General features: G+C 29.6%; 104 protein-coding genes and 1 riboswitch (1 of these 105 cut by a window edge). Of the genes, 8 read left to right on the forward strand and 96 right to left on the reverse strand.

The window, feature by feature from the left end; all coding sequences use genetic code 11:
- Nucleotides 1-187: the start of a hypothetical protein gene (locus tag DR024_RS14135; RefSeq protein WP_027097414.1), read on the reverse strand. 227 nt of this gene lie to the left of the window's left edge; 187 of the gene's 414 nt are visible here — the first part of the coding sequence; it begins with the start codon at nucleotides 185-187; the stop codon falls past the left edge of the window.
- A gap of 12 nt (nucleotides 188-199) precedes the next feature.
- Nucleotides 200-700, reverse strand: coding sequence for a gamma carbonic anhydrase family protein (locus tag DR024_RS14140; RefSeq protein WP_027097413.1), 501 nt, complete (start codon nucleotides 698-700; stop codon nucleotides 200-202).
- 106 nt (nucleotides 701-806) lie between these two features.
- Here DR024_RS14140 and DR024_RS14145 point away from each other — a divergent pair, with 106 nt between their 5' ends.
- Nucleotides 807-1,895 (forward strand): YbjQ family protein, encoded by a 1,089-nt coding sequence (locus tag DR024_RS14145; RefSeq protein ID WP_055185244.1) that lies wholly within the window; start codon nucleotides 807-809, stop codon nucleotides 1,893-1,895.
- Between the two features lie 55 nt (nucleotides 1,896-1,950).
- On the opposite strand, the gene DR024_RS14150 is transcribed toward DR024_RS14145, so the two are convergent.
- From DR024_RS14150 to DR024_RS14230, 17 genes are all read right to left on the reverse strand, one after another.
- Nucleotides 1,951-4,299, reverse strand: coding sequence for a sensor histidine kinase (locus DR024_RS14150; RefSeq protein WP_065254460.1), 2,349 nt, complete (start codon nucleotides 4,297-4,299; stop codon nucleotides 1,951-1,953).
- 21 nt (nucleotides 4,300-4,320) lie between these two features.
- Nucleotides 4,321-7,152: an ATP-dependent DNA helicase gene (locus DR024_RS14155; protein WP_051195901.1), complete on the reverse strand. Its 2,832-nt coding sequence runs from the start codon at nucleotides 7,150-7,152 to the stop codon at nucleotides 4,321-4,323.
- A gap of 122 nt (nucleotides 7,153-7,274) precedes the next feature.
- Nucleotides 7,275-8,468, reverse strand: coding sequence for an acetate kinase (locus tag DR024_RS14160; protein ID WP_027097410.1), 1,194 nt, complete (start codon nucleotides 8,466-8,468; stop codon nucleotides 7,275-7,277).
- Nucleotides 8,469-8,802: 334 nt separating this feature from the next.
- Entirely contained in the window at nucleotides 8,803-9,219 is a 417-nt protein-coding gene (locus DR024_RS14165) for a HutP family protein (RefSeq protein ID WP_027097409.1), read from the reverse strand.
- A 32-nt stretch (nucleotides 9,220-9,251) separates the two neighbouring features.
- A complete protein-coding gene (locus DR024_RS14170) occupies nucleotides 9,252-10,184 on the reverse strand; it encodes a DUF4003 family protein (RefSeq protein WP_027097408.1) in 933 nt (310 codons plus the stop codon).
- Nucleotides 10,185-10,331: 147 nt separating this feature from the next.
- Entirely contained in the window at nucleotides 10,332-11,141 is an 810-nt protein-coding gene (locus tag DR024_RS14175; protein ID WP_055185238.1) for an acetyl-CoA carboxylase carboxyltransferase subunit alpha, read from the reverse strand.
- Entirely contained in the window at nucleotides 11,134-12,000 is an 867-nt protein-coding gene (gene accD / locus DR024_RS14180) for an acetyl-CoA carboxylase, carboxyltransferase subunit beta (protein ID WP_055185236.1), read from the reverse strand. The genes DR024_RS14175 and accD overlap by 8 nt, the downstream gene beginning before the upstream one ends.
- A complete protein-coding gene (locus DR024_RS14185; protein ID WP_055185233.1) occupies nucleotides 11,993-13,345 on the reverse strand; it encodes an acetyl-CoA carboxylase biotin carboxylase subunit in 1,353 nt (450 codons plus the stop codon). The genes accD and DR024_RS14185 overlap by 8 nt, the downstream gene beginning before the upstream one ends.
- Before the next feature lie 9 nt (nucleotides 13,346-13,354).
- Nucleotides 13,355-13,777 carry a 3-hydroxyacyl-ACP dehydratase FabZ gene (gene fabZ, locus DR024_RS14190; protein ID WP_027097404.1) on the reverse strand — a complete coding sequence of 141 codons (423 nt, stop codon included), beginning with the start codon at nucleotides 13,775-13,777 and terminating at the stop codon, nucleotides 13,355-13,357.
- Nucleotides 13,778-13,780: 3 nt separating this feature from the next.
- On the reverse strand, nucleotides 13,781-14,272 hold the full coding sequence (accB, locus tag DR024_RS14195) for an acetyl-CoA carboxylase biotin carboxyl carrier protein (RefSeq protein WP_055185231.1): 492 nt from the start codon (nucleotides 14,270-14,272) through the stop codon (nucleotides 13,781-13,783).
- Between the two features lie 18 nt (nucleotides 14,273-14,290).
- Complete coding sequence (fabF, locus tag DR024_RS14200) at nucleotides 14,291-15,526, reverse strand: beta-ketoacyl-ACP synthase II (RefSeq protein WP_055185229.1); 1,236 nt, start codon at nucleotides 15,524-15,526, stop codon at nucleotides 14,291-14,293.
- Nucleotides 15,527-15,538: 12 nt separating this feature from the next.
- Entirely contained in the window at nucleotides 15,539-16,279 is a 741-nt protein-coding gene (fabG, locus tag DR024_RS14205; protein ID WP_055185226.1) for a 3-oxoacyl-[acyl-carrier-protein] reductase, read from the reverse strand.
- A 9-nt stretch (nucleotides 16,280-16,288) separates the two neighbouring features.
- Nucleotides 16,289-17,233: an ACP S-malonyltransferase gene (fabD, locus tag DR024_RS14210; RefSeq protein ID WP_065254459.1), complete on the reverse strand. Its 945-nt coding sequence runs from the start codon at nucleotides 17,231-17,233 to the stop codon at nucleotides 16,289-16,291.
- Complete coding sequence (fabK, locus tag DR024_RS14215) at nucleotides 17,226-18,164, reverse strand: enoyl-[acyl-carrier-protein] reductase FabK (protein ID WP_055185222.1); 939 nt, start codon at nucleotides 18,162-18,164, stop codon at nucleotides 17,226-17,228. Before fabK ends, fabD begins: the two co-directional genes overlap by 8 nt.
- 119 nt (nucleotides 18,165-18,283) lie before the next feature.
- A complete protein-coding gene (acpP, locus tag DR024_RS14220) occupies nucleotides 18,284-18,508 on the reverse strand; it encodes an acyl carrier protein (protein WP_055185220.1) in 225 nt (74 codons plus the stop codon).
- Between the two features lie 58 nt (nucleotides 18,509-18,566).
- A complete protein-coding gene (locus DR024_RS14225) occupies nucleotides 18,567-19,544 on the reverse strand; it encodes a beta-ketoacyl-ACP synthase III (RefSeq protein WP_065254458.1) in 978 nt (325 codons plus the stop codon).
- A 10-nt stretch (nucleotides 19,545-19,554) separates the two neighbouring features.
- Nucleotides 19,555-20,007, reverse strand: coding sequence for a MarR family winged helix-turn-helix transcriptional regulator (locus DR024_RS14230; protein WP_027097396.1), 453 nt, complete (start codon nucleotides 20,005-20,007; stop codon nucleotides 19,555-19,557).
- Between the two features lie 224 nt (nucleotides 20,008-20,231).
- Here DR024_RS14230 and DR024_RS14235 point away from each other — a divergent pair, with 224 nt between their 5' ends.
- Entirely contained in the window at nucleotides 20,232-21,215 is a 984-nt protein-coding gene (locus DR024_RS14235) for an alpha/beta hydrolase (protein ID WP_027097395.1), read from the forward strand.
- 58 nt (nucleotides 21,216-21,273) lie between these two features.
- Here the strand turns inward: DR024_RS14235 and DR024_RS14240 are convergent, their stop codons facing one another.
- The 30 genes from DR024_RS14240 to DR024_RS14385 all read right to left on the reverse strand — a co-directional run bounded on the left by DR024_RS14240 (nucleotide 21,274) and on the right by DR024_RS14385 (nucleotide 52,096).
- Complete coding sequence (locus DR024_RS14240; RefSeq protein WP_027097394.1) at nucleotides 21,274-21,687, reverse strand: DUF3592 domain-containing protein; 414 nt, start codon at nucleotides 21,685-21,687, stop codon at nucleotides 21,274-21,276.
- A gap of 68 nt (nucleotides 21,688-21,755) precedes the next feature.
- On the reverse strand, nucleotides 21,756-22,250 hold the full coding sequence (locus DR024_RS14245) for a flavin reductase family protein (protein ID WP_027097393.1): 495 nt from the start codon (nucleotides 22,248-22,250) through the stop codon (nucleotides 21,756-21,758).
- Nucleotides 22,251-22,304: 54 nt separating this feature from the next.
- Nucleotides 22,305-23,198, reverse strand: a complete 894-nt coding sequence (locus DR024_RS14250; protein WP_027097392.1) for a tetratricopeptide repeat protein — start codon at nucleotides 23,196-23,198, stop codon at nucleotides 22,305-22,307.
- A 96-nt stretch (nucleotides 23,199-23,294) separates the two neighbouring features.
- Nucleotides 23,295-24,116, reverse strand: a complete 822-nt coding sequence (locus DR024_RS14255) for an energy-coupling factor transporter transmembrane component T family protein (RefSeq protein WP_055185253.1) — start codon at nucleotides 24,114-24,116, stop codon at nucleotides 23,295-23,297.
- 4 nt (nucleotides 24,117-24,120) lie between these two features.
- Nucleotides 24,121-25,830, reverse strand: coding sequence for an ABC transporter ATP-binding protein (locus DR024_RS14260; RefSeq protein WP_027097390.1), 1,710 nt, complete (start codon nucleotides 25,828-25,830; stop codon nucleotides 24,121-24,123).
- Nucleotides 25,831-26,079: 249 nt separating this feature from the next.
- The gene (locus tag DR024_RS14265; RefSeq protein WP_055185215.1) at nucleotides 26,080-26,526 is read right to left on the reverse strand and encodes a GNAT family N-acetyltransferase; all 447 of its coding nucleotides are present in this window, start codon (nucleotides 26,524-26,526) and stop codon (nucleotides 26,080-26,082) included.
- 32 nt (nucleotides 26,527-26,558) lie between these two features.
- A complete protein-coding gene (locus tag DR024_RS14270) occupies nucleotides 26,559-26,963 on the reverse strand; it encodes a GNAT family N-acetyltransferase (RefSeq protein ID WP_027097389.1) in 405 nt (134 codons plus the stop codon).
- 21 nt (nucleotides 26,964-26,984) lie between these two features.
- Nucleotides 26,985-27,665, reverse strand: a complete 681-nt coding sequence (locus DR024_RS14275; RefSeq protein WP_027097388.1) for an HD domain-containing protein — start codon at nucleotides 27,663-27,665, stop codon at nucleotides 26,985-26,987.
- Between the two features lie 234 nt (nucleotides 27,666-27,899).
- Nucleotides 27,900-28,451 (reverse strand): ECF-type riboflavin transporter substrate-binding protein, encoded by a 552-nt coding sequence (locus DR024_RS14280; protein WP_111919042.1) that lies wholly within the window; start codon nucleotides 28,449-28,451, stop codon nucleotides 27,900-27,902.
- Nucleotides 28,452-28,545: 94 nt separating this feature from the next.
- A complete protein-coding gene (locus DR024_RS14285; protein ID WP_049180260.1) occupies nucleotides 28,546-29,340 on the reverse strand; it encodes an RnfABCDGE type electron transport complex subunit B in 795 nt (264 codons plus the stop codon).
- A 13-nt stretch (nucleotides 29,341-29,353) separates the two neighbouring features.
- A complete protein-coding gene (locus DR024_RS14290; RefSeq protein WP_027097385.1) occupies nucleotides 29,354-29,932 on the reverse strand; it encodes an electron transport complex protein RnfA in 579 nt (192 codons plus the stop codon).
- A 19-nt stretch (nucleotides 29,933-29,951) separates the two neighbouring features.
- A complete protein-coding gene (locus DR024_RS14295; protein WP_027097384.1) occupies nucleotides 29,952-30,638 on the reverse strand; it encodes an RnfABCDGE type electron transport complex subunit E in 687 nt (228 codons plus the stop codon).
- 22 nt (nucleotides 30,639-30,660) lie between these two features.
- Nucleotides 30,661-31,272 (reverse strand): RnfABCDGE type electron transport complex subunit G, encoded by a 612-nt coding sequence (locus tag DR024_RS14300; RefSeq protein WP_027097383.1) that lies wholly within the window; start codon nucleotides 31,270-31,272, stop codon nucleotides 30,661-30,663.
- A gap of 2 nt (nucleotides 31,273-31,274) precedes the next feature.
- On the reverse strand, nucleotides 31,275-32,159 hold the full coding sequence (locus tag DR024_RS14305) for an RnfABCDGE type electron transport complex subunit D (RefSeq protein ID WP_111919044.1): 885 nt from the start codon (nucleotides 32,157-32,159) through the stop codon (nucleotides 31,275-31,277).
- Nucleotides 32,160-32,201: 42 nt separating this feature from the next.
- On the reverse strand, nucleotides 32,202-33,365 hold the full coding sequence (locus tag DR024_RS14310; RefSeq protein ID WP_111919046.1) for a 4Fe-4S dicluster domain-containing protein: 1,164 nt from the start codon (nucleotides 33,363-33,365) through the stop codon (nucleotides 32,202-32,204).
- A gap of 282 nt (nucleotides 33,366-33,647) precedes the next feature.
- Complete coding sequence (locus tag DR024_RS14315; protein ID WP_111919048.1) at nucleotides 33,648-34,412, reverse strand: DUF4097 family beta strand repeat-containing protein; 765 nt, start codon at nucleotides 34,410-34,412, stop codon at nucleotides 33,648-33,650.
- Between the two features lie 161 nt (nucleotides 34,413-34,573).
- Nucleotides 34,574-34,867 carry a nitrous oxide-stimulated promoter family protein gene (locus DR024_RS14320; RefSeq protein ID WP_111919050.1) on the reverse strand — a complete coding sequence of 98 codons (294 nt, stop codon included), beginning with the start codon at nucleotides 34,865-34,867 and terminating at the stop codon, nucleotides 34,574-34,576.
- Nucleotides 34,860-35,255 (reverse strand): YbaN family protein, encoded by a 396-nt coding sequence (locus DR024_RS14325; RefSeq protein WP_111919092.1) that lies wholly within the window; start codon nucleotides 35,253-35,255, stop codon nucleotides 34,860-34,862. Before DR024_RS14325 ends, DR024_RS14320 begins: the two co-directional genes overlap by 8 nt.
- A gap of 54 nt (nucleotides 35,256-35,309) precedes the next feature.
- The gene (gene cydC, locus DR024_RS14330) at nucleotides 35,310-36,980 is read right to left on the reverse strand and encodes a thiol reductant ABC exporter subunit CydC (RefSeq protein ID WP_111919052.1); all 1,671 of its coding nucleotides are present in this window, start codon (nucleotides 36,978-36,980) and stop codon (nucleotides 35,310-35,312) included.
- Complete coding sequence (locus tag DR024_RS14335) at nucleotides 36,980-38,719, reverse strand: ABC transporter ATP-binding protein/permease (protein WP_111919054.1); 1,740 nt, start codon at nucleotides 38,717-38,719, stop codon at nucleotides 36,980-36,982. Before DR024_RS14335 ends, cydC begins: the two co-directional genes overlap by 1 nt.
- A gap of 316 nt (nucleotides 38,720-39,035) precedes the next feature.
- Complete coding sequence (locus DR024_RS14340) at nucleotides 39,036-40,481, reverse strand: DEAD/DEAH box helicase (protein ID WP_111919056.1); 1,446 nt, start codon at nucleotides 40,479-40,481, stop codon at nucleotides 39,036-39,038.
- Between the two features lie 139 nt (nucleotides 40,482-40,620).
- Nucleotides 40,621-41,688: an ABC transporter permease gene (locus tag DR024_RS14345; protein WP_111919058.1), complete on the reverse strand. Its 1,068-nt coding sequence runs from the start codon at nucleotides 41,686-41,688 to the stop codon at nucleotides 40,621-40,623.
- Nucleotides 41,679-42,773: an ABC transporter permease gene (locus DR024_RS14350; protein WP_111919060.1), complete on the reverse strand. Its 1,095-nt coding sequence runs from the start codon at nucleotides 42,771-42,773 to the stop codon at nucleotides 41,679-41,681. The genes DR024_RS14345 and DR024_RS14350 overlap by 10 nt, the downstream gene beginning before the upstream one ends.
- 12 nt (nucleotides 42,774-42,785) lie before the next feature.
- Entirely contained in the window at nucleotides 42,786-43,721 is a 936-nt protein-coding gene (locus DR024_RS14355) for an ABC transporter ATP-binding protein (RefSeq protein WP_027097373.1), read from the reverse strand.
- Between the two features lie 85 nt (nucleotides 43,722-43,806).
- Entirely contained in the window at nucleotides 43,807-44,448 is a 642-nt protein-coding gene (locus DR024_RS14360) for a response regulator transcription factor (RefSeq protein WP_027097372.1), read from the reverse strand.
- 3 nt (nucleotides 44,449-44,451) lie between these two features.
- A complete protein-coding gene (locus DR024_RS14365) occupies nucleotides 44,452-45,603 on the reverse strand; it encodes a sensor histidine kinase (protein WP_027097371.1) in 1,152 nt (383 codons plus the stop codon).
- Nucleotides 45,604-45,695: 92 nt separating this feature from the next.
- Nucleotides 45,696-47,456 carry a S8 family peptidase gene (locus DR024_RS14370; RefSeq protein ID WP_027097370.1) on the reverse strand — a complete coding sequence of 587 codons (1,761 nt, stop codon included), beginning with the start codon at nucleotides 47,454-47,456 and terminating at the stop codon, nucleotides 45,696-45,698.
- The gene (locus tag DR024_RS14375) at nucleotides 47,453-49,279 is read right to left on the reverse strand and encodes a S8 family peptidase (protein WP_034865876.1); all 1,827 of its coding nucleotides are present in this window, start codon (nucleotides 49,277-49,279) and stop codon (nucleotides 47,453-47,455) included. The genes DR024_RS14370 and DR024_RS14375 overlap by 4 nt, the downstream gene beginning before the upstream one ends.
- Before the next feature lie 140 nt (nucleotides 49,280-49,419).
- On the reverse strand, nucleotides 49,420-51,327 hold the full coding sequence (hcp, locus tag DR024_RS14380) for a hydroxylamine reductase (protein WP_111919062.1): 1,908 nt from the start codon (nucleotides 51,325-51,327) through the stop codon (nucleotides 49,420-49,422).
- A 94-nt stretch (nucleotides 51,328-51,421) separates the two neighbouring features.
- Nucleotides 51,422-52,096 carry a Crp/Fnr family transcriptional regulator gene (locus DR024_RS14385; protein WP_207734586.1) on the reverse strand — a complete coding sequence of 225 codons (675 nt, stop codon included), beginning with the start codon at nucleotides 52,094-52,096 and terminating at the stop codon, nucleotides 51,422-51,424.
- Nucleotides 52,097-52,192: 96 nt separating this feature from the next.
- On the opposite strand from DR024_RS14385, the gene DR024_RS14390 reads away from it, so the two are divergent.
- Entirely contained in the window at nucleotides 52,193-52,441 is a 249-nt protein-coding gene (locus DR024_RS14390) for a hypothetical protein (protein WP_027097367.1), read from the forward strand.
- 62 nt (nucleotides 52,442-52,503) lie between these two features.
- Here DR024_RS14390 and DR024_RS14395 read toward each other — a convergent pair whose 3' ends face one another.
- Complete coding sequence (locus tag DR024_RS14395; RefSeq protein ID WP_051195899.1) at nucleotides 52,504-53,148, reverse strand: phosphatase PAP2 family protein; 645 nt, start codon at nucleotides 53,146-53,148, stop codon at nucleotides 52,504-52,506.
- 157 nt (nucleotides 53,149-53,305) lie between these two features.
- Here DR024_RS14395 and DR024_RS14400 point away from each other — a divergent pair, with 157 nt between their 5' ends.
- Nucleotides 53,306-54,211, forward strand: a complete 906-nt coding sequence (locus DR024_RS14400; protein WP_111919064.1) for a Gfo/Idh/MocA family protein — start codon at nucleotides 53,306-53,308, stop codon at nucleotides 54,209-54,211.
- 55 nt (nucleotides 54,212-54,266) lie between these two features.
- Here the strand turns inward: DR024_RS14400 and lexA are convergent, their stop codons facing one another.
- The 3 genes from lexA to DR024_RS14415 form a co-directional block, all read right to left on the reverse strand.
- Complete coding sequence (gene lexA / locus DR024_RS14405) at nucleotides 54,267-55,676, reverse strand: transcriptional repressor LexA (protein ID WP_027097365.1); 1,410 nt, start codon at nucleotides 55,674-55,676, stop codon at nucleotides 54,267-54,269.
- 108 nt (nucleotides 55,677-55,784) lie between these two features.
- A complete protein-coding gene (locus tag DR024_RS14410; RefSeq protein WP_034865874.1) occupies nucleotides 55,785-56,654 on the reverse strand; it encodes a potassium channel family protein in 870 nt (289 codons plus the stop codon).
- A 52-nt stretch (nucleotides 56,655-56,706) separates the two neighbouring features.
- Nucleotides 56,707-57,438 carry a hypothetical protein gene (locus DR024_RS14415; RefSeq protein WP_111919066.1) on the reverse strand — a complete coding sequence of 244 codons (732 nt, stop codon included), beginning with the start codon at nucleotides 57,436-57,438 and terminating at the stop codon, nucleotides 56,707-56,709.
- 305 nt (nucleotides 57,439-57,743) lie between these two features.
- On the opposite strand from DR024_RS14415, the gene chbG reads away from it, so the two are divergent.
- Nucleotides 57,744-58,481 (forward strand): chitin disaccharide deacetylase, encoded by a 738-nt coding sequence (gene chbG, locus DR024_RS14420; protein WP_027097362.1) that lies wholly within the window; start codon nucleotides 57,744-57,746, stop codon nucleotides 58,479-58,481.
- 50 nt (nucleotides 58,482-58,531) lie between these two features.
- Here chbG and DR024_RS14425 read toward each other — a convergent pair whose 3' ends face one another.
- The 6 genes from DR024_RS14425 to DR024_RS14445 form a co-directional block, all read right to left on the reverse strand.
- A complete protein-coding gene (locus tag DR024_RS14425; RefSeq protein WP_027097361.1) occupies nucleotides 58,532-59,623 on the reverse strand; it encodes a ribose-phosphate pyrophosphokinase in 1,092 nt (363 codons plus the stop codon).
- Between the two features lie 89 nt (nucleotides 59,624-59,712).
- Nucleotides 59,713-61,236, reverse strand: a complete 1,524-nt coding sequence (locus tag DR024_RS14430; RefSeq protein ID WP_111919068.1) for a YfcC family protein — start codon at nucleotides 61,234-61,236, stop codon at nucleotides 59,713-59,715.
- Between the two features lie 73 nt (nucleotides 61,237-61,309).
- On the reverse strand, nucleotides 61,310-61,474 hold the full coding sequence (locus tag DR024_RS17790) for a hypothetical protein (RefSeq protein WP_167539549.1): 165 nt from the start codon (nucleotides 61,472-61,474) through the stop codon (nucleotides 61,310-61,312).
- Between the two features lie 112 nt (nucleotides 61,475-61,586).
- On the reverse strand, nucleotides 61,587-62,111 hold the full coding sequence (locus tag DR024_RS14435; RefSeq protein WP_027097359.1) for a GNAT family N-acetyltransferase: 525 nt from the start codon (nucleotides 62,109-62,111) through the stop codon (nucleotides 61,587-61,589).
- A 7-nt stretch (nucleotides 62,112-62,118) separates the two neighbouring features.
- On the reverse strand, nucleotides 62,119-62,889 hold the full coding sequence (locus DR024_RS14440) for a DUF2087 domain-containing protein (RefSeq protein ID WP_055184914.1): 771 nt from the start codon (nucleotides 62,887-62,889) through the stop codon (nucleotides 62,119-62,121).
- A 177-nt stretch (nucleotides 62,890-63,066) separates the two neighbouring features.
- On the reverse strand, nucleotides 63,067-64,782 hold the full coding sequence (locus DR024_RS14445) for a methyl-accepting chemotaxis protein (protein WP_099313276.1): 1,716 nt from the start codon (nucleotides 64,780-64,782) through the stop codon (nucleotides 63,067-63,069).
- Nucleotides 64,783-65,069: 287 nt separating this feature from the next.
- On the opposite strand from DR024_RS14445, the gene DR024_RS14450 reads away from it, so the two are divergent.
- Nucleotides 65,070-66,587, forward strand: coding sequence for a bifunctional metallophosphatase/5'-nucleotidase (locus DR024_RS14450; protein WP_099313275.1), 1,518 nt, complete (start codon nucleotides 65,070-65,072; stop codon nucleotides 66,585-66,587).
- A gap of 163 nt (nucleotides 66,588-66,750) precedes the next feature.
- Here DR024_RS14450 and DR024_RS14455 read toward each other — a convergent pair whose 3' ends face one another.
- The 4 genes from DR024_RS14455 to DR024_RS14470 form a co-directional block, all read right to left on the reverse strand.
- Nucleotides 66,751-68,394: a SulP family inorganic anion transporter gene (locus DR024_RS14455; protein WP_027097355.1), complete on the reverse strand. Its 1,644-nt coding sequence runs from the start codon at nucleotides 68,392-68,394 to the stop codon at nucleotides 66,751-66,753.
- Between the two features lie 190 nt (nucleotides 68,395-68,584).
- Complete coding sequence (locus tag DR024_RS14460) at nucleotides 68,585-68,809, reverse strand: PF20097 family protein (protein ID WP_027097354.1); 225 nt, start codon at nucleotides 68,807-68,809, stop codon at nucleotides 68,585-68,587.
- A gap of 122 nt (nucleotides 68,810-68,931) precedes the next feature.
- Nucleotides 68,932-69,342 (reverse strand): FxLYD domain-containing protein, encoded by a 411-nt coding sequence (locus DR024_RS14465; protein ID WP_027097353.1) that lies wholly within the window; start codon nucleotides 69,340-69,342, stop codon nucleotides 68,932-68,934.
- Between the two features lie 102 nt (nucleotides 69,343-69,444).
- Entirely contained in the window at nucleotides 69,445-70,506 is a 1,062-nt protein-coding gene (locus tag DR024_RS14470; protein ID WP_172458954.1) for a serine/threonine-protein kinase, read from the reverse strand.
- An 85-nt stretch (nucleotides 70,507-70,591) separates the two neighbouring features.
- Between DR024_RS14470 and DR024_RS14475 the strand changes: the two genes are divergently transcribed.
- Entirely contained in the window at nucleotides 70,592-71,020 is a 429-nt protein-coding gene (locus tag DR024_RS14475) for a helix-turn-helix domain-containing protein (RefSeq protein ID WP_055253695.1), read from the forward strand.
- 18 nt (nucleotides 71,021-71,038) lie between these two features.
- Here the strand turns inward: DR024_RS14475 and DR024_RS14480 are convergent, their stop codons facing one another.
- The 11 genes from DR024_RS14480 to DR024_RS14530 all read right to left on the reverse strand — a co-directional run bounded on the left by DR024_RS14480 (nucleotide 71,039) and on the right by DR024_RS14530 (nucleotide 82,539).
- Nucleotides 71,039-71,341 (reverse strand): hypothetical protein, encoded by a 303-nt coding sequence (locus DR024_RS14480; protein ID WP_055184906.1) that lies wholly within the window; start codon nucleotides 71,339-71,341, stop codon nucleotides 71,039-71,041.
- A gap of 21 nt (nucleotides 71,342-71,362) precedes the next feature.
- Entirely contained in the window at nucleotides 71,363-72,706 is a 1,344-nt protein-coding gene (gene mgtE, locus DR024_RS14485; RefSeq protein ID WP_055184904.1) for a magnesium transporter, read from the reverse strand.
- Nucleotides 72,707-73,036: 330 nt separating this feature from the next.
- Nucleotides 73,037-73,202, reverse strand: a riboswitch (M-box (ykoK) riboswitch).
- A gap of 44 nt (nucleotides 73,203-73,246) precedes the next feature.
- Nucleotides 73,247-73,999: a tRNA pseudouridine(38-40) synthase TruA gene (gene truA, locus DR024_RS14490; RefSeq protein ID WP_027097348.1), complete on the reverse strand. Its 753-nt coding sequence runs from the start codon at nucleotides 73,997-73,999 to the stop codon at nucleotides 73,247-73,249.
- 37 nt (nucleotides 74,000-74,036) lie between these two features.
- A complete protein-coding gene (locus DR024_RS14495; RefSeq protein WP_027097347.1) occupies nucleotides 74,037-74,651 on the reverse strand; it encodes a class I SAM-dependent methyltransferase in 615 nt (204 codons plus the stop codon).
- A 197-nt stretch (nucleotides 74,652-74,848) separates the two neighbouring features.
- Nucleotides 74,849-76,249, reverse strand: coding sequence for a glycoside hydrolase family 1 protein (locus DR024_RS14500; protein WP_111919072.1), 1,401 nt, complete (start codon nucleotides 76,247-76,249; stop codon nucleotides 74,849-74,851).
- Between the two features lie 10 nt (nucleotides 76,250-76,259).
- Complete coding sequence (locus DR024_RS14505; RefSeq protein WP_027097345.1) at nucleotides 76,260-76,562, reverse strand: PTS sugar transporter subunit IIA; 303 nt, start codon at nucleotides 76,560-76,562, stop codon at nucleotides 76,260-76,262.
- A gap of 1 nt (nucleotide 76,563) precedes the next feature.
- The gene (locus DR024_RS14510) at nucleotides 76,564-77,652 is read right to left on the reverse strand and encodes a DUF871 domain-containing protein (RefSeq protein WP_027097344.1); all 1,089 of its coding nucleotides are present in this window, start codon (nucleotides 77,650-77,652) and stop codon (nucleotides 76,564-76,566) included.
- A 25-nt stretch (nucleotides 77,653-77,677) separates the two neighbouring features.
- Nucleotides 77,678-78,997 carry a PTS sugar transporter subunit IIC gene (locus tag DR024_RS14515; protein ID WP_055184900.1) on the reverse strand — a complete coding sequence of 440 codons (1,320 nt, stop codon included), beginning with the start codon at nucleotides 78,995-78,997 and terminating at the stop codon, nucleotides 77,678-77,680.
- 2 nt (nucleotides 78,998-78,999) lie between these two features.
- Nucleotides 79,000-79,311: a PTS sugar transporter subunit IIB gene (locus DR024_RS14520; RefSeq protein ID WP_027097342.1), complete on the reverse strand. Its 312-nt coding sequence runs from the start codon at nucleotides 79,309-79,311 to the stop codon at nucleotides 79,000-79,002.
- 167 nt (nucleotides 79,312-79,478) lie between these two features.
- Nucleotides 79,479-82,226, reverse strand: a complete 2,748-nt coding sequence (locus tag DR024_RS14525) for a sigma-54-dependent transcriptional regulator (RefSeq protein ID WP_034865872.1) — start codon at nucleotides 82,224-82,226, stop codon at nucleotides 79,479-79,481.
- Between the two features lies 1 nt (nucleotide 82,227).
- Nucleotides 82,228-82,539 carry a PTS sugar transporter subunit IIB gene (locus DR024_RS14530; RefSeq protein WP_034865871.1) on the reverse strand — a complete coding sequence of 104 codons (312 nt, stop codon included), beginning with the start codon at nucleotides 82,537-82,539 and terminating at the stop codon, nucleotides 82,228-82,230.
- A gap of 275 nt (nucleotides 82,540-82,814) precedes the next feature.
- Here DR024_RS14530 and DR024_RS14535 point away from each other — a divergent pair, with 275 nt between their 5' ends.
- Nucleotides 82,815-83,924, forward strand: coding sequence for a DEAD/DEAH box helicase (locus tag DR024_RS14535; RefSeq protein WP_027097340.1), 1,110 nt, complete (start codon nucleotides 82,815-82,817; stop codon nucleotides 83,922-83,924).
- 30 nt (nucleotides 83,925-83,954) lie between these two features.
- Here the strand turns inward: DR024_RS14535 and hcp (DR024_RS14540) are convergent, their stop codons facing one another.
- From hcp (DR024_RS14540) to DR024_RS14645, 22 genes are all read right to left on the reverse strand, one after another.
- A complete protein-coding gene (hcp, locus tag DR024_RS14540) occupies nucleotides 83,955-85,619 on the reverse strand; it encodes a hydroxylamine reductase (protein WP_027097339.1) in 1,665 nt (554 codons plus the stop codon).
- 124 nt (nucleotides 85,620-85,743) lie between these two features.
- On the reverse strand, nucleotides 85,744-86,337 hold the full coding sequence (locus tag DR024_RS14545; RefSeq protein ID WP_027097338.1) for a CHAP domain-containing protein: 594 nt from the start codon (nucleotides 86,335-86,337) through the stop codon (nucleotides 85,744-85,746).
- Nucleotides 86,338-86,425: 88 nt separating this feature from the next.
- Nucleotides 86,426-87,466, reverse strand: coding sequence for a MerR family transcriptional regulator (locus tag DR024_RS14550; RefSeq protein ID WP_027097337.1), 1,041 nt, complete (start codon nucleotides 87,464-87,466; stop codon nucleotides 86,426-86,428).
- A gap of 95 nt (nucleotides 87,467-87,561) precedes the next feature.
- Entirely contained in the window at nucleotides 87,562-87,810 is a 249-nt protein-coding gene (locus tag DR024_RS14555) for a hypothetical protein (RefSeq protein WP_027097336.1), read from the reverse strand.
- Between the two features lie 178 nt (nucleotides 87,811-87,988).
- On the reverse strand, nucleotides 87,989-88,720 hold the full coding sequence (locus DR024_RS18250; protein WP_034865869.1) for a metalloregulator ArsR/SmtB family transcription factor: 732 nt from the start codon (nucleotides 88,718-88,720) through the stop codon (nucleotides 87,989-87,991).
- A 184-nt stretch (nucleotides 88,721-88,904) separates the two neighbouring features.
- Nucleotides 88,905-90,365: a DUF4179 domain-containing protein gene (locus DR024_RS14565; RefSeq protein WP_111919074.1), complete on the reverse strand. Its 1,461-nt coding sequence runs from the start codon at nucleotides 90,363-90,365 to the stop codon at nucleotides 88,905-88,907.
- A 3-nt stretch (nucleotides 90,366-90,368) separates the two neighbouring features.
- Complete coding sequence (locus tag DR024_RS14570) at nucleotides 90,369-90,881, reverse strand: sigma-70 family RNA polymerase sigma factor (protein ID WP_027097333.1); 513 nt, start codon at nucleotides 90,879-90,881, stop codon at nucleotides 90,369-90,371.
- A 153-nt stretch (nucleotides 90,882-91,034) separates the two neighbouring features.
- On the reverse strand, nucleotides 91,035-91,943 hold the full coding sequence (locus DR024_RS14575; RefSeq protein WP_111919076.1) for a patatin-like phospholipase family protein: 909 nt from the start codon (nucleotides 91,941-91,943) through the stop codon (nucleotides 91,035-91,037).
- A 30-nt stretch (nucleotides 91,944-91,973) separates the two neighbouring features.
- On the reverse strand, nucleotides 91,974-92,318 hold the full coding sequence (locus tag DR024_RS14580) for a hypothetical protein (protein WP_027097332.1): 345 nt from the start codon (nucleotides 92,316-92,318) through the stop codon (nucleotides 91,974-91,976).
- A 150-nt stretch (nucleotides 92,319-92,468) separates the two neighbouring features.
- Complete coding sequence (locus DR024_RS14585) at nucleotides 92,469-93,569, reverse strand: DHHW family protein (protein WP_111919078.1); 1,101 nt, start codon at nucleotides 93,567-93,569, stop codon at nucleotides 92,469-92,471.
- A gap of 12 nt (nucleotides 93,570-93,581) precedes the next feature.
- Complete coding sequence (locus DR024_RS14590) at nucleotides 93,582-94,958, reverse strand: MBOAT family O-acyltransferase (RefSeq protein WP_027097330.1); 1,377 nt, start codon at nucleotides 94,956-94,958, stop codon at nucleotides 93,582-93,584.
- 291 nt (nucleotides 94,959-95,249) lie between these two features.
- The gene (locus tag DR024_RS14595) at nucleotides 95,250-95,732 is read right to left on the reverse strand and encodes a DUF4358 domain-containing protein (RefSeq protein ID WP_027097329.1); all 483 of its coding nucleotides are present in this window, start codon (nucleotides 95,730-95,732) and stop codon (nucleotides 95,250-95,252) included.
- A 112-nt stretch (nucleotides 95,733-95,844) separates the two neighbouring features.
- Nucleotides 95,845-97,347, reverse strand: coding sequence for a glutamate/gamma-aminobutyrate family transporter YjeM (gene yjeM / locus DR024_RS14600; RefSeq protein ID WP_027097328.1), 1,503 nt, complete (start codon nucleotides 97,345-97,347; stop codon nucleotides 95,845-95,847).
- A gap of 128 nt (nucleotides 97,348-97,475) precedes the next feature.
- Nucleotides 97,476-101,828 carry a DNA polymerase III subunit alpha gene (polC, locus tag DR024_RS14605; RefSeq protein WP_027097327.1) on the reverse strand — a complete coding sequence of 1,451 codons (4,353 nt, stop codon included), beginning with the start codon at nucleotides 101,826-101,828 and terminating at the stop codon, nucleotides 97,476-97,478.
- A 134-nt stretch (nucleotides 101,829-101,962) separates the two neighbouring features.
- Nucleotides 101,963-107,578, reverse strand: coding sequence for a glycoside hydrolase domain-containing protein (locus tag DR024_RS14610; RefSeq protein ID WP_027097326.1), 5,616 nt, complete (start codon nucleotides 107,576-107,578; stop codon nucleotides 101,963-101,965).
- A gap of 260 nt (nucleotides 107,579-107,838) precedes the next feature.
- Nucleotides 107,839-108,630 carry a sulfite exporter TauE/SafE family protein gene (locus tag DR024_RS14615; protein WP_065254603.1) on the reverse strand — a complete coding sequence of 264 codons (792 nt, stop codon included), beginning with the start codon at nucleotides 108,628-108,630 and terminating at the stop codon, nucleotides 107,839-107,841.
- 91 nt (nucleotides 108,631-108,721) lie between these two features.
- Nucleotides 108,722-110,083 (reverse strand): sulfatase family protein, encoded by a 1,362-nt coding sequence (locus tag DR024_RS14620; RefSeq protein ID WP_027097324.1) that lies wholly within the window; start codon nucleotides 110,081-110,083, stop codon nucleotides 108,722-108,724.
- Nucleotides 110,084-110,102: 19 nt separating this feature from the next.
- The gene (locus DR024_RS14625) at nucleotides 110,103-110,642 is read right to left on the reverse strand and encodes an RDD family protein (RefSeq protein ID WP_027097323.1); all 540 of its coding nucleotides are present in this window, start codon (nucleotides 110,640-110,642) and stop codon (nucleotides 110,103-110,105) included.
- Nucleotides 110,643-110,654: 12 nt separating this feature from the next.
- Entirely contained in the window at nucleotides 110,655-111,125 is a 471-nt protein-coding gene (locus DR024_RS14630) for a PTS sugar transporter subunit IIA (protein WP_034865867.1), read from the reverse strand.
- A gap of 87 nt (nucleotides 111,126-111,212) precedes the next feature.
- On the reverse strand, nucleotides 111,213-112,799 hold the full coding sequence (locus DR024_RS14635; protein WP_027097322.1) for a PTS transporter subunit EIIC: 1,587 nt from the start codon (nucleotides 112,797-112,799) through the stop codon (nucleotides 111,213-111,215).
- 37 nt (nucleotides 112,800-112,836) lie between these two features.
- Entirely contained in the window at nucleotides 112,837-114,375 is a 1,539-nt protein-coding gene (locus DR024_RS14640) for a DUF3604 domain-containing protein (RefSeq protein ID WP_111919080.1), read from the reverse strand.
- Between the two features lie 83 nt (nucleotides 114,376-114,458).
- Complete coding sequence (locus DR024_RS14645) at nucleotides 114,459-115,202, reverse strand: N-acetylmannosamine-6-phosphate 2-epimerase (RefSeq protein ID WP_111919082.1); 744 nt, start codon at nucleotides 115,200-115,202, stop codon at nucleotides 114,459-114,461.
- Between the last annotated feature and the right edge of the window lie 141 nt (nucleotides 115,203-115,343).

Genomic DNA, 115,343 nt, shown 5'->3' on the forward strand with positions numbered 1-115,343 from the left:
TAATATCATAATCATCTGATAATATTTCCTTTAAAATATCAACAGATAAACTTAAATTTAAAGCTACTACATCTTCTCTCTTACTTCCTTTAGACATATCCTTTAATACTTTAAAATTGCTATTATCTTCTATCAATTTCTTAAAATCTAAACTATCTACAACTCTATTTCCAAATGCTACGTACATATTAATTACTCCTTATTTATGCATATTTGCCATTTCAATATAATGAACAGAAGATTCTTTTATAGATTTTATTTCCTCTTCGCTTAACTCTCTTACTACTTTTGCTGGACTTCCCATACAAAGTACACCTGACGGTATTTTCTTATTTTGAGTTACTAAGCTTCCAGCTCCTATAATAGTATTTTCTCCAATCTCTGCTCCATTTAATATTACAGACCCCATTCCTATTAAAACATTATTAGAAACTTTACATCCATGTATAACACAATTGTGTCCTATAGTCACCTCATCACCAACTATAGTTGGAATCCCAAAATCATTATGTAATGTACTATTTTCTTGTATATTAGTATTTTTTCCAATTACAGTTTTATCCATATCACTTCTTATACAAACCCCATACCATACAGACGTGTTTTCTCCAATTACCACATCTCCAACAACTGCTGCATTTTCTGCAACAAAACAACTTTTATGAATATTAGGTATTTTTTCTTCAAGTCCTTTTATCATGCTTCCCTACCTCGTTTATTTTTTCTTAATTATATTACCACAAATTTTAATCTTTTATCTATATATTGTATAATTAAAATATATTTATAAAAGGCGGGGAAAATTTATGAGAAATATTTTAACTGTTACAACTTCAACTTTAATGGGTAACTATGAAATTGAAAAGTATTATGGATATATATCTATAAACTTTGTTACTGGAGCTAATTTTTTAAGAGACTGGTTTGCAGGATGGACTGATATTTTAGGTGGAATATCAAAATCTTATACAAGGGAATTAGACGAATTAAAATCTATGGCAAGAAATGCCTTGGAAAACAAAGCACGTTTACTAGACATGAATTGTATACTAGGCTTAAATATCGATTTAGATCCCATCTTTGGTTCAAATTACTCAATGTTTATGGTTTCTGCTACAGGAACAGCTTGTAAAATCACTAATCTTATTAATGATGATAGTAATTCTGAAGAAGAAAATATCAAATTAGATTTATCAAGATTATATTCAAACACACTTATTTCTAATGCCCCCTTAGACTTTTACAATTGCACTATAGATGAGGTTGAAGGATTTTTAGCATCCTTACCAAGTGGAAGTGAAAAAATGCTTGTAGACAAACTTATTGAAGAACTTGGAAATAATCCAACTAAAAATATATTCTCTGGTTTTAAGGATAATATAGATTCTGTTACTGAGTTTCTACTTGGCAAAAATTTCTCTGAGGTATGTAGATATGTAACTGATGATATAACTAAAGAAAAGGCTCTTTTTATTAAAACCTTCAATATTATTGACTATAGTTCTATATTAGAACAATTTAAAAATTTAGATAATAATGACACAAAAATTGACCTTTTAGTTTCACTAACAGCTAAACCTCCTCTTGTAACAAAGGATAACTTTTACGCCTTAGAAGAGCTTATTGATTTATTAGAAAAAAAATTTCAAAAGGAGATTACAATAAAATCTCAAGGCTTTGGAAAGAAAAAAGATATGTGGATATGTAAACACTGTGGCTCTCCAGTAGAAATGGATAGACAAAGCTGTTTCAATTGTAATTATGATAGATATGGTCTGCCATCTAGGATTACAAGATATGTTGCTGGAGATGGGCAAATATTTAATTATGAAAAGAGAATATCAAATCTTAAATCAATCTATGAAATTCTCAAAAAATATTATAGCAATAAATAACTTTTTTAAAAAAGTGGATGCATCAAAACCTTCTTTAATGCATCCACTTTCATTATTATCTATCATAAATATCAGAAAACTCTATATTAATCTTTTCTTGTATTGCAGTTTCAGCAGCTCTATTATCATCATCATTCCACACATCATCCATAACTAAATTAGGAATTTTAAATAAAAAGGTACTTCCCATTTCCGAACTATCTTCTAGCATAACTTCTCCATTATGTTTATTAATTATATCTTTAACTAAAGCTAAACCTATACCACTACCTTCTCTCTCCCTACTAAATGATTTATTACTTTGAACAAATCTTTCAAATATTACATCCTTTAAATGCATAGGTATACCTATTCCTGTATCTTTTACTCTTACATATACCCAAGTTTCATCTACTTGAATATCAACAAAAATTTCTCCACCCTTAGGAGTAAATTTAACAGAGTTAGAAATAAGATTTAACATAACCCTTTCTATTTTTTCAGGGTCACATCCTACTATTAATTCCTCTATGGAAGTGTCAAACATTATATTTATTTTTTTTTCTTCAACATACGGAACAGTAGACAATGTTATATTTTCAATTAAACTAATAATATCTATATTCTTAACTTTTATTTGCATTGCTCCTGTATCTAACTTAGAAATATCTATAAGATTATTTACTAACCTTAATAATCTAAATGCATTTTGACTGATAGTTTTTTCGTATTTAATATAGTATTTAGCTAAAGACTCATAACCATTATCTTTCTGATTGTTTAATAATTGAAGACATGAATAAATAATATTTATAGGTGTTCTAACCTCATGAGATAAGTTTGCAAAAAACTCTGCTCTTATCCTATCGTATTCTTTAATTTCATTATATTTAACTCTTAATGACTTTAGTTCTTCCTTCATTTCTAAACTTCTAGATATAACAACATATCCTTCAAATTCACTATTAATGCGTCTAAAAACTGATTCTACTCTTAAGCTATCACCATTGTTACATAATATTTTATGTTTTATTATCTCGCTATTTTTAATATTATCAATTACAAATGTATCTCCATTATCCTTTTTAAAAAACTCTCCATACCTATGCCCTATTATCTCCTCCACTTTAACCCCTAAACTTTCTATAGCTGAGGTATTAGCAAAAGTAACTATTCCACTTATATCAATAGTAATAATAAAATCTAATATATTCTCTGCTACACTCTTAAGCCTATTTTCACTTATTTTTAGCTTACCAATGACTTCGCATTCATCAGTTTTATCTATAAAGCTTCCTATTATCCACTTTGAATCATCTGTTACTACCTTTTGAAGGTGTACCTCATAATATTTCTTTAAGTTACTAAAATACATTATATTTAAATAACTACCCTTTTCTTCAAGTATCTTTTTTATATTTTCAGAAATTTCTTTATTGATATTAAATATAGAATTCTTCTCCAGTCTATTATACTGGTCCTCTATAGTTGCACCTTCATTAATAATTCCTCTTGCCAATTCATTTGCATATACAATTTTATAGTTTTCATTATACACTAAGATATTACTATGTAAATTCTTTTCATTTGCAGCATAAAACACATTTAGATTAAGTCTTAATTTCTCAGACTCTCTAATTCTAAAAATCATTTCAAAAAACAAACCTATTATTATTACCAAAAAGGCCATAAATGTTAATATATATCCAAGCATTTTTACATTATCTGGATATTTATTGTGCAATATAAAAATATACAAATTTTTTATAGTTACTATATTTATACTTGCTCCAAATATAGAATAAATAATTCTTTTTGTTTTTATACTATTCTTAAACAATATAAATACTAGTATAAAGTGGAATAAGATTAATCCCCAAACTAAATAAAAAAACATCCTTTCACTTACTATATCTTCATAACTTACTACTTCTCCTATTTTCCCAAACATTATTGATACGGATAAAAGGGATACTAATATACATGATAATAACTTATTATTCAATATATACTTAAATAGTATATTTTTCTTATATACTATATAGGATAATAGAAAACCTTCATACAGATATATAGCAATTATTGTTATATATCTATCTCGCATCTCTATTCCCCAGTAATTTCCAAATGTGTTGATTATAACGAACTCGATAGTCATCATGGTATATACTTGACTTATTATAAATATGTCATCTTCTTTATAAATATAGTAAAATGTATAACAACATATTAATGAAAATATAGCCAATATTATATCACCATTGATTATAAGACTCTCTATATTAGATTCTTCTATTACTTTAGCATTGCCAAAAAACAATGTTAATATTGCCACAAAGTTAAAAGAAATTATAGTAAAAATAATTGAATATATAGTCCACTTAACACCTATATTATCTTTATACCTCACCTCATCTAAAAACATATATTTCCACCTCTTACTTTGCTATTTAATAAACTTAAAATTCATATTTGTAATTTCATATCTTCCATTATTAATATTTATCTTAAAGAAAGACTTTCTTTTTTTATTTTCTTCTATAAATGAATTATAAAACTCCTCTCCATTTATACTTTTACAAATAGATCTTAAGTTCTCCAAATTCCATCTATAGTAATCAATTTCTACCCTTCTTAATACTTCCTTCTTAGAAATATTCTCAATAATAGGGCCTCCTAAATCTCTTTGCAGACTTAAAAGAGTCTTATTATTAGTTCCTCCATCTAAAATACAAAAGTATCCATAATCTGTAGTACTTCTAATTAGTCTTCCATAAACTTGTTTAACTTTTATACAAAGTTGTGGATAGTTAACATATCTATAATCCTTTTTTCTATAATTAACTATTGCTTTCAGTAATGGATCTTCAATAGATTTATTAGGTATCTTATCTAGAATAACTGCTGTTAATGCATCTCCAGGTAAATCAATCCCTTCAAAAAACCCCTTACTTCCTAATATAATAACCTGCCTATCTCTATCACTTAAATACCTTATTGACTTTTTATTTGAATGTACTTCTATTTTACTTCCCTTTACTAGTTCATTAAGTCTATCCTCAACAGCTTGTTTCCTTAAATTATTAGTAAATAACACTAGTATATGACCATTTAACTTCACAGCCATTTCATATATAAATTGAGAAGAATTTTCTATAAAATCTCTACTATTATACCTTCCAATATCCTTTAAAGTAATTATCCTAGTTCTATCTCTTAAGTTAAAAGTAGGTGGAACCACCCACTCATTTGCTTCTTCCTGTCCTAATATAGACTTAATTCTTAAAAATGAATTATTAATCCTAAGTGTTGCAGATAAAAATGTAACACTTTTTACATCATTTAATATCTGTTCATTAAATAATTCATCTACATTTAATGGTATGTTTCTTATTCTAAAATAGCTGTTATCTTTTGATACCTCAAACTCTTTTGCGGTATTTCCTTTTCCTTCTGACTGTTCTATAAATGAATCTAGGGTATCAAAGGAAGACTTTAGTTTTAAAATATAGTTTGTTACCATCCTATATTCGTGCTCTTCCTTACCTTCTTCCCCCTCTAAGGTTATATTATTAAAATACTTATTTAACACTGAATATAAAGCATATATATTTTGTTTTAACTTAGATATATATACATCTAACCCTTTCAGCTTTTCCTTAATATGAGATTCAGCTAAAACATATTCTATCTTAAAGTTATATTCCTCATTAGGAAGCTCTGCATTATTTAAATAAACCAATAAACCTTGAATATCTAAATTTATTTGTGATACCAAATACTTCAATTTATCTAAATCTAATACCTCTCTATATCCTAAAGATGCATTTAAATAATTTAATATTCTAAAGATAGAAGGTTCCTTTCCATATAAGTACTCTAGTTGTTCTTCTAAAACTTTAGATTCAAATTCATCTGCAAAAAAGTCATAGCACTTATCCATTAAATTATGAGCCTCATCTATTATAAGATGAGTAATCTTTTTCTTTTCACCATATGGCCAACTAGCAAGTAAGGAGTGATTTACAACTGTTATATTTTCTTGTGGTAATTCATTATACCTCTTTCTTAAATAGCACTTTTTGTAGCATCTATCTAAGTTACACTCATCACTATCACATAAAAACTTATTTATATCCCCATCTAAGTTAAAATGATTAAAGGCAAACTGAGATACTTTTTCAATATCCCCATACTCACCCTCTTCACATAGTCTTTTTAAAAAAATCTCTCTTAAATTCTCTATTAAGTTACCAGTAACTTCACTATTTTTAGCTAATCGTTCCGGACACAAATAATTGCCTTTTCCTTTTATGTATCCAAAATTTATCCTATCACTTAATCCAAGCATTTCTAGCATATTAGGAATATCCCTATCTACAAGTTGATTTTGTAACTCTTTAGTATCTGTAGAAATAATAAAAGATGCATCCTCAACATTATGTGTATTCAAATTTTTGTAGCACTGAAGTATTCCTATAAGCAAATATGCAAAGGTCTTACCACTTCCTGTTGGTGCCTCAATAAATATACGTTCTTCTCTTTCAATATTTTCTCTTATCTTAAATGAAAATTTCTCTTGCTCTTCTCTATACTGATAATTGAAATCTCCCCCTCTATTCCATATATCCTTCCTTCTTAATAACTTTTCAAATTCATTATAAGGAATTTTCTTTTTCGAAGCTTTAATCTCAACTTCTTGTTTTTTATTATATTTAACATAATTAAATTCATTATAATTAAAAAACAGTGGCTTCTGTAAATACACAGCCCACCCCCATTTTTCATGGATATTATAATCAAGTTTTAATATATTATATAAATTAGCATTTTTCTTTTTATACTCTTCTTCCTTATCCCACAATCTACATAAAAATGAATTAAGTACATAAAGAATATTTGTTGCTTTATTTATATTATCAAAATCAATTGATGTAACTTCTTTTATTAAACTTATAACTCTATAATCTCTTCTCCACGGTTCTAAAATGGAACAAAGTTCCCTTAAATCTAATATTTCATTCTTTATATCACTTATATATTTTTCTAAAAATCTTTTTGTAAATGATGCATCCTCACATATTATTGGAAGCACTTCTATAAATAACATTAACTTTTTTATATCTTGTAATTTATTCTTGAAGGAAGTAGAGAAAACTTCAACATTACCTTCTTTTATTTTTACTCCATCTATTCTTATTATTTCTGAATACAATGGATCGAAGGATGTAGCATCAATGTAAAGATATACTACATTATTTAAAATACTATTATCCACAACCCTACTCCTTTCTTTATACATACCTTAGTATTTTACAAGAACTACTTAAATAAGTAAAATATTTTTTTAGCAAAAAAATAGTCCTATCAAAATTTGATAGAACTATTTATCTAATAAAACTACTTCACTAAATTTTTAGTATCTCTTGCTATAACTAATTCTTCATTAGTTGGTATAACAAATGCTTTTACTGTAGAGTCTTCAGTAGAGATTTCTCTTACTTTTCCTCTTACGTTATTCTTTTCTTTATCAACCTTAACTCCTAAGAATTCTAAACCTTCTAGGCAAGCTTCTCTAGTTTCAGGACCATTTTCTCCAACACCAGCTGTAAATACTATAGCATCTACACCACCCATAGCAGCTGCATAAGCTCCTATTTGTGTTCTAATTCTGTAGTGATATATATCTAAAGCAAGTATAGCTCTTTCGTCTCCCTTAGCTGCTGCATCTTCAATATCTCTAAAGTCTGAGCTTACACCTGAAATTCCAAGTACACCTGATTTCTTATTTAATAATGTATTTACATCCTCTGTTGAATATTTTAATTCATTTATTAAGTATAAAACTATTGCAGGGTCTATACTTCCTGATCTTGTTCCCATTACAATACCATCAAGTGGTGTGAATCCCATTGTAGTATCGATTGAAACACCATTTTTAACTGCACATAAAGATGCACCATTTCCAAGATGACAAGTTACTATCTTAAGATCTTTTATATCTTTGCCCATAACTTCTGCAACTTTATTTGATACATACATATGTGAAGTACCATGGAATCCATATTTTCTTATTCCATTTTCAGAGTATAATTCATATGGCAATGCATAAAGGAAAGCTTCCTTTGGCATTGTTTGATGGAATGCTGTATCAAATACTGCTACCATTGGTGTATTTGGCATTAACTCCTCACATGCTTCTATACCAATCATGTTTGGTGGGTTATGTAATGGAGCTAACTTATAGCATTCTTCAATTGACTTCTTAACTTCCTCAGTTATTAATACTGATGAAGCATATTTTTCTCCACCATGTACTACTCTATGACCAACTGCAGTAATTTCATCCATTGATTTAATTACACCATGTTCACCATCAACTAAAGCCTTTAATACTATTTCAATAGCTTCTTTATGGTTATTCATAGGAGTCTTAACTATATACTTATCTTTTCCTTCAACCTTTTGTGTTAAAACTGATCCTTCAATTCCAATTCTTTCAACTAAACCTTGTGCTAATGAGTTCTCTGTTTCCATATCAATTAATTGATACTTTAAAGATGAACTACCACAATTAATTACTAAAACCTTCATGTTCAATTCCTCCAACTTCATTGTCTTTTATGCTATAAAAGCATTAAATAATTATTATTTCTTATAATGATACCTATCTAAAATACCACTTATATTCTTGACATAATATCATTAAATAATTCACTTCTAAATCGTTTCCATCATTGTAAAAAATATCCTGATAACTACTATCAACAATACCTTTATAATAATGGGTAAAACCCCTGTAGTCAACAGTTTTAACCTGTTTTTTAATGTTAAGTTTTTAACATATATACTCTACTACTTATATTTAAAATTTTGTTATAGTAGTAAAAAAAGAGAGTAACTAGCACTCTCTTTAAAAAACATCTTATTATTCAGGTAATGACCTATGCCCTATTCCTATTACAACTTCATCTAAATGCAATAGTCCAATACTTAAAAAAATACATACAGAAATATGTTCACCTTTTCTTGCTATGCCTATTTTTCCACCTACATTTTGTGCATTTGCTCTATTACTTATTTGCATTAATGCATCTCTAGTTGCACCTATCACTGCTCCTTCATGAAGATGCTCATCTCTAATTAAGTTATTCCTTTTAGATGCCACTAAGGCTCTTTCAAGAATTTTATGAATTGATTCATTAATATTGCCACCAACATTAACTGCTGTAACTTTTACTCCTTGCTTAAAATAGCTTTCTTTTAAAATTTCTTCCTCATCTCTATTACTAATTGCCATTCTGGTAGCAATTCTTGCAACTTCTGTACTATTTTGATTTACCATTTCATATTCTCCATCCTAAGTATAATATTTTGTTATATAACTGATAATGAAAAAACTGTACATTCTTCTAGTGCCAGGAAAACATTAATTTCATCACTTACATTTATATCAATTAAATCAGCCTTTAACTCCTCAACATATTTATTTAGTAATAAACCTAAAGAAATCATTATCCTTAAATCTCTATTCATAAAATATCTATATTTCTTAGTATTTTTCAAAGAATTATAAATATCCTTTAATTCCACACAAAAGCTTTCAGGATCTTCTACTAACATAGTAGCTAGTCCTAATAATGGATATGCTTTATCTGGGATTTCAAATAACTCTGATTTTATATTGCACATTATATTTAATGCTTTTTCAACTTTTGTTTCAACATTATCTTCATCTATCATCAGTAATGTTGAAAAACTTTTTATATCTACAGAACTCTCTCTTCCCGTTACCTTCAATATATTTTCTATTTCAGTAAGTTCTTTTCTTATTCTATCAACACTTCTATTGGTACATGATAAATTTGCATAACTTATATAATCATTATCTTTTAGACTACTATTTATATCAATTATTCTATTGATTCTATTGTCTAATTCTTTACCAAAAAACCTTTTTGCAAGCATTAATGATGCAAAAGCAGCCTTCTCATTTCCTTTAAAACCATTCTGGATTAATCTTTCATATACATATAATGTGTTATTAAATACTTGTACATAATCATCCCTATCATCTAACATAATAGAGCAAATTTTATTAAATACCCCTTTAAAAGGATAAGGTAATTTTCTACTATCTAAATACTTTCTAACTTCTTTTATTTTTTCTAAAGAAAACTCTTTATCTGTCCTAACATATAGCAATGCCTCAAAGTGATTAAGAAGATTTCCATCCCACCTTAATGCCTTTCTAATATCATTATAATTGTCAGAAAGTAAGTCTACCTTACTCCTCAGCTCAACGTCCATATCATCATCCTTTTTTATTCTTATATATTTTCATTATAATAATATCATACATTTGATATTATTTGAATTTTATATTTTTAACATTTTATTAATAAATCCCTATATAGATTAAAGAGGATAAGCATATTAAATACTCATCCTCTTTAACTATCTTCCCATTTTTCTAAATTTTTCATATCTATTAGTTAGTATTTCTTTCCTATCTTTATATCTTAATGAATATACTTCCTCTACAAGTTCCCTTTTTATAGCTGCTGCCATTTTAAGCGGATTCTTGTGAGCACCTCCATTAGGTTCCTTAATAACTTTATCTACTATATTATGATCTATTAAATCCTGTGCTGTTATCTTCATTACTTCTGCTGCTTCCTTAGCTTTACTACCATCCTTCCACAAAATAGATGCAAAGCCTTCTGGTGATAGAATAGAATATATAGAATGCTCTAACATAAGAATCCTATCTGCCACTGCTAGTGCTAAAGCACCTCCACTTCCACCTTCACCTAAAAGAACAGTTATAATAGGAGTTTTTAGCCTACTCATTTCTAATAAATTCTTTGCAATTGCTTCTCCTTGCCCTCTTTCTTCTGCATCAACTCCACAAAAAGCTCCTGGGGTATCTACAAAACAAATAACCGTTCTATCAAATTTTTCAGCTTCCTTCATTAGTCTTAATGCCTTTCTATAACCTTCTGGTTTGGGCATTCCAAAATTTCTTTCTATATTTTCTTTAGTGTTAGCCCCTTTAGTTATTGCAATAATTGTAACAGGAATTCCTTCTAGAAAACCTATTCCCCCAATTACTGCATTATCATCTCCAAAATATCTATCTCCATGTAGTTCTATAAAATCACTAAAAATATTTTCAATGTAAAAGGCTCCTGTAGGTCTATCTTTGTGTCTTGCAATCACTACCTTATCCCATGCTGACATGGTTTTAATTATATCTCTAGTCATTGTTACTCACCCCATGCATTAAAAGAAGCTTATAAAGCATCTTTCTAATATCTTTTCTATGGACTATAGCATCTACAAAGCCTTTTTCTAACAAGAATTCGGCCTTTTGAAAGTCATCTGGAAGTGTTTCTCTAATGGTATTTTCAATTACTCTTCTTCCTGCAAATCCAACTAATGTTCCTGGTTCACTTAAAATAATATCACCTTCCATAGCAAAACTTGCAGTCACTCCTCCTGTTGTTGGATTAGTTAGTACTGTTATATATAGCAAACCTGCATCATCATGTTTTCCTATTGCTGCGCTAATCTTAGCCATTTGCATCAAAGAAAAGATTCCTTCTTGCATCCTAGCTCCTCCAGAGGTTGTAAATATAATTAATGGTAGTTTTCTTTCTGTGGCACATTCAATTAAGGATGTAATTCTTTCGCCTACTACAGTTCCCATACTTCCCATCATAAAATAGCTATCCATAACAGCTATAGCTACCGCTATACCATTAATTTTACCAATACCTGTGATAACTGCTTCACTACTATCAGTTTTTTCCTTACTTTTTTCAAGTTTTTCTTCATATCCATCAAAGTTTATAGGATTGGTTGTTTTAATATCCTCTCCCATTTCTTTGAAACTTCCCTTATCAACTAAAAAATTAATTCTAGTTCTTGCTTTTAACCTTAAATGGTTATTACAACTATTACAAACGTAAAGATTTGATTTTAAATCCTCCTTATAAATAATACTTCCGCATTTATCACACTTTAACCACATTCCAGATGGTATATTAGGTTTTTCTTCTGCTTCTACATTTACATTTTTTACTGTTCCGTATTTATTTTTCTTAAATAAATCCTTAAGCATTTCTCTTCACCATCACTTTTTCTAAGAAAGAGGTATCATACGCCCCTCTTACAACTTCATCCATTTCTAATAAAGAAAATTGAAAGTCCACATTTGTTTTTACTCCACCTACACCAAACTCTCCTAAAGCTCTTTTCATTATTGTTATTGCTTCTTCTCTATCTTTACCAAAAGAAATTAGCTTAGCTAACATTGAATCATAACAATGTGGAATTTTATAACCACAGTAAATAGCTGAATCTAGTCTTACTCCTCTTCCTCCAGGAACATACAACTCTGTAATTTTTCCAGGACAAGGCATAAAATCTCTATCTGGATCTTCTGCATTAATTCTACATTCTATAGCATGACCTTTAATTTTAATATCCTCTTGCTTTAACTCTAATTCTAATCCTGATGCAATTTTTAATTGTTCTTTCACAATATCTATCCCTGTTATCATTTCTGTTATAGGATGCTCAACTTGTATTCTTGTGTTCATTTCCATGAAGTAATAATTACAATCCTTATCTACTAAAAACTCTATTGTTCCTGCATTTTTATAATTAACAGCCTTAGCTGCTTTTTTCGCAATTTCTCCCATCTCAATTCTTAAATCTGAAGTTAAAAATGTTGATGGTGCTTCTTCTAATACTTTTTGATTCTTTCTTTGAAGAGAACATTCTCTTTCATTTAAATGTATTACATTTCCATAAGTATCTGCTAAAATTTGAAATTCTATATGTCTTGGATTTTGTATATATTTTTCAATATACAATCTATCATCTCCAAAGCATGCTTTAGCTTCTGCTTTTGCTGTATTATATCCTCTTCTTAACTCTCCTTCATTAAAGGCTATTCTAATACCTTTTCCTCCGCCACCTGCTGATGCTTTTATCATTACAGGATAACCTATTTCCTCGGCAATATAGGAAGCGTGCTCCTCACTTTCAATTATACCTTCAAAACCAGGTACAACAGGTATATTGGCATCCTTCATTACTTCTCTTGCCTTAGCCTTATTTCCCATTAATTCAATTGAAGCATAATCAGGACCTATAAACTTTATATTACACTCCTTGCACATCTTAGCAAACTTAGCATTCTCCGATAAAAAACCAAAGCCTGGATGAATAGCATCTGCCCCTGTAAGTACACATGCACTTAATATATTAGTTATATTTAAATAACTGTCTTTAGCAGAAGCTGGTCCTATGCATACAGCTTCATCTGCTAGTTGAGTATGAAGGGCCTCTTTATCAATTTCTGAATATACTGCTACCGTTAAAATGCCAAGCTCTCTACAAGCTCTTATTATTCTAACAGCTATTTCTCCTCTATTTGCAATAAGTACTTTCTTAAACATCCTTATCACCTATCCTATAGCAAACATTATTTCTGCTTCACAAACCTTTTTTCCCTCAACAGTAGCTACTGCCTTTCCTATTCCTATAGGTCCCCTTAATTTAATAATTTCACAACTTAAATCTAATCTATCACCTGGTACTACTGGCTTTCTCCATTTAACTTTATCTGCACCAGCAAACATAGGTATTTTCCCTTTAAATTCATTCATACTTAATATTGAGACTGCACCTAATTGAGCTAGAGCCTCTAATATTAACACACCTGGCATTATAGGTTTTTCTGGAAAATGCCCTTGAAAAAATTGATCATTTATTGTTACATTTTTATATCCTTTTATACTTTTACCTTCAACCACTTCAGTAACTCTATCTACTAAAAGGAAAGGATATCTATGAGGTAAAATCTCTCTAATTTCATTTATGTCCATCATCATTTATATCTCCTTTACCTTAAATAATGGTTGCCCATATTCCACCATTTCGCCATCTCTTACTAATATCTCTTTTACTACTCCATTTACATCACTTTCAATTTCATTCATAAGTTTCATAGCTTCTATTATACATAGTACATCACCCTTAGAAACTTCATTTCCTTCAGATACAAAAGCTTTACTGTCTGGAGATGAAGCACTATAAAAAGTACCAACCATCGGAGACTTAATAACTTTTAAATCTTCATCCTTTTCTTCTACCTTTATTTCACTTCCATCTGTAGCAACATTTACTGATATACTATTATTCATATCCCCTTGACTACTTGGCAATTCTTTTGTAACAACTTCTTTATCCTTTTCTTCTGAAACAATATTTCTACTTAATGATTTATCCATTTTTATATGTCCATCATCAGTTTCTATCTCAAAGTATGCTAATTGTGATGAATTTATTAACTCAATTAACTCTTTAACCTCTTTAAAATTCATAATAAAACCTCCTAAATCCTACTCCCACTTCTTAAATAGTAAAGTAGCATTGTGGCCTCCAAAACCTAGAGAATTTGAAAGAACATATTTCAGTTCCTTTTCTCTTCCCTTATTTGGTACATAATCTAAATCTAATTCCTCATCTACATTTTCTAACCCTATAGTAGGAGGTATAAAGCCCTCTTGAAGCGCCTTAATACATGCAACAGCCTCTATAGAACCAGCTCCCCCTAGTAGATGTCCTGTCATTGACTTTGTTGATGAAACAGGTATATTGTATGCATAATCATTAAATACTCTTTTAATAGCATATGTTTCATACTTATCATTTAAAGGTGTTGATGTACCATGAGCATTTATATACGAAACTTCATTTCTTTCTATTCCAGCTTCTTCAATTGCTTCTATCATAGCATCAGCTGCCCCCTCTCCTTCTGGATGTGGACATGTAATATGATAAGCATCACAAGTACTACCATAGCCTACAATCTCAGCTAGGATTTTTGCTCCCCTAGATTTAGCATGTTCTTCTGACTCTAGTACTAATACAGCTCCCCCTTCACCAATTACAAAACCACTCCTATCTTTATCAAAAGGAATTGAGGCCCTAGAAATATCATTACTAGGATTTAGTGCTTTCATGCTAGCAAATCCAGCAACCCCCATCTTGGTAATTGGAGCTTCGCCACTACCTGCAAGCATTATATCTGCATATCCATCTTTTATTAATCTAAATGCCTCACCTATATTATTATTACCAGTTGCACATGCTGTAACCATTGATGTACATGGTCCCTTAGCTCCATATTTTATAGCAATGTTACCCGCACCAAGATTTATGATAGTCATTGGTACAAAAAATGGTGAAACTCTTTTAGATTTTCCTATAGCTATTTTTTCAGTTTCACTTTCCATAGTCATAAAACCGCCAATTCCTGATCCAACATATACTCCAAATCTTTTACTATTAATACTTTCTATATCTAATCCAGATGACTTTATGGCCTCATCAGCTGCATACAGTACAAATTGTGAAAACTTATCTAATCTTCTTACTTCTTTCTTTTGTATAACCTCTTCAGGATGAAACTCCTTAACCTCTGCTCCTATTTTTACATCTATAGTTGATGTATCAATGTTTTTTATATAGTCAATACCGCTTTTTCCATTCTTAAGACTATACCAATACTCTTCAACATTATTTCCAATAGGAGTAACAGCTCCCATTCCAGTTACAACAACTTTTCTACTCATAACACTCCTCCACTACATTACCATTCCACCATCAACGTGGATTACTTGACCTGTTATATAATTAGCACTATCACTAGCTAAGAAAGCTACAACTTCTGCCACATCTTCTGCTTTTCCTAATCTTTTTAAAGGAATACTCTTTTTCGCTTCTTCTTTAAACCTATCTCCTAGCACATCAGTCATATCTGTCTCAATAAAACCTGGTGCTACTGCATTTACAGTTATTCCTCTAGATCCTATTTCCTTTGCAAGAGATTTGGTCATTCCAATAACTCCAGCTTTTGATGCAGCATAATTTACTTGCCCTGCATTTCCAACTAAACCAACTACAGAAGAAAGATTAATTATTTTCCCCTCTTTTTGCTTTACCATAACAGGTGTTATAGCCTTTAAACAATTAAATACGCCTTTTAAGTTCACATTTATTACCGAATCAAAATCTTCTTCTTTCATCCTTAATAATAATGTATCCTTCGTAATTCCAGCATTATTAACCATAATATCAATCTTACCAAATTTATTTTTAGCACAATCTATTAAATTCTCCACATCATTTGGTTTGCTTATATCACCTTTAATTCTTAATACCTCTACCCCTAAGCTCAAAATTTCTTTTTCTGTTTCTATAGCCTTATCTTCGCTACTTCTATAATTTAAAACTATATTTACTCCTGAACTTGCTAGCTTTAAAGCAATAGCTTTGCCAATACCTTTTGCAGCACCTGTAACAACTGCACATTTTCCCTTTAACATTTGTACCTCCTATATCCCTTCTTTTAACTCATTTAGAGTGTTTTCTAAAGACTTAATATCTTCCACATTAAGTAATCTTGAATTTCTATCTATCTTTTTTACAAAGCCTCTTAATGCTTTACCTGGACCTACTTCTACAAATGTATTAACACCTTTATTAAGCATATCCTCAATTTCTTTCTCAAAATAAACCGATGACATAATATGCTTTTTTAAAATAAATCTAATATCATCCTGCTCTTCATATGGCAATCCTTTAACATTAGAATAAATAGTTTTTTCTACCTTTTTAATTTCTACCTTTTTTATAGCTTCATAAAACTCGTCACTAGCATCTTTTAATAAGGAACTATGGAACGGTCCACTTACCTTAAGTAAAACTGCTCTTCCCCCTAATTCTTGAGCTATTTCAACAGCCTTATCTATAGCATCATTTTCACCTGCTATGGATACTTGCCCTGGGCAATTATAATTTGCTCCCTCACAAACTCCATATTCACTTGCTCTAGATAAAAGTTCCTGAACTTTTTCATTATCTAATCTCATTATTGCAGCCATTTTACCTAATCCCTTAGGTAAAGCAGAACCCATAATTCTTCCTCTCTCTTTAATTAGCTTTAAACCATCTTCAAAGGATAAAGCTCCACCATAAATTAAGGCTGCATATTCTCCTAGTGAAAGCCCTGTTGCATATTCTGCTTCAACACCATTAACTTCTAGTGCTTTCAATGCTGCTAATGACGTAAGTAATATTGCAGGTTGAGCTAGTTCAGTTTGCATAAGCTTTTCTTCTGGTCCATTAAATATCAACTCTTTAATAGGCATATTAAGTATTTTTTCTCCCTTATCAAAGATTTCCTTACACTCTGGAATACTTTTATATAACTCTTTTCCCATTCCAACGTATTGAGCTCCTTGACCTGAAAATAAAAATGCTACCTTCTTGCTATTCATTGTTACCTCCAAAATCTTGGAATCTATCTGAAGCTTCTCTCATAATCTCTTCAATAATTTCTTTACAGCTTTGTTCTTTATTTATTAATCCTGAAATTTGACCTGCCATTACAGATCCAAAATCCACATCACCTTTAACTGCTTTAGAAAGACATCCTCTTCCCAGTGCCTCCAGCTGTTCAACTGAAGCCCCTTCTTTTTCAAGCTTAATAAATTCTCTAGTTAATTTATTTTTAATAACCCTTATTGGATGCCCTGTAGATCTACCTGTAACTTCTGTATCAATATCTTTTGCTTTAATTACTCTCTCCTTATAATTTTGATGTACTGTACATTCTTTTGCTACTAAAAATCTTGTTCCTAATTGAACACCTTCTGCACCTAACATAAAGCTAGCTGCAACACCTCTTCCATCTCCTATTCCTCCTGCAGCTAAAACTGGAATATTTACTGCATCTACTACTTGAGGTACTAAGGCCATAGTTGTTAATTGACCAACATGACCACCTGATTCCGTTCCCTCTGCTATAATAGCATCTGCCCCTGCCTTTTCCATTCTTTTAGCTAATGCTACTGAAGCTACAACAGGAATAACTTTTACTCCATGTGATTTCCACATCTCCATATATTTCCCTGGACTTCCCGCACCAGTTGTTACAAGTTTAACTCCTTCTTCACATACCATTTTAGCTATTTCATCTGCTTGTATATCCATAAGCATAATATTTACACCAAAGGGCTTATTAGTTAACTTTTTAGCCTTTCTTATTTCAGCTCTAACCCAGTCAGTTGGTGCTGTTCCTGTAATAATTCCAAGGCCACCAGCTTCACTTACAGCTGCTGCTAAAGATGCATCTGCAATCCAAGCCATCCCACCTTGAAATATAGGATACTCTATATCTAATAATTGACAAACCCTACTCTTCTTCATACATAACCCCTTCTTACTTTGTTAAATAAAACACAATCATTTTTATGATTATGTATATAATTAAATCGGGCAACCTATATTGATAATGAAACCCGATTTAAAAATTAATATAATACTTTTTACTTATTTACTTTCTTTTCTACATATTCAACTGCATCTCTAACAGATTTAATGCTTTCAGCATCTTCTAATTGAATTCCATATCTTTCTTCTATTTCAATTACAACTTGAAATAAATCTAATGAATCCGCCCCTAAATCTTCAAATGTAGTATCCATTGTAACCTCTTCTTGTTCAACCTCTAATTGTTCACATATAACCTTTTTAATTTCTTCAAATATCATTTTAATACCTCCAAATTTTATAATCTTTTCATTTTAACATTTAATGGGAAATGTAATGTTATAATTCTATCAAAATTGACCCATAAGTCAACCCACCACCAAATCCAACTAATATTATCTTCATTCCCTCTTCTAACAAACCTTTTTCATACATTTCATTTAATGCTAAAGGAATTGAGCCAGAAGATGTATTACCATACTTATCTAAATTCATGAAGAACCTATTTATACTAACTCCTAGCTTTTTAGCAGAATAATCAATTATTCTAGAATTAGCTTGATGACATATAATATAATCTATATCCTCTATACCCATTTCATTTGTTTTAACTAATTCTTTTACAGAATTAACTATTGAAGTAGTTGCAAATTTAAAAACTTCTCTACCATTCATGTAAATCTTCTTGTTTCTAATGTTTTCTTTTTTTATATAAGGGTTTATAACATCAAATGCATAGGTTGTTAAAAATTCTCCCTTATCCCCCTCAGATTTAGAATAAAAAGAGAATTTCTTTGAAAAACTTATGTCTTCCTTAGATAAAATAACAGCTCCTCCACCATCTCCAAAAAGAACACAAGTACTCCTATCTTCCCAATCCATAATTTTTGATAATGTTTCTGCTCCTATTACTAAGGCATTGGTAAAATTATTAATCTTCATCATTGAATAAGCAACCTGCAGCCCATATATGAATCCAGAACATGCTGCATTAATATCAAAAGCCATAGCATTTTTTGCCCCTATTTCTTTTTGCACTAGACAAGCTACTGAAGGAGTAAACATATCTGGTGTTATAGTTGCAACTACAATTAAATCAATATCTTCACCTTTAAGTTTTGACCTTTGAAGTGCCATTTTTGCTGCTTTAATGGAAATCTGAGATGTATCTTCTCCCTCTGAGATTCTTCTTTCTTTTATCCCAGTTCTAGAAGTAATCCACTCATCACTTGTATCTACTATTTTAGATAAATCATCATTTGTAATAACAAGTGAAGGTGCATAGGCCCCAAAACTTTTAATATTAATTGCCTCCATAATACTCTCCTTAATCAATTAACTCATATTTCTCTTTAAAGAAGACATTCAATCTCTCTAATGACGAAATAAGTATTTCTTCTTCATCCTCTCTTAATCCACTTATTGTTTCATTTATCATGTCATTGTGAAACTTTTCATGTATTCTATATGCTAGTTTACCCTTTTTAGTTAAGTGAATCAGAACTACTCTTCTATCTTCTTCAATTCTTTTTCTGTCTACATATCCTTTTTTTATAAGTTTATTAATTGCAGTTGTTAATGTTCCTACTGTAATTTTTAAATCTTGTGCAACTTCAGTCATTGTTCTTTCTTTATACATTCCTATAGCTTCAATAGTATGTAACTCTGTTACAGATAAATCTGATAGTGGACCATTCTTCAAAGATTTTTCTTCAATTTGAAGAATGTCATTAAATAATTGCACCAAAAGTTCATTAAGTATCTTTTTTCCTTTTTCCATGTAAAATTTTCCTCCATTTTTCTAACTATATTAACATAATAATAGCTTTCCTTTTAAAATTCAATTGGTGCATCAAAATATTATTATCATTCAAATATTTTGATACTCAAAATATACTACACTCAAAATACCTTGTCAATAATTTTTTTCACATTATTAATATTAATTTTATATTTTCTGTCAATCATTTATAATGGATACTAACTATAAAGGGGAGATACATAATGAAAAAATTTTTTAAATACTTTTTTTTAATTTTATTAGTAATAACTATAACAGCTGGCTTTGTCTTTAGAAATAAACTCTCTCTTTGCATAAATATAGTAAGTAAATTTACTAATGCCAAAGAATCTCTTGCAACAATAGATACAGTAGCAAGCTATAACGATATAAAATGGATGAGTGATTCAGATTCAGAAAAGGTTATTTATAAATCTACAAATAATAAACCACTAACTTTAGACATATATAAATCTAAAAAAGAAAGCAAGAAATCCTCTCCTGTAATTATTTATGTACATGGTGGAAGTTGGGTATATGGTACTGACAGTATCCCTCAAGCACTCTCCCCTATACTTGATATTTTCAGGGAAGAAGGTTATACAATCATAAGTGTATCTTATGAAATGTCACATAATAGCATTGACTTTAAGAAACAAATTTCCGATGTTAAAGATGCAATAAGATGGGTGTACAAAAATAGTAATGCTTATAATTTAAATACTAATGAAATTGGATTAATGGGAATATCTGCTGGTGCTCACTTGTCCCTAATTGCTGCGTATTCAGAGAATGATGCATTTATAGATAGTCCTGATTTGGCTGAGTACCCAAGTAGGGTAAAATATCTTCTAGACTGCTTTGGTCCAACAGACCTTTCAACTTTATATCCATCAAATATTGACTCTAATTTAGCAAAGGTATTTAATTCAATAGAAAACAAAGAAGAACTAATAAAAAAATATAGCCCTATAAACTATCTAAAAAAGGGCTTGCCTAAAACAATGATAATACATAGTAAGGTTGATTCCTTAGTTCCATACTCTAACTCTGAGACTCTATATACAGAAAGTAAAAAGCTTGGAAACCCTGTTGAGCTGGTAACTCTTGACTATTTAGGACATGATTTATCTAACTTTACTACTGAAGATGGTAAAAAAATAGCCTTAAACATTTTAAAATTCGTTGTATTTAATTCACCTTTGTAATATTTAGTATACAAAAAAATAAAGACTCAGATATTCCACTCTGAGTCTTTTGATAGTATTAAATTATTATTAATACTATAGCAAATACTAATAACATAATAGATAAACTAATCAATATAATTGGTAGTTTTAATGTATTTGGATAATCATTAACCTCAAAACCTTTTGGGTCATTTGAAGGATATACTATATTAATAAAATCCCCCTCTTTATAAATTGGTGGATTACTTCCTTCATCGCATACTGCTTGTAATTTTAATCCATCCTCTGTCTCAAATTCTATAACAGGCCTATAAACTGTAATTTCAATTATTTGATCAAAGGAATCTACTGTATGATCTATAAATTTTTCATTTCTAATTACTCTTCCTACAGCTTTTACTCCATACTTTTCAAGTATTACCTTAGAATAGAACATCCATAAGCCACCGGCTAATAATATAAGGCTTATAACCACTAATAATATAAACATAATTATGGAAAGAGCCTCCTTTATATACTTTTAGTACATAATATGAGAGGCTCTCTATAAATGTTATTCTAGTATTCTTCTACTATTTCTCCAAAATAAAGAACATGCTTTGCATCCTTTGAATAAACTGCTTTAACAATGTCCTTATCCATATTCTCTAAATCTATTTCTTGCTTATAAACGATCTTACATTCAAAATATCTATCACACCCTTCTACTACTGGTGTTTTAACAGATCTTGAATCAATAAATTTAATATTAGCTTCCTTTTCTTTATCTATATCTCTTCCTGATTTAGTGCCACAGATAGTTAGTGCTTCCTTTTTACTTCCTCTTTCAGGAACACTAATTGTATATGTTTCTCCTAAATCTAAAAATTCATTTGTGTATCTATTAGTTCTTATTAAAGCCATAAACATTGGCTTTCTCCACATATACCCTATGCTTCCCCAGCTTATAGTCATAGTATTAGCTTTAGCTTTATCTCCCGCTGTAAAAAATGCCCCTTCTAAATAAATATTATCCATTACATTTTCAATATTTTCTGTAAACTTATCTATCATTTTTAACACTCCCCAAGTTTTTTCTATTCTTATAATATCATATATTTACCAAAATTAAATCTTATCCCAAATTTCTTCTAATTCTTTATCCTTCTTAGAATATTCTATAAAGAAGGAATTAAGTTCTATGCTCTTTTTTACATCCTTCAAAGAATTTTCATAATTCTTTAAATTTATGTAATTACACCCTCTGTTATAATAAAGAAAAGCCTCTTCATTAAATTCTAATCCCTTATTTAATATTTCTATTGCCTTTTTATAGTTTTTCTCTTCCTTATATGTTACTGCTAAATTTAAAAAACTATAGGGATAAAAAGGATTTGATTTAATTGATTCAAAATAGTATTTTCTAGCCTCTCCTACGTTTCCTAATTTATTAAGTACTACTCCTACATTAAATAACACTCTAAATTGTCTATTATCTATTTCTAAAGCCTTTTTTAGATATTCTAAAGCTTCCTTATTCTTATTTTCCTCTTCTAAAATACATCCAATATTAGCATATGCCCAAAGTTCATTAGGGTTTATCTCTATTGCCTTTTTATAATTTTCTATAGCCTCCTGCTTTTTTCCAATCTCATCTAGTATGTTAGCTAAGAAAAAATACGCCTTATCATATCTTGGATTTAACTCTATTGCTTCTTTATAGTACTTAATAGCTTTTTCATATTCTTCATTTTCATCGTACAATACTCCAAGACCATAATATGCACTAGCTTCTCCTTTATCTATCTCAATAACTTCTTTATATTTCTTTTCGGCTAAATCCTTAAAACCAAGTTCATCATATAAAAGCGCCATATCTAGTAATAAGTCTATATCCCCTTTTCCTATTGGAAGACTGTACGCTTTCTTATAAAACTTAAGTGCCTTTAAGTTATCCCCATCAATCTTGGAGTTTCTTGCTATATTTATATAATTATCAAAAAGATAATTCTTATTTTCCATGTAAAATCCTCCACAAATTTATATAATTTAATATACAACAATAAAGAGGTTGTTGCAAAATAATTAATTATTTGCAACAACCTCTCAACTCTCTTATTAAATAAAAGGATTATAAAATCGCTTATCTGGATTATTTAGTGTAATTACTAAGGATACTATAAACAGGATAATCATAAAAGCAATTGCTATATAATCTCCGTTTTCAAATTTTCTACCACTATACCATGTCCTTTTCTTCTTATTACCAAAGGCTCTAAGTTCCATTGCACAACTTACAGTTTCTATTCTCTCTAAACTAGAAAAAATTAAAGGCATAAGAATTGTAGACATATTCTTTACTCTCTTTATTAACTTTTCCTTTTTTGACATATCTACTCCCCTTGCTTGCTGAGCAAAGGAAATCTCCATATAATCTCTTTGTACATCTGGTATATATCTTAATGCAATTGAAACAGAATAAGCTATTTTATAACTTACCCCAATCCTATTTAAGGATGCTGCAAACTCACTTGGATTTGTAGCTACCATAAATAATAATGCCATAGGAATTATTGAAAAATATTTTAAAGTAACGTTAAATTGATAGAAAACTTGTTCCAAAGTAACATTATAGTTTCCTACAAGGTGAAATAAATCTGTCCTTGATTTATAAATTTCAACCCCTTCATAGGGTGAAAATATAAATATAGCTATATTATTGATTAATAAAAATATCAATATAAAATATAATACAAATGAAATATCCTTAAACTTCACCTTCGATATTTTAAAGAATACTATGCTTAATATGAACATTAATATCAACACCCTTGTGTCGTAGGTAACCATTGCTGTTATAGCCCAGATTATTAATGCTATAAGCTTAGTTGCACCAGTTAACTTATGTATAGGTGACTTTAAATCCGTATATTCAAGCATTGCATTATTCACTTTCTCGAGTCCTCCTATCATAGTCAATGAACTTATTTACAAATTCTCTTGGATTAGCTAAATTTGCTTTTAAAGCAAGCTGATACAGAGATGTTTCTTTCAAGTTTGCTCTTTCTATAACTTCATTATCAGTTAAAATACGAAAAGCTTTATCTTCTGCAATCTTCTCCCCATCTGATAAAACTATGGATCTATCTGTATATTCAAGCATAAGATGCATATCATGAGTTATCATAACTATAGTTACACCTTTTTTATTAAGCTCTTTTAAGAACTCCATTATTTCTGTATAATGCTTAAAATCTTGTCCTGCTGTAGGTTCATCTAATATTATTAATTCTGGGTTTAGTACTAATATAGATGCAATAGTTACTCTCTTCTTTTGCCCAAAGCTTAATGCAGATATAGGCCAATTTCTAAATTCATATAATCCACATATTTGCAAGGCTTCATATACTCTTCTCTTAGTTTCATCTTCTGAAATCCCTCTAATTTGTAATCCTAAAGCCACTTCATCAAATATCATGGTTTTAGATATCATTTGATTAGGATTTTGCATTACTAAACCTATTTTCTCTGCTCTTTCTTTTATAGTACTACTTTTAAGATTATTCCCTTCAAATAGTATTTCTCCTGATGTTGGGCGATAGAAACCACAAATAAGTCTAGATATAGTTGATTTACCTGCTCCATTTCTACCAACTATGCTTACCATCTCACCCTTGTTAATTTTAAAAGAAACATCCTTTAAAACCTTTTTATTTTTAGAGTATTCAAAATTAACATTCTTTAACTCTAGTAAAGGTGTCACAAATTCTTTAACTTCTTCATTAACTACTCCATCAGCCCATGATTTAAGAGCCCCACTTAAGGAATTTAAGTTAATTTCATCTATATTTTCTAAATTCATATCTTCATCTAGTTTACAACCTGCATATTTTAATGCTGTTATATAAAGCGGTTCACGAATTCCACATTCTTTTAAAATTTCTGTAGCTAACAGTTCTCCTGGCGTAGTATCCTTTACTATTTCTCCATTGTTAACTACTATTACTCTATCTACATTTCTATATAAAACATCCTCAAGACGATGTTCTATAATCACTATAGTTTTATTACTATCATTTTTTATTTTATCTATAAGATCTATAGCATTCTTTCCTGTAGCAGGGTCAAGACTTGCAAGAGGTTCATCAAACAATAAGATATTAACCTCATCTACCATTACCCCTGCAAGAGAAACTCTTTGCTTTTGTCCACCTGATAAACGCTGAGGCGATGAATCTAAGTGAGTATCAATTCCTACTATTTTAGAAACTATGGTTACTTTCTCCTTCATTATGTCTACATCTACACAATTATTTTCTAGCTTAAAAGCTATGTCTTCTGCAACTGTCAAACCTATAAATTGACTATCAGGATCCTGAAGCACAGTTCCAACTGAATTTGATATTTCTGCTATACTCATATCCCTTGTTTCTTTTCCATTTATCTTTAAACTTCCACTTATATCTCCTTCATATAAAAATGGTACTAATCCATTAATACAATTAGAAATAGTACTCTTTCCAGAACCAGATGGTCCAACAATAAGTACCTTCTCACCTTCATATATAGTTAAATTAATATTATTCAATGTTGGTTTAGCTTGAACTCTATATTGAAAGCTAAAATCTTTGAACTCTATTACTGGTTTCTTCATTCCATTCTCCTTTGTACATTTTGTCTATAATATTATATACTATTCGACAATATTTTCAAAAGAATTTTTCATTATATTTTTTATTTCAAAGCAATACTTATATATAACTAACACTCTACTTGTTTGATTTAATCAGTTGAAGTTACTCCTAAAATGGAATGTAGGTAGTGAGTTTCATTTTTGAATATATCATTTCTACAAATTCTTTTTTATCTCTAAATTTAATCTATTAGATAAATTGGAATTTGATTATTTCTCCATAATATAATTTTGTAGCACAACCCCACTTCTTTCCACATTCTGTTTCTTAATAACTTTGTATCCTCGTTTTTCAAAAAATGGCCTTGCCGTAATTGAAGCATGGGTACTTACTTTGCTCTCATTAAAATTGCATTCCAATTCGTCACAAATTGCAGTAGCAATACCTTGATTTTGATAATCCTTATGGACATATAATCTATCCAGATATCCTGTGAAATCTATATCACCAAAACCAACTATAATCCCATTTTCAACTGCGACAACTGAAAAATGTGATAATAAAGATTGATTCCATTTTTCTAAATCTACACTTCCCGTTGCCCATACATTTAACTGCTCCAAACTATAATCTTTTGCATTAATAGAATGTACCGTATTATAAAATAATTCCGCTAAATATTTACAATCTAATGCTTCATATCGTCTTATAAACATTTTTATCTCCTCTGCAAAATTTAAATAGGAATTTATCTAATATACCCAATCATATTCATATCCTCTAATTTCTTAAGATTGAATGATCTATAGAATTTATTATCTACTACGTCTTCTATATCAGTTACAACCATGAACATTCTTACTTCGGAATACTTTTTTATTATAGTTTTAAAAAGATATGTTCCAATTTTACGCTGTTGATATTCTGGCTCAACAATTAAATCCTGCACTATTAAAACATGCTCTCCATCTCCAACACATCTAATAAAACCAACAAGTTTACAATCATCAAATGCTCCTATAGTATATAATGAATTATCAAATGCTCTTATTAGTTTTTCATCATCTTTTAAATAAGCATTCCAAGATTCTTTTCTATAAATATCTTTTATAGCTTCAATCATTGATGAATTAATTTCCTTATAGTTAATCATTAAGATCCCCCCATTTAATTTCTATTCATATAATAATTGTATCATATGAAACTTTTCCCATTCTTCATTATTAAATAGTACCCTGGGATTTAAATTCATCTTTTTTGAAAAAGCCATTATTGCTTTAAAAACTTTTTCCATAAAATAAAATCCTTCTAATTCATTTTTATTAATCTTCTCATGGCAAATAAATTTGATTTCTATATTTTTATTATTAATTTCAATAAAGATATTTGTGATATACTGCAACTCCTTCATTCCTTTTACTTTATATCCTTCTTTAGCAACTCTAGTGTATTTTATATCTAGTTTGTCACTTAAAATGAGAGCTAAAGCAATAATATTATCACTATTAAATCCATCACTATGAATCTTTATAGCCTCTAAAACTAAATCTTTATTTTTTAATATAATATTATTTTTCTCAAAGTACTTTTTTGCAAATTCATAACTTCTTAATGAATGATTATTTTTTCCCTCTATTGCACCAGTATCATGTAATAAGGCTGCTATTTTAGCTTCTTCTATAAAGCTATCATCATAACCCAATTCACTAAGTAAGGACTCAACTAATTTAGCTACATTTTTAACATGATCAAGATTATGATGTGCCCATCCTTTATCTAGATCTTCATATTCAGAAATTTTATTATATACTTCAATTATTGTTTTATCATTTTTTATTTTTTCAAACCTTTTCAATACACTCTCCTAATTAGCGAAAAGTTAAAGATAACTTTCTTATCCTTTTACTACGCTTCCTCTCTACCAATATTTATATATTTATATATTTATATATTTATATATTTATATATTTATATATTTATATATTGTTATATTTATATTTTTCCTATAACTTCTTATCTTCTTACATAAAAAAGAAAGAAACTGCGAAAGCAGTCTCTTTCTCAACTTTTTTCATCTCTTTTATCTTATTTATTCTTTACTTAGGCTTCCCTTTTTAGTTCTTGTCTTTGAGTAAGCATAAATTAATAATGATCCTATTATCCCAACAGTAAGTCCATTTGAAACAAAAGCAACTGCTCCTTGAACAAATACTTTATTAGCTGGTTCTGCATAAGCAAGAACATCTAATCCTGGAGCTACTAAAAGCCAAGCTATAGCATTTCCTATTATTTGATAAATATTGAATCTAATAATATCCTTCTTATTAAATTCACCATCATTAATGCTTAATCTTTTGTATGCAAATCCAATTACTAATCCAACTACTGCTGAAGCTAAAATCCAGCTAAACCATGGTGATCCATATGTAGTTAAATCCTTTAATGTATGCCCTATAAATCCAATTGAAAAACCTGCAACAGGTCCATATAAAACTGCCATTAATGCTAGAAAGGCATATGCTGTTTCAATGCTTGTATTTGGTATACCTGTTGGAATTGCTCCAAACCTTCCAAGTATCATAAACACAGCAGCACCTATACCTATAGCTACAATTGTTTGTATTCCTAATCTTCTATTCATATAAATTCTCCCTTAGTTTTAATATATATATTTTTCATAATATTCTATATTTATATACACAAAGATAAAAAGCTGACTTATGTCAGCTTTTTAATTAATTTTCTAAGAATGAAATTGCCTTAGTTGGACATTTAGTTGTACAAATCTTACAGTTAACACAGTTTTCATAATCAACCTTAGCTAAGAATCCATCAACCTTAACTGCACCCTTTGGACAATTCTTTTCACAAATTTTACATCCAATACATCCAGCTGAGCAAGCATTTCTTACATCCTTACCAGCATCTTGTGAGTTACAAGCAACTCTTACCTTCTTATCATATGGAACAGCTTCAATTAGTCCCATTGGACAAATATCTATACATGCTCCACACATTGTACATTTTTCTTTATCAACCTTTGCAATACCATCTACTATATGTAAAGCGTCAAACTCACATACATTAACGCAACTTGCAAGTCCTAAGCATCCATATGAACACTTCTTAGCACCACCACCTACTAAAAGAGAAGCTTCTAGACAGTTGGTTACACCTTCATATTCATAATTTTGTTTAGCTTTTTCACAGTTACCAGCACACTTAACAAATGCTGTCATTTTAGCTCCAGTTTCAACTGAAACCCCTAAAACTTCACCTAATGCTTCTGCAACTGGCGCACCACCAACAGAACAAAGGTTAGGTTTTGCATCACCAGATGCAACTGCTTCTGCATAAGCGTCACATCCAGCATATCCACATCCACCACAGTTTGCACTTGGAAGACATTCTCTAAGCTTTGGAATCTTTGGATCAACCTTAACTTCAAACTTCTTTGAAGCAAATCCTAGTAATATACCAAAAACTAATCCTAAGGCACCTAAGCTAAGTGCTGCATATAATATACCCATCTATAAATACCTCCTAGTGAATTAATCCTTGGAAGCCTAAGAATGCTATAGCCATTAACCCTGCTGTAAATAGAGTTATTGGAAGACCTCTTAAAACTTCTGGTATATTCTTGTTGTTATCAATTCTTTCTCTAATGAATGATAATAAAACTATTGCAAGAGTGTAACCTGCAGCAGCTCCAATACCATTTACTAAAGCTTGTAATAAGTTATAGCTTTCTTGAATATTTAATGAAGCCATACCTAAAACTGCACAGTTTGTTGTAATAAGAGGAAGGTAAACACCAAGAGCCTTATGTAAGCTTGGCATCATCTTCTTCATTGCCATTTCTATAAATTGAACTAACGCAGCTATAACTAGTACGTTAGCTATAGTTGATAAATAATTTAACCCTAATGGATCTAAAATCTTATTGTAAACTAACCATGACATAACTGATGCCACTACCATAACTAGTGTAACAGCCATCCCCATACCAAAGGCAGCATCCTTCTTCTTAGAAACTCCTAAGAATGAACAAATACCAAGGAACTTTGATAGTACGAAGTTGTTTACTAGCATAGCACTAATAAAAATTAAAAATAAACTCATCTATCTTCTCCACCTTTACTTATTTTCTTGTAGAACATCCACCGTTTCCACATCCAGAACAGCTTCCGCATCCACCTGCTTGCATTTCTATAACTTGCTCGTTATTCTTCTTAGCTTTCTTGATCTTTCTATAGTTTAAGAAAGTAACTAGTCCACCTAATGTGAAGAAAGCACCTGGAGCAAGAATCATAATTGATGCTGGCTTATAACTTGCTGGCATTACTTGCATACCTAAAATTTGACCTGCACCTATTACTTCTCTAAATGCACCTATTAAGAAAAGAGCTACTGTAAATCCAAGTCCCATACCTATAGCATCAAAGATTGATGGTATTACTGGGTTCTTTGAAGCATAAGCTTCAGCTCTTCCTAATATTACACAGTTAACAACTATAAGTGGAATAAATATACCTAGTGACTTATATAATGCTGGAACATATCCATGCATTAACATATCAACTATTGTAACGAATGAAGCAATAACTACGATGTACGCAGGAATTCTTATCTTATCTGGTACAAACTTTCTTATTGCAGAAATCATCATATTAGAAAATATTAAAACTACTGTAGAAGCTAGTCCCATACCTAAGGCATTTTCTGCACTTGTTGTAACCGCTAAGGTTGGACACATAGCTAATACTTGAACAAAAATTGGATTTTCAGTAATTATACCGTTTTTTAGTCTTTCAATTAACTTGTTCATTTTTATCCTCCTTATCTTTAGGTTACTGAGTTGCACTAGTAGTAGAGTCTACTTCTTCCTTAGGTGCTACCTCTTCTCCCTTAATGTTTTCTTTATAGAATCTTATTGCGTCATTTACTGCAGTAGCTACTGCTTTTGAAGATACAGAAGCTCCTGACACACCTTCAACTTGATTATCCTTTGATGGAGTTACCTTAACTATTTCTATATCTTCAGCAATTGGTAAATCCTTTATTCTTTCCATAAAAGCAGGTTCAGTAATTTTAGCTCCAAGACCTGGTGTTTCAGAGTGAGCTAAAACCTTCATACCAGTAACCTTATCTTCGCTTGAAATAGCAATAACTAATTCTACAGGTCCATGGAACCCTTTTGTTGTTACCTTAAATACATTACCTACTTTATTACCACTTCCATCTAATGCATCATATACTTCATTAATAGTTTCATTTGTTTCTACCCCTTCAGTATCAGCAATTGATGAAGCAGCAGGTAATATAACCTTTAAATCTTCTTTACTAACCTTTGAATTTTCTAAGATGGCTTCAGCAGTTAACGAGTTAGCAAAACCTAAAAGTAAACCAGCTATTACTGTAATAGTTAATAAAATACCACCTAATTTTAAGTTTTCTTTCATTATTAAGCCACCTCCTTCTTAAACTTCTTAGTAGTGAAATATTCAATCATTGGAACTACTAAGTTCATTATAATGATTGCATAGTATGGTCCTTCTGGGTTATATCCAAGTACAGATATAACTGATGCTGTAACACCAAGACCTATACCAAATATGTATTGACCAACTCTAGTCATTGGTGAAGTTGCATAATCACTTGCCATAAATATTGCTGCAAAGAAGAATGCCCCTGAAAGTAATCCTTCCTTACCTAAGTAAAGGTTCATAGCATAACCTGAAACTAAGAAAGCAAGTGGAGCTCTTAAGCTTATTCTTCCTCTTAAAGCAAGGTATAAAGCTCCTACAGCTATAGCTAAAATAGAAGTTTCTCCAATGCTTCCTGAAGCTTGACCAATTATTTGATCCATTAAAGTAACAGTTTCTTCAACAACCTCTGATGCTGCTGCAACTGTATCTACTACAGGTTTTGCCATTACTCCTGCCCATGAAGCTATTAAGAAAGCCTTAGCAGCTGCTACTGGATGCATGAAGTTTTGACCAAGTCCACCAAAGAATTGCTTAACTACAATAATAGCAAAAATTGAAGCTATAACTGGTATCCATAATGGAACATGTGTTGGTAATATAAGCCCCATCATTAATCCTGTAACTATTGGGCTCAAATCTGTTAAAAAACTAGTCTTCTTAACAAACTTGTTCCATAACATTTCTATAACTAATGCTGATAAAGTTGATGCAACTAATATTTTAACTGCATCTTTTCCATAAAAATATATTCCTGCACCTGCTGCTGGAAGTAATGCAATAATCATATCAATCATTATCTTGTTGACAGTATTATTACTTCTTATATGTGGAGCAGGTGAAATATTAATTTTTCTCTCCAAAATGTTCACTCCTTATCTTTTTTCTTTAGGAAATCCAAACTTTTACTTTATAAAAGCCTTTGCAGTAACAATTTTGTTTGCTACCTCTATCTTAGACGGACATACATAACTACATAAACCACACTCTATGCACTTATTTCCTCCAAACTTTAAGAACTCTTCTTTCTCTCCTCTTTCCCAAAGCTCCATAAGCTTTATTGGATTTAGCCCTTCAGGACAAGCTCTTAAACATTTTGCACATCTGATACATGGTGATTCAGTTGCCTTTGTAGCATCCTTTGTATTTAAGAAAAGTATAGCCTTAGCATTGTAAGATATTGCTGAATCCTCACTAAATTGAGGTACACCTCTTAATGCTCCACCTACAACTATCTTACCTAATTCTTCTTTACTTCCACCTAATTTTTCTAAAACTTCATCTAAAGTAGTACCTAGTTTAACCTTAAGTAAAACATTTTCTTTAATAGCAGAACCTGAAACAACAACATACTCATCTAAGTGAGGTTGTCCACTTAAGAAGCATTCTCCAAGATATACTAATGTTAAAATATCTTCAACTATAACCTCTTCATTTTTCACGTCTTTACCAAAGAATTTAGAAATAAGTTCTTCTCTCTTTAACTCAATTGTCTTCTTTGACACACTCTTACTATCAGCTTTCTTTATTTCTAAAGATACAAATAGCTTGTTTAAAACTTCTAAAGCTTTGTTTATTTCCTTTTCCTTAGCGTTTAAAAGATCATAATAAGCTATATTTGATTCATAGCTAAAACTCTTAACTAATAGCTTATTTCCACTAAAAGCTCTGTACTTTAATGATAAAGGTACTCCAGCTTCGTCTAATAAACCAAACTCTTGAATCTTATTTAATATTTCCTCTTTTGATAAAGAGTTAATATTAACTTCCTTTTCTTCAAGTTTAGTATTTTCTTTTACTTCAACAACTACTGCTTTTGACTTTTTACCATCAGTATTATAAGTATCTCTTATTTCTAGAACACTTCCATTAACTGAGCTTAAAACAGGTATTGATAAATCTTCTTTTTCTTTACCAATTACACTACCTACAACTACTTCATCTCCCTTTTTAACTAGGGCTGTAGTATTAACTCCCTTTCCTTCTAAATAGAATACACATTGTTTAGTTGGATAAAGGGACTCTTCCTTTGATATTTTAGTCTGTTTAATTAAATTAAATAAACTCATATAAGTCCTCCTATTTTATAATTAACTTGAAACAAAGCTTTACATTTAAATTTTCGACTTCATTCTGCTTTATAGTAGTCCATTTGTCATTTTATCATCTTATATAGTACTTAACAACTCATTGTTTTATATTTAACATATATTTTTTAAAATTATTTTATTAAAAAATTAAAAAAGATGTCTTAGAACATAGCTCTAAGGCACCTTTTCTTAAACTCTAATATTTCGAATCTACTATATTGTAATTTTTCCCACTTAGTCTTTGTTATATAATTAACCATATTAATTGTATATTCTAATACTTCCTACCCCAACACTTATATCGAAAATATAGTCACCATTACCAGAGATAACTGCTTCATTTTCTATTGATCCTAATCCTGATTCTGATTTAATACTTATTGGTGAATTCTTTGGTATCTTAATATTAGAACTACCAACTCCACCATCATATATTAAATCTCCTCCGACCTTCTTTATGACCACATTTACCTCTCCAACGCCTCCATTTATATCAATGTCTCCACTTCTATCTCCTGTCTCTATATTAACTTGCCCTACTCCACTATCTAAGTCTAAGCGATTAAAACATATATTAGATAATGTTAATTTTCCGGCTCCACCATCTATATTAATATCTTTTAAGTCTAGGTTATTAATATCGGCTTTTCCTGCCCCTTGATTAAAATCTAAATTCCCATTAAAAGTTTTTGGTATCATTATATCTAACTTTGTATGTTCAATATTAACACCTATATTTTTCTTACTTTCTTCCTTTATATATAATGTATTCCCTCTTTTGTTAATTTCAAGACCTTTGCTATAATCTCCAAGTTCACCTTTTACCTTTACTTCGCTTCCATCATATGCGTATAAATTAATTTCTGATGCTCCACTTTCAATGCGTATTTCTTCAACCCCAGAAATAGATTCTGTTTTATCAATTTTTGTTATAGTAGAGTTCACATCTTTATCATTAGAATTATTGCACCCTATAAAGAAGACACCTAACATTATGGATGCTAAATAAAAACTTATTTTTTTCATAACTTCACCTCTCAGTATACATTATATCCCAATATACTCCTTTTACTTTCTTAAAAAAACCTTATTTTTATTTATAATATCAAAAAAACTATACAAAATTTCTGTATAGTTTCTCGTTCACTTGTACTTGATTTTCATTATCAGTTATTCCTCTAAAAAAATCACTTGAATATATGTCTAATATACTCAAATGGTCTATATATTAGAAGTCTTGGTCCTGAAAATCTCATTACCTTTTTTATTTTTTCCTTCATATCCTTCTTATAGCAATGAATTGGACATTTACTACAAGATGATTTTTTATCTCCAAACTTGCAAAAACTCAATCTTTTATGAGCATATTCTAAAAGTTCCTTACAATCATGGCAAAGTTCATCCTTACACTTATGATTTTTTTCACAGTAAAGCCTAATCATTAATTCTACAATTTCTTTTTCCTTTTCTACTCTACTCATTTACATTCTCTCCTACAACTTTAATAGTCTTAATTTTAAATGTAAAATAATATAACTTGAGCAATATAACTACTGCCATTGCAATTCTTGCATGAAGATTATTTACAAAATACATAGCTGTAAGAATCATAGTATCTGCAAATAGTAATATACATACCTTTTGTTTTAAAGTCATAGCCCTATTATTCACAAAATTCTCTAAGTGCTTTTTGTATATTTTTGTTTCTTTAAACCACCTATCAAATTTGTCAGAACCCCTAACAAAACAAAATGATGCTAATAATAGAAATGGTGTTGTAGGTAATACTGGCAATATCACTCCAATTGCCCCTAATCCAAAAGATATTAATCCAACAATTATATAAAGCGATTTCTTTATCTTATTCATATCTATTTTTCCTTGAAGCCTAGACTCCCCCCTAGGCTTCAAGGATCCTCCTTATTAAATTACTTCAGTTAACTTTTTATTTTCTAACTTTAAAGTTCTATTACATATAGAAGTTGTTGAGTTTCTATGTGTAATTAATATTATTGTTTTATCCTTGCAATTTTCCTTAATTGCCTTTAATATAGCCCCTTCATTTAATGTATCTAAGTTACTTGTTGGCTCATCAAGAATCATTATTTCACTATCCCTTAAGAAAGCTCTAGCTAGTCCAATTCTTTGTTTTTCACCAGATGATAAATTACCACCTAACTCTCCAACCTTAGTTTCATATCCATTAGGTAGAGTTTCTATAAACTCATGTATTGATGCCTTCTTAGCTGCTTCTATTACTTCATCTCTCGTTGCATCTAATTTAGCTACCTTAATGTTATCTTCAATTGTTTCGTTGAAAAGATAAGTTTCTTGGCTCATTAGTGCCTCTACTTTTCTAAGACCATATGTTGAAATCTCTTTAACATTCTTATCTCCTATAGATATTTCTCCACTATTTACATAGAAGAATCTCATAAGGAGCTTAACTAGTGTACTCTTACCACTTCCACTTTCACCAATTATAGCTACCTTATCTCCCTTTTTTATCTTTAAGTTAATATCTTTTAGTATTTCTTCTCTTCCTTCATAACCAAAGTTAACATCCTTATAAGAAATATCTACATTACTAACTTCTTCTTTTCCATCAACATCTTGAACTACTGCTTCCTCATCTAAAAGATTAAATAATCTATCTGCTGAAGCAAATGTTTGTAAAAGGTTATTTGAAAGGTTACTTAAAGCAACAACTGGTCCAAATGATGATGCCAGTATAAATACAGAAAGTATATATTGATCCATTGGAAGTGTTCCATTTTGAACAAAATCTCCACCTACAAATACAAAGGTTAAAATTGCTATCATTATTGTTGTATCCGATAATGCTCTAATAAGTCCTTCATGATACTTAATTTTCTTTTGTTTTGTATTTAGAAGTTTAGAACTTTTACTTATTTCTTCTCCTCTTTCTTCTGAAACCTTATATATAAGTACTTCCTTTAATCCTCTTAAAGAATCTAAAAGATATGAATTAGCTTCTCCGAAAGCTTTTCTGTATTCTTCTCCAGCTTTCTTTCCATACTTTGAAGTAAAATATGGTATACAAAAACCTACTATAAAGAAGAATACTCCTCCTAGTATACCTAGTGTTAAGTTAATCCAACAAAGTACTATTGTAATTATTATATTAGTTATTATTGCAATTGATATTGGTGCAATAGTGTGAGCATAAAAAACTTCTAAAAGTTCAATATCAGCTGTAATTAAGGATACTAAATTTCCTTTACCCATTCTTTCAAGTTTTGCAGGTGCAAGCTTTCTTAGCTTAGTAAAAACCTTATCCCTTAAGATAACTAATATTTTAAATGCAATATAGTGCCCTGAAAGTTGCTCTATATATCTAAGTGGCCCTCTTAAAAGAGCAAATATAATCATTATCCAAATAGCAGTTTTCATTGCTACTCCTAAGGTACTTCCAACCATTTCTCCTATAGCAACTGCACCAAACGATGTGATTCCAATAGCTGCTAAAAACCCAAGTACACCAAAAGTTATAGTTATAAACATAAAAGGTAGTAATGGCTTTAATTCAAGAATAAGCCTACTCATTATTTTAAATCCTGATCTTCTTTCCATTACATCACGCCCTTTCCTTCTAGTTCTTCTTGCATTGATACAAGATTAAAGTATTTATTCTTTTTATTCATAAGTTCTTCATGATTTCCCTCTTCAACTAAGTTACCTTTATCTAAAAGATAAATCCTATCTGCATTCTTAACATTAGCTAATCTATGAGATATAACTATTAATGTCTTATTATTTCTTAGTTTCTCTACTGAGTTCCAAATCATTTCTTCACTTTCAACATCAATATTTGAAGTTGCTTCATCTAAAATAAGTATTTCTCTATCAGACAGTATTGCACGAGCAAATGCTAATCTTTGCTTTTGGCCTCCAGATAAAAGAGCCCCACCCTCTCCTACTTGTGTATCTAATCCATTATCTAATGAATCTACAAATTCTTTTAAGTTAGCTACTTCTAATGCTCCATTAATTTCTTCAACTGTAGCATCCTTTTTCCCTATTAATAGATTATCTTTTATACTTCCATTAAATATGAAACTATTTGTAGATATAATAACCATCTTTTCATATAAATCCTTCAATGGAATTCTATTTATATCAATCCCATTAACTTTAATACTTCCTTCATTAACTTTAAATGTATTTAAAAGTAGTGATGCTATGGTACTCTTACCACTTCCACTTTCCCCTACAATAGCAGTAAACTTATCCTTCTCAAACTTCATTGAAACATTATTTATTACATTTCTTTCACCATCATAGCTAAATGTTATATTATCTACTTCTATATCAGCTTTATGGTTTAATTCTTTAGTAAAATCTTCTTTTCTTTCTTCTAATTCATCAGAATCTAATAATTTAAAGATTCTATCACAAGCTGCCATACCATTCATTGCTATATGGAAAAATGATCCCAAAAGTCTTAATGGTATAAAGAATTCGGAAGATAAAAGTATTATAATTATTGTTCCAGCTAAAGTAACTTGTCCATTATAAAATGCATTTAGGGTTATAATGCTTCCTAATGCTGCACCACCAAAAGCAACTAAATCCATAACATTTATAGAATTAAGCTGCATACTTAAAACCTTCATAGTTATTCTTCTAAAGTTTTCAGCCTCATCATTCATCTTCTTGTGTCTTTCTTCATCAATATTAAATACCTTTAAAGTTGTAAGACCTTGAAGATTTTCTAAAAAAGTATCGCCTAAGTTAGCATAGTTATTCCAGTAATCCTTAAGTATTCTTTTAGCTATTTTCATTATTGCAATAATTGAAACAGGTATTAAAGGAACACACACTAAGAAAACTATAGCTGCCTTTAATGATATAAATGAAAATAGTATAAATAATGTTATTGGTGCTAGTAATGCATAGAAGAATTGAGGTAAATATCTACCAAAATAAACTTCTAATTGCTCTACACCTTCAACAGCAACTTGCACTACTGAACTAGTTGATGTTACCTTATTATAATTAAGACCAATTCTTGTTAACTTTCCAAAAATCCAATCTCTAAGTTTTACCTTTACTCCTTCAGAAGCTTTGTGGGAAAAGTGACCGTAAGATAAATTAGCCGCTATTCTTATTAAAATTAGCATTCCTAAGATAATTAATCTCAAAGTATTATTTCCTAAGCTCTCCCCCGTAAAGAGTTTTCCTATAAAATCTCCAACAATTAATATAATTCCTATATTACATAAAAGAGAAATCCAATTTGCCAGTACAGTTAGTACTATATATTTTTTTGACTCTTCACAATAGTTTATAAGCCTTTTATTTATCATCATAAGCCTTCACCTCGTAGTTTAATTGATAATAGTTTTCATTAACAAAGTAACTATACCATGATTGATAATCATTTTCAATACTTTTTTCTCATATTTCCAAAAATAGACCTATAAAAAAAGTGGAGTGGATATTTCTTTTGCTTGTTCCGTCACAAAGCTCCAAGTCACATGAAAACAAATATCCATTCCACCCATACTAAAGATAATGAAAAAAGAGAAATTGCAAAGCAATTTCTCATCCTAATCTTAATTATTTTTATTATTTTTATTAACCCTTTTATCTTTTTATCTTATTACCTAGTACCTTTTTACCTTCTCACCTCTTCTTAGCTATTTCCACCTTTAGCTTTTTTCCTTTAATAGTACTATCCTTAAGCTTCTCTAAAACTAGTTTACCTTTTCCATTTAATATTTCAACATAAGAGCCCATATCCCCAATTTCAATGATACCTATATCACTTGAGCTTACTCCTTCAATGTTTGATATTGTTCCAACAAAATCTACAGCTCTAATCTTTTTCTTCTTACCACCATTAAAGTATAGCTTAGTGATTTCCTTATTTATATTTTTACTCTTACTTTCCTTCTTTTTAGCCTTCTTCTTTAGTACACTTTCTTCAGATTCTAAAAGTTTCTCATCTAAGAATATTTTTTCTAAACTCTCTTCTGAAATTTTGAAACCTATATATTCCTCAATATCATTTAAGAATCTATCTTCATATGGAGTTACAAATGTTATTGCCTTACCACTTTTACCTGCTCTTGCAGTTCTTCCTATTCTATGTACATAAGCTTCCTTCTCTAAGGGTACATCAATATTTATTACATGAGTTATCCCCTCTACATCTATTCCCCTTGATGCAATATCTGTAGCTACTAAAATTCTAAAATCACCCTTTTTAAATCTTTCCATAGTGGATATTCTATCCTTCTGTAGCATTCCACCATGAATCTTATCAACAGAATATCCTAAGCTTTTTAGATAATCATATTCTACATCTACATTTTCTTTAGTTCTACAGAATATAACTGCTGTTTCTGGCTTTTCCTTTGCAAGTAACATTCTTAGGTATTTTAACTTTTCCTCTCCCTTTACTCTAAATAAAATATTTTCAATTCTATCAACTACCAATCCGCTACTTTCAACTTCAATATTAACTGGTCTTTTTAAGTGTTTTGAGCATAATTCTCGTATCTCTTCAGGTATTGTTGCAGAGAAAAGCATAGTTACTCTTTTTTTAGGAATTCTTCTTATAACACCTTCTACTTGTCTAATAAATCCCATATTAAGCATCTCATCTGCTTCATCTATAACTAAATATTTTATATTAGAAGTATTAAATGTTCCTCTATCTATATGATCTAAAACTCTTCCTGGAGTACCTATTACTATATGAGTTTTCCCTTTTAACTCTTGTGCTTGATCTTTAAAAGGAGATTTTCCATATACGCTTACTCCCTTTATTCTTTTATATCTACCTATATTTTTAACATCTTCACCAATTTGTATAGCTAACTCTCTTGTAGGTGAAAGTATTAGAACTTGCGGATCATTTTCTTCCCATTTTACTCTTTCACATAAAGGAATTACAAAGGCTCCTGTTTTACCAGTACCAGTTTGAGATTTTACAATTAAATCTTTATTAAACAATACCTCTGGTATTACCTTTTCTTGAACTCCAGTGGGTTCTTTATATTCTAAGGCATCTAATGCCTTAATTAATTCTTTACTCAACTTAAATTTTTCAAATTTATTAATCATGTTCTTTCTCCTTTGATTTTATAGTATTAGTCTAACCTAAAAACATAATTATTTCTATAAAAAGAGGAGTAGATATTTATTTGACTTGTTCCATAACAGAAAGACAAATATCCACTCCTCTATACTTAAGGTAAAGAAATTACTCCCTTGCATAATCCCTTAATTTAAAACTACCTGCTGTAAAGAATACTAAAGACATAAATATAATCACTATAGAAGGTACTATATATTGATTGTTTTGTGCTATTTTTATCATCCAAGTAAATGGAGATATAATACTTAACTTTTCAATAATTTTAGGTACATTTTCAAAACTATCTAAATTCATACTAACCATAGAAATTCCAAAACAAAGTAGCCCAAATATTACTGTAGCTAAACTTGTAATTATTGGATTCTTAAGCCATCTTGTTACACATACTACAATGGTAGTAGATATTAAACTACATAATACAATTACTAAAATTGTTGATAGAATATTATATGAATGTAGCCCTACTATTTTAGAAGTAATAAGAAATGCAATTGTACTTAAAATAGCCTGTAAAAAGAATATGGATAAGAATATTCCTCCTAGAATTTCATAATCCTTATTAGCTGTAGATATAGTTCTTTTTAATACTTTCTGATTTCTTAATTTTATTATATCTTCCGTTATTACGGACCCACCAATCATCATGAAGTAGCATACCATCATTAAAGCCATTAAAAAGTCAGAGTCATCTTCCACTACATCATCTTCTATAATTGTTTCTATATAATTAGTACTTAATCCCTCTTTAACCTCTTCTTCAAGCTTGTTATTTATATAATTCTCTATAATTTCATCTCCAATTACAGATCCTATTTCCTCTTCTGTTTTATATACTTTTACTTCTGGTGTTCTACCAGACTTTAGAATTTCTCCAAAACCATCTTCTATAACATATATAGCTCCCACATTATTTTTTCTTAATTCACCATAATTATCCTCTGGAGTTCCTTCATATTCTTTAATTGTATATTTACTCTCTAGCTCATTTACTAATTCTTGAGAGTATGCAGAATTATCCTTACATATTACTCCAATATGACCACCACTCATATCACCTGGAGCCTTAAACATACCAACCAACACAATTATTGGAAGTAAAAAAGAAAGAGCCCACATTAAAGGGTTTTTTATATGTCGTTTCATATTAATAAAAACAACTCTTATTAAACGCATCTTCTTACCTCCTTAACCATACTTTCTTTTATAATTGATATTATAAGGAAAATTACTGATAATCCAAATAGCGTTAATATAGAACTATATACTCCTTTTAATGTTCCATATAGAGTAAACCAATTAACTACTTTTATAATTAAATGTGTAACAGAAAGTGATGATAGTATGCTTTCTACTCCTGAGAACATTTCCATACTTGCTATTGGAATCAAAAATATAATTACCCCTACAATCTTTCCGTACTTAGGACCAAATAAACTAAAAACCATCATGCTAATAGTTGACATAAATAAAGAACTTACTCCTAAAATTAATGTTAAAGAAAATATATTCCCAGTAAAATTAACCCTAGTAAATCTAAAGAACAATACATAAACACTCATAATTATAAAACAATATATAAAATTAGTAGCTAAATCACTTATAAATAAACCTAGTCTACTTGTAGGAGTTGATCTAATCTTATTAGACAAATCTACTGATTGCTTTGAATAACTTCCTTCAATTAATCCATATATAAGCATTGTTACCACAAAACCTATCATTGATGAGGACATCATTTTATATGGAGAAATGTTTTCTTCCACATCAATTATTATATTTTCTACAGCTTTATTATCCTTTAATCCTTCTAATTCTTCCTGAGATCCCCCACTAATTCCAACGTACATACTCTTATGATATTTATCTAATATAACTTTTAATGTTTCAATTGCTGTATTCCTTTCATTATTATTTTTCTTTATTACAATATTTCCTTTACTTAATGATGTTAAGTTTTTTTCATATCCTTCTTTAATAATCAAATCACAATTACTATCTTCATCACTTATAGTAATTAGTTCCTGCATGTCTTCACTCTTTAAAAAATCTAATAAACTTTGAGACATCTTTGTTTTATCTTCATCCATAACACTCACTATAACCTTTTTTAATTTTAATGGATTATTATGGGTACTACTTTTCATAAATCCCATAACTCCTGCAAGTATTACAGGTAACAAAACAAAATAGGCAATTGTAACTAAACCATTGGCGAACATCCCCTTTAAGGTTGTTTTTACATAATATAATATTCTCATTGCCACTCCCCCTTAGTCTCTTAGATTTTTTCCTGTTAATGTAAGGAATACATCTTCTAATTTAGCTTCTTCATAACTTATTTTTTTGATGACTACATTTTCTTTTTCTAAGATATTTAGAGCATTTCCAAGTTTAAAATTACTATTTATAGTTAATGTTATTAAATTTTCATTATCAAGAACTTTTAATACTCCTTCTACATTTTCTAATTTAAGTAAGGCTTCACCACTAATATTTGAAGCATTAATTATTACCTTGTTATTAGGAAAAACTGAACTTTTTATATCTTCCTTATTCCCATAAGCTATTTCCTTCCCTAAGTCAATAATAAATACTCTTTCACACAGTTCTTCAACTTCCTCCATGTAATGAGAGGTATATATAACTGTTGTTCCCCACTCTTTACATATCTTTTTAGTAAAAGTAAATATATGATTTCTAGACTGCGGGTCTACCCCAACAGTTGGTTCATCCATAATTAAAACCTTAGGATGATGCATTATAGCTGTAGCTATATTTAATCTTCTCTTCATTCCTCCAGAAAATTTCTTAACTTTTTGCTTCCTCTTATCTTCAAGTCCTGTTACCTCTAAAGCTTCTTTAATTCTTTCCTTTAGAAGTTTTCCTTTTAATCCATATAAAGCCCCAAAAAACTCTAAATTGTCATAAGCACTTAATTCTTCTAATAGAGCTATATCTTGAGGTACATATCCTATATTAGCTTTAGCTTTAAGGCTTTCTTTTACTATGTCATACCCACAAATCTTAATTTTCCCACTATCTGGCACCAAAAGGGTTGTCATTATATTAATTAAAGTAGATTTACCAGCTCCATTAGGCCCTATAAATCCAAATATTTCTCCTTCATTAACCTTAAAGCTAACATTATCTAAAACTAATTTATCATTAAATCTCTTAGTTATATTTTTAATTTCTATTATTCCCATAAAAAATACCTCCTTAAATTTCCTAATACTATAATAGAAAATCTAGGAGGTTTTATCTATATATAAAAGTCACTATTTATATGACTTAAGTCATTATTCCATTTTTAAATGCGAATATAGCAATTTGAGTTCTATCTCTTAACTCTAATTTTGATAGTATACTAGTTATATTATTTTTTATTGTTCCTTCTGATAAAAATAATTCCTCTGCTATTTCTTTATTGCTTAATCCCCTTGCTATTCCTTCAATAATATTTATTTCCTTTTCAGAAAGTCTATATCTTTCTATATCCTTATTCTTTATTATTGAAGATTTTAATATCATTTGGGATGCCACATCTGGATGAACTACCATATTCCCTTTATAAGCAGTCTTTACCCCTTCATAAATAACATCATAAGAACTATCTTTTAACATATATCCAAAAGCACCATATTTAAGAGCTTCATCTATATATTCCTTATCTTTAAATGTTGTAAGTATGATAACTTTTATCTTATTAAATTGATCCTTAATAAGTCTTGTCCCCATTACTCCATCGCAATCTTTCATTCTTATATCCATAAGTACTATATCAATCTCTTTGTATTTACATATTTCTAATGCCTTAAACCCATTTTCACAAGTATCTACAACTTCAATATCCTCAAAAGTAGAAAGCATTATCTTAAGTCCATCTCTAATTAACTTTTCATCATCTACTATTAAAAGTTTTATTTTTTCCATCCCCTATATCTCCTTTTCCTTAGGAATTGTAATTTTTACAAAGAATCCATTACCTATGGATGATTTAATATCTACTAATCCATTCATTTCATTAACTCTTTCTCTTATACTCTTTAATCCAACTCCACTTTCTTGAATTTTATCAGTTCCTTCGCCATTATCTTTAAACGATATTACAAAATCATCTTCAGTAAAATTCATAATTATATTTACTACAGTAGCCTTCCCATGCCTTAATGCATTAGATAAAACTTCTTGTGTTATTCTGTATAAGTTACTTACTTGCTTAGTAGATAGATTCCACTCCCCTTTAGAAACTATAACCTTAACATCTACACCTGACATCTTCTTAAAGTTTTTACAAACTTCTTGTATTCTTAAGACTCCTTGATAGTTATCATATTCATCTGGTTTTAATTCTTTAACAGCCTTCTTTACATCTTGAAAACTTTCATTTATAAATTCTCTCAAATTTCCTGCCATTTTCCCAAGACTACTTTTCTCTTTTTTCCCCATAGCCTCCATAGCAGATAATTGTATCATAGCTGTAGACAATGCATGTCCTACACTATCATGTATTTCTCTAGATATTCTATTTCTTTCTTTTAGCAAGGTTATTTCTTCTATAGACTGTACATATCCTTCCAATTCATTGTTAGCTTCTATCAATTTTTCTTCTGAAACTCTTAATTTGTCATAAAGCTTTTGTGCTTCTAGTTTTGTTGAATAAAGACGTTCAATATAATTTAGAAGTATAATAAACACTCCTAAAATAAATAAATTAACCATACCACTTTCAAAGGATTGATTAAATTTTTCTGTAATTCCTATTAGTGCAGAGACTATAATAAATCCCCTCTTAATGTAAATATTTTTTAATGTAAATACATCAATTATTGCACCTATTAAGTAAAAAAGTATCCATCCCCCAAAATTCAATTGAGCAATAGGAATTAGTATAAACTCTAGTGCTATGGATATAATTTTTATTTTTTCATTTTCAATAAAAAATACCCTAAGATTATTATTGATAATAATTAGTAAAATAAAAATCAAGCTAAATAAGCTGGCATTTCCACTTTCACAAAACAATTGATAAATTAAAAATATAAATACTATATATCTTACACTTAATAACTCTTTACTCTTATTCATAAAATTCTCCATACTATATATGTTTTACCTATATAATACTATAGTTTTATAAAATAAGAAAAGAAGAAGCTACAAAATATAGCTTCTTCTTATTAATTTATATTACTAAATATATCATATAAATTTAGAATTCCATATCCCCATTGTGCATTAGGGTATATATCCCCTTTTCTTTTTTGTGTTCCCCTAGCAATAAAAGTTTTTATACTTTGAGTAGACATATATGGATAATTTCTTCTAACTATTCCCCACTCCATCAATAAAGCACATGTGCCAGCAGCCATAGCTGCTGCAACACTTGTTCCATTTATAATATTTATTTTATTATTTAACCCTATTGCTACTGCATTCTTACTACCTGCAGCTATATCAATTCTATCAACAAAGTCATCTCTAAATGCAACACCAGAATAACCTAATATATTAAAATTATCTTGATCATAACCAGCAGCAGTAATAGTTTCAGTAGAATCTCCCGGTATTGTTATAGTTCCATATATATCACTATTTAAAAATCTTGTTTTTGGATTTATTAAAGCCCTTTGAGGAATCCATGCATTTATAGTAGAATTTTTCCCCTTTTCTAATGTAGTTCTGACTTTCCATATCCCAGGTCTGATATTATGCATAGCTATTCTTATCAACTGATCTCCAGTAAAAACTTCCGGAACAAATTCTGTATAAAAAATATGAGTTTCCTCTAACACAAATGAAATTTCTTCAGCAAATTCTATACTTCCAGAAGTACTTAAAACACCTGACTCTTCTCCAGAAGGTGATATTACATTTACATCAACTACATCCGGAACATTAACCCATATATCTAATATTATATTTTTATCTTCCTCTGATATATTAAGCTCAATAACTTCACTATCTCCTACATTCTCAATAACTGATAGAGAATGACCTCCTGCATCTCCCTCATTTCCTGTTCCAGTAACTATTACTATTCCAACATTACTAGCTATAGTTTTTATATATTTGTCTAATATAGAATTTCCTTTATGGTTACCAGAATTACTTTCAATAGGTAATAAAATAACCATGGGCTTAGAATTAGCCAGAGTATAATCCTTTAAATATTCTAAAGCTGGAAATATTGTAGCTAAATTATAAACTGGTACTTTAATGTTGAATCTTTTTTTTAAAGCCATATCTTCATTTAATTTTATTATCCCATACCTACACTTTGAAGCTATTCCATATACTTGATTTTTATTATAATCCATTCCTCCAACTAATGATGCCATATGAGTTCCATGTCCAACTTCGTCTCTGCTTGGAACTATATCATATGGATTTTCACCATTTCTATATGCATTAATAGCTTTATTAATATCATTCGATGTATATATAGTCCCATAAGGGATATTATTATTTTCATTCCCTTTTGTATTTACTCCTTGATCCCAAATAAACTCAATTCTAGTTTTTCCTGTTTCATCCATAAAAATATTATTTAGATAATCTATTCCTGTATCAATAATACCAACAATAACCCCTTCTCCTTTTAAGTTAATAGAGTCACTGCCTTGAATATATTCAAAATCTGTTGCTTCTAATGGAGTAATTTCTTGCAATGTATATGGCTCAAGAATTTTAAAAAACGATATACTATCGAAATCTCTATTATTTCTAATAATTAAATTTTTAATATATCTAAATTCATTGCTAAGTCCCATCTCAACATTTATAACTGTAAGAATAGCATATTTATCATTAATTTTACTTACGTACAATCCTGGAACACCTTTTAAATCTAATTCAATATCACCTTCATATTGAATTAGATATTTATTATAATCACTGCTTGTATAAATAAATTCTGGAATATAATCAGATTTTTTCAATTAAACAAATCTCCTCTCTTTTCAAAAGTGTCGTATATCCCCTTATCCATTACCACAATGATCTGTTGTCTATTGTTATTATACTTACAACCACGCTCTAACCTATATACTCCACCAATAAACTCAAATGTATTTTTTATATTTAAATATCCAAAACCAGTTTCTCTATTAGGATAATTCTCATTACTCTTTCTATTGGCTCCATAAATCAAGTAACTTCTTACTTTAGATGAGAACATTTGAAGATCATTTTTATTTACTATCCCCCATTGAAGTATCAATGCACATACACCTGCAACAACTGCTGTAGCAACAGAACTACCACTTACTGCTTGTATATTATCTCCTGGTGTTGTAGCTAATATATTAACTCCTCCTGTAGTTATATCAGGATTAATTATCCCATCAACATTATATCCTCTTCCTGATTCCGACACTAAGGTATCATTATTACTATTATAATAAGCTACAGTCACCACATTTACAGCTGTAGATGGAATTGTTAAGGTGTTATATGGATTGGGTTTTAAAAACTTTGTCCCTTTTGGTAATAGCTTACTTGGATATAGCCAAATATGAAATGTACCATTTAAAACATAATCTCCTCTTAATTTAATACTCCATATTCCTTTTTTTATATTATCAAATCTAAGCATTATAACCTGATTTCCAGTATATATATCAGGATCATAGTAATTAACTCTAAGTGATGTATTTATAAGTATATACCTTACTATTTTCTCTTTATTAACTTGAGAATTTATATATTTAGATTCTTCACCAGATGGCGATATAACATTGATAGCCATTTTGTTAGGTCTTGACACCCAAACAAGCACAGTAAAATACTTCATTTCTTTTGCTATACTTAATTCTATTTTATTTTCTTCTCCTATATATTTAATTGTATCTGAATAATGCCCATCACTAGATCCTTCATTTCCTGTTCCTGCTACAATTACTATACCTCTTCTATCTGATATATTTGTTAAGTACCTAGATATAATATTATTAGCATTATGGGCTCCTATAGTAGTCCCAACTCCTATAAAAATTATTATTGGTTTCTTTATTTTTTGAGCGTATGTATTTAAGAACTCAATTCCAGCCAATACCTCACCGGAATTGTAAACTGGAACTACAGGGACTCCATTCTCTCTTAATCGTTTTTGGAAATTAGGAGAGGGTACTAATTTTACTACTGCATAATTGCAATTATTAGCAATCCCCCTTATCTCGCTCTTATATCCCCTTGCGCCAATTATTCCGGCCATCTTAGTTCCATGTCCATTTTCATCTCTACTTGGAACTATATCATATGGGTTTTCTCCACTTTTACTTTTTTGAATAGCTTGATTTATATCATTATTGGAAAATTCTCTTCCCACATAATAATTTGAATTTTCAACTTGAATTGTCTGATCCCATATAACTTCTATTCTAGAGGTACCATCCTCCCTAATAAATTCTGGATTTAAATAATCAATACCTGAGTCTATAATTCCAACTAAAACTCCAGTTCCATCTAAATTTAAATAAGGATTCACTTTAATTGAACTTATTTCATCAATTGATTCTGGTGAAATATCCTGCAATACATAGGCACTTCTTACTTCTATATAAATAATAGCTGGTACATCTACCTTTAATCTTTCTATATTTTCCTCATTTACAGAAACTACAGCTAAAGTATCCGTAATTGTATTACCATATGCATAATCCACTTTATCTATTTGTTCTTTAAATGCTCCTCTATATTCTACTAAGTACCCCTCAGTATTTTCATCTAAGTATGGATTATAATAATTAACTCTTATATTCATCCCCCTTTACTTTGCATTCTGTTCATCATATATAACTATTCAAATTATATTAATTAAAAACTCTTATTATTCTACAATAAAATAAAGAGTTACTACAAAACTAATACTAGTTTTTGTAACAACTCTTTAATGAAACTATATTATTTTAACTTTTTTAATAACTCTTCTATATCTAATCCATGAACCATACAAGCCTCTTGTAATGTTTCTCCTTGAGAAGCTGGACATCCAAGACAATGCATTCCTGCAGACATTAATATACTTTCTGCATTTGGATTTATTTTCAATATATCAGCAATTATTGTATCTTTTGTAATTTCAGCAATTTCTACACTTTCAGGGAAGAACATATTCATATCTTCCTCTACTGTTGAAATTCCACCAATTCCAAAATTCTCAACTAACACATTTGCTACATTTGGAGAAAGGAATGCAGGTAATGTTGGCCCTAAGTGAATTTCTTTTACTCCAAGATATAATAATGATAGTAATACAATTACAGCTTTTTGCTCATACCAAGCTATGTTGTAAACAATTGGTAGTTCATTGATATCAGCTAGTTCAAATACTTCTTTCAACTTAAGAGCAATTAATGCTAATGAATAAGAGTCATTACATTGACCAGCATCTAATACTCTTGGAATACCACCAATATCTCCTAAGTTTAATTTATTATATTTATATTTTGCACAACCTGCAGTTAAAATAACTGTGTCCATTGGAAGTGCTTTTGCAAAATCAGTATAGTAGTTTCTCTTAGAAGCTCTACCGTCACAACCAGCCATAACTACAAATTTCTTGATTGCTCCTGATTTTACTGCTTCTACTACAGTATCAGCAAGTGCAAATACTTGTTCATGAGCAAATCCACCTATGATTTCACCTGTTTCAATTTCAGTTGGAGCTGCACATGTTTTTGCTAATTCTATTATTTCAGAGAAATCTTTCTTAGATCCAGATTCACCTTCGATGTGCTTACATCCTGCAAAACCTGCTGCACCTGTTGTAAACATTCTATCTTTATAAGATTCCTTTGGAGGAACAATACAGTTTGTTGTCATTAAGATTGGTCCGTTAAATGATTCAAACTCTTCTTTTTGTTTCCACCAAGCATTACCATAGTTACCTACTAAATGAGAGTATTTCTTTAATTGTGGATAATAATGTGCTGGTAACATTTCGGAGTGAGTATATACATCTACTCCTGTGCCTTCTGTTTGAATTAATAACTGTTCAATATCTGCTAAATCGTGACCGGATACTAATATACCAGGATTTTTACCAACACCTATATTTACTTTTGTAATTTCAGGATTACCATAGGTAGATGTGTTGGCCTTATCAAGTAATGCCATTCCATCTACTCCCACTTTACCTGTTTCTAATGTTAATGCTACTAATTCATCTACTGCTAAGGAATCATCTAATAATTTTGATAATGTTTCTTGCATAAATGCATCTATTTCTTCATTATCATATCCTAATGCATTTGCATGCTTAGAATAAGCAGATAATCCTTTTAATCCGTAAGTTATTAATTCTCTTAACGAACGAATATCTTCATCCTTAGTTGCTAACACCCCAACTTCTTCAGATTCTGCTTTTTCCTTTAACATTGCATTTACTTCTTTACCATCATTGTTCACTAAAACTATATTTTTAAGTGTATTTAAAAAGCCATTATTTTCATTTTCTTTTAAATCCCAAGTTGCTGCTTCAGATAATCCTTCTTTATTTGAAAGCTTTTCTAACAATTCATTTTTCTTTAAAAGTGTTTCTTTTACTCTTTCATAAAATACTTCATCATCAAAATTTGCATTTGTAATTGTTGTAAATAAATTTAAAGTTACATAATGATTTATATCCTTAGATACTTCTTTCCCTTCTTTACGTAATCTTGTTGTAACTTCTGACAAACCTTTTGTTACATATATTAATAAATCTTGCATATTGGCTAAATCAGCACTTTTACCACATACACCAACTTTTGTACATCCTTTATTTTGAGCAGTTTCTTGACATTGCATACAGAACATATTTTGATTCATATTCTTATCTCCTTTACTTATGTATTTATTATCTGAGTTAATAATACATTTAAATAAAAAGTGAGTCTGTAACAAACGTTACAAACTCATTTTTTTATTTAAAAAGCTCCTCTTCTAATGCCTCTAAATTCAATATATTTATTGATGCTCTATCAAATTCTATTAATTTATCTTCTCTTAATTTTATTAATTCTCTTGAAAGTGATGGTCTTGGAATTCCTAAATATGATGCTATATCCTCTTTACTGCTCTTTAATTTAATAAGCTCACTTTGCTGATTTTTTTGTAATTCCAATATAAAATTTATTACTTTTTCTCTTACACTTTTAAATGCTAAACTTTTTACTTTATTATTTAACATAAAAACTTTATCACTTAGTAATGATACAAAGTTCTCTAGTATTCTTTCTTCTCTTACACATAACCTTAATATTTCATTCTTATTAACAAATAAAATTTTACTATCTGTTGTGGACATAATCGTAGCTGGATATGTACTCTCTTTTGAAAAAACTAAAGCTTCTCCAAAGACATCACCACACCTTAATCTCTTTACGATTATACTGTTACCACTTGGATAAATTCTTTGTATTTCTATAACTCCATCTAAAATTAATCCTATGCAACTACACTCTTCTTCCTCATTTGCAATTACACTGCCTCTTTTATATTCTTCAAAGGAATATTTAACAGATTCTAATATTTTCCCTATTTCTTCTGATTTTAGTCCAATAAAAAATTCATTCTTCTCAAGTAAATCTATATTCAATATATCACTCCTACAAATAATTATTCTTTTTTAATAAAGACAATTTCAAGTTTTTCCTTTATAATATCATTATATAAAACAAAGGAGGAATTTGAAATGGGTTGTGGATGTTTAACAAAAGCTAATAATGGTGATGATGGAAAAGCCATCGTTGATTTAGTAAGAAGTAAGGGTAAAGAAAATTTCCCTTTAAGATATCTTTATAAAATAGACTGCTCATGTGGTAGTACATTTACAATGAAAACCTTAGTAGATAAATGTGTAAATTGTAACATGACATATGGTGTTACACCATGTGGACAAAACGACAAAAATAATGTTAAGCCAGCTGGTATTAACTATTAAAAAAATCATAAATTTAATATCCTATGCATAAAAAAGATGAGGAAGTTACCTCATCTTTTTATTTATCTTATTTCTACAGTTTCCTCATATTCAACATGTGGATTTCTATCTACTATATTTCTTAGAACAAACACTTGAATAAATGCAACTATAACATCCATAATTACATGTTGTTTAATAAATAGTGTAGATAAAATAATTAAATAGCCTACAACAATTACTGTTGATTTTAAAATCCTATTTTCTGAAACTCTACAAACCCATATACTGCAAATTAATGCCAAGGCTACATGAAGGCTTGGACAACAATTCACCGGTCTATCATTTGCATATATATTTCTTATCATATTTGAAAACATATCATCCCCAACAATAATTGGACGACTTACACTAGTTTGAAAAAATATAAATATTATTAAAGCTGACAACATAGTCAACACTATACACTTAGCAAACTTATAAAATTCCTCATTATTTTTTGTATAAATATATATGAATGAGAATAAAACAAGTGCATACCACATATAGTATGGAATTACAAAATACTTAATAAGAGGTATTTTACTATCCAACGTCGTTGCTAATGATACACTTTGTATATTTAATCCATTTACAAGCTCATAACCTATTATAGTAAGTAAATATGATATTACTAAAAATATAGCTTTTCTATCTTTTATAAATCTTTTTGCTATATCCTTGACCATATACTATTCGCCCCCTCAGAAGACATAATAATTAAAACCTTTACCCTTAATAATTATATCACTACTCCTTAATTTGTTTTCTTAATTTTATATTAATATTTCTTTAGTTATGTATATCTGATAAAATTTAATTAATTATTTAAACTTAGGAGGATTTATGAAAGTTGGAATTATTGGAATAGGTGACATATGTAAAAAAGCTTATCTTCCCCTTATAACATTGGTGAAAGATTTGGAAATTGTATTGTGTACAAGAAATATATCTACATTAAAAGAAACTAAATTAAAATATAAAATAAATAAAGCAGTTTCTAGTGTAGATAATTTAATTAATGAAGGAATAGACTGTGCTTTTATTCATAGCTCTACAGATTCACACTATGATATTTGCAAAAAACTTTTATCTAATGGAATTCATGTTTATGTAGATAAACCTATAAGTTATAACTTAGATGAAGCCTTAGAATTAAAAGACCTAGCTATGAAAAATAATTTAATCCTTAGGGTAGGTTTCAATAGACGTTTTGCTCCCATGATAAGTTCCCTAAAAAGCTTAGGAGAAGCAAATATAGTACTAATTCAAAAAAACAGAATAAATTTACCTGGAGAACCAAGAGTCTTTGTATATGATGATTTTATCCACGTTGTTGATTCTCTAAGATTTTTAATGAATGATGCTTATGATAATTTCACTGTAGATACAAGAATTGAGGATAATTTATTACAAAGCATTACTTTAAAACTATCTAATTCTAAAACTACAGCTATTGGTATAATGAATAGAATAAATGGAACAACTGAGGAGATAGTTGAATATATGTCTCCTGGTAAAAAAGCCATTGTTCGAAATTTAACTCATACAACTCTTATTGAAAACAACTGCACTTCACTAAAAGAGTTCAGCGACTGGGAAAACACTCTTCATAAGAGAGGTTTTAATTCAATTATTTCATCATTTATTAATGATGTTAAAACTAATAGTCTGAATTATGATATGCTGGAAGACTCAATAATTACACATAAACTTTGCGAAGAAATATTAAAAGAAATCCCTAGAAACTAATCTAGGGATTTCGCTTTTAGTTATCTTTAATAAAGATAATATATCAACCCCATTATTATTTTCTTATTACACCAATTGCTTTTCCTAAAATATAAAATTCTTCATCTGGTGTAACAACGATAGGCTCATACTCATCATTTTCTGGCAATAAAGTTATTGTAGTCTTAGTTAAACTTAATGTTTTTAATGTTGCACTTCCCTCTATATTTACTGCTACTATATCTCCATTCATAGGAGCTTGCGTTTGCTCAATTACAACAAGATCACCATCATTTATGTTGGCCTTTATCATAGAGTTTCCCTTTACCTTTAATATAAACTTCTTGTTTCCACCCTTAACCCAATACTTAGGTAAATTAAAAGTATCTTGTTGCTCTGGAGATATAAGAATTGGTTCTCCTGCTGCTATATTATTAAAAACAGGAATTTGTTCTAATTCATCATCAGAGTACTTTTCATCTAGTTCTCCTAATATCTTTTCCTCAAAACCTGTATTTTCAATAGAAAAATGGAAGTTTCTTCTATGTTTTAAATCAAAGAACTTATATTTTTCTTTTATATTAAACTCTTCATTAACTGCTTGTCTATTGTTCTTTTCTACTACATCTACCTTAAAATTATATATTTTTTTATTATTACCAAATACCTTCTTAGCATAAACTCTTCCCTTTTTTACAAGTTCAGAATAAATATTCTCTCCCTTATCTACATCAATTCCTAATGTAATTGTCCCATAAGACTTGTCCTTATATAAAGCTAATAAAAACTCTAACTCTAATTTAGATAGCCCCTCTACATTATCTACAAAAAGATGAACATATCCACTATCTTCTTTCCTTATATTTTCAATAGCTAGTCTTATTCTATCCTCTTCATCCACTAATCCCTTTTCTTTAAGAATTCTATTATAGTAACTATATAAAATGAACATTTCTGCCCTTGATGGAGAATTCTTTCTTAGCTTTAATGGACCTCCCATTAAAGTCATAAACTCTTCAGCCTTCTTTATATTATTATTCTTCATATACTTTATTTCATTTAAAATTAAATATAAATTATCACTATTTAACTTATTGCATCTTTTAAAGCATCCTATTTTTATTCCATCTTTAAGGATTTCTAATCTCTCATTTTGCTTTGCTAAAACAGAACCATCAGAGTACTTTAATATAAGCTCATTTAATGTAATAAACTCAGGCTCCACATCCGATGATAATAGTGATATATATTTATAATTATTATTAAATTTAACTTTATTAAATCTACTTTCTATTTTATCTAATAGCCCTTTTTCCTTTTGAACAAATAAAATTTTATCCTCTTTTTCAAAGGCAAAATTATTAACTAAATTTAATATTCTATGTAAAAACGCTTCAGTTTTTCCTGTATTACTTCTTCCTTTAACTATATTATTTTTGCAAGGTTTTCCCTCTATAAATTTATTTTGTATATTAAGTAATTTCATATATTCTGTCCTCTTCTAAAAAAATCTTATACTTATATAATAAAGGAAAATGATTATCTTTTCAAAATTATTTTCAGTAGAAAAAAAACTTAATTTTTTCCACTCTTATTACTCTTTTCTTTCTCTTAATGAAAAAATACTTCCTAAGAAAATAGTTAAACAAATAATACTCGTAATAGAGATTACTATAGCCATAAACTTAGCCAAGTTAGATACAGGGCTTATATCGCCAAAACCTATTGTTGTGAAGGTTACTATAGTATAATAAAACAAATCAAAATTATTAGGATTTGAAGAAAAAGCTCCTTTATCTATTATATTAGTTAAAGAAACCCCTAAAAATAAGTTTATAACTATCATAGTAACTATAGACATAGCTGCAATAAATACTTGAAAAAATCCCCCTCTATCCTTACTGTCAAACTTTATATACCTTGGATTTCTCATTATTTTTAGTAACAACTTCATATTTAAAAAGTAGCTTATTATAATTCCCAATACACCAGATAAAGTATATTTATTTAATTCATTTGGAAAAACTATAAGTATCATCACATAAGAAGATGTTATAAAATAGGTAAGTAAGAAATCTCCCTTTATACTCTTATCAATTCCCATACTCATATACCTATGAAGATTAGAACTCAATAAAAGTATATATCCCATTAAATAGTGCACGATTATAACCCCTACTATAATAACAATAGTTTTCAAAATCATGTCTACTTCAATAGAAAAATGTACTTTAATATACTTTAACACAATAGTATATATAGAAAGTAAATTAAATATCTCTGTAATAATTATCATTCCACCTTGAGTTATCCTTACAAGAAAATCTCCCTCTGTCCATAGACTTTTATAAGTAATATTAATTCTCTTAATTCCATACTTAAAATATTCTTTTGTTCTATCCACACTATCAAAAGCCGTTAAAATAAATATAATTATTGTTAATATAGTAATTATTATAATCATACGCCTCACCTCCATGTGCTAAGTTACACATGATATAATATGTGGGGATATATTAAAATATTTCTTTAATATGTTTTATCATCTTTTCTTTGTTATCTTCATATTGCTTTTTTCTATTTCCATTTGCACCGGAAGGATGAGGAAATCCTTTTAAAACATAGTCTTCATCTATTCTTCCTTCTTTTATAAATTTATCTAACACTTCTTCTACAGCTTTTCCTAGTGGAATAATTAAAACATTTTCTAAATTAGAAAGTTCATCTAGAAAAATACTATCTATATAGTTCATCAGAATTGAAGTTTTTAGAATCTTTGGGGTGTGCCCTGTATAATTCTTACCATCTATAAAAACTGAATAAGGTATAAGTGAAATTGTATGTAGAAGATAGTCTTTATTCTTAAAAAGTTCACTGCAACTATTTATTTCTAATGCATCATTTAAATATATTCCATCTAACATACTTATTATATTATTTCTTAGACTACCACTAAATCTAGCTGCAACCTTGCAATTATAACTTATTTCATCAATAGATAATCCCTTTTCTATTCCTTTTCTTGCTTCTACAATTGCTGCATTCATCTGTTGAAATCCTGGTGTTATGCCTACAATAAATACCTTGGCCTTTGGGTTTATGTATTCATTATGAGGAGCATAGTATATTTCAACCTTTCCTTCTTTTTGAATTAAGAAATCATTTATTAATAACTCTTCTTTCGAATATTTGTTTTTAATTGGTAACTCTTTTATAGCCTCAATATAGTCTTTTAAAAATTCTCTCATATGTTATCCTCCTATTGTCTATGCTCTTTAATAATATAATTTCCATTAACTAAAAAAGCATTTATAAAATTAAAATAATATTATGTAACATATTATTTGGTATAGAATAATATGTATTATAGATTTAAATTTAACTTCATTAATAATATAATATTTTCCAATTAGTTTCTCCAACATCTAATACTCTCAAGATTTTTGTGGGATAAATATAAATTATCCCACCTTTAATAATCATGTATATGTTTACAAAGTGTATAATCTTATGATACTCTACTTATACAAACATCATCGAGGGGGACTTATATATGAAACTTATTGTAAACGGGGATGACTTTGGTTATAGTATTGGGCAAAATTTAGGTATTTTAGAATGTTTTAAAAATGGGATTATGACATCTACTTCATTAATGGTAAACATGCCTGGATTTAATCATGCTATTGAATTAATGAAAAACAACAGCGAATTAAAGGTAGGAATTCATTTAGTTATGACTGTTGGTAGTCCAATTTCTACAGGACTTAAGGCAATAGTAAACAATAATGGTATATTTGATAGAGATATGACTAAAATTGAAACTGCTAATATTAAAGAAATAAGAAAGGAATATAGAGCTCAAGTAGATAAATTCTTATCAACAGGATTTACTCCAGCTCATATAGATTTTCATTACGCTGTAACTAATGAACAATACCAAGTTGCTATGGAAATAGCTAAAGAACTAAATATTCCTGTAAGAGGAATGGATAAAGTTTGGGAAGATATACTTGATAAAAACAATATTAAACACTCTAGAAACTTTAACTGTGACTTTTATAATGAAGGTGTATCTTTAGAAAATCTAATTTCAATTCTTGAAAATAATCTAGATAAGGACTATATAGAGTTAATGAGCCATCCAGCTTATATTGATTCAACTATCCTTAGAAATAGTAGCTATAATATAAAAAGAGCTTTTGAACTGGAAATCCTTACAAGCAATGAAATAAAAGAATACATAAAAAATAATGATAATATAGAATTGATTTCTTATAAAGATTTATAAGAAACATAAAAAACTGCCCTAAGGCAGTTTTTTATGTTTCTTAATTACTATTATTCTCTAAGTAAATTATGAATCACTTGTGTAGCATCCATATATTTAGCTATAGACTTACCACTGTGTAATCTATTAACTATTCTAGCTAAGAATTCTGACATATCTACTCTTTCAAACCATTTAGCTTCTAGTAATTGTTCTGGTATATATGTTAAGTTAGTTGAATAAATCTTTGATATAGTACCATCTTCATAATACTTATTGAACTTCTCTAAACCTTCTGTAAAGAAAGCAAATGTAGCAGCTACATATACATTTCTAGCATTTCTCTTCTTTAACTCTCTAGCTATATCAAGAACAGATTCTCCTGAAGCTATCATATCATCAACTATTAATACGTCTTTTCCTGCAACATCTCTTCCCATATATTCATGTTGAACTATTGGATTCTTTCCATTTATAACAGTTGAATGGTCTCTTCTCTTATAGAATAAACCTACATCTACACCTAATACACTTGAATAATAAATTGCTCTATCCATAGCTCCTGTATCAGGACTTATAACTAATAACTTTTCTTTATCTAATTCTAAATCTTTTTCCTGTGATACAAGTGTTTTAACTATATCATATGTAGGATAGAAGTTTTCAAATGATAATAAAGGTACTGCATTTTGAATATTAGGGTCATGAACGTCAAATGTAATTATTTCATCTACCCCTAATCTTTCAAGTTCTTGAAGTGCTAAAGCACAATCTAAAGATTCTCTTCCCTTTCTTCTATGTTGTCTTGATTCATAAAGTAATGGCATGATTACTGTTATTCTTGCAGCCTTACCTCTTATTGCAGCAACAGTTCTCTTGATATCTTGGAAATGTTCATCTGGTCCCATATGATGTTCAAAACCGAACATTTTATATGTACAACTATAATTCCCAATATCACATAAAATATAAATATCTTTACCTCTTACAGTTTCAGATATCTTAACTTTACCTTCACCATTAGCAAATCTCACTTCATTTAAAGGTATAATATAAGAATCTTTGTTATCTCTCGCTTCTTGTATAAACTTATTTACAGCATCTCCTAGTTCCACACAACTTCTAAGGGCTATTATGCCAAGATCATGATTCAATTCACTCATTGATTTCTCTCCTTTTTATTAAAATCCCAAATATATTATATATCAAAAAATGTTGTAATGGAAATAATTATACACGAAATTTTGACAAATTATCCTACAATAACTCCAAATCCCAACACAACTATAGCTAATACCCCAATCATTATCATTAATGGTAGTATAAATTTCAACCATTTATCATAGGTTATATTAACCATAGCTAGCGAAGCTAATATTAATCCTGTAGGAGTTATAAATCCCATTAACCCTTGCCCAAATTCATAGGCTGAAACAATTATATCCCTGTTCACTCCCACAATGTCTGCAAGAGGTGCCATTATTGGTATAGATAATACTGCAAGTCCTGATGAAGAAGCTATAAAAAATCCTAAAATGATATAAATAAAGAAAATTACAGTTGAAAATACTACCCCACTCATACCTGAAATTCCCTTACTTAAATAAAATAAAATGGTATCACTAATCATCCCTTTTTCCATAATTATAGTTACTCCACGTGCTAATCCAATAATTAATGCTACGCCTAATAAATCTGAAGCTCCTATTACAAATTCATTTACAAACTCTTTTTCCTTTAATCCAGCAAATAAATACATAATAAAAGTTACACCTAAAAATAAGGCAGTCATTTCCTCAAACCACCATCCTAGTTCTTTTACACCATAAATCATAATTCCAAAGGACAGTACAAATATTATAAGCATAGCTTTTCTACCTAAAGTAAATTTAGGAGCCTCTTCTTTACTACTAATCAAATATTGTTTATCTATTTCTTCCTTCTGGCTATGTATTAGTGATTTACTTGGATCCTTCTTTACCTTTTCTGAATATCTAATTACATATATAGTACATGTTAATAATCCTAAAACAAGTAAAGCAATCCTTACAAAGATTCCATCTGTAAAATTTATTCCTGCTGTATTTGATGCTATTACTGTTGCAAAAGGATTTACTGTAGAAGCCATAGAGCCCATAGCAGACCCTAAATATACAGCTGCAATAGCTACTAGTGCATCATATCCTGCTGCCAAAAAAACTGGTATAACTATTGGATAAAAAGCTATTATCTCCTCTGCCAATCCAAATGTGGTACCACCAATACCTATTAGAATTGTAATAAGAACAATTAGCCACTTTTCTTTTCCCTCTAGTATTTTTGAAAGACTATTAATACCTGCTGTAAATGCTCCAGACTTATTTACTACCCCTACAATGCCTCCTATAACTAAGACAAATGTAATAATATCTATAGAGTCATATAACCCTTCAACTGGAGCTTTAAAAAATGATACTATTCCATTAGTTATAGATTTATTTTCCTTTTCTAGTCCTTTATAGCTTCCTGGAATAGCTACTGGCTTTGTTATTGATCCATACTTGAACATTCCTATATTAATCTTTATACCAAGTTCATCTAAGGTCTCTTGTGTACCTTCTAACTCTATCTGCTCCCCAAAAGGATTCTCAACTACAAATTTTCCACCCTCCATAATATAACTTAAAGTACTGTACTTTCCTGAAGGTATTAAGTATGTTAATAAAAGAACAATTAGAATTACAACCAATATAACTGTATATGCTGTTGGAAATAAAAACTTCTTTTTCCTCTTCATAAAATCACCTTTTCTTTTGTTTAATATTCACATATATTATGTACAAAAAAACAGGTTCATATTTATGAACCTGTTAGTCATCACTACATACACAAAATGAATGTTGAAGTGCTACATATTCCTCTTTTGATAAACTTTTTAGATAATCATCAAAATGATTCTCGGAGCAAAAATTTCCTATTTTGTTCGAAAAGTAATCTCCCTTCAATTTCTTATTGCAATATAAACACTTTTTCATTCTACTTCCTCCATATTGTTTTTTCTTTTATTTTCTACATTATAAAAACAAGTATTCACTATTAAATTTGAATTATCTATGTAAACAAACTCAAACATTACGCTTGAGTTTGTTACAATTCCTTTTCCATAACTATCAGGTTCCAATACTTTTCATCTGTTTTTTTATTAATACATCTATCAACCTCTATAAATTGAAGGCTCTTCCAAAATATTTGACTTATAGTATTTTCTTTTATACAAGCTAATTTTATTCTTTTTAATCCTTTTTTCCTAGAACACCTAATTAAAGAATTCACAATATTTTTACCTATTCCTAAACGATGATATTCTCCATGAATCATAAATAAACCAATAAAAACTACCTCTCTTTTTGGATATCCTTCAATTAAATCCATCACTGCCAAAAGTTTTCCATCATGAAAAAATCCAATGTATTGTTTTTGATTTCTTCTAGTATTGGGTGGAATTTCTATCAAATCATTTATACACTCTTCATATCTTATTTCATGATCTTGTATTTTAGAAAAATAGTATGGATTAGATTTATATAATTGAAACAGCTCCAGATAATGATCTTTCCTAATCTCTCTAATGACATAATCATTTAATTCCAGCTCTAAATCATCTATAAGCATAATTTCCCTACTCCTTCACCCAGTAAACACTACAATCATTTGAACGTTCAATAAATCCATATTCTATTAATGCTCTTCTAATTGTTACATAATCCTCGTATACTCTCTTTAATACTTTGTTAATATCCTTTTCTGTATACTTTCTGCCCTTAACAAAATTCTTAGTAACTTCCCCAAGAATTATAATCTTCTTCTTCTCCTTAGATGGATAAGTTTTTATACCACCTGTTTCGTCCATATAATTCTTTATAACTGTTTCTCTTTCCTTCTCTGTTATATTATATCTATCATCTATAGTTGTTGCAGTTTTATGGGCATCACAAAGCTGTTCATTCTCTAACTTTGTAATCTTTTTATTAGTATTACTAGATAATAACTCCATCATAGCAAGAAATAATCTAGCTTGTTTTTCCTTTTCTCTTAACTTATATCTATGATTTCTTATAGTAGACTGAGCTACCCCCATCTTTATAGCAATTTCTTTATCAGATAAACCATTAGCCATTAATATTATTAAATCTCTTTGTACCTCAGAAATCCCAATAAAATTATTGTTCATATTTAGCAAGTATTGCAACATAGAGCCATGTTTATCTACTATATGAATTTCTGTTGCCCTTTTTGCATCATATAGATTTTCCTTTACATTATATATTCTTCCCTTTTCAAACTCATCTTCACAAACAAGGCACATATAACAGTTTTTTTCTTCAATATATCCTTTTTTAACATCTTCAACTGATGCCTCCCAAAATAATTCTTCTTTCCCCTTCTCCATAGCAATTCTTCCTTTCAAATTTATTTCTTCAATTATAATTATAGTTATATTTACACTTTTGTCTATTTATTTATAAACTTTTTATCACTTAGTTTGCTTTTTTATTATATTTTCCTAAAACAAAAAAGGAAATTGACATTTCAACTTCCTTTTTTGAACACAATATAAAAATAATTCTTACATATTAAACTTAGCCACTAATTCAGTTAATTTTTGTGCTGACTCAGCCTGTGTCTGAGCTGTTACTGCAACTTGCTCCATAGCCTCAGTTGCTTCTAAAATATAATCCTTTATAGATGATACATTTTCAGCAGATTTTTGTGCCATTCCTGCTACTTCCTCTACAGCAGAATTTATATCTTTAGTTGTTTCATTTATTTCTGTACTCATAGATGCAATATCACTACTCATTTTGTTCATGAATACTCCATCCTCTTCATAATCCTTTCCTAATTCTAACAATTTATATCCTTCTTTAGAAACATCTTCATTTATAAAAGCAAGTAGCTTATTACTACTACTAGCAATTTTATTAAATGCTTCACGTACATCTTTTATTGTAGCTTGTACATCTTTAACAGCCTCCCTTGATTGCTCTGCTAAAGTTCTTACCTCATCAGCTACAACAGCAAAACCTTTTCCTTGTTCTCCTGCTCTAGCTGCTTCTATAGCTGCATTCAAGGCTAACAGATTTGTTTGTTCTGCTATTTCATTTATAGTATCAGCCATTATCATTATTTCATCGACAACTTTTGCCTTATTCATGGCTTCAATAATTTCTTCCTTAACGCTTGAAAATACTTTCTCATTATTATCTAATAATGTCTTTGTACTTACTTTAGTATCATTGGCCTTCTTACTTATTTTTTCTGCATTTCCTCTTCCCTCATTAGCCTTTTCTTCTAATACTATAGTCCTTGAAGATACTTCTGATATTGAAGCATATAACTCTTCTGCAGTTGCACTAGTTTCTTGAACCGTAGAACTAATATTGTTTGCAGAAGCACTTATTTCCTCAAGCTGCGATGTCATTTCTTCAACAGTAGCATATAATTCCTCGCTACCTGCACTCATATCCTCTGTGCTTTCAATTAAAACTTTTAATAATTCTCTTATATTATCTTGAGCTTTATTTAAAGAATTAGCTATAATACCAAACTCATTATTTTTTTCTATATTTATTTCTTCTGATAAATTATATTCTGATATTCTATTTGATAATAGTCCAATCTTCTTTAAATATCCTCTTATTTCCTTGATAATTAAAAAAGAGCATACTACAGAAAAAATAATTGCTAAAATTAAATATATGTTAGATATAAAAACACTTCTTTTATACCTTGCTTTACTCTCTTCTACAGACTGAACTGCCCAACTTTCATTCATATTTACAATATTATTTAAATCCCATGTATAGCCTTCTTTTTGTCTATCTAACTCTGGTATTAATGCTTTAGCACCTTCTTTGTCCCCTTTCATAGTTAACGCTATTATCTCATCAACAATCTTATTATACTCACTAAAAGAATTTAAGAATATATTCGTGTATAGAGTGTCTTCCTCATCTCCCAAAATTGTTTCTTTATACTTTTCAATATAATCATTGCATTTAACTCTATTTTCTTTAATAGTATTTATTATTTTCTCCTTATTTCCACTACTTTCATCAGTACATAAAAGATTAGTCATCAAGTCATTTTCTAATGCTATTTCACTAACCTTACCTATATATAATATTCCCTTTGTATCTTCATTATATAAAGCTATTAATTCATCATTTGATACTTTCATATTATAACTATTAAATATCGTTAAGGAAAACATCAATAATATTATTACGGAAAAAACTGCAATTAACTTTTTTGATATACTAGTATTTCTTATTATGTTCATATTATTCCTCCAAATAGACTTTTTTCATTTTTAACCATTTTTAAACATGGGCATTTGTCATTATAACAAATTGCTTTAAATAGTCAAATATCATCCTGTTAAACACCTCTCAATTTTTTCATCATTTTTTAATACTTTGATAATTATAATGCATTTATTTTAATAATTTACCACTCTATTATCACCTTCTATTCTTAACATATTTTTTGTTTTATATGTTATCATTTTTTTTTACAAATAAACGCTATATTTTATTAATTTTGATATAATTCAATTGAGGTGTTAATATGAAAACTTTAAAGATTTATTTTACTTCAGATATGCATGGCTTTGTATATCCAACAGACTATACTAATAATGATGATAAACATCTAGGAATGCTAAATGTAATTAACTCTTTCACAAAGGACGAAAACACTTTGATAATTGATGGAGGAGATACTATTCAGGGCTCTCCATTTACAACCTTTATATCAAAAAAAGATTTTCAAGTTCATCCAATTGGGAAAGTTTTAAACCAAGGTAAATATGATTTCATTACCTTAGGTAATCATGATTTTAACTATGGATATGATTATCTTGCTAAATATCTAAATACACTAGATGCAACTTGTGTTTGTTCTAATGTAGAAGATAAAACAGGTAAACTTCCTATCCTTCCATATGCAATTAAAACGCTAGGAAATGGATTGAAAATAGGTACATTAGGTTTTACAACAGACTTTATAAACATTTGGGAACAACCACAAAACCTAACAAACTTTAATATAAATGATACCTATACTTCAGTAAAAAAAGTATTTGATGAAGTAAGATCTCAAGTTGATATTTTACTTGGAGTTTATCATGGTGGTTTTGAAAAGGATCTAGATACAGAGAAAATTTTAAGCACTAGTAATGAGAATATAGCTTATAAAATTTGTGATGACTTTAACTTTGATATCCTATTAACTGGACATCAGCATATGGATATTGGCGGACAATATGTTAATGGAACTTATATAGTTCAAACGCCACAAAATGCATTTAAGTTTATAGAATTAAGCTTAGATTATGAAGAAAAAATCATTTCAATTAAATCAGAATTAAAGACTGCAGAAATAAATCCAAATAAAGAAATGTTCAATGAATTATTACCTTATGAAAAAGAAGTTCAGAAATGGTTAGATAGCCCTGTAGGATTTTTAGATATTCCACTTCATCCTTCTACTCACATAGAAATGGCTTTATCAGGATCAAATCTTGCTAACTTTATAAATAAAATTCAATTAGATGCAAGTGGTGCTGATATAGCTTGCACATCATTTGCTAACAGCATAAAAGGGTTTAATACCGATGTAACTGTCCGTGATATTGTTTCAACTTATGTTTATCCAAATACTTTAGTTGTATATGAAGTTACTGGAGAAATATTAAAGAAAGCCTTATCAAGAAGCGCTGAATATTTTTATTATGACGGAGAAGAAGTAAGAATTTCAGACTCATTCTTAAAACCAAAGGTTGAACATTATAACTATGATTATTTTTCAAATATAGAATATACATTTACTTTAAATTCTAATGGAATAAATACTGTAGATTCAGTTATATTTAACGGAAAGGAGATAAGTGATACTGATAAATTCACATTAGTTATGAATAATTACAGAGCTAGTGGTGCTGGTGGATATGAATTCTTTAAGTATTGTAAAATCATAAAAGAAATTCAAATAGAAATGCCAGAAATTATAATAAATTATTTTGAAAAAAATAAAAAAGTTATTGTAGATAAAACAAAATATATACATGTTAAGCTAAATAAATAATTTTAGAATAGAACGAAGCGTTGTAACAATCTTTATTCTACGAATATTTATATAAACATATATTTATGTATTTATATATTTATTGTACAAATGACCCTATTAAATAGATTTTTTATTTTCTACTTAACAGGGTCCATTTTAATATAAATATTTATGTATAAGATTAAATTGCAACTCTATTATCTTCAACATAGTTAATTGCTTCCACTGCGCTCCAAAATATTTTGTCTTCTCCAATCTTATCTTTAAATCCTGACTTTTCTACCGTATCCTTAACTCCTTCCTGTAATCCACATAAAAGAAGTCTACAATCATTGGATACAAGTTCCTCCATTATTTCTTCCAGTGCTTGAATCCCTGTAATATCTATTAAAGGTACTCCTCTCATAGATAATATTAAAACCTTAGCATCCTCTAACGATTCAATTTCTGATCTCAACTTGTCCACAGTACCAAAGAATAATGGCCCAGTAAAATAAATTACCTTTGTTTTTCCTAAAGTATTATTTTTACTTATATTTCTATTTAATTTGTCCTCATCAACGTCACTAATAAAAATATCTGCATTTGATATTTTAACCATAAATAATAGGCTTGCAAAAATCACTCCTATTAATATAGCTTGTGTTAAGTCAAAAACTATTGTTGCCATCATAGTTATAAAGAATTTCATAATAGATCCCTTAAATCTTTTAGTGAACATATATTTAATATTTTCCCACTCATTCATTCTCCAAGCAGTAATCATCAAAACTCCTGCTAATGCTGATAGAGGAATTTTTGACATTATAGGTGCTAAAACAAACATTGATATTAATAAAAATATAGAGTGAAAAATACTAACCAACCTAGTTTGAGCACCTGATTTTATAGCTACACTTGTTCTTGCTATTGCAGCTGTAGCAGGTACCCCTCCAAAGAAAGGTATAATCATATTTCCAATACCTTGAGCAACAAGTTCTCTATTAGGATCAAAGGATTCTCCCTTCATTTTCTTACCAACTTCACCACAAAGTAAACTTTCAATCATTGCTAAAGCAGCTATACTAATAGCAGGAACTACTAATCCCTTAATAGACTCTAAATTAATACCTGCAAAAGTTAATCTATCATCTAAAATCAATTTTTGTGGGATATCTCCTATAACATCAACTGGTAAATTAAATAACATATTAACTATTAAAGCAACTATAAGTCCAATTAAAGATGATGGAACTTTTGCATTCCACTTTTTAGGCCATAGAATCATTATAGCTACTACAAGTATTCCAATTAATAACGCATACATATTAGGATTTATAGGTCCTCTTACAAAGTTAAACACCTTTATAATTGCACTATCAGAAGTTTTTGTAGTTACTCCCAAAAAATTATCTAGTTGTCCAATTGCAATAGTTAATGCAATACCAGATGTAAAGCCTGTAATTACTGGTAGTGGAATATAAGACACCACTTTTCCTAACTTAAATACACCTGCAACTATTAGAATAAGACCAGCTATTAAACTAGCTACCCATATTCCTTCTAATCCATATTGTTGTCCAAGCAATATTAATATTGCACTCATAGCTCCAGTTGGTCCTGAAATTTGAAAGGAACCTCCAGAAAGAGCACCAATTACTAAACCAGAGATTATTGCTGTTATAATTCCTGCACCAGCTGATGCTCCACAACTTACACCAAAGGCTAATGCTAAAGGAAGTGCAACTGCTGTAACAGTTATCCCTGCCATTAGGTCCTTTTTAAACTTTCCTCCATTGTAGTTCTTAAACTCTTTGATTAAATCATTTTTGTAATTAGTAAACATTTTTTGCCCCATTTCTTATACTTTTTTAAAACACATCAACTATTTTATACCTTAATGTAAATAAAGACAAGTTTTACATAAAAGAATAAAAAAGTGGAGGATATTTATTTTGCTCCATCTCAAAACAAATATCCCCCACTACTAAAAGTAAGAAATTATAAAACTATTATTCTTGATTTTATATATGTTACTATACAGCTTGAGTTTCAAGATCAATAACTAGCTTTTTGCATTGTTGGCAAACATAAGCTTCACTTCTAGGTCTTCCAAAAGCTGAATTAGTCTTTAACTTTATGCCCCCTTTTGACCATATACCTGCCACTAGCTTCTTATCTTCTGCTTGCCATTTTAGTGCATATCTATCACCAAAAAGATTTCCCTTTACCATTTCATTACCACAACTTGAACAAACCATCTTTCTTCCTCCCATAATATATAAAAAGTTAATCACTTAATATATATTATTTATATCCCCTAATAATAACATCTAATTATCCTACTTTTAATTGAATGGCTAGTCCATGATTACAATATTATCTATATAGCACTTGATACTACATCTATCTCATATTTACTAAAATCTTTCTTTATTAGCATAATCTTAACTTCTCTTTTTTCTCCTGGTTTTATATCAGTTTCATTTGTAAATGAACTCTCAATAGTAACCCCATTACCATCATATAACTTATAATTAAACTGTATGTAATCTATTGTTTCATTTGAAGTATTCTCAAATATCCCTACTATTTCGCTTGAATACTCCCCTTTTTTAACCTCCCAATTAACCTTCTTTGCCATCTCATTATATAATTCATCTTTAGATTTTTTGTCATCTTCCATTTGATTTATTGTGTCAGAGGCTGATTTTGCCATCCCCCCCATTAATGCTGTACATCCTCCAACTAAAACAATAAGTATTATTACTACCCCAATTAAAATCTTCTTCATTATTATTCCTCCTTTAAAACAAAAATGATACTTGTCCATTTTCTTGGACTAGTATCATTATAAAAATATTTAGAGTTTCATTGGTATGCTATCAGCATACACCTATTGAAATATGTTTAACATCATGCCAGCAAAGATTATAATTAATATAGTATAAATAGTAACCCCTACTTTTCTAATACTTTTATTATTTCCCTTTAATAAAGGTAACATAGATTGTATATTATTGTAGTTTCCATAAAGAAAAGTCAACCCGAATAATGCTATAAGCATACTAATATCACCAATAATATAAGAGAAACTTTTTGTACCTATATCAATAAAAATAGCAAATACTAAAAATATGTACCATAATGATGCAGCTAAAATATAAGAAGGCTTTCCTCTTCTAAATCCAGGTAAGTTTCTAATAAACATTTTACTCTTTCTATATTTTATTTGTTTGCCACTACATAACTCTAAATCTTCCTTAAGCTCAAGACATGTTTTATATCTTTCATTAGGAGAAATCTTAATACATTTTTCAATTACTTTAGCTAATTTTTCATCATTCTTTTTATCCCTTGGTAGTTTTCCTGTTGTTAAAACATTCATTAAAACCCCAATAGAATAAATATCACTTCTACTATCTGTTTGATTAAAGCCAAATTGCTCTGGGGATGCATATCCTTCTGTTCCTAATATCTGAGTATCCCTATTTTCATCACTTTTATGTATTCTTGACACATCAAAGTCTATTAATTTAACTATACCATTATTATCTACAATAATATTAGAGGGCTTTATATCCCTATGTATTATTGGACTACTTAAATTATGTAAAACATCTAATATTTCGCAAATCTTTATACCATATTCTATAACCCTATCCTCTGATAATACTCCTTCCCCCTGGATTTCCTCTAGAGTTTTACCATTAATAAATTCTTCAATTACATAAAGTATCATCTCATCCTCAATAACTTCATAAACCTTCGGAATACCTATGTTATCAATCTTTTGTAATTCTTTAAAAACTCCTTTTTTATAATTTGACAATGTCTTTTTTACATATATCTTATTATCTACTATATTCTGAACCAACTCTATTTTACTTTTATCCGATTCATTTATTACCGTTAGTTCCTTATACAATGATAATTTATAACCAACATTATAATTCATCTCCATGTTCCACCTAAACTTTCACTTAACTATAATATAATATATAATATTATTATCTCATTTTTTATTTAAGGATGGAATAACTATGATTGATAAAAAGACTTCTGAATTATTAAATACTCTTAATTCTATAGATAATTATAAAAATTTAAAAACATATATTTCTAAGGATTTAGATGTTAAGGAACTAACTATTTCTGAATACTTAGTTAACCTTTGTAATAAAAAAAATATAAGCAAAAGTACTTTAATTGCTAATGCAGATATTGATCGTACATATGGATACCAAATTTTAAATGGAAGTAAAAATCCTAGTAGAAATAATATAATTAAGCTTTGCTTATCCCTACAACTTACATTAGATGAAACAGATAGAGCTCTTACTATAGCTAAAGAAGGACGACTTTACCCTAAGGTTATTAGAGATACTTTTTTAATATTTGCTATAAATAATAAACTTACTGTCTTAGATACAAATATATTATTAGAAGAAAACGGACAAGATATCCTATAGATATCATGTCCTTTACTTTTAAAAAATATAAGTCATATTTTGAGGTTCATAATAAGATAATCCATGTTGTTTAGCTAACCCCTTAACTAGATTATCAATCTCTTCTGCATCTTCAAGTAAACATCCAATAATTATAAAGCCTTTACCCTTGTTTATATCTAACTTTTCTCCATTAGATATTAAATCTTCAAAAAACTCATCTATTAATCCAATGTCTCCAACTAGAGAATCTTCCCCTTGACATAACTGCTCATATAAAAACTGGGCTCCCATTACATTACTTACCTTATCACTATTCCATACTGCACAATACCACTCCATAAAAACCTCCATTTATCTAAACTAGATTAAATAACTAATAAACATAGTTGCAAGTCCAAGGAAAAAGAAAAAGCCTAAAACATCAGTAACTGTTGTTACAAACACTGCTGATGCTAGTGCAGGGTCTACCTTAAGCTTCTTTAGTATTACTGGAACTATAAACCCCGACATTGTTGCTACCATCATATTTAATATCATTGCAACACCAATTACAATACCAAATACAAAGTTCCTTTCCCATATAAAACCTAAAACTGCTATAATGGCTCCAATAACTATACCTGTTACAAGGCCTACTAATAACTCTTTTATAAAAATTCTCATCCCATTATCTTTATCTAATTCTCCTAATGCAATACCACGAACTACTATTGTTAATGATTGTGTTCCTGCGTTTCCTCCCATTCCTGCTACAATAGGCATAAAGGTTGCAAGAGTTACAACTTGACTTATTGTGCCTTCGAAAGCTCCTACAACAGAAGCTGCAAGAATTGCAGTAATTAAGTTTACTATAAGCCACGGTAATCTACTTTTTACAGAATCTCTAAGGGAACCATCTACTTTTTCCTCTTCATCCACACCACCAAGACGATGGATATCTTCTGTAGTTTCCTCCTGCATAACCTCAACTATATCATCTACAGTTACTATTCCTAAAATCTTATTATTCTCATCTACAACTGGCATTGTCATAAATCCATACTTTTCAAACTTGCTAGCCACTTCTTCCTGATCCATATAGTACGGCACTGATATTACATTGGTATTTGTTATTTCAGATATCTTTGTATCAAAGTCATTGCATACTATATCTCTTAAAGAAACTACACCTTTTAAGACATTTTCCTTATTAATAACATAAAGATAATATGCAGATTCAGCATCTGGAGCTTCCTTTTGTAAATACTTTAGGGTTTTTTCAATAGTTTTATTTTCCCTTATTGATACAAACTCCGTTGCCATAATACCACCAGCTGTATCTGGCTCATATGAAAGAAGCTTATAAACATCTTTTCTATCTTCTTCATTTATTTTCTTTAAAACATCTTTAATTTCTTCTTCATCTAAGACTCCAACAAGATCTGTTAACTCATCAGAGGACATCTCACCTAAAATCTTCTTTTGCTTATTTTCAGAAAACTTCTTTAAAATTTCATACTTTTCTTCATCATCTTCTTCCTCAAGAATAGCTGCAATAAACCAATCTGGTAATCTTTTTAATATCTTAAAGAAATCATCTTCGTTGTCATGAAGTAAATCTAATACATCAGCAGGATGAATATCCTCAATCTTCTCTTCTAGCTCCTCCTGAGTATAATTTAGTAATTTTTCTAATAAATCCTTTTCATTTAATTCTTTCTTCATTATAACTCCTCCTTATATAAGAGGATAAAACACCCTATACGGCGAACAAACTTCATCCTCATCCTTTATTTTGTTTTCCGTCTTAACTTTTATACTCCTACTGGCATCAGATTCCATTTAATTCACCACCTTATTTTTTTGCCCATCTGCATTTCCGAAGCTTGCCTGAAGAAAATCTTGCAGGGGCATATATTTTATTTTTTATTCTTTAGGAAGAAATGAAATAATATCTAGCTAAATTGTTGAAGTTATCCACAATTTAATTGATGCTATAATTTCCTAAAGAATAAAAAAAGACCTTTTAACCCTACGTTAAAAAGCCTTAAATATAACACAATTTAATTGTAGAGCTTTAGCACTATAAAGCTTTGACCTTTTCTTGTCAGCTACGTTAAAAATTACCTTGGCGATAATTATTGTTAACCCATTGGAATCTCTCGATTTTTCTGGGTAGCAGCATCTATCTTTATAGGAGCCTCACCTAACAAATTTTCCTACTTAATACTATTCTTTTATTTGATATAAGTCAACACTTTTGAATTAATATTCTAAATTTTTAAGCATTAATCCTTTCCCTGGAACCTTTAGACCTGAATTTTCTCTATTCTTAGACTCTAATATCTCTTTAATATCTTCTGGATTCCTTTTATGAACTCCAACCTCTACTAATGTTCCTACAATTATTCTTACCATATTTAACAGAAATCCATTTCCACTTACTTCTATTTGTACAAATCCATTATAATTTGTTATTTTTATATCCCTTATAGTTCTTATAGTGGACTTTTTACCATTCTTTACTTTTAAATTAGTAAAACTCTTAAAATCATGAGTGCCTATAAGATACTTTGCACCTTCTCTCATACTTTCTATATCTAATTCTTCTTTTATATGATAAGCAAATCTCTTGGAAAATACATCTTGATATTTTGTGTTTTGAATTGAATACACATAGGTTTTTCCCTTTACATTTAACCTAGAGTGAAACCTATCACTTGCTATCTTAAGTTCTTTAACCACAATATCCTCTGGTAAATATTCTTCAAGATAACTCATCATTTCCACTAAAGTCATTTTTGAATCAGTAAAGAAGTTTGCCACATAATTATCTGCATGAACTCCAGAATCTGTTCTGCCACAACCTATTACTTCTATTTCCTCCCCTGTCATTTTACTTAAAACATTTTCGATTTTTCCTTGTATTGTTACAACAGAATTGCCTTTTTGATTCTGCTTTTGCCATCCCTTATATCTTGTTCCATCATATTGTAATAACATTTTTATGTTTCTCATATTTTCCTCCTAAAGAAAAAAGAATCTAGATACTATTTTACCTACATTCTTTAATTGCTACAATATATGCTAACTCAAAAGTTCCTTTTATTTTTTTACTTTTCTTTATTTTAAAGCCATTACTTTTTATAAACTTAATATACTCATCAGTTGTCCATTTGCTATAAGCCTTAAAACCTACAATAGACATAAGTTTCCATAACACTTTAGCTTTTATACTACTCTTATGTGTAAAAGTTGGTGCTATTAAGATCCCCTCATCCTTTAATACTCTTTTAATATTACTAAGTGCTTCCTCAGGCTTTGGCATTATGTGAAGTGCATTAGATATAAGTACACAATCAAATGTTTTAGAACCATAAGGTAAATCACATGCATCCTCTACTGAAAAATTAAGATTATTAGGCCTCTCTTTACGTTTTGCTTCTTTTATCATTTCTTCAGAAAAATCAGTAGCCTCCAAATACTTCACTTTATCTGCTATTCTTAAAGCAATTAATCCTGTACCTGTTGCAAGCTCCAACATTTCCATTTTAGAATTTACATCTCTTCTAATAAGTTTAATCATCTCTTCATAAGCTTGCTCATCTTTTTTTATTATAAAATCATATTTACTAGCAAATCTATTCCAAAACTTTTTATTTGAGTTCATCTCTTGTTTCTCCATATTCTCACCAGCCTCGATAAATTCCAATGTTTGTATACATTTTACCATAATTATCCTTATTAGCAAATCTAAATTATAATTTCATTTTTAACTTCTTATTTAGCATCACTTTTTACATAAATATATAGAAAGAAGTAGAATTTAAATTGTAAATTCTACTTCTTTCTATATATAATATTAGTTTAAAGTTTTTCCCCATTACTTTCAATTACTTCTTTGTACCAGTTAAAACTCTTCTTTTTTCTTCTCTCTAAAGTTCCATTTCCCTCATCATCCTTATCTACATAGATAAATCCATAACGTTTCTTCATTTCACCTGTAGATGCACTCACTAAGTCTATTGGTCCCCAAGATGTATATCCTATAAGGTCAACACCATCATTTACAGCCTCTTTCATAGCACTTATATGTTTTCTTAAATAGTCAATTCTATAATCATCATTAATTGAGCCATCTTCCTCAACAACATCTATTGCTCCAAGTCCATTTTCAACTATAAATATAGGAACTTCATATCTATCATATAATGTATTTAATGAGAATCTTAATCCTTCTGGATCTATTTGCCATCCCCATTCTGATGATTTAAGATAAGGGTTTTTAACCATTTTAAATATATTCCCTTCTGCTTTTTCAAGATGTTCAGCATCAGTACTTGCAACCCTACTCATGTAATAACTCATACCAAGGAAATCTACAGTATTTTCTCTTAGTATCTTTTCATCCTCTTCTGATATTCCTATGGAGATATTATTTTCTCTAAAAAATCTCTTTTGATAATTTGGATATTTTCCTCTAATTTGCACGTCAGCAAAGAATAACGTTCTTCTATCTTTATCTAAAGCATCTAATGCATCAAGTGGATTACAAGTCATAGGATATACACATCCATAATTAATCATACACCCTATCTTTCCACCATCTACTATTTCATGACATGCTTTAACTGCTAAAGCACTTGCAACTAATTGATTATGTGCTCCCTCATAGCTTAATTGCCTTGGATTCTCACCTTCTTTAGGAATGATACCACCACATGTAAATCTCATTACAGTTATACTATTGATTTCGTTAAAAGTCATCCAATACTTTACCTTATCCTTGTATCTTATAAAAACGGTTCTTACATATCTTTCAAAAAATCCTATAAGCTTTCTATTTGTAAACCCACCATATTTGCTACATAGACCTAATGGCATTTCATAGTGAGATAAGGTTACTACAGGTTCTATACCATTTGAGATTAATTCATCAAATACATCATCATAAAACTTTAATCCTTCTTCATTTGGAGTTTCTTCATCTCCATTAGGAAATATTCTACTCCAAGCAATAGATAATCGTAAACATTTAAAACCTAATTCTTTGAAAAGTTTTATATCCTCTTTATATCTATGATAAAAATCGATTGCTGTATGAGATGGATAGTCTCCCTCTGGTGGTATAACTGGTGAACTCATCATTCCTTTTGGAAGTACATCTGCTGTGGATAAGCCCTTTCCCCCTTCTAGGTAAGCCCCTTCAACTTGATTAGCTGATAGAGCCCCTCCCCATAAGAAGTTTTCTTTAAACCCTAAAGTCATAATATCCCTCCTATTCTATCATTAAAATAATTTGTTCTGCTAAATCCTTTGCAAGCATAGCATTCATTAAATGATCTTGAGAATGTACTAATAATAAACTAAATTCACATGGATTACCTTGCATTTCTCCTTGAAGTAATTCAGTTTGAATCTTATGAGCTTCAAGTAAATTTTTCTTTGCTTCCTCAAGTAACTCTAAGCCTTTTTCCTTACTTCCTTCTCTTGCTACCTTCAATGCTGTTATAATTGAGCTTCTAGCATCTCCTGCATACATAATTATGTTCATTGCACTATTTAAAGTTCTTTCGTCCATACTACTCCTCCAACTTAAACTTTTTCCCTGATTTAATATATTTTAGTAATTCTATGTGAGAGTTGCATACAGTTGCTATTACATTTCTTCTATTATCTAACGCAATATCCTTGCAGGCTACGAGTACCTCTCCTTTATAATTAAGATAATCATTATTATTAATTAAGACAGTTCCTATAGGAACAATTCTATCTTCTTTAGTTGTTGATTTTATTTCTTTGTCCTTAAATTCTTTTCTTCCCATTGTATGTCTTATGACAGAGTCACTATAATCCCATCTGTTTTGAAGCACCTTATTAAATATTGACTTCTCAACCTCTGTAACTTCTTCCATAGTAACTTTTAAAGATATAATATTTTCATCTAGCTTTGCAAGAGACTCTAACTCTTCATTTGTTGCAAAAGCATTACCTATTATTACATCATCTATTCCTAAAGCAAATAATTCTTGCGCTTGAACCGTTATATCTATTCCTCTATGCTTTTCTAATGTACACAAGCCATCATTAGATAACCATGGTCCTAGTCTTCCTCCTTTAGTTGCATCAACAAAAGCAGCTGTATGTAATCCTAATGACTTATGCCTCATATGACAAGCCTTAAAATACTCTAATCCTAAACCTGTATCTTTTTCAGGGTAGAAGTTGTGACAAGTCACAAGCTTCCCCCTCTTACAACCTATATCCATAATATTATTAACATATCCACTATCAAAGGAGCCATTTATTTCAATATCTAAATCAAATTTATTAAATGTAACCATTGATTCATAGAATCCATTAAACATTCCATCTAATCTAAGTCCAGTTGCTCCTAAATCTTTAAAGAATTTCAAATCCATAGGATTTATATCTATTATCTTAAGAACTTCAGGATTTATATCTATAAATACTCTCATCCCTAGATTCCTTGAAAATTTTAATAATTCTCTGTATTTTTCAACCTGATTTAAAGCTTTTTCCTTATGGCTATCTAATTCTAACATAGAGGTAAATACTCTACTGTATCCAAGTTTTGCTGCTTTTTCTATATAAGCTTTATTTTCTTCAACAGTACTATTTAATGGATATATACTAATTCCTATTCCCATATGATCTCCTCTCCAATGAATGTTTTTATTTATTTAATAATTGTTTTTCTTCATTTCTTTCTATTAATTTTAAGAATGGTATATATAGTAATACAACAACTACTATATTAACTACTGATAATGCTGCTCCTGTCCAATGCATACCTGTTGCTAAGAATCCATTTAATATTGGAGGTGTTGTCCAAGGAACTGACGCTACAACTGGGTGAACTAATTGGAATTTAATTGCTAAATATGAAATTGCACTAATAATTGATGGTCCTATTACAAACGGTATAAATAAATATGGATTTAAAACTATTGGGAATCCAAATATTATTGGTTCATTTATATTAAATGCACCTGTAGGACCTGCAAGAGATAATAATACCTTATGTCTTCTTCTGTTTGTAATAAACATAGCAACTATTAAACCTATTGTACATGCTGCTCCACCCATATTAACAAATGAAGATATAAATTGGTAAGTTAATACATTATATTGAGACCAATCAGTAACACCTTGAGCGTACATTTCAATATTTGACATTCCAAGCGGTGCTAAAACAGCTGCAAGTATTGGTCCCACAATATTTGAACCATGAATTCCAAAGAACCATAAGAATGATATAACAAATGGTGCTACTATAGCTGTTACTAAATTATCACTAAATCCTTGTAGTGGTTTTGTTATAGCCATTGTTATTAATTGATTAAATGATTTACCATCAGCAAATCTCATAATTAAATATGATATTACCGCAAATATAATAACTGTTAACATAGTTGGTATTAATTTTGAAAATGAATCACTTACTGCTGTTGGAACTACATCTGGCATCTTAATCTTAAATGCTTTAACATTTGATAATCTATGCAATATTTCAACTGATACAAGAGCTATAATCATACAAGCAAATAACGCATCCGCACTAAAACTAGTATAATTAATAAATCCAAAGGCTCTAATTGGTGCTTCTTTTCCATTTGGAACTTGTGCCATCCATGGAATTAATACAAAATATGAAGCCAATGCTACACATAACCCATCAAGTCCATTATGACCATAGTTTCTCCAAAGTGATTGTCCAACTGTTGCACAAACAAATAGTCCATACATAGCAAGACATCCCCACCAAATATTTTGAGTTATATTCCAAATTACTTGTCCTGCTTCTGTATTAGTAATAAAGTTTTGATATGATTCCACTTGCAAATTTTGAACTAATGTAGCTATTGAAGCAAGTATAATAATTCCTACTAAGCTAACCATACCAGCAGATATTGCTCTGATATGTACTTGGTTACCAATTTTATTGGCTATAGGCATTACCTTTCTTTCCATATAATCCATAATTTTTTTCATTATTAATTACCTCCCTTTAAACTTAAAGCTAATTCTAAAACTGCCTTTCCATTCATCATTCCATAATGTTGCATTGGAACAACCTCTACTGGAATACTTTGAGGAGCAGCTATTGCTCTAATTTCATCAATCATAAACTTTACTTGTGGTCCAAGTAATATAACATCACATTCATTTAAATGTTGTGATATCTCTGCTTCTGGAATAGCTTTTATTGAAGCCTCAATATTTTCCGCCTCTGCTACCTCCTTCATTTTATTTACTAATAGTGATGTGGACATTCCTGCTGCACATGCTAAGATAATTTTTGTCATATATATCTCTCCTATATAAATATTTTTCTCACTATTAATTCAAAGCAATTTCCATGCCAAAATCAAAAACCTATAAAAAAAGAGGGTTCCCCCTCCTTTTTTATACACTATTTAAATTTTCAAATCATACACTAACATTCATTTCATACACCACTTTTTAAATCACTCTATAATTTATACAGTATGGTAAGTATATAGCAAAGCTCATCTAATTTGAACTCAACTTCTAAGTCATCCTCTATATTCTTAAGTGCATACTTAATCTGCTTTATTTCATTTGCATAATAAATCAATAGATACTCTTTATTTTTATGCTCCTTACACTTCCTTTTTAAAACTAAATTCTCTGTTGTTGCTAACAAGTGGAATACTACAGCTATTAATGTATCCTTATCAAACTGATAGCTTAATTCACTTTCTATCCATCTCTTAAAAACTCCAAAGTCCTTTTTAAATATATTTATATTAAAGCCATTAATTTTATCTTTTAGCTTATTAAATACCTGCTCAATTATTAAATTTAAATCTTCATTTTCCTCAACTTTTTTCTGTACTACAGTTGTTTTTATCATCTTCTCAAGTTCACCATATTTATTTAGCATAATTAAATCTGTTATAGATATGAATGGTACACCATATAACATTGGATCAATACTTCCTACAACAGCTATTATATTTTTATCCTTGCCTAGCTTACCTATAATATTGCTTATGTTTTCATGACTTGTAATTGCTGCTGTAATTATTTCAGTATTGGTTCCTGAAATATTTATATTATCCTCTATTAATTTCTTAATCTTTTTAGCACTTCCTTCGCCAGTAGTACAAGCTGCAATAATTATATTTTCTTTCTTAGTTTTAGTTTCATCCTTATACCTATTACCCATTAAGGTCATTCTTTGCTTATTTAAAATAGAATTATATATAACATCAATATCTCTTTCAAACTCAGCATGTCTTGCAACCTCTAAGGCTGTAATTGTTGTTACACAATCTATTACCCTTACCTTAACTAAAAGTTCCTCTCCAATTAAATCACCAAACATAATTAATGATCCCATATCTACTAATAATAGAACTCCAGCATCATTACTATTCTTCCTTACTACTTCCTTTAATTCCTCATAGCAAGTTCTCGAATCTTTATCAAGCTCCATATCATAAGCTTGTACAGTATCTATTCCTAATAAAGAATTCACAGTTTCCGCCATAGATGATGCTGTACTCTTTCCATGCATGCTTATTATTACCTTAGGTAATTGGTTCTTAAGATCGCTCTCAATTGCATCTATACATAAGAACATCGCTATAAAGGCTATCTCATCAAGAGGCACCCTAACCTCTAACTCTCCTTCAATTCCTTTTATAAAGTTTCTAACTAACTCAAACTCCCTATGGTGATTTTCTATTACATTAAGAAGGTTCTTATTTACTACGGTTTTATTTTCACCCAGTCTTTTTATGCTTGAATCAAAGTGCATGCAAAGTCCATAAAAGACTTTTTTAGAAAACTTTTTGCATAGCTCCTTTTCAGCCAATGCTAATAGAGTTTCCATATACATAATACTTTTCTTACTAACTACTTTTTCAAGTTCAATATTATTGTTTACACCCTCTATATAATTTTTAAATTGTCCATTAATTTCAAACCTAATGATTGTATCAATATCATCCTGATTATCATATCTTGTACTTAAATCCTTTAATCTTTTTTCTATCTTGTCATAAAAAGACTCATACTTAATCTTATTTTTAGAATGGCCTATCTTTCCTCCTCCATCACCAGTGAAGACTAAAAAATCACTTTTTCCTACTATAACTTCTATCTCACTTTCGAAATCATTTTCATAAATACCATACTTTCTTATATGATCTGGAAGGTGTATAACCTCAATTTCAACCTTATCTCTATTTAAATGAATAGCATCTAAAAAAGCATTAGCACATATTAGCTTTATATCACTTTTTAGTTGACCTATATTCCCTAAGCACTCATAGTTTAAAAGATTTTTTAAAACAGCATTGTTAACAACTATTTCTTTCTTTATCCTACTAGCCTCTTCCTCAATAAAAGCTTGAGCTATTTTAAATCGCTCTTTTTTACTTCTCTCCTTTAATGAAGGTATCTTTATAGACATAGGAATTCTTCTTGTGAAGGTATCTAATAATGAATCCTCTTTCCTAGCCGTAGTTGCACAAATAATAAGAACATCTACATGCTTTCTCTCCGTTGATCCTACCGGAGAAAAGACTCCTTTATCCATTAGATAAAATAAAGTTTCTTGTCCCTCTGGCGGTAATCTATGTACTTCATCTAAAAATAATATTCCATTATCTGCAGACTCAACAAGCCCAGAATAATCTTTATTAGCTCCAGTAAAGGCTCCCTTTACATATCCAAAAAGCTGTGATAGTAAGAGCTGAGGATTATTACTATAATCTGCACAATTTAAAGTAACAAAAGGGGCATCTTCATTTAATTGTCCCTTCTCTTTAGCATACTCATACATTTTTTCTGCAAACATTGTTTTACCAACACCTGTTGGACCAAGTAATAAGGTGTGAAGTCCTCTTGGCGGATAACTAATAGCCGCTTTTGCCTGCTTTATTGGCTTCTTTAAACTTCCCTCGCAACCAATAAACTTATTAAATGCATCAACTTCATTTCTACTTATGACTTCAACTTCTTCATCATCCTCAATACATTTATATACTACAGGCCTTCCTTCTTCTTTCTTTATTAACCCATCTCTTACAAGTTTGTTTAACTCACTACTTGCATTAGTTCTCTTTATACCAATTCCCTCTGCCACCTCATTTGTTGTTACACCTATTCTCTCATTATTTTCTCTTTGTAATTTAGTTGTTTCTAATATGAAATGATATATTTCTTCATATCTATTATCCCTAGTCATATTATTCTCCTTTGAATAAACTTATAAGCTGTATGGCCTTATTAAGTATTTCTTCTCCTCTACATAACCCATAGTCCATACTATCTATTATTCCAACTGGTATATTCTTATCTTCTACAACTTTTTGTACCGTTTCTAATTTATATTTAATCTGAGGTCCTAATAGGATTAAGTCACAAGATTCAACATTATCTTCAATTTCCTCTATTCCCTTTGCAGCAATTTTAATGTTTAAATCCCCTACTGCCTTTTTTACTGATTCTACAACTATATTACTTGATGTTCCTGTTGCACACAAAATTAATATTTTCATAGCCTCCTCCTTCCATAAAGCACAAAGTATGTATACGATTAAATAAATATTAAAAAATATATATTAAGCTTCTATATTATTCTAATATATCAAAGAATTCGACATATTTCAAACAATCCGTATGCTCATTTTTAATCTCTATACATTTGACTATAACCTTATTAAATGGTATCATTACTAAGCAATTGGAATCCCTATTCCAATTAGGATAGAGTTTGAGTGTCTGTCAGCTGATACCAAGCTCTTATTTGCTTTATATGGAAGGATGATTAATTATGGCTTTTAAAAGCTTAGGAATAAATGAAAATATAGTTAATAAATTAAATAAAAATGGAATTAAAACTCCAACTCCTATACAAGAGGAAAGTATTCCTCATATTCTACTAGGTAAAGATTTAATAGGTGAAGCAAAAACTGGTACTGGTAAAACTCTAGCTTTCTTGATACCAATATTCCAAAACCTATCACCAAAATCTAATGCTACACAGGTGCTTATATTATCTCCTACTAGAGAATTAGCAATACAAATTACTGAAGAAGCTAATAAGTTAAATGTGAATGAAGAAATTAATATTTTAGCTGCATATGGAGGTAAGGATATCGGAAGCCAACTAAAGAAGCTGAAAAATAATATTCATATGATAATAGCTACCCCTGGAAGACTTTTAGATCATATTGAGAGAAAATCTGTTGATTTATCTAAATTAAAAACTATTGTAATTGATGAAGCTGACCAAATGCTTCTTATGGGATTCAAAAATGAAATAGAAAAAATTATGAAGGTGTGTTCTAAAAACCACCAAACACTTTGTTTCTCAGCTACTATGGATTCCCAAGTTAAAAAGTTAGCCTACAGATATATGAAGGAACCAGTATTTATAGATATACAATCTCCAACTATAGCAGTAGATAAAATTAAACAAGAAGTTGTAGAAGTAAGTGATAGATGGAAACAAGAAGCCCTTTGTTCTACATTAAATGAAGATAATCCATTTATGGCTATTATTTTCTGCAGAACTAAGCGTAGAGCTGATGCTTTAGAATTAGCTCTTCATCAAAAAGGTTACAATTGTCAAAAGATACATAGTGATGTTCCTCAACCAAAACGCGAAAGAATAATAAAGGCTTTTAGAAATGCAGATATTCAATATTTAATTGCAACTGATGTAGCTGCTAGAGGTATTGATATTTCAGGTGTAACTCACATATATAACTACGATACTCCTGAAACTCCTGAAAGCTATATTCACCGTATTGGTAGAACAGGACGTGCAGGTGAAGATGGATATACATGCATGTTTGTTGCTCCAAAGGATGAAAATCAGCTAAAAGAAATAGAAGAAAAAATAGGTTTTAAGATAAATAGACGTGAAATAAAAAGATAAGTTGAATATTCAACTTATCTTTTTACAATTTTATAATCCAATTCCTTGTTGTAAACAAGTTTTTAAATCATCATCTGGTTGACTTATTTGTTGTAAATTAAATGTATCAACTAAATATTGAAGTACATTAGGACTTAAAAATGCTGGTAAAGTTGGTCCTAAAAAAACACCTTTTATACCTAAAGAAAGTAAAGCTAAAAGGTCTGCAACTGCTTTTTGTTCATACCATGATAAAATAATGGATAAAGGTAATCCATTTACATCAGTATCAAAGGCATCTGCAAGTGCAGTTGCAATTCTAACAGCAGAATAGGCATCATTACATTGGCCTACATCTAATAATCTTGGTAAACCTGCCACCTCACCAAAATCTAATTTATTAAATCTATATTTACCACAGGCTAAAGTTAATATAACACAGTCTTCTGGAACCTTTTGAGCAAATTCTGTATAATAATTTCTTCCAGGTCTTGCTCCATCGCATCCACCAATTAAAAAGAAGTGTCTTATCTTTCCATCCTTTACTGCATTAACAATTTCTCCAGCATGACTTAGAGTTTCATTATGGCCAAAACCTACTAAAATTTCATGTGGTTCTTCTGATTCAGTGAAACCACCAAGTTCTAGAGCTTTTTCAATTATTGGAGTAAAATCTTTATGTCCATCTTTATCAGCAGGAATATACTTAACACCATCCCATCCTACTACACTTGTTGTAAATATTCTATCTTTATAAGTTTCCCTTGGTCTCATTAAACAATTAGTTGTCATTAAAATACATCCTGGTATTCCATCAAATTCTTTTTGTTGATCTTGCCATGCTCCACCATAATTTCCTACAAGATGCTTATATTTTTTTAATTCTGGATAACCATGAGATGGTATCATTTCACCATGAGTATATATATTTATTCCTTTCCCTTCTGTTTGTTGTAATAACATCTCTAAATCCCTTAAATCATGTCCTGAAACTATAATAAAAGGTCCTTTTTCTCTCTTAACATTAACCTTATGTACTGTTGGATTTTTATAAGTATTTGTATTTGCTTCATCAAGTTTTTTCATTACAGCAACACTCATATCTCCAGTTCTCATAGTCATACGAATCATTTCTTCTACACTTAAATTATCATTAGTAGTACACTCTAGTCCCCTAAAATAAAAGTTATCAACTTGATCATCAAAGTATCCTAAGAATCTAGCTTGGTGTCCATAGGCACTTATCCCTTTCAATCCATAAATAATTGTCTGCCTTAAAGATCTGATATCTGCATCTAGTGTTTGATCAAACATTATTCCTGCCCTTACTGAATCTTCAAGCATTTCTTCTTTTGTAGAACTAAGATTATATGTAGCTTGTTCAGGATATTCTTTATTATTAGACGCTTTTTCTCTTAAAGCCTCTTTTATCTTTTGAGATTCCTTAAGCATCTCAACGTGTACTTCTGCATCAAAATTCACATTAGTTAATGTAGTAAATAATGAATTTTCAACAAAACTAACAATACTCTTATCTATAATTTCGCCCTTCTCAATTAGATCCACTGCATAAGCGCTTATTCCTTTACATTGATAAACTAGTAAATCTTGAAGGTTAGCTATTTCCGGTGTCTTACCACATACACCCATTTTAGTACACCCTTTTCCCCCTGCTGTTTGTTCACATTGATAACAGAACATTGGATTTTCATCCACAATAAATCACTCCTCTAAACTAAATAGATAATAGTATTATTCTCTCAAAATACTAAATAATTCATACAAAAAAAGAAATACTGCTGTAGCAATATTTCTTTTACTTACACATATTATTAAATTTCTACTCTTTTCTAAGCCATCCAGCTGGAGTTCTATGGCCTCCAATATAATAATTATTTCCATCCTTCTTAAGTTCAAACTTATCTCTTGTCTGAGTGCCCATATTTTGTTGTATTACTTCAATATAGTCATCTTCAACTTCTGAAATAATTGCTATATGACCATATGTTGTATCATTAAATATTAATATATCATTTACCTTAGGCATTACATTGTCGCCATTCCTATATTGAATAAGACCTCTTTTCTCATTTACTTCTCCCTGTGGAATACTATCATCAAAAAAGTCCTTTGCGTTACCATAGCCATCTGGCATCTCATGCCCTAAATAATCATAATAATATCTTTTTATAAACTCAACACACTGCCACTCATATCCATAATAATATCCATCCTTACTATAATGTTTTCCATGAACATTGCCATATTCTGAACCATTATAGTATACCTCTACCCCATTAAATACATCAATTGTTTCTCCAATTCCATTTTTCTTATCTTCATATTTTTTATAACCTTTATATGATGTATATCCTATACCACAACATAAAAATAGAAATATAATAATGAACTTTAATACCCTTTTTTTCTTCACAATCACCACTTCCAATCTCATGGTAATTATATCCTAATAATCTATTAAAATACTTGATTTTTGATATTTGTAATATTTTTTTAATTTTCTAATTTACTTCAATTACACTTATGAATCTATCTATCTTTTCATAGTTAAGCTTTTTATTATACTTCATAAATTCACTTTCAAGCTCATCTATATATGAGTAATATTCATCTTTTATTTCATCTACCTGTACTTCTGTTAACTCTTTTAATACCCATTCTTCTTCAACTCTATTTTTAAACATTAAATCTCCTATTACTATCTTCCCATTATCTTTTAAAACTCTTATCATCTCTTTAATAGCCAATGATTTTTCTTCAGAATTTAAGTGGTGAAATGCATAAGTTGATACAATTATATCAAATACTTTATCATTAAAAGGTATCTTTAGAAATTCTCCTAATCTTACTTTTAAATTAGGATATTTATGTTTTGCTACTCTTAACATTTCTCTAGATTGGTCTATTCCAACTACTCTATAGTTATTTTCTAAAAACTTTTTAGCTAAATTTCCTGTTCCTACCCCAATGTCTAACACTGATATATTCTCTCCTGTTATAGTAGATTTTTCATACACCTTATTCAAAACTTTATTATAGTTTTCATAAATCTTTAAGGCTCCCCTGTCAACCTTCACATCTTCATCATAACTATCTGCCCAACTATTAAAGTTCCACTTATCCTTCCATCCCTCTCTAATAGACGCTACCTTATTTCCTTCCTCAATAATAGGAAAGATTTTATCAGAGTTCATTTTCTCATCTTCATATAAGGTATCTATTATTTTCTCAAGTGATTCTCTAATAGTATTTAATCTATGAATCTCATCATTTACCATGATCCATTGCCTATTAAAGTGCTCTAAATAATCTATACCATCATTCCTTTTAATTATTTCCTTTATAGTTTTAATTGAGAGTCCTATAGACCTGTATAATAATACTGCTTGAAGTTGCATAATATCTTTCCCACTATAAATTCTATAATCATTTTCCTCATCTCTTATAGGTTTAATTAATTCCTGTTTTTCATAATATCTAATTTTATTGGTTGTTATATTAAATAACTTCGCTACTTCCTTTATATTATATTTTTTACTCATGTTCTTTCCCCCTTCACAACTAAGTTTAAACCTTAGTCTTAGGTTAAAGTCAATAAAAAACTCACAGTAATTTTCATCACTGTGAGTTCTAACTCTTATATAACCAAACTATTTATATCTACGTAATAATTTTCTGCTTTGTTACTGCACTCATTACATACTGGAATGCTATAAACAATTTTTCCTTCTTCCACATCATTTATTTTTACATTTGATATTACATCTGCCTTTTGTATACATCCCTTGCAAGAACATAATGTAACCTTTTCTCTTTTCTTTTCTTCCCAAATCTCTTTTTTTAATATTTTGCTCTCATTAATATTATGTACCTTTATAAAATTCATTTTAATCCCCACCTTATTATGTATAGTTATATTACACGTCTATTTTCATTGTACTCTTTTTCCAGTTATTACATTATTTATTCAGAAAATTAAAATTAGTAACAAAATACAAATTATTCTATACTTAGAAAAAGCCTACAGAAAGATCTGTAGACTTTTATACACAAGTATTTAATTTTTAGTGAGAACATCCATCATGATTACATACATGAGTACTAGGAAACTCTTTTAACTTATTTTCCTTAAATGCCTCTAGATTTTTTTCTAAATCTCCTTGGATTGCTTGAAAAACTTTTATTCCCATAGAATTTAATTTATTAATAGCTCCTGCACCAATGCCTCCAACTACTACTGCATCAACTTCTTCACCCGATAATGCTTTCATTGGTTGACATTTACCATGTTCGTGACCTAAATCTCCATTGCCTACTGACTTAACCTTATTAGTCTCTAAATCACATATTACAAAAAGTGGTGCTGTACCAAAATGGCCATATGGTATACTTTTTACTCCTTCATTTGATTCAACTGGAAAACAAATTTTCATTATAGGTTCCTCCTTGATTTTATTATTACTAGCACATTTCATATGCTTGCATCCATTTAGACATTTTAAGTTTGCAATATTTGTTGTACTAGTTTTTTCATTATCTATTATTAATTCTAAAAACTTAATTGAAGAATTTATTTTTTCTTCATTTAAGTCGTAGATAATATGATAACCTATTTTATATCCTTGAATTAAGTCAATATCTTTAAGTATTTTTATTTGTTGAGATACTGCTGCTTCACTTATTTCAAGATGTCTTGCTATACCTTTAGCACACATTCCTCTATTTGAAATTAAAAGCAATATATTTACTCTGGTTTCATCCCCTAGTGCCTTAAAAATCTTTATAAACTCTTCCATTGCTCCTCCGTTTTTTAATTAAGTGATTACTTAATTAAATCTTAACACTATTGTATGTTAATTTCAACCATATTATGAGATATATACAAATACTTCTTTTTAATTTTCATCTTTATATTTCCTAAAATTATTTGCTATACAAAATAAAAGAAGTGCATAAAGCATATGCACTTCTTTTACCTAATTATTTAATGGATACATTTATTTTGTAAGAATCCTCTACTATTGGATTTTGAACTTTTGGCATAGCAATCTTATATTTCTTGTTATTATCTACTACTGGCAATTCTATCAATACAAGATTGTTTTCAGCATCAATTATAGCTTCTTTTCCATTGTTTAAATCAATTTCATAGTAGTTGCCATCCTCATCTAACAATAAGAAACTAGAGAACACACCATTTAACAAACAATATGAATAGTTTCCCTCTATCTTCATAGTTATTAATGTCCTATCTTCTAATGTTTTAATAGAATCTACTTTAACATTTGTTGCTCTATTTAGCTGAATATTTTCACCTAATAAATCATTAAGATATAAGTATGGTTTATTATCCATACTAAATACCTTTACTACCTCATCATAGGCATAACCAGCTTTCTTTTCTTCTGCTGTAGCTTTTCTACGATTCTCTATAATACTTTGTTTTTTATCTATATAATTTACATTACATTGATATATACTTGCTCTATATTCACCTATTTTTTTATATATTTCATTATCTTCATAGTCAAGGATAGGCACTATAGAAATACCATCAACACTCCATAGATTATTTAATATTTCAAATTTTCCACTATACTCAATATCACTTGATGTACTACCAGCAAACTTTACTCCTAAAACTTTCCCATTATTATCAGTTACCCTAAATCCTTTAATTTCAGGGTTTCTACTTTTACTCTTCTCATAGTAAGTACCCGAATAATTAATAGAGCTTCCGAAAGGACTAATTACTACATTTTCGATTTTCAATTCACTTGTTGGTAATTTAATCTTTTCATTTACTTCTATAGTTTTTGATAGACTATTTGCCTTTTCCTTATTTGTAGAGAATTTAAGATTCCAATCTCCTTTAATATCATCTATATACTTAAAGTCGATCTCAATATTTACTTCATCACCTAATTTTATATCAGAAACATTACCATACAAAATATACTCTGTTGTTTTATCATCTATTTTTACATATTTATTATTTCTACTTTTCATTAAATGACCATCTAAATATATATTACCCATTATTCCCTTAGCTCCATCTATATCTTCACCTACTATAGTTGTAGTAATAGCTAATATATTATTATCTAGAGCAATATCATTTACTGTAACCTTTACGCCATTGCTTTCAACAGTTTTATTTACACTTTGAGAAAAATCTTCAAACTTATCAATTTTATCTACATCACTAAAATGGCTAAAAATTGACCCTATTAATGGAATTGCACTAACTGCCTTTGGATTCATTATACCTATTACACTTACTAATACAAATACAGCAGCTATCCATCCCCCAATCTTTTTTAATCTTACGTTCTTTCTTCTATATTTATATTTTTCTCCCCTTTTTATTGAATCTTTTATAATATTATTTAATTCATTTGTTGGAACATCTATAGAATTTTTCAAATTATTAATATCCATAACTCAAACGATCTCCCTTCCAATATAAAGTCTTAATGCATTTAACCCTTTATTTAAATATGTTTTAATTGTACCTTCTGGCTTATCTAAAACCTTTGAAATCTCATTTATAGTTAAATCATCAAAATACTTTAATATTATTACTTCCTTATATCTTTCATCTAATTTATCTATGGCACATAAAAGGTCTAATTTTTCATCATTATCCTCTTTCTTTGCTTCCATATTACCTAAAGCTTCTTCTTCTAAATAAATAACTCTCCCTCTCTTTTTATTAAAAGTTATTGCATTGTTAATTAAAATTCTAGTTATCCATGTTTTAAAAAGCTTTGGATTTCTTAACTTATCAATAGATATAAATGCTTTATAAACAGTATCTCCAACAATATCTAAAGCATCTTCTTTACACTTTACATATGCATATGCCGTTCTATATAAGTTATCTTTTATACTATCAATTAAAGATGAAAATGCTTGTACATCCCCTTCTATAGCCATAGTGACTTTTTCATCCATTTTACTCCTCCTTAAGTGTCTAAATTATCGATAATTTATCCTTACATCCATTAGACTAAGTAAACATTAAAATGGTTTTATATTTTACATATTATGATAACATAAAAATCCACATGGACTTTTATCTCCATGTGGATTTAATCTTTATACTATTTATTTTTCTTTCCTTTTAAAAGAAACAGACTTTAGCTTTCCATACATTTTATAAAGCATTGGATTTTCTTCTTCTTCTTCTTTTTCATTAATAAACTTTGTAAGCTCCATAACAGGCTTAAGTCTATTCATTGTATCCTTATATCCTTCATTAATTCTAACTCTTTTAGCATCAGTATCTAAATTCAAAGTACCATTAATAGTATTTTCATCTAGATTTTCAGGTGCTATTATAATTAACTTAGAATGAGGATATAAATCTCTATCAATAGTTACTTCTTTTGAAAGTAAAACAACGATTATAACATCGCACTTTTCACCATAAACGGGCTGTATAGGTGTATTATCAGCAATACCACCATCAATATATTTTTCTCCTACAACCTCTGTACTATCATATATAAGAGGAAGAGATGCAGATGCTAACACAATTTTCTTCCTTGTCTCTTCATCATAATCGTTCAATCTAAAATACTTAACATTATAATTAGGTAATTCTGTACAAGCTGCAAAACAAACCTTATTAGTATTGTCAAAAACACTACAATCTAGATATTTTTCTATAACCTCTACAGCCCCTTCATTACTTATTGCTCCATGTTCTATCTTATCACTAAGAAATCTCTTAGCTAACTGAAGATTTTTCCCCCCTAAATATAACCCTATTCCTCTTTTTATTAATTCCACCTTACTAAGAGGGACTAATTTATCCATTGTTACTTCTTCCCATAGCTTATCTGCTTTTTCCATATTATCCATAGCAAATAGCACTGAATTAAATGCACCTATAGATGTACCTGAAAAGACAGATATGTATTTACTTATTCCTAATTCCTTTAGGGCTCTCCAAACGCCTAACTCATAAGCGCCTTTTCCGCCACCACCAGAAAGTACTAATCCTATTTTCATAATTCCCCCTATATTTATAAATACTTTATTTTATATTCCATAATGAATTATACATTTTCCCTTAACCTTTGCCTCCATAAGAAGACAAGTTAAGTCTGTAAGCTCTTGTGACTTCTTAAACCTATTTAGTGTTGATGCTATATCATGCAAAAACATTAAAGAAGTATCTGGTATCAACGTTACTCCAGTATATGCAAGTCCAAAACTTGGGTTGCTATAATTATGATGATATGTTCTTAATCTCTTAAGGTACTTTAGCATCTCAGTTACTAATTCATCATCTACTTCTATACAATTATATTCTTTAGGATCATAATTGCTATAATCTTTTTCTTTATCAAGCTTATCTATTATTCCAAACTCATGTTTTGCCATATCTCATCACCTGTACTCTTTATTCATCTTATTATTCATTATTATAACAAATTAACTCTATATATGAAAACAGGATTTCTACCTAATTTAATGAAATCCTGCTTTAACATTTTAAACTTATTAAGATAAATGTAATCCTATTTAATTTCCTTAAGACTTAAGCTTTATTATATTAGTATCTCTAGTAAAATTAATAAAATTATACAATACTAATACATTATCAAAGCTATTATTATTTATATATTCACTAACAGATTCAGAGAAACTTCTTAAATCTATAACATGAATTTCTTCAAAATTTTCAGTTAAAAATGGAACAAAAGAATTCGCATAAGAGTCCTTAAAGATAACTAACTTCTTTCCATTTTTCAAATTAGAATTATTAATTATAGTCAATGGATTATTTCCATATAAAAACAATGAATATTTATCTCTTATATCTAACTTAGAATAATCATATAAAGATTTATATAATTTATCATCTATCTTCATTGTTATTCCTGAAAAGTCATAATAAGTCAACAGATCCGAGGCAACATTAAAAGGTTTTGCCTTTGAAAAATAAGTTCCAAAAAAACCTTCCACCTCATTCTTATTATACTCATCTAAATTTATAGCTTTGTAATCTATACTTTCTATAAAATCTCTATAAGCTAAGTAGGCTCCTTTTGTAGTCCAGTGATGGTCGGTTTTATAATATAAATTTTCTTCGCTTTTCTCTATAAACTTTTCAGTAAGATTAATCTTATTACCACCGTTAATACCTATATATATCTTCTCTAGTTCATCCCTTTGATTAATTACAGGAGCACCTAAGGGCAATTTTTCTTTATATACTTCATATGAATTTGGCGCTATTAATACACTTACAGGTGTTTTGCTATTCTCTATGAGCTTATTAATAGAATCTATATTAATAGTAACTCTTCTTTCATCTAACTCTGTAAACTTTTCAAAAAGATATCCATCTTTTCCATAAATAATATTATTGTTTTCTAACTTTCCTAATAAGTACTCGCTTCTTGATTTTAAATCTATCCAGCTATCTCTTAAAATAAATTGATCACTCATATACTCCTCATACTTTTTAGGATAAGTTCCATCAAAATAATTTTCTAAGGAAAACTCAACCTTTCCTCTTAAATTTCTATTTTCTAACTCTGAAAATCTCTTATCCTCTTTACATATATCTATAATAATAATTCCTAGAAGGAAAATAAAAAAAGTATATAATAAAGGATTTCTTCTCATATTTAATACCTCCTAGAATCTAAAATAAAGGAATGGATTATATGTTGCATCAACTAAATAAGCAACAGATATTATAAAAATACCCATTAAAATTATTGTCTTTATCCATTTAAAGTTGTCTATCTTTTTATAAAACATCGAAACTAATGGTAAAGAAAAAATAATTGCAATAATTAGTGAAACTCCATAGTTTCTAAGATAATAAATCCACTCTTCTCCATTTGAATATAAAAACAACTTACTAAGGTATTCACAGATACCATTAAAATCGGTTATAGCAAATAAAGTCCATCCAATTAAAAGTAAAACTATTGTGTATATGTGGGAAAATACTCTATGCTTATTTAAAAAATTTATAAGCCCTAACTTTTCAATACTAATAAGTAAGAAAAAGAATAATCCCCAAAGTAAAAAATTATAACTTGCTCCATGCCATAAACCAGTTAAAGCCCATACAATAAATAGATTAAACGTAACCCTAACTTTACCCTTTCTATTACCACCTAAAGGTATATAAACATACTCCTTAAACCATGAACCTAGAGTAATGTGCCATCTTCTCCAAAATTCAGATATGCTTCTTGATATATAAGGGTAATTAAAGTTTTCTGGAAAATTAAATCCTAACATTTTACCTAATCCAATAGCCATTAAAGAATATCCACTAAAATCAAAATAAATTTGTAAGCCAAAGGATATAATCCCAAGCCAGGCTAGCGGTGTTGAAATATTTTCAAACCCTATTCCTTCAACTTCTGTCCAAAGCATTCCTATATTATTTGCTATTAGAACCTTTCTACCAAGACCTAAAATAAACTTTTCAATTCCTACTTCAACATTATCCTTAGTAATAACTCTCCTACTTATCTCCTTATTTATATCGGTATACTTTACAATTGGACCAGCTATAAGCTGTGGAAATAAGGTTACAAATGCTGCAAAATTAATAATGTTCTTTTCAGGAACTATCTTGCCCCTATAAACATCTATACTATAGGACATTGTTTGAAAGGTATAAAAGCTTATTCCTAAAGGTAAAGTTATCTTTACTCCTTTTATAGCTAAATTAAAAATATTATTTATGTTGTCTATAAAGAAATTAAAATACTTAAAGAAGAATAATAGACCAAGATTAAATACTAAGGAAATACACAAAACTATAGTTTTTTTCTTAATTTCATTTTTATATCTATAAATAAGCCTTCCAGCTGTGTAATCAATAATAATTGAGGCAATCATTATTAAAAAATATTTGCCTTCCCCCCAAGAATAAAACACTAAACTTAATAGAGTTAAAATTAAGTTTTTATATTTCTGAGGAGTTATATAATATAGTATTAGTGCAATAGGTAGAAACCTAAATATAAATAAAATACTACTAAATATCAAAACTTTTCTCCTTTTTAACTAATTATCCATCTTGCTCTTTATAAAGATAAAAAAGGTGTGGCTGATATTTATTTCCCTTGTTCCGTCGTAAGCTCCAAGTCACATAGAAACAAATATCCCCCCACGCGTACTAAAGGTAAGTAAATTATAAAATTACTATCCTTTATTTTATATTTTTTAATATGAAAATGTAATAATACCTTTGATTTATAGCTAATTGAAATTTTATAATTTACTAGACAGTAAAAAATTAATGCTTTAAGAATGTTTCCATTCCTAAAGCATATTTGACTATTTTAGAGCTTCTTCAAAAACTTTTGCTGCCTTTTCAGCATTGTTTTGTCCTTCTTCGTAATCTGGGATAATGAAAAGTCCTACATAATTTCCATTTACCTTTAATTGTGCTGCTTCAACTGCTTCAGGCTCTCCTGGATAAAATGCTGACGCCTTCTTATCCTCAATAACCTTTTCTAATGAATCCTTTACGGCATCAACCTTTCCCTCTTTAGCTTTAACAACTGCAACTACTTCTAATCCGGTATTAATCATACCATTTTCTACAGTTTGCTCTTCTACATCATCAAGACTTAAATGGAATTTTTCTTTTAAAAGTTCTCCTTCAACTGTTCCTAATGCTCTCATTTCCACTTTTTCTTTAATGCTTTTAACAATTTCACTTGTTGGAACATTTTTAGCTTCTTCCTTTGCTCCACAACCTATAAATGTTGCTCCTACCATTAAAGTAGCTAATAAAATTGATAATTTCTTTTTCATAATACCCCTCCGTCATCTTTTGTATTCCTTTACAATGTATCACATATTTTTCACTTTGAAAAGTTTCAAAATCATTACAATGTTAGTACTCCTACAAAACTTTTAACTATACTTAGTTATTCTTATACTTTTTTTCATAAATACTATATAAAATTAATGCAACCACAGAAAAGCTTATTGGTCCTGCTAGCATCATTATAGTATCAAATGTTTTTCCTGACATTGCTGGCTCTATTATTGTAAATATGTTAGCAAAGCCCACTATTATACATATAATAACTGCTACAAAAATTGAAGCTCCATAGGATTTATAAAATTCATAAGCTTTTGGAACCTTTCCTTCTAATTGCTTCTTTTTAAACTTAGGAAAAGCTCCCGCTAAAAATAAATATGGTATAGTCATGGCAACATTGGTCATTAAAACTAATACTCTAAAGAATTCTTTTGCACCTTTTCCTCCAAATGATACTAAAAGTATTATAAAAATTACTATAACAGCTTGAACACGCATAGCATTTATAGGCATTCCATTTTTTATTTCTCCAATTTTTCCTGGCCAAATTTCTTTTGGTGCTCCTGAAATCAATGTTTTTAATGGGGAATAGGTTAATGTGAAAAATGCTCCACTTAACGCCAACAACATTGATAAACCAACAAATCTAGCAACCCAAATGCCAATTTGTAAAGAAACTATCTCACTTAATCCCATTGCATTTCCAATTTGAACTCCAAAATTATTCATTAGAACATAAGCTACATTACTTAAATTAACATCTTGAGATGATAATACATCATTCCAATTAGTAAAAACTCCACAAGCAAATATTCCTATAGCATATCCTACTGAAATAACAAGAGCAGAAACAATTATTGCCTTAGGAAAATTCCTTTCTGCATCCTCAGTTTGGTCAACTAATCCACCTAATACTTCAAGACCTCCAAATGCAAAAATAGCAAAGGTTACAAAAGACAAGATTTGTAGTATTGATTGATAGTCTGGATTTGGCGAAACAAAAAATGCTTTTGCTCCATTAGTAATTGGTTCTGAAAACTCTCCACCATTTAAAGCGAATACTACAATAGCTCCTATAATTAAAACTACATTTAATATTGCTATAAAAGTTCCTCCTACAGATGTAATCTTAGTTATTTTCTCTATACCCTTAGTAGATATAAATGTGACAAAAATTATCCATAGTGCTCCTAGTATTCCTAATGTTTGAGTTGAATTTAATCCTAATAATGACCATGTAGATGTTAAATCCTTTCCAAAAAATGCATTTGATAAAGGAATCCATATAGATGATGCCACATTTACCATCCATACTATATAAGATGCATACCACATGAAGGTACCAATAAATGCATACTTAGGCCCTATAGACCCTTCCATCCAAGAATATATTCCACCACTTTCTTTCTTAAATGCAGAACCATATTCAGCCATAATAAAAGCATATGGTATAAAAAATGCTATTGCACTTATTATATACCACGGAATAGCTGCATATCCCATTAGTAAGAATGACCTTGGCATATTAGCAAATCCAAATACAGATGTAAAAATCATAAGTATTAAAGCCATTAATGTTAGTTTTTTTGTATTATTGTTCATTCTATCACCTCTATTTAACCTATCTAAAATAGGTTGAACAAAATAGAGAGATATTATTTATTAAATATAATAAAAGCTATAAAATTCATTAAAAACGAATTCTATAGCTTTTCTATCATATTACTAACTTAAATTACATCAAAGAAACTTACCTGATCACTTTCTGATAATCCATTTAAGCAACCAAACTTTCTAAGTAAATCTACTGCAGAATTACCTATTTTAGCACGTTTCTTTAAATTATCAATTGAACTAATTGGAGTTTCTTCATGAACAGCATTAAATATAGCTTCAGCTGCCACATTACCCATTCCCGAAATACTATTTAAAGGAGGTCTAAGGGCATCATCCTCTACTTTAAATTTATCCCAATCTGATTTATATAAATCTATTGGTAAGAACTTAAAGCCTCTTTCATACATCTCTAGTACAATTTCCAAATCATCATACATATCCTTATCCTTTGGAGCTGCATCATTTCCTTGTAAGCTTATTTCCTTCATTTTTTCTCTAACCTTTTCTTTTCCAAAAATCATATACTCTGCATCAAAGGCCTTAGCTCTTATAGAGAAATATGCTGCATAATATGCTAAAGGAATATGTACCTTAAACCATGCAATTCTAAATGCCATCATAACATAAGCTGCTGCATGGGCCTTAGGGAACATGTATTTTATCTTTCTACAAGAATCTATATACCATTCAGGTACATCATGATCTCTCATCATTTTTTCATACTCCGCCCACTTTTCTGGATCCTTTAAAGCCTTACCTTTACGAACAAGCTCCATTATCTTGAAGGATGTATTAGGTTCAAGACCCATTTTAATTAAGTAAACCATAATATCATCTCTACAACATACAGCATCACTTATACTTGTAATTACTCCTCCATCAATTAAATCCTTAGCATTTCCAAGCCATACATCAGTACCATGGGATAACCCAGATATACATAATAAGTCTGAGAAACTCTTAGGAAGTGTATCTAAAAGCATTCCTCTAACAAACTTTGTTCCAAATTCAGGTATACCAAAGGTACCAACCTTAGAATTAATTTGTTCAGGTGTAACCCCAAGGGCTTTAGTTGATGAGAAAATAGACATAGTTTCTTTATCATCTAAAGGTATTTTTTGAGGGTCTACTCCTGTAATATCTTGAAGCATTCTAATTACTGTAGGATCATCATGTCCTAGTATATCAAGCTTAAGTAAGTTTGAATCTATTGAGTGATAATCAAAATGTGTTGTTATAATATCTGAATTAGGGTCATCAGCTGGATGCTGAACTGGACAAAACTCAAATATTTCTCTTCCCTTAGGAACAACTATTATTCCACCAGGGTGCTGACCAGTTGTTCTTTTTATTCCAGTACATCCCTTTGATATTCTAGTAATCTCTGCTTTATTAGCTTGAGTATTTCTCTCTTCAAAATATTTCTTAACATATCCAAAGGCAGTTTTTTCAGCTATTGTACCTATTGTTCCTGCCTTAAATGTTGTACCCTTACCAAATATAACTTCTGTATATCTATGAGCCTTTGCTTGATATTCTCCAGAGAAGTTTAAGTCAATATCAGGCTCCTTATCCCCATTAAATCCAAGGAAGGTTTCAAAAGGTATATCCATTCCATCCTTATCCATCATTTCTCCACAAACAGGACAAGCTTTATCAGGTAAATCGAAACCATTCTTAGCCCCATAATCATTAAAATCTGAATGTTTGCATTTAGGGCATCTATAATGTGGAGGTAATGCATTAACCTCTGTAATACCAGTCATATAAGCAACAACAGAAGAACCTACAGATCCTCTTGAACCAACTAAATATCCATCATCATTAGATTTCCAAACTAGTTTTTGAGCAATTATATACATTACTGAGAAACCATTTTGAATAATAGAATTAAGTTCCTTATCCAATCTTTCCTGTACAATATCAGGTAGTTCTTCTCCATATAGCTCATGTGCCTTACCATAAGCTATATCCTTTATTTCTTGCTCACACCCTTCAATGTGAGGAGGACATTTTTCAGGAGATATTGGACTTATTTTGTCACACATATCTGCAATTAAATTTGTATTTGTAACTACCACTTCATAAGCCTTATCTCTTCCTAGATAAGAGAATTCTTCAAGCATCTCTTCAGTAGTTCTTAAATATAAAGGCGCTTGATTATCTGCATCCTTAAAACCTTGACCTGCTTCTAAAATACGTCTGTAAATTTCATCCTCTGGGTCCATAAAATGAACATCACCAGTTGCAACAACAGGTTTATTTAGCTTTTCCCCAAGGGCTACAATCTTTCTATTAATTTCTCTTAAATATTCTTTATCAGGTACTTCACCATTTCTTATAAGATAATCATTGTTACCTAAAGGTTGAATTTCTAAATAATCATATTCTCTTGCTATAGCTTCAATTTCTTCATCAGACTTTCCAAGTAGAATTGATTGATAAAGCTCTCCATCACTACAAGCACTACCTATAATTAAACCTTCAGAATACTTCTTAAACATACTTCTTAATATACGAGGTTTCTTATAGAAATAATCTAAATGTGAATAAGATACTAACTTATATAAATTCTTTAAGCCCACATAATCCTTTGCAAGAATAATAGCATGATGAGTTCTTAACTTCTTAAAAGCTTCCTTTTTAGCAGTTTCATCAGAAGCATAAATTTCTATATCTTCTAAGGTATTTACTCCTCTTTCCTTTAACATATCAAGCATTACCTTAAATACCTTAACTGTTGTATCAACATCATCTAAAGCTCTATGAGCAACATCAACCTTTATTCCAAGGTTTTTAGCTATTCTTCCTAGCTTATAAGTTTTATACTCTGGGAATAGCTCATAAGCTAGTGATAAGGTATCTAAATATGTAAAGTCAAATTCATAACCCAATTCTTTTGCAACATGCCTTAAGAATCCAACATCAAATTCAGCATTATGAGCAACTAAAACGCTATCTTTTATAAATTCTAAAAGCTTAGGAAAAACCTTATCTATAGTTTCAGCATTTCTAACCATATCATCAGTTATGCCAGTTACTTCAACAACTCTTGGAGGTATTGATTTCTCTGGATTAACAAAACAGCTAAACTTATCAATGACCTTACCATCTTGGTACTTCATTACACCTATTTCAGTTATTTTTTCTAACCTAGGTGAAAAACCTGTAGTTTCTAAATCTAATACACAATAAGTAGTATCAAGACTTTGCCCCTTAATATTTCTCACAGAAGGCTTTTTATCTGGAGCAAGGTAAGCCTCCACCCCATAAATAACCTTCATATCCGGATTATTTCTTCCTAATAGCTTATGTGCTTCAGGGAAAGATTGAACAACACCATGGTCAGTTATAGCTATAGACTTCATTCCCCAACTCATTGCTCTCTTTATTAAGTCAGCTGCACTGCTCATACCATCCATTTGACTCATTTTAGTATGAAGATGAAGCTCAACTCTCTTAACTTCTGACTCATCTCTTCTTACTACCCTTTCAAGTCCCTTTGTTTCAACTATGGTATTTGCAATCATCTCAACTTCCCCAGAGAAATTACTAAAACCTAAGTTACCACAAAGCTTAACTCCCCTAGCCTTTTTAAGCTTAGATATTACATCATCAGCTTGCTCTGGCTTAAGGAATGACTTACAAGTAAGAGAACCTGTTCCATCATATAAATCAAAAGAAACTAATATCTTACCACTTCTTAATTCCTTTGTTTCCATATTAGATAGTTCACCATATAAGGCAACTCTTCCCTCTTCAGGAGAGGCATCAGATATTCTTATTAATGATTCTTTAATATTAGAATTTCTACCTAATATTAAGAAAGGATTATTCATCTTTCCAGACTTCTTATCATCTTTACCCTTATCCCCTTCACTAGGAACAGTTGGGGTAGTATCCTTAGGAATAGATGGTCCAGTAGACCTAATTTCATTCCTAATCATAGACATTCTCTTCTTTTCTTCTTCTACTTGAAGCCTAATTAATTCATCTGCATCTACATTATCAACAAACTTTATACTATAGGATTTACCATAGAAGCTTTTTATGCCTTCCCTAATTTCCCTATCATACTTTAAGTCTCTAAACATTGTTGATACAGGCACTCTAAACTTTAATGTTATTGTATTACCACTTATTTCATAATCACAATTGTTAACAGCTACCCTAAGAAAAGGATGTTTATTAGAAACATAAGATATTATATTCTTAATTTCCTCTTCTATAGGCTTCATCTTAACTTCTTCAGTATAATTTACAGCAATCTTTGAATGCTCTAAATAAAACCTTCTTTTAATGAAGTTATTAAGTTCTTCAATTTCCTGTATTTCTATGTATCTATCTGAACTTATTGCTAACTCTAAAGTTTTAGATTTTTTCTTTAAAACTGCACTTTCAACCAAGGCAGTACTTATGTTGCTTCCAGTATTAAAATCACTAAAAACTTCATTTATCCTTTTCATAATACTTTATACCTTTCCATAACTTCAGTATGATTCTATTATATATAATTAAGTTCATAATTGCACATACAAAAAAAGGTATAGAGTTATATATTTTTATATAAACTCTATACCTTCTATCTTTTCAAATAATATTAAATACTTCTTCTTTTTCTTTTAAATATGAACATTACTGATAAACTCATTAGTGCTACTAAATATAGCATTGCTGTATTTGTTGTATCACCAGTTTTAACACTGTTAGAATCATCTACATCATTATCTGATGTATCTTCAGATCCTCCAGTATCAGTTTTGTTTTTCTTTAAATTATCAAAAGACTTACTTAATTTTTCCTTTGCTTCATCAATTTCATCTTGAGTACTTTCCACATTATCTTTCACATTAATTGCTTTATTTAATGCTATTTCAAAGTCACTCCAACTTTCAGGTGTATATTCATCCTTATTAAGACCTGATACTTTATCAATTAATTCTTCTAGTTCACTTCTATCAATTAATCCAGCCATATTATCAATTTCACTTAGCTTAAATTTTGCTTGTTTTATATAACATAAGTCTGTGGTTACTCCACCTGTCCAATTATTAGAGAACTCTTCATCCCAATGTCCATAAGAATCCATAATAAATGTACCATCATCTAAAACAACAACACCTGCATATCCAGTATCTCCTGATTTAGCGCTCTTAGAATAATCTTTACATATTTCAATACGATATTGTCCATCTCTTTGTTCCATAAGATCTTCATAAGTTCCAACCCATGCAACCCACTCTCCAGCAGTCCAATCAGCATCACCATCAAAAGTGTTATTTCCATTTAAATCATATTGAATTTCACGGAATGATATCACTAACCGACCACTAATTGGATCATATGCTGCTTTATGGCGTTCTCCTGCAAGAGAACCTGGTAAATCCATTGGTTTACTCCATGAATTTCCTTCATCATCAGAATAAATCATAGTTGCAGGATTATTATGAGATTGGCTACGTGCTAATCCAACAATACGTTTTCCATCTGGTGATCTGAACATACCAATTTCACACATTTTATACGTACTTTCAATATTACGATAATCACTTAAATATGGCTCTGGTTCACTCCATTGTTCTTCACCATTTTCATTAAATGTTAGGTAAGTTTTGTAGTTTACATAATCATAGTCATGGTATACTCCCATCCACTTTTGAATGTAATTTCCACTTTCATCTTTTAATTGTACTAAAGATGCCATACCTACAATAACATTATTTTCTTTTCCATTTTCATGATTAGAGTACCAATGCTTGTATTCTGTCCACGTTTCTCCATTATCATCAGAATATGAAGTATTCCATCCAGTTTTATTTCCATTTGAATCTGTTCCCCATCCAGGACATGCTGTAATCATCATAATACGCTCTTTTCCATTTCCTAATGGTAAAACATATAATGTAGGAGTTTCTTGAGAACCTATCCAACTACTAGGAATATTATTATTTTCCGTCCATGTTTCTCCATTATCATCACTAATTTGCATTATAATAGGACCTTTTCCATGTCCTTTTGGATATGCAGTAATTAAACGACCAGTGCTAGTGCGTACCATATCTGGTTGTCCAAGATATTGACGGTCTCCACCAGGTGATCTTTCAATATCAGTTAATCTATTTACTGGTAATTCATAGGTTTCTAAAGTATTTGAAATTGTTAGTTTCTTACTTACTTCAATAGTTACCTCTTCCTTATATCCACCTGCTTTATTCTCTACTATAATAGTAGTTAATCCACGTTCTTTAGCTGTTACTACACCATTTTCATCTACACTTGCAATATTTGGATTACTAGATGTGTAAGTAATTGTTTTATCCTCATTATCACTAAGTAGATTTGTTTCAACTGTATAAGTTTCACCAATATACAACCTCTTATAGTTTTCTGTAATATTTAATCCTTTAACTAACATTGTAGAAGCTATTTCACTAGGATTTAATACCTTGTTATAAACCTTAACTTCATCAATTAATCCAGTAAATCCTGTACTACCTATAATATCCATTGGGAATTTTACTGTATTCTTTTTTGTCCAGTCATTTTTTTGTATTAATTGACCATTTATATACATGCTTAATCCATCTGTTTTACTTTGAGTCCATGCTATATGATACCAATTATCAGGCTTAAAATCATATTGGAATGTTAATACATCTCCATTTCCTTTTCCTACACGGAATCCACTATCACGATTCTCTGCCATTTTTAATGATGCTGCAAAAGCCTTATCCTTATCACTAATAACAGATATTTCTTTATTAAACTCAGCATCTGTATTTACCCAATAAGCAATACTCCATGCATCATCAGCAGCAATTTGAGAATCTCCTTCTAAAGTCACACTCTTTCCATCTTCTGTTACTTTTAATGCATTATTAGACTTACCTTTTGCAATAGTTCCTTCATTAATTCCATTTCTAGAACCCCATTCATCAACTACTTTCCCATCTTTATCCTTATCAAAAGAATAATAAGAAACTTGTGCTGATTTATCAATTGTAACTGGTGATACTGTAACTTTAATAGTTGCTTTTTTGCTTTCATCTTGAACTGATATAGCAGTAATAGTTACACTACCTAGCTTATTTGCTGTAACTACACCTTTATCATTAACAGATGCAATTCCTTCATTAGAAGATGTCCAAGTTACACGATTATTTAATAGGTTATCTGGTTTTACAACTGCTTTTAATTGAACTGTACTACCTAACATGATTTCTTTTTCATTGCCATCAATTGTAACAGATTCAACTTCATTAGCTCCATTTTCCTTTAAGTTAATATAACGTTCTGTTAATTTATTAATTCCTTCAGTAAATTTTTCTACTTCTTGTGATAATTGATTTACTTTATCTTCACTTAAATATGAACGACTTGTAACTGGAGTAATTGTTATATTACCATATAAAGCATCAATTTCACTTTCTAAAGAAGCAACTTCTTTTTCCATAATTAGAAGTTTGTTTACATCACGAACACCCTTTGCCATAATTTCTAAACGAACTGAACTTTTACTTGTAGGATTTTCCGCATCTTTTTCATCTGGATAAATCAAGAAACAATCTCCTGGTTCAAATGCATTATGAGTTGTATCACGTAATGGATCTTCTACCCATGCATCATATGCCCATCTTAAGAATCCTGCTGTTTCACTTTTTCCAGCATTAATAATTGACCAATAGCTTTCTACTGGTGCACTTAATGAGAAATTTCCTGGTTGGTGCTCTGTACAAGAATATAAAGTTGTACGTAATCCTAATTCATTACGATTTTCTAACAATTTTTCAAACTCTTTTGGATGTTTTGCAGCAGCTGTATCTCCAACATTTAAGTCATATACTCTAAGTGCTAAATCTGGCTTATCAACAAATCCATCCATTGCTCCAGCTGTCTTTAAAGATTTTCCATGAATATTTTTCACAGAGTCTACAATATCAAAAGCCGCATTACTAAAGCCTCTTTCATCAATACCAATATACGATTCTTCAAACCACCCCATATTAGTTAAATGATCCACTAAATCTTGCAAAAAGTCTTTCCAAACCTTTGTATATCTAGCATCCCCAACCTTATATTTTTCATATACTAGCTTATCACCTTCCCAATAAGCAAAGCTATTATGCCATGGAGCAATACTATATAATACAATTTTATCTCCAATTCCAAGCTCTTTATTAAATTTTACCCATTTATCAAAATGAGTATAGTCATATTCAAACGTTCCATCTGCCTTCTTAGTCCACTTTATCATTGATGGATAATGCACATCATTTTTACTATATGTCTGCGCATTCCATGCATCTTCTACAATTGATGTTGTAATAGCATGTCCACCAATTTCTTTGTATTTTAACATACTTGATTTCATTATTTCTAAATGCTTTTCTGAAAATGGTTCTACATTATAGTACTCTGCACTACTATATGGATATTGCCATAATTCAATATCAAATCCATTTTCAAACTCTTTTGCATCAGGAAGTTCTGCATCTTGTACATTTAATGTATAAGTAAATTCTAATGGTTCTTTAATTCCATCTGCAGTTACTTTTAATTTTCCAGTATATGTTCCTGGTTCTGTTCCTTTTGGTACATTAACTTCAACCCAAACATTTTGTAATTTATTAAATCCAATTTCTATTGGTGTTGTTTGGTATAACACATCATTAGATTCACTACGATTTGTTTCAGTTTCTGCTGGTACCTCACGATTTTTATCACCATATCCTAAATATTCACCATTATACGCTTTTACAGACTTAATAAATGTAGCTTTTATATTATCTGATTTTAAAACCTTTTCACCATTTTTAAAATCACTAACTGAAATACTTACATTACTTAATTTGCTGTCTTTTGAATATAATGATATTTCACTAATTGCCTTATCATTTTTCCATGCTGTAAGAGTTGCAGATGTAGTTCCTAGTTTCTTAACCTCTTCATAGCGATCTTGTGTATACTGAGTATTTACATCAACAATACTTCCTCCAATTCCTGGAACAGCTTTCTTTACATTTACTGTTATTTCTTTCTTAATATTTGCTTTTTCACTAGATACAGTTATTTTTGCAGTTCCTTCTTTTACAGCTGTAATAACACCTTTACTGTTAACTGTAGCAATATCTTTATTTTGGCTTTCAAAAACTATATCATTTACTGTTACATACTCTGGTGTTAATGTATACTCTATTTTTTGAGTTGCTCCCTCTGACATTTCATAGCTTTTTTCTGCTAATATAATATCTTTTATAACATAAGGAGCATGAGAAACCTCTGCATATGCTACTTGATTAACATAGTTACTGCTACCTGAATTCTTTTTAGTTTGCATAACAGCTTTTAATGTATGATTTCCTTCTTCTAAACCACTAATTTTATATACAGATTGTGCTTGTGTTCTAGTAGAATTATAAAGATCTACTTCTTTGTCGTATTTACCATCTATAGTAAATTTCACAATCCCATGGTTATGATTTTTATTAGCAAATATCTCAATTCCATTTCCATAGAATGGGATCTCATAGTAACATTCTTCTGCCTTAGATACATCACCTTTTGTATCTATATACGCTTCGCTGCTAGAAAAACTCCACTTAAAACCATTTGGATTATTATAAGTAAACTTATTTGTTGTTCCTTCTACTTTAGTAGGTATTATTTTCTCTATTTGATTATCAGGATTATCTTGAGATGCTCCAATTACTTTTGCATAACTCACCTGTAAACCTTTACCATTTTCTGCTAAAGTAACCTTTACTGTATGCCTTCCTTTTGTTAGTCCTGTCTTACTATATAATTTTGTTGGTGTATCCGCTTCACCTTCAATTTTTACCTTCTCTATTTGACCATTATCTAACTGGAACATGTTGTAGTCATCACTTTTTACACCCCATAACTCTACTCCAGTCCCCTCAAAGGTAAATGTATAAGTATGCTTTGCAGCCTCTTTAGAATCATTATTCCATACCCAGTGCTGTGTCTGCGCATACTCTTCACCTTTAATTGATGATTTCTTATCTGATGCCCATCCATTTTTTCCGCTAGTATCTGTTTCTTCAGTATACGTAAAATAATGTACACCAGTTGTCACAGTATCATCAACAAGCATTTCATTCTCTGCAGCAAATATATATTGTATATTTACTGGCATTATGCTCATGATAAACGTAACAAGTAATCCAATTGAAATCTTAAAAAATCTCTTTCTCATAATTTCTCCTTTCTTTTAAAGTATATAAATTTGATTGTAATTTACTACATCCCTCCTTTTATATAAAATTTCCCCTTTCTACAAATAATAGATTTTAATTAAATAAAACCTATCCCATTATTTACAATTATCTCATTCCACACTTTAGTAATCTTTACAATTTTTATTATTGATTTTATACATTTTAACTTTAAAAAAAGAAATCCAGCAACGCTGGATTTCCACCTTTTTCATGCATAAAATAGCTTTTGTAATAAGAATTAATACAAAATATACTTTATAATATTAAATATATTTATAAAGTTAAGCATAAAAAGCACTATCATAAAGAATTTCTCTGTTTTGCAATCATCCATTTTTTTAGCAATATTACTTCCAGCCATTGCCCCAATAACTCCTCCAATACACATTAAAATTAGAAATATAAAATCAAATTTTGTTATATCCCATGTCAATAATGTAGTTACTAAACTCGTAACTTGAGAAAAGAAAATTATAAATAATGAATTTATAGTGGACTCTTTTGCACTCATAGATAAAAAATAATATAATACCGCAATATTTAAAGGACCACCACCAATCCCTAAAAAGGAAGATATTATCCCTAAACTAAGTCCAATTAAAATACAAATATCTCTATTATTTATCTTTAAAGTTCTAATGCTACTTTTATTTTTCATATAAAAGATTATTACAACATTTATAATTAATAATATTATAGATTGAATCACTCCAATTATATTCTCACTAAATATATTATCCCTTATAATATCAAATAGTGCTTTTCCTATTGCTCCACCTAAAGCAGAACCTAATGCTAGATAAATTGTAACACTATAATTAATATTTATCCCGCTTTCATTTTTCTTATTTCTTATTAATGAAGTTATAGTCATTGCTAAAACAGTACAGCCAGATAAAAAGCTTATAGTAGATACACTCATGACACCTATAGAATCTAATATAGGCTTAATTATAACTCCTCCACCTATTCCACTAATAGCTCCAACTAAAGATGACACTAAAGCAACAAAAAAATGAATTATTTTCATTTATATCCTCCTAAGTTTGTAAATAAAATTTTTATACATTCTCAACCACAAATAAAGGAGTATAGTAAATTCATACTCCTTTTAATTGATTTTATCTACCTAAACTTACATAATCATTCTCGTCTTTAGAACTCGCTTGTTTACATTCCTTCTTGTTAACTTTCCACTTCTTTTTTATTGGAATTTCACCTTGTAAAATAATATCCTCAGTAGCATTAAGATGATTTTCTAGCTTTTCTGCTAAAGCATTCTTAATTTCTGATAGCTCCTCATTATCAATAAGGTTATTTCTTTCTCCAATGTCATAATATAAGTCATATAATGCTTCTTTATACTTAACTTGCTTATCCAAATCATTTCTTAATAGATAATCCTTCGAAAGCGATTCATCTATGTTAGATTGATTTATTTTTAAATACTCTTCATCATAGTATCTTATATATTTATATCTTTTTGTCCTTATACAACGGATTGGTTCATATGAAGTATGAAAACTTACTTCTGCAAATATCTCGTCTCTGGTTGGGGCCATTGTATCCTCAAATGACTTAACAAATGATTTTCCTTCTAGATATTCTGGTTTTTCTAATCCTAACAAATCACATATTGTAGGAAATACATCAATATGTGAAACTAAGTTATCAACAACTTGCCCTTTAGTTTTAGAATTTGGAACTCTCATTATTAAACTTACTGCTATTCCACTATCAAATAGGGTACATTTACTAAATGGATTTGCTAATCCATGGTCAGTCGTAAATAGAATTATTGTATCTTCATATAATCCATTATTTTTCAAGCTTTGTATTACCTCTTCAAAGCATCTATCTGCACTCTTTGCACTAGTCATATAACGAGCCTGATCTCTTCTAGTTTCAGGATTGTTAGGTATAGGGTATGGAGGATTTACCATATTCTCATTAATATCTTTATCAATAACATCTGGATATCTTCTATGGGTTGCATACATTCCATAAGAAAGAAAGAATGGCTCCTTCTTATCATAATTATCTAACCACTTAGTTACTTCATGTGCATTTTTACTATCCCAAATTGTTAGATCTTCCTGCCTATAATTGCTGTTATCACAAGTTAAATTTTCCTTATATCCAATCATTTTAGCTCCAGATTCGTGATCCAAATACCAACCTGCTTCATGTTGAATTCCAGATAATACTGTACGATATCCATGATTATTTAAAAAATTAACTAAATGCTTACTGTAATCTATGGAAAATCCTCGTTGTGCAAGACCTAACATACCACTTTGATGTGGATATGTACTTGTAAGCAATGCTGCTCTCGATGGAGAGCATGTAGGGGATGCACAATAACTTTGAGTAAACAAAGTAGCATCCTCTGCAAATTTTTTTATATTTGGTGTAGGTACATCATAACCATAGGGTGATAATATTCTCCCTGAATCATGTGTATGTATATATAAAATGTTCATTTTTTTGCTCCTTCCACTATTACATATTTACTTCTACTTTTAGATTTAGATATTTATCATATAATGTAGCTCCTCCTTTGTTAAAAAGAAACATGAAACCACAAAAAATACTTAATCCATTAACTATTATTTGAACACTTCCAAAAAAGTTACTAACACTTAAATTTAAAAAATCTATTAAATTTAAATGATTAGGATTTAATATTCCTCCTAATAGGAAAATCACTAATCCTTGTCTTACAAATATTTTAAGATGAGAAACTGAATTGTTATCTTTACTAGTAAGTTCTAAATGCATAATTGTTTTACCTATAGTTCTTCCTTTATTAAATAATGGTACAACTACTATTGCTACTATAGATACAAAAATAGCTATAATATCATACAATAATCTAAAATCCTTCGGTAACTCATTTAAAACTATGTAGTTTATACCAAGTCTAATGTTGATTGCATAAAATGATACTACACTTGTCGTTAAAATAATTATTAAACAATCTATTATATAGGCAATTATTCTTGTAAACTTACTTTTCTTTGCATTTAATACCTTACTCATCTTAAAATCCTCCTACTTTACTTCTACAATCTCTTTTTCACCACATTGAACAATCTGATTTTCCTTTAATATCTTAAAGTCAACATTCTCTTGAGCTAGCACAATAACATCACAAGAAGATACCCTGTCTTTTATTCCTTCAAAGTCAACCTCCATTAATAAATCGCCTTTCTTAACAGTTTGACCTACTTCACAGAATGACTTAAAACCTTCTCCCTTAAGTCTTACTGTATCCAATCCAATATGAATTAAAATATCTGGACCATCTTCATTTTCAATAGCTATTGCATGAAGTGTTTTAAAAACTAAAGTTACCTTCCCATCTATTGGAGATACTATCTTAGTATCCATTGGTTCTATAGCAAAACCATCTCCTAAATCTCTATTTACAATTACTTCATCTTCTACATTATCTAAACTCTTAAGCTTACCTTTAACAGGAGAAACAAACTTAAGCTTATCTTTTTTAAATATTGAAAACATACTATTTCCTCTTTTCATCATATATAAGGCAAGAATAAACTAGCTATATATAATACTTGCTATCTTATCCATGCCTTTTTTAATATCCTAATTATTTAATGATTCAAGATATTCATCTATTTCTACACGAACTATATTAACTGACGGTCCATAAATAACTTGAAGATTCTTTCCTCTTACTAATGTATTATGGGCACCTGTTTCTTTTAATGAATCTAAGTTTACATCAGCAATTTTCTTTATGTTAACTCTAAGCCTAGTTGCACAGTTATCTATATCTTCTATATTCTTAATTCCACCTAAAGCTTCAATAATAGCTTTTGCTTGTCCACTCTTGTAAGCAGTTTTTAATGATGATTCTGCTTCTTCATTATCATCTTCACGTCCTGGTGTTTTTGCATCTAATTTAGCTATTAAGAATCTATATATAAAATAACTAGCTATTGCAAATGGAATACCTAAAATTATTATCCATACAAATCCTGTCTTTGCATTACCTTGAAATACACCAAATAATAAAAATTCAATTAATCCTGCTGAGAATGTTGAACCAATTGTTACCCCTGTTACTGCGCAAGCTACGAAACCTAATGCAAATATCAATGCTTCAGCTATAAATAGTATTGGATTTGCAAATAATAGTGCAAATGAAATTGGCTCTGTAACACCTGTTATAAAACAAGTTAATGCTAAAGATAATAAAAATCCAAGAGTTTTCTTACGTCTCTTCTTATCTGGAATTGCATGATACATCGCTAAACAAATAGCTGGCATTGTAAATAACATGTGTATATAACGTCCGCTGTTATAAAGTGCGATATTTCCGAAGAAATGTGTTGTGTTAGGATCTGCTAATTGAGCTAAGAATATATTTTGCCATCCTTCTATCATTACTCCACCAACTTCAGCAACACCACCTGCCGCTGTAGTCCAGAACGGTAAATAGAATACGTGATGTAATCCGCAAACATATAAAGTTCTTAACATTAATCCATAAATAAAAGATCCAAATACACCTAATTGTGAAGCTAATTGACCAAATGCTGCTATTGCATTACCTATTGCTGGCCATACAAAGAACATGATAACACCAAATATTCCACCAACTACTGTTGTAATTATAGGAACACTTCTTGAACCACCAAAGAATGATAAAACTTCAGGTAACTTTAACTTATAAAATCTATTGTGTACCCATGATGTATATAGACCTGCTAGTACACCACCAAAAACTCCCATCTGAAGTGTCATAATACCAAATTGAGCCCCTTGTCCAAGTGATTTTGGATCTACCCCTTGCCCAGGTAGTTGATTAGTAACCTTTAATAAAGCATTAATAGTAGTGATTAGTACAAAATAACCTACAACAGCTGCTAAGCCTGCTGTTCCCTTATCAGTCTTAGCCAGACCTACTGCTATACCTACTGCAAATATAAGTGGTAGTGCATCGAATACACTTTTACCAATAGCATTTAGAATTTGCAGAAAAGCTTGTAACCCTGTGTTTGCAAGTATTGGATATGCTTCAAGAACAGAAGCATTGGTCAAGGCAGCTGCTACTCCTAAAAATAAACCTGTAACTGGTAAAATTGCAATTGGTAGTAATATTGCCTTACCTAATTTTTGCGCTAGTCCAAAAGATTTGTTTACTAAACTATTCTCTTTGATACTCATAATGAACCTCCTAAGTAATTTTATAAAAATTAATATTTTATCTCTTTACCCATATAGGTGATGACCATGCTACTGATCCATCTGTACAATAAACCTTTGTCAAGTAATATGAATCATTATCAAAATCTAACATAACTTCTTTATCAATTTTATAAGCTATTTCTGGCTTAGCTTTCATAAGTCTAACCTTATATGCATTGTGATAGAATGGATCACTTCTATAATAATCATCAAATCCAAACCTTTCTTTTGCTAAAGCTTTTGCTTCATCTAAGAATACTATAAGACTTGTATTATCTAATAACTCTCTTACGCTTTTTTCAAATTTTTGTCCATCTACTTCTAAAATAACTTTGGAATTAATATCAGCTTCTATTTCAAAAACAAAGCCTTCTGTTGTTACTGGTGATGGTCCCATCCATTTACCTGACTGAGTAGTTTTTCTTGTTGTAAGACCAAATTCACATGAATTATCACCTACTTCATTAATCCATTGTCCTCTTGATGTCCAACATTTTTCTATTGAACATATTTTTCCTGATGTATTTAGCTTTCCAATCCATTCTTTCTTCTGTATATCTGGATAAATCTTTAAGTCAGGTCCCCATCCAAATTCAACCTTGAATTTAAATTTCACCATACCATCTAATTCTTCATTCATCCATTTTTCACCATGATTATATGTAAAATAAGGCTTTCCATTTTTGTAAATTACAATTCTATCAATAGCTTCTTGTGTTTCTACTTTTATATGATGCTTTAATTTGTCCTCAACAGTTTGGAATTCACTCCCCATAACGTTTTCATTGATTTCATAAAGAAGCTCAACTCTTCCACTTGTCATTCCATAAACTCTTCTTTTTAATATAGCATCCCATATACTTTCAGGAGTATTATTTTCTGCTAAAACCCCAGCAAATCCGTGTCCATACTGTGCTGCAACAACATGGTTATCTCCTGAAGCAATTATCCCTACCTTGTTTCCTTTCTTTAGTCCATCAAATACAGAAGTTCCTCCAGTTCTTGGTCCCATATGTATATGACGACTCATATGAATATCTGTATCTCCACTTTCCGAAGAGCCATGAGATGAATATATCTCAGCAAATGGTGAAAACTCTTCTATATGAGTTTCCCAATTCTTCCCCCTATGAGATAAGCTATATGCTAAATGATGTGGAATTGCAATTGCATCTTTTTCTTTTAGTTCTTCATATAATTGACTATATCTCATAGGATTTACTAATGGTCCTTCATTCTTAAAAAACACATTGTGATCCCCGTCTAATCCTGCACCTTGCCATTCATAACCATTAAATATTGGAAAATCTTTATTCTCCTTATTCTTCATCTTTACAAATTCATTAATCTTTTTCCAATCTTCTTGAACCTTATCCATAGTATGAATATCTTCTAGGAAAATCCCTGTTTCATCTTTTCTCAAATAATATGGATAATATGCTATAGGCCAAAAATCTAACATTTCCTTTGCTTGTTCATACCATTCTTCTAGTTGATTCATTTGTTCATGATGAATATTTGTATGAAAATCTGTAATCAAATATTTGTACTTCATAAAATCCCTCCTTCTATCTTGTTATCTCAATTGTAAACAATTGCTTTTCAAATGTCAATACATTTAAATATAATATGTTTACATTATCTATTTTGCCAATAGAATAAACTTCTTTTTTCTTTATACCCATTTATGGCATCACAGAATTTTTGGGTAGTTATATGTGGTCTAGTTATAGCATTTCCAACAACTACACTATAAGCCCCATGATATAAAGATATTATTGCTTCTTCTGGTGTACTTATCTTGCTTTCCATAATAACTTTCCCTATTTTATTTTCATTGCAAAGCTGGACTAACCTACAAAGCAATTCAAAATCTGGTTTTGATGTACTCTTATAATTCTTATCAAATCTACATAGTGTTGGCGCTATCATATCTGCGCCTTCCTCTAAGGCTATGTTCGCATCATCAACATTTCGTATATCCGCTAAAATTGGGACTTCAGGAAATTCACTTTTTATTTCTTTAATTATTTCATAAGCGTATTTCTCTTCACTAACTAATCTATTAGTAGCATCTACAGCTATAATATCTGCTCCTGCTTTTATACACTCTCTTACATGCTTCATACCAGGAGTTATAAATACATCATACTTTTCATTAAACACCTTCCATAAACCTATTATAGGAATTGTACTTATTTTTTTTATTTTTCTAATATCATTTGGGGTATCTAATCTTAATGCTATTGCTCCGCCCCAAATAGCTGCTTTTGCCATATGAAGGGTGTAATCATCCCAATAATGAGGATCTGTTTCCTTTGCCTGACAAGATACAATCAAACCTCCTTTTATTCTTTCTATTAGCTTTCTTTTACTCTCCATATAAATTTTCCTTTACTTTCATTTTAAATGTAAACACAAATACAATTATATGATAACACATTCGTTTTTAATTGTATTTGATTTTTTTTAAATTTAATGTATACTAATATATGAATACTTTTATATGAATACTTTTAGAGA

It is taken from the genome of Clostridium paraputrificum (assembly GCF_900447045.1).
Taxonomy (GTDB): domain Bacteria; phylum Bacillota; class Clostridia; order Clostridiales; family Clostridiaceae; genus Clostridium; species Clostridium paraputrificum.

Coding starts and splice junctions, on each gene's coding strand:
- DR024_RS14140 (WP_027097413.1), bottom strand. CDS start 700: ATGATAAAAGGACTTGAAGAAAAAATACCTAATATTCATAAAAGTTGT.
- DR024_RS14145 (WP_055185244.1), top strand. CDS start 807: ATGAGAAATATTTTAACTGTTACAACTTCAACTTTAATGGGTAACTAT.
- DR024_RS14150 (WP_065254460.1), bottom strand. CDS start 4,299: ATGTTTTTAGATGAGGTGAGGTATAAAGATAATATAGGTGTTAAGTGG.
- DR024_RS14160 (WP_027097410.1), bottom strand. CDS start 8,468: ATGAAGGTTTTAGTAATTAATTGTGGTAGTTCATCTTTAAAGTATCAA.
- DR024_RS14165 (WP_027097409.1), bottom strand. CDS start 9,219: ATGGTAAATCAAAATAGTACAGAAGTTGCAAGAATTGCTACCAGAATG.
- DR024_RS14170 (WP_027097408.1), bottom strand. CDS start 10,184: ATGGACGTTGAGCTGAGGAGTAAGGTAGACTTACTTTCTGACAATTAT.
- DR024_RS14175 (WP_055185238.1), bottom strand. CDS start 11,141: ATGACTAGAGATATAATTAAAACCATGTCAGCATGGGATAAGGTAGTG.
- accD (WP_055185236.1), bottom strand. CDS start 12,000: ATGCTTAAGGATTTATTTAAGAAAAATAAATACGGAACAGTAAAAAAT.
- DR024_RS14185 (WP_055185233.1), bottom strand. CDS start 13,345: ATGTTTAAGAAAGTACTTATTGCAAATAGAGGAGAAATAGCTGTTAGA.
- fabZ (WP_027097404.1), bottom strand. CDS start 13,777: ATGATGGACATAAATGAAATTAGAGAGATTTTACCTCATAGATATCCT.
- accB (WP_055185231.1), bottom strand. CDS start 14,272: ATGAATTTTAAAGAGGTTAAAGAGTTAATTGAGTTAATAAATTCATCA.
- fabF (WP_055185229.1), bottom strand. CDS start 15,526: ATGAGTAGAAAAGTTGTTGTAACTGGAATGGGAGCTGTTACTCCTATT.
- fabG (WP_055185226.1), bottom strand. CDS start 16,279: ATGTTAAAGGGAAAATGTGCAGTTGTTACAGGTGCTGCAAAAGGTATT.
- fabD (WP_065254459.1), bottom strand. CDS start 17,233: ATGAATAGCAAGAAGGTAGCATTTTTATTTTCAGGTCAAGGAGCTCAA.
- fabK (WP_055185222.1), bottom strand. CDS start 18,164: ATGAAGAAGAGTAGGGTTTGTCAATTATTAGATATAGAGTATCCTATA.
- acpP (WP_055185220.1), bottom strand. CDS start 18,508: ATGATATTTGAAGAAATTAAAAAGGTTATATGTGAACAATTAGAGGTT.
- DR024_RS14225 (WP_065254458.1), bottom strand. CDS start 19,544: ATGGAGGCAATTAATATTAAAAGTTTTGGGGCCTATGCACCTTCACTT.
- DR024_RS14230 (WP_027097396.1), bottom strand. CDS start 20,007: ATGGAAAAAGGAAAAAAGATACTTAATGAACTTTTGGTGCAATTATTT.
- DR024_RS14235 (WP_027097395.1), top strand. CDS start 20,232: ATGAAAAAATTTTTTAAATACTTTTTTTTAATTTTATTAGTAATAACT.
- DR024_RS14240 (WP_027097394.1), bottom strand. CDS start 21,687: ATGTTTATATTATTAGTGGTTATAAGCCTTATATTATTAGCCGGTGGC.
- DR024_RS14245 (WP_027097393.1), bottom strand. CDS start 22,250: ATGATAGATAAGTTTACAGAAAATATTGAAAATGTAATGGATAATATT.
- DR024_RS14250 (WP_027097392.1), bottom strand. CDS start 23,198: ATGGAAAATAAGAATTATCTTTTTGATAATTATATAAATATAGCAAGA.
- DR024_RS14255 (WP_055185253.1), bottom strand. CDS start 24,116: ATGCTTGAATATACGGATTTAAAGTCACCTATACATAAGTTAACTGGT.
- DR024_RS14260 (WP_027097390.1), bottom strand. CDS start 25,830: ATGAAGAAACCAGTAATAGAGTTCAAAGATTTTAGCTTTCAATATAGA.
- DR024_RS14265 (WP_055185215.1), bottom strand. CDS start 26,526: ATGTTTATAAGACGATATGAAGCATTAGATTGTAAATATTTAGCGGAA.
- DR024_RS14270 (WP_027097389.1), bottom strand. CDS start 26,963: ATGATTAACTATAAGGAAATTAATTCATCAATGATTGAAGCTATAAAA.
- DR024_RS14280 (WP_111919042.1), bottom strand. CDS start 28,451: ATGAATAGAAGATTAGGAATACAAACAATTGTAGCTATAGGTATAGGT.
- DR024_RS14285 (WP_049180260.1), bottom strand. CDS start 29,340: ATGGGTATATTATATGCAGCACTTAGCTTAGGTGCCTTAGGATTAGTT.
- DR024_RS14290 (WP_027097385.1), bottom strand. CDS start 29,932: ATGAGTTTATTTTTAATTTTTATTAGTGCTATGCTAGTAAACAACTTC.
- DR024_RS14295 (WP_027097384.1), bottom strand. CDS start 30,638: ATGAACAAGTTAATTGAAAGACTAAAAAACGGTATAATTACTGAAAAT.
- DR024_RS14300 (WP_027097383.1), bottom strand. CDS start 31,272: ATGAAAGAAAACTTAAAATTAGGTGGTATTTTATTAACTATTACAGTA.
- DR024_RS14310 (WP_111919046.1), bottom strand. CDS start 33,365: ATGAGTTTATTTAATTTAATTAAACAGACTAAAATATCAAAGGAAGAG.
- DR024_RS14315 (WP_111919048.1), bottom strand. CDS start 34,412: ATGAAAAAAATAAGTTTTTATTTAGCATCCATAATGTTAGGTGTCTTC.
- DR024_RS14320 (WP_111919050.1), bottom strand. CDS start 34,867: ATGAGTAGAGTAGAAAAGGAAAAAGAAATTGTAGAATTAATGATTAGG.
- DR024_RS14325 (WP_111919092.1), bottom strand. CDS start 35,255: ATGAATAAGATAAAGAAATCGCTTTATATAATTGTTGGATTAATATCT.
- cydC (WP_111919052.1), bottom strand. CDS start 36,980: ATGGAAAGAAGATCAGGATTTAAAATAATGAGTAGGCTTATTCTTGAA.
- DR024_RS14335 (WP_111919054.1), bottom strand. CDS start 38,719: ATGATGATAAATAAAAGGCTTATAAACTATTGTGAAGAGTCAAAAAAA.
- DR024_RS14340 (WP_111919056.1), bottom strand. CDS start 40,481: ATGATTAATAAATTTGAAAAATTTAAGTTGAGTAAAGAATTAATTAAG.
- DR024_RS14345 (WP_111919058.1), bottom strand. CDS start 41,688: ATGCGTTTAATAAGAGTTGTTTTTATTAATATGAAACGACATATAAAA.
- DR024_RS14350 (WP_111919060.1), bottom strand. CDS start 42,773: ATGAGAATATTATATTATGTAAAAACAACCTTAAAGGGGATGTTCGCC.
- DR024_RS14355 (WP_027097373.1), bottom strand. CDS start 43,721: ATGGGAATAATAGAAATTAAAAATATAACTAAGAGATTTAATGATAAA.
- DR024_RS14360 (WP_027097372.1), bottom strand. CDS start 44,448: ATGGAAAAAATAAAACTTTTAATAGTAGATGATGAAAAGTTAATTAGA.
- DR024_RS14365 (WP_027097371.1), bottom strand. CDS start 45,603: ATGAATAAGAGTAAAGAGTTATTAAGTGTAAGATATATAGTATTTATA.
- DR024_RS14375 (WP_034865876.1), bottom strand. CDS start 49,279: ATGAATATAAGAGTTAATTATTATAATCCATACTTAGATGAAAATACT.
- hcp (WP_111919062.1), bottom strand. CDS start 51,327: ATGAATCAAAATATGTTCTGTATGCAATGTCAAGAAACTGCTCAAAAT.
- DR024_RS14390 (WP_027097367.1), top strand. CDS start 52,193: ATGGGTTGTGGATGTTTAACAAAAGCTAATAATGGTGATGATGGAAAA.
- DR024_RS14395 (WP_051195899.1), bottom strand. CDS start 53,148: ATGGTCAAGGATATAGCAAAAAGATTTATAAAAGATAGAAAAGCTATA.
- DR024_RS14400 (WP_111919064.1), top strand. CDS start 53,306: ATGAAAGTTGGAATTATTGGAATAGGTGACATATGTAAAAAAGCTTAT.
- lexA (WP_027097365.1), bottom strand. CDS start 55,676: ATGAAATTACTTAATATACAAAATAAATTTATAGAGGGAAAACCTTGC.
- DR024_RS14410 (WP_034865874.1), bottom strand. CDS start 56,654: ATGATTATAATAATTACTATATTAACAATAATTATATTTATTTTAACG.
- DR024_RS14415 (WP_111919066.1), bottom strand. CDS start 57,438: ATGAGAGAATTTTTAAAAGACTATATTGAGGCTATAAAAGAGTTACCA.
- chbG (WP_027097362.1), top strand. CDS start 57,744: ATGAAACTTATTGTAAACGGGGATGACTTTGGTTATAGTATTGGGCAA.
- DR024_RS14425 (WP_027097361.1), bottom strand. CDS start 59,623: ATGAGTGAATTGAATCATGATCTTGGCATAATAGCCCTTAGAAGTTGT.
- DR024_RS14430 (WP_111919068.1), bottom strand. CDS start 61,236: ATGAAGAGGAAAAAGAAGTTTTTATTTCCAACAGCATATACAGTTATA.
- DR024_RS17790 (WP_167539549.1), bottom strand. CDS start 61,474: ATGAAAAAGTGTTTATATTGCAATAAGAAATTGAAGGGAGATTACTTT.
- DR024_RS14435 (WP_027097359.1), bottom strand. CDS start 62,111: ATGCTTATAGATGATTTAGAGCTGGAATTAAATGATTATGTCATTAGA.
- DR024_RS14440 (WP_055184914.1), bottom strand. CDS start 62,889: ATGGAGAAGGGGAAAGAAGAATTATTTTGGGAGGCATCAGTTGAAGAT.
- DR024_RS14445 (WP_099313276.1), bottom strand. CDS start 64,782: ATGAACATAATAAGAAATACTAGTATATCAAAAAAGTTAATTGCAGTT.
- DR024_RS14450 (WP_099313275.1), top strand. CDS start 65,070: ATGAAAACTTTAAAGATTTATTTTACTTCAGATATGCATGGCTTTGTA.
- DR024_RS14455 (WP_027097355.1), bottom strand. CDS start 68,394: ATGTTTACTAATTACAAAAATGATTTAATCAAAGAGTTTAAGAACTAC.
- DR024_RS14460 (WP_027097354.1), bottom strand. CDS start 68,809: ATGGTTTGTTCAAGTTGTGGTAATGAAATGGTAAAGGGAAATCTTTTT.
- DR024_RS14465 (WP_027097353.1), bottom strand. CDS start 69,342: ATGAAGAAGATTTTAATTGGGGTAGTAATAATACTTATTGTTTTAGTT.
- DR024_RS14470 (WP_172458954.1), bottom strand. CDS start 70,506: ATGAATTATAATGTTGGTTATAAATTATCATTGTATAAGGAACTAACG.
- DR024_RS14475 (WP_055253695.1), top strand. CDS start 70,592: ATGATTGATAAAAAGACTTCTGAATTATTAAATACTCTTAATTCTATA.
- DR024_RS14480 (WP_055184906.1), bottom strand. CDS start 71,341: ATGGAGTGGTATTGTGCAGTATGGAATAGTGATAAGGTAAGTAATGTA.
- mgtE (WP_055184904.1), bottom strand. CDS start 72,706: ATGAAGAAAGAATTAAATGAAAAGGATTTATTAGAAAAATTACTAAAT.
- truA (WP_027097348.1), bottom strand. CDS start 73,999: ATGAGAAACATAAAAATGTTATTACAATATGATGGAACAAGATATAAG.
- DR024_RS14495 (WP_027097347.1), bottom strand. CDS start 74,651: ATGAACTCAAATAAAAAGTTTTGGAATAGATTTGCTAGTAAATATGAT.
- DR024_RS14500 (WP_111919072.1), bottom strand. CDS start 76,249: ATGACTTTAGGGTTTAAAGAAAACTTCTTATGGGGAGGGGCTCTATCA.
- DR024_RS14505 (WP_027097345.1), bottom strand. CDS start 76,562: ATGGACGAAAGAACTTTAAATAGTGCAATGAACATAATTATGTATGCA.
- DR024_RS14510 (WP_027097344.1), bottom strand. CDS start 77,652: ATGGGAATAGGAATTAGTATATATCCATTAAATAGTACTGTTGAAGAA.
- DR024_RS14515 (WP_055184900.1), bottom strand. CDS start 78,997: ATGAAAAAAATTATGGATTATATGGAAAGAAAGGTAATGCCTATAGCC.
- DR024_RS14520 (WP_027097342.1), bottom strand. CDS start 79,311: ATGACAAAAATTATCTTAGCATGTGCAGCAGGAATGTCCACATCACTA.
- DR024_RS14525 (WP_034865872.1), bottom strand. CDS start 82,226: ATGACTAGGGATAATAGATATGAAGAAATATATCATTTCATATTAGAA.
- DR024_RS14530 (WP_034865871.1), bottom strand. CDS start 82,539: ATGAAAATATTAATTTTGTGTGCAACAGGAACATCAAGTAATATAGTT.
- DR024_RS14535 (WP_027097340.1), top strand. CDS start 82,815: ATGGCTTTTAAAAGCTTAGGAATAAATGAAAATATAGTTAATAAATTA.
- DR024_RS14550 (WP_027097337.1), bottom strand. CDS start 87,466: ATGAGTAAAAAATATAATATAAAGGAAGTAGCGAAGTTATTTAATATA.
- DR024_RS14555 (WP_027097336.1), bottom strand. CDS start 87,810: ATGAATTTTATAAAGGTACATAATATTAATGAGAGCAAAATATTAAAA.
- DR024_RS18250 (WP_034865869.1), bottom strand. CDS start 88,720: ATGGAAGAGTTTATAAAGATTTTTAAGGCACTAGGGGATGAAACCAGA.
- DR024_RS14565 (WP_111919074.1), bottom strand. CDS start 90,365: ATGGATATTAATAATTTGAAAAATTCTATAGATGTTCCAACAAATGAA.
- DR024_RS14570 (WP_027097333.1), bottom strand. CDS start 90,881: ATGGATGAAAAAGTCACTATGGCTATAGAAGGGGATGTACAAGCATTT.
- DR024_RS14575 (WP_111919076.1), bottom strand. CDS start 91,943: ATGAAAATAGGATTAGTACTTTCTGGTGGTGGCGGAAAAGGCGCTTAT.
- DR024_RS14580 (WP_027097332.1), bottom strand. CDS start 92,318: ATGGCAAAACATGAGTTTGGAATAATAGATAAGCTTGATAAAGAAAAA.
- DR024_RS14585 (WP_111919078.1), bottom strand. CDS start 93,569: ATGAGAAGAAATCCTTTATTATATACTTTTTTTATTTTCCTTCTAGGA.
- DR024_RS14595 (WP_027097329.1), bottom strand. CDS start 95,732: ATGAAAAAGAAATTATCAATTTTATTAGCTACTTTAATGGTAGGAGCA.
- yjeM (WP_027097328.1), bottom strand. CDS start 97,347: ATGAACAATAATACAAAAAAACTAACATTAATGGCTTTAATACTTATG.
- polC (WP_027097327.1), bottom strand. CDS start 101,828: ATGAAAAGGATAAATGAAGTTTTTAGTGATTTTAATACTGGAAGCAAC.
- DR024_RS14610 (WP_027097326.1), bottom strand. CDS start 107,578: ATGAGAAAGAGATTTTTTAAGATTTCAATTGGATTACTTGTTACGTTT.
- DR024_RS14615 (WP_065254603.1), bottom strand. CDS start 108,630: ATGAAAATAATTCATTTTTTTGTTGCTTTAGTGTCATCTTTAGTTGGA.
- DR024_RS14620 (WP_027097324.1), bottom strand. CDS start 110,083: ATGAACATTTTATATATACATACACATGATTCAGGGAGAATATTATCA.
- DR024_RS14625 (WP_027097323.1), bottom strand. CDS start 110,642: ATGAGTAAGGTATTAAATGCAAAGAAAAGTAAGTTTACAAGAATAATT.
- DR024_RS14630 (WP_034865867.1), bottom strand. CDS start 111,125: ATGTTTTCAATATTTAAAAAAGATAAGCTTAAGTTTGTTTCTCCTGTT.
- DR024_RS14635 (WP_027097322.1), bottom strand. CDS start 112,799: ATGAGTATCAAAGAGAATAGTTTAGTAAACAAATCTTTTGGACTAGCG.
- DR024_RS14640 (WP_111919080.1), bottom strand. CDS start 114,375: ATGAAGTACAAATATTTGATTACAGATTTTCATACAAATATTCATCAT.
- DR024_RS14645 (WP_111919082.1), bottom strand. CDS start 115,202: ATGGAGAGTAAAAGAAAGCTAATAGAAAGAATAAAAGGAGGTTTGATT.